The organism is Actinomadura nitritigenes, from assembly GCF_017573545.1.
Classification (GTDB): Bacteria; Actinomycetota; Actinomycetes; order Streptosporangiales; family Streptosporangiaceae; genus Spirillospora; species Spirillospora nitritigenes.
In genome coordinates this window covers 113,336-220,651 of sequence record NZ_JAGEOK010000007.1, presented here as the reverse complement: position 1 = coordinate 220,651, position 107,316 = coordinate 113,336, and the positions used below count along the sequence as shown (strand labels likewise).

The following is a 107,316-nucleotide window of genomic DNA, read 5'->3' as shown; positions in this document are numbered from 1 at the left end:
CGCCAGCCTCGCGTTCCCGCCGGAACCCGTGGTCCGCGCCACCCTCGACGTCCTCGACGCCGCCGACCGCCCCCTGTCGACCGGCGCGCTGGAACCGCGGGTCGACCTGAGCCGCAACCGCCTGGAGATGATGCTGAAGGTCCTCGACGTCGACGGCGCGGTCCGCCGCGTCAAGGGCGGCTGGACGTCCACCGGTCTCCCGTGGGCCTACGACCGTGAGCGCTATGAGCGCGTCACGGCGGAACGCCGCCGCGAGCAGCAGGCGATGCTCGACTACATCACGACGGGCGCCTGCCGCGAGGAGTTCCTCCGCCGGCAGCTGGACGACCCCGCCGCGGCGCCGTGCGGGCGCTGCGACAACTGCACCGGCGAGCACTGGCCCGCCGATGTCACCGACGAGGGGACCACCCGTGCCCGCGACCGCCTGCACCGGCCCGGCGTCGACATCGCCCCGCGCCGCATGTGGCCCACCGGCGTCAAGGACGACCTCGGCGTCTCCGGCCGCATCAGACCGGATCTGCAGGCGGAGACGGGACGCGCCCTCGGCCGCCTCACCGACATCGGCTGGGGCAACCGGCTCCGCGAGCTGTTCGCCGCCGGCGACACCGACGTCCCCGCCGACATGGTGGACGCCGTCGTCAAGGTCCTCGCCGCGTGGGACTGGGCCGCCCGCCCCGCCGGCGTCGTCACGATCGGCTCGCGCTCCCGGCCCCGCCTCGTCGGCACCTTCGGCCGGCGCATCGCGGAGATCGGCCGCCTGCCCTACCTGGGCGACCTGGTCCCCGTGGGCGAGCCCGTCCCGCGCCGGCACAACAGCGCCCAGCGCCTCCGCTCGGTCTGGAACTCGCTGGCGCTGCCCGAGCCCGTCGCCGTCGCCGCGAAGGAGGCGGCCGGCCCCCTGCTCCTGATCGACGACCGGATCGAGACCGGATGGACCATGACCGTCGCCACCCGCCTGCTGAGAGAAGCGGGCGCCCAGGCGATCCTCCCGCTCACCCTGGCCACCCCCAACTGACCCGCCCTCCGGGCAGAGAGCCATGGCGGGCGCCGCCCGCCATGGCACCGGCGGGCGGCGCCTCAGGGGATCAGCACGATCTTCCCCGCTCCGCCCTTCTCCACCCGCTCGTGCGCCTGCGCGGCCTGGTCGAGCGCCATGCCGTGAGGCGCGGGCGGGGTGATCCGCCCCTGCACCGCCGCCTCCAGCAGCGTGCGCAGCACCTCCGCCGTCTGGTCCTCCGGGCCGCCGGACAGGAACGGCACGCCCAGGTCGAAGGCGGCGGGGTCGGCGATCGTCACCACGCGGTCCACGCCGCCGCGCAGGGCGATCGCGTCCGGGAGCGCCCCGTGCCCGGCCGCGTCCAGCACCGCGTCCACCCCCTGCGGTGCCAACTCGCGAACGCGGTCGGCCAGGCCGGGGCCGTAGGTGGTGGCGGTCGCCCCCAACGCCCGCACCCGGTCCAGGTTCGCCGCGCCCGCCGTGCCGATGACGGTGAGGCCGTCGGCAACGGCGATCTGCGTCGCGAGGGCGCCCACGGCGCCGGACGCACCGTTGATCAGCAGGGTCTCCCCGCGGTCGATCTTGAGCGCGCGCAGCGAGCGCACCGCCGCCTCGCCCGCCACGGGCAGCACCGCCGCCTGCTCCCAGGTCAGGGCGTCCGGCTTCGCCGCGTAGACGGACATCAGCGCGTACTCGGCGTAGCCGCCGCCGACCGGCCACCCCGCGACGGCGTCGCCCACCGCCGCGTCCGCGACCCCGTCCCCCACGGCGTCCACGACGCCGGAGACCTCGAAGCCGAGGGCACGGGGCGCCGCGAGCGACTCGCCGCCCGACATGATCCCCGAACGCAGCTTGACGTCGATCGGGTTCACCCCGGCGGCGCGGACGGCCACCCGCACCTGTCCGGGCCCGGGCTCGGGCCGTTCGGTCTCCACCACCTCCAAGACGGATGGGGCACCGTACTCGGCGAATATGACAGCACGCATGACGGCTCTCTCCTTCGGTCGTGTGCGGGCGCCCGGTCCGGGCGCTCACCGCCGGCGTAGGTGGCAAGCCGGACGACGCGCGCTCTGTTCCCCCGCAACCCCGAACGTCCCACCCGACCCGCCAACGAAACCAACCCCCTATCCACGCCCCCACCCTCGACCCCGCCACGGACGCCCACCTTCGACGCCGACCCTCGACGCCCGCCACGGACCCTCACCTTCGACGTTGACCTTCGGCGGACGCTTCGGCGCCGACCCTTGGCGCTCGCCACGGACGTTCACTTTCGACGGGCGCCCCTGAGGTCGCCCCTCGCCCCCGCCTCGGCTGGCGCCTTTTGACGCCGACCTTCGCCCCCCGGCCCTCGTCCCCGCCCCGGAGCCCACTTCCGGCGGGCGCTTCGGCGGCGCCCCTTGGCGTCGGCTCTTGACGCCCGCCCTTGGTGTCGACCCTTGACGCCCGCCACGGACATTCAGCTTCGACGGGCGCACTAGTCGTCGCCCCTCGGCTGGCGCCTTCGGCGGGTGCCTGTGGTGCCGACCTGCGCCGTCGACCCGCGGCGCCGTCGACCCGCGAAGCCGACCCTCTACGCCCATTTTCGGCGGGCGCTTCGGCGCCGCCCCTTGACGTCGGCTCTCGACGCCCGCCCTTGGGGCCGCGCCTCTCCCCTCGCCACGGATGCCCGCCTTCGGGCGCTCTTGACGCCGGCTCTCTACGCCCGCCCTCGCTCCACGTCCTCCGCCACGGACGCGTGCCCTCGATGCCCACCTTGGCTGGTGTCCTGGGTAGGCGCCGTCGATGGGCGCCGCTCCAGGGGGAGGCTGGGGGAGTGCTTCTCAGCCGGGCGCGCCTGCCGGGATCTGGCCTACGGCGAACCCTTGCGCCAGGAGGGGCAGGGCGCTGTTCAAGGAGTACCTGTTCGGGGCGGTGAGGCGGGTGGTCGTTCTCTTGGTCGGCCGGGCCCGCGGGTGAGGCGGGGAGCGGCCCGGCCATGACCGCGAGGACGCCGCCCGCGCGCCCCTGTAGGCGCGGGCGGAGATGGTGGACCGGCCCGTGCGCGCGGCCCCGCGCACGGACCGGCGACCGGTCCGGGCGCCGCGGCGGAGAAGAGCCGCGGCGAACCGGGGTCGATGCGGCCTCTAGGGGTGGACCCCGAGGCCTCGGCGGCCGCCGCCCGATGGGCGGGGCCGGTGGCTGCGCCGCCCGGCGGGCTCGTCCCGCACTCCCGAGTACACGAGCCGGTCGCCCGGATGCTGCGGGGCGGCCGAGGGCAGCACCGGGACGGCGATCTTCTCCGGCGGCTCGCCGTCGGTCGACGGGACGGAGGGCGCGGGGGCGGTCGGCGTCACGGATCTGCTTCCTCGGGTACGGGTGGCAACGGGAGAAAGTGTTCTAGAGGTTAGAAAACCCTGTCCAGCTGTTTGAGAGAACATCTTGAGATAAGTTCAGCGGGAAATGTCATCATTTCCCGCTCAGATGAACGGACGGCCATTTCGGCGGGACGAAGGAGGCAGGTAGTAGTGTCCCTCCCCGTGTCATCGACCCTCGACGCGCTCCTCGACTGCCCGCCCGGTCTGCTGGATGCCACGTTCGACCAGCTCCGCACGCTGCTGGTGGTGCACGAGACGGGGTCCGCGCTGCGCGCCGCCCGGGCGCTCGGGCGGGAGCAGTCCAGCGTCCAGAAGCAGCTCGACACGTTGAACCGCAACAGCCAGGCGCTGTGCGGGGAGGTGCTGACCGTCCGGCAGGGGCGCGGGAAGGACTTCCTGTTCACGCCGACCGGCGAGACGACGGTGGAGCTGGCGCGGACGACGATCGAGAACTGGCTGGAGTCGATCCACTGGAGCCGCCGCCGCCTGGGCCGGATGCTGACGGTCGGCACCACCGAGTTCACGCTGCCGATCGTGTCGCGGGCCTGGGCGCGGGTGTCCGAGGAGTTCCGCCAGCGCGAGGTCGAGTTCAAGGTGGCGCACGTCCGCACGAAGGACCTGTGGTCCCGGCTGGAGACGAAGCAGGTCGACCTGGTGTGCGGCAGCATCGTCAGCACGCCGGAGGGCGACGAGCGGCTGAAGGAGTACGAGGTCATCGAGTACGCGCGCGGGCAGGCGCTGCTGCTCACCAACCTGCCGGAGAGCGAACTGCCCGACGGACCGGTCCGCACGAGCCGGCTGGGCCGCGTGCCGCTGGTGCTGCCGCCCGCCGGCCTGGTCGCCGATCTGCTGGCCACCTGGTACGGGCCCGCGTTCCGGGACCGGCTGAACGTCGTTGCTGACATCGACGACGTGCACTACGGACTGTCCCTGCTGCGCTCCGGCTTCGTCCGCGGCTGCATGATCGTCACCGGTTCGATCGGGCGCGGGATGGCGGGCCGCGACGACCCGGACGCCGTCCCGCTGCGCGCCATCGGACTGCACGACGACCTGGAACCGAAGGCCGAGCTGATGACCGGCGCCTTCGTCCGCCGGGCCGACCTGGAGCGCTACGACGCCGGCCATCCGCTGAACCGCCTCTGGGCCGCCGTCCACGAGGACGTCCGCACCTACACCCCCCTGGCCTGACCCGCCAAGCCGATCGAGCGAGGGTGCGGAGGGCCGGGCGGGCGAGGGTGCGGGGAGGTGGTTGGACAAGGGCGCGGAGGAGTAGAGCCCAGCCATCGCCACGGGCGGGCACGCGGAGCGAGTGCAGCGAGCGGAGCAGGCATGCCCGACGGCGGACAGGCTGTTATGCCGCGGAGCGCTAGCGGAGCGGAAACAGCCTGCCAGCCGCGACGGGGGTTCCACGAGGTCGCCCCTGGATCAACAGGGCGCCCCCTTGGCCAACACCCTTACTTGATCTGGTTGTCGACCACGTCGAGGGACGGGCGGGCGCCGAGGTGCTGGGTGGCCTGGGCGGCGAGACGGCAGCCGGCGGTGAGGGCGTCGGCGGGCTGCTTGCCGTCCAGCCAGGGCGGCAGGAACCCGGCGATGAACGCGTCGCCGGCGCCGGTGCCGTCGACGACCTTCTCGACCGGTTCGGCGGCGACGGTGACGGGTTCGGGGCGGCCGTTGGTGTACCAGAGGGCCCCGTCGGCGCCGACCTTGATGACGACCTGCGGGTACCAGGCGGTGAGCACCTTGGCGGCGGCGGCCGGGTTCTCGCGGCCGGTGAGGATCTCGGCCTCCTTGCCGGTGACCACCAGGAGACGGGCGCCCTGCGTCCACTCCAGGAACGGCTCGGCGCCCATCCGCTTGAGCGGGGAGGACGAGCCGCCGTCGACCGACACCGACATCTGCGCCTGGCGGGCGAGTTCGAGGGTGTGGATGGCGGCCTTGCGCGAGCCCTCGTTGATCAGCGAGTACCCGGACATGTGCAGGTGGGTGCCCTGCGAGAACAGGTCCTTGCAGCGCTCGATGTCCTCGGGGAGGAGGGCCGCGTTGGCGCCCGGGTCGGACAGCATGGTGCGGTCGCCCTTGTGGGTGACCATGACCACGCAGGTGCCCGTGGGGCGCTCCTGGTCCATGACGAGGCGGGCGTCGACGCCGTACCCCATCAGCTCCATGTCCCGGTTGCGGCCCGCGATGTCGGAGCCTCGGCGGCCGACGAAGGCGACCTCGATCCCCTCCAGGGCGAGCCAGGACGCGACGTTGGCGCCCGATCCTCCCCCATGGGTCGTCACGGCGGCGGGCGTGTCACTGCCCTTCGCCAAAGGGTACGCGGCACGAGCCACGGTGTCTGTCATGAGATCGCCGACCACGACCACGCGCGTCATGGAGTCATCACCTCGATCAACACGGCCCGCGCGAGCGGCTTCAGGGCGTGGAACGACGGTAACAGCTCTTGGCCCCCGATTAGGTCTCGAACGCGCAGCGAAACCCGGGAACCCTGGTTTTTCCCTCAGCGTGCCGCCGGCGCCGCGTGCCTTACGCTCGGTACGTGACCGAGGGTTATCCGGACCAGTGGGAGGCCGACGTCGTCCTGAGCGACGGCGGGACGGCGCATCTGCGGCCCATCCGGAGCGAGGACGCCGATCTCCTGCGGGTCTTCTACGCGCGGCTGTCGCCGGAGACGATCTACTACCGCTTCTTCTCGCCGCGCCCCTACCTCACGGACCGTGAGGTCGAGCACTTCACGGGAGTGGACTACGACCGGCGTGTCGCGCTGATCGCCACGATCGGCGAGGAGATGGTGGCGGTCGTCCGGTACGACCTGCTGAACGACCGGCCGGAGACGGCGGAGGTCGCGTTCCTGGTGGAGGACGCCCATCAGGGGCGGGGGCTGGGCGCGGTGCTGCTGGAGCACATCGCGGCGGCGGCGCGGGAGCGGGGCGTGCGCCGGTTCGTGGCGAGCGTGCTGCCGGACAACCGGCGGATGACGCGGGTGTTCCGCGAGGCGGGCTACCGGGCGGAGCAGCGGTTCGAGGAGGGCGTGATCGAGCTCGTCCTGGACCTGGAGCCGACGGAGACGTCGGTGGAGGTGATGGCGGCGCGCGAGCACCGGGCGGAGTCGCGGTCGATCCAGCGGCTGCTGTTCCCCTCGTCGGTCGCGGTGGTCGGTGCGAGCCGCGCGGAGCACAGCGTGGGGCAGACCGTCCTGCGGAACCTGCTGAGCGGGGACTTCACCGGGCCGGTGTACCCGGTGCATCCGACGGCGACGGCGGTGGCTGGTGTGCGGGCCTACGCGTCCGTGCTGGACATTCCCGACGACGTGGACCTCGCGGTCGTCGCGGTGCGGGCGGACGCGGTCCGCGAGGTCGTGGAGCAGTGCGCGGGGAAGGGCGTGCGCGGCCTGGTCGTCGTGTCGTCGGGGTTCGGCGAGACGGGTCCGGAGGGGCGTGCGGACCAGGAGGAGCTGGTGCGGCTGGCCCGCGCCTACGGGATGCGGGTGGTCGGCCCGAACTGCCTGGGCATCGCCAACACGGACCCGGAGGTGCGGCTGAACGCGACGCTGGCGCCGACGATGCCGGGCCGGGGCCCGGTGGGCTTCTTCTCCCAGTCGGGCGCCCTCGGCATCGCGATCCTGCAGCGGACGGCGGAGCGCGGCCTCGGCCTGTCGACCTTCGTGTCGGCGGGGAACCGGGCGGACGTGTCCGGCAACGACCTGATGCAGTACTGGGAGGAGGACCCGGCGACCAAGGCCGTGCTGCTCTATCTGGAGTCGCTGGGGAACCCGCGCAAGTTCGCGCGGCTGGCGCGCAGGCTGGGCCGCCGCAAGCCGATCGTGGCGGTGAAGAGCGGCCGCAGCACGCAGGGCGTCCCGATCGGGCACGCGGCGCGCGCGCTGACGCTTCCCGACCACGCGGTGAGCGCGCTGTTCCAGCAGGCCGGCCTGATCCGGGTGGAGGACCTGGCGGAGCTGTTCGACGTGGCGCAGCTGCTGGCCTACCAGCCGCTCCCGTCGGGCGACCGGATCGCGATCATCGACAACTCCGACTCGCTGGGGCTGCTGGCGCAGGACGCGGCGGCCGCGCTGGGCCTGGAGGTCCGCCCGCGGGTCGACCTGGGGCCCCGCGCGGACGCCGACGACTACGAGGCGGCGCTGGCGGAGGCGCTGGCCGACGATTCCGTGGACGCGATCGTGGCGCTGTTCACCCCGCCCACGATCGGCGGGTACGACGTGCGCGTCCCGGAGAAGATCCTGCGGCTGGCGGCGGGCGGCAGCAAGCCGATCGTGGCGACCTACCTGGGGTCGGAGGGCATGCCGGCCGATCTGCGGATCACCGGCCCGGACGGGACGGCGGCGGAGGGCTCGGTGCCGTCCTATGCCGCGCCGGAGGACGCCGTCCGCGCGCTGGCCTACGTGGTCCGGTACGCGCAGTGGCGGCGGACGCCGGCGGGCCGCGTGCCGGAGTTGGAGGGGATCGACCGCAAGCGCGCGCGGGCGCTGGTCGAGGACTGGCTCGGGACGGGCGATCCGGTGAAGGCCACGCCGGAGCAGGCCGCCGAGCTGCTCGGCTGCTACGGCATCGAGGTCTCGGGGGACGCGGCCGGCGGGGGAGTGCCGACGCGGGTCGTGACCATGGAGGACCCGTCGTTCGGCGCCGTCGTCTCCTTCGGCCTGGCCGACGAGACCGCGGCCCTCCTCGACGACCGCGCCTACCGTCTGGGGCCCCTCACCGACGTGGAGGCCGCGGAGCTGATCCGGGCGATCCGGACGGCGCCGCTGCTGCTCGGCCATCGCGGCGCGCAGCCGGTGGACGTCGCGGCCCTGGAGGAGCTGCTGCTGCGGGTGTCCCGACTCGGGTACGACCTGCCGGAGGTGGCGCGGCTCGAACTGGACCCGGTCATGGCGGACGTGTCCGGCGTCGCGGTGCGCGGCGTCGCTCTCCGCCTGGAACGTCCGCTGGGTCCGCGCACGGAGCTGGGCCCTCGGCGCCTCCGGCAGTTCTAGGGCCGGCCGGGAGGCGGCGGCGGGCTGGGCGCCGGGGTCGGCGGGATCGGGTCGGGCTCGGGGCCGGGCGGGACCGGGTCGGGGTCCGGCGCCGGCGGCGTGGGCTGCGGCGCGGGACCCGGCGGGGTCGGCTCCGGTGGCGGGCCGGGCGGGACCGGGTCGGGCGCGGGCCCCGGCGGGATGGGCCCCGGCGGCCGGGGCGGGGGGCCCGGCATCGGGCCGGGCGGCGGCTCGGTCGGCGGGACCAGCGGTTCCGGCGCGGGGGTGGGGTCCGGTGTCGGCGGGGGCACCGGCTGCGGGGTCGGCAGCGGCTCTTTCTCGTCCATATGCTCCCCGTACCCGCGTGCCCGGCGGGTACCCGTGCGGCCCGCGCCGCGGGGCCGTGCCGGTGATCTCCCGCCGCGCCGGGCATGTGCGCGTCCCGCCCCGGACAGGGCAGGATAGGGGCATGAGGGAAACCCGAGCGACCGCGCATGGTTTGCGCACGGCGATCGAGCGCAGCGGCTACTACCCGGCCCTGGTCGCGGACGCGGTCGAGTCGGCCATAGGGGACGACCGCGTCGTCGCGTACGTCGTGCACCACGAGGCGACGTTCGATCCCGCGATGGAGGTCCGGCGGCACGTGACCGTGCTGGTGCTGTCCGCGAGCCGGCTGCTGGTGTGCCACACCGACGAGCACCCGCCCGGCGAGGGCATGGAGCGCCCGCACGCGTCCACCACCACGGAGGCGGTGAAGCTGGAGCGCGTCCAGTCGGTCGCGGTGACGCGGGTCGTCCCGGACCCGGCCTCCTACGTGCCCGGGGTGCCGCCGACGGAGGTCGTGCTGACGATCGGGTGGGGCGCCATCGCGCACATCGACCTGGAGCCCGCGACCTGCGGCGACGAGAACTGCGAGGCCGACCACGGCTACACCGGCAGCGTCACCGCCGACGACCTGTCCCTGCGGGTGAGCGAGGCCGCCGACGGCGCCGACGCCGTCGCGCAGGTGCTGGCCTTCGCCGAGGAGCTGTCCGCGGCGACCGCGCGGTGAGCGGCCGGTGAGCGGGGCGCCGGCGCCGCCCGTGCCGCGGTACGGGACGGGCGCGCTCGCCGACGTCCCGGTCTCGGTGCTGGCCGCGCTGGGCGTCCCGGACGCGGCGAACGCGCTCGGCCTGCCCGCGCTGCCGCGCGCCTGCGTGCTGCTGATCGACGGGCTCGGCTGGGAGCAGCTCCGCGCCCACCCGGACGAGGCGCCGTACCTGACGGCGATGGGCGGCGGGCCGATCACCGCGGGGTTCCCCGCCACGACCGTCACCAGCCTCGGGTCGCTCGGCACCGGCCTGCCGCCCGGCGGGCACGGCCTGCTGGGCGTGCAGGTCGCGATCCCGGGCACGGGACGGCTGCTGAACTGCCTGCGCTGGCGGGACGACTCGGTCGACCCGGAGCGCTTCCAGCCCGCGCCGACGATCTACCAGCGGGCGGCGGCGGCGGGCGTCGCGGCCGCCTACGTGTCCCTCGGCCTGTACCGGAACTCGCCGCTCAGCCGGGCCACGACCCGCGGCGCCGACTACGTCGCGGCGGACAGCCTGGGCCAGCTCGTCGGGCGGGCCGAGCGGGCGCTGCGGCGCGGCGACCGGTCCTTCGTGACCGTCTACCATCCGGATCTCGACTCGACCGGCCACAGGTTCGGGGTGGGGTCCGCCGAGTGGCGGCACCAGCTGCGGTTCGTCGATGTCCTCGTGCAGGAGCTCGCCGGCGTCCTGCCGCCGGGCTCGGCGCTGTACGTGACCGCCGACCACGGCATGGTGGACCCGGTGGAACGGATCGACGCCGACACCGTTCCCGAACTGGGCGAGGGCGTGGCACTGCTCGGCGGCGACGCGCGCAGCCGGTACGTGTACAGCGAACCGGGCGCCCATGACGACGTCCTCGCCGCGTGGACGGCGCTGGTCGGCGACCGGGCGTGGGTCGTGCCGCGCGAGAAGGCGGTGGCGGACGGCTGGTTCGGCCCGCTCGCCCCGGGGATGGCCGAGCGGATCGGCGACGTGATCGCGGTGCCGCACGGGGGCCTGGCGATCGTGGCGTCCGAGCGCGAGCCCTGGCTGAACCGGATGGTCGGCATGCACGGCTCGCTCGTCGCGGCCGAGCAGATCGTCCCGCTGCTGACGGCGACCCGTCCCTGACCGCGCCGCCGTCCCGCCGCCCGCCCCCCGGCCCCTGTTCCGGTCCTGACCTGCGCTGTCGCGGAATGCGCGCGCACGGCGTGTCCCGGGGCCGGTGGTGCGTAGGCTGCCGGTCGTGACGAACCGCGCCGAGCCCCTCCTCAATCCGGGCGACGAAGGTCAAACTGGCGATGTGCACCCTCTCATCGAAGTGCCCGCGCTGGACCGGCTGCTCCGGCGGCAGACCCCCCTGGTCCTGCTGGACGTGCGTTGGCATCTGGCAGGGCCGCCGGGAATCGACTCCTACCGCAAGGGCCACCTCCCCGGAGCCGTGTTCGTCGACCTGGACCGCGACGTGGCCGGGCCGCCCGGTCCGGCCGGGCGCCATCCGCTGCCCCCGTCCGGTGACTTCGAGGCCGCGATGCGCCGCACCGGCGTGTCCGGGGACCGGCTCGTCGTCGTCTACGACGACGCCGACTCCACGGCCGCCGCGCGCGTCTGGTGGTCGCTGCGCTACTTCGGCCACGACAGGGTCCGCGTGCTGAACGGCGGCTACCGGGCCTGGACGGAGGCGGGCCACCCGGTCACCACCGAGGAGCCGGACGTCAAGCCGGGCGACTTCTTCGCGCGTCCGGGCCGGCTGCCCGTGCTGGACGCGGAGGGGGCCGGGGCGCTGGCGACCGCCGGGGTGCTGCTGGACGCCCGCGCCGCCGAGCGGTACCGCGGCGAGGCCGAGCCCGTCGACCCGGTCGCCGGGCACATCCCGGGCGCGCGGAACGCTCCGACGTCCGGGAACGTCGGCGTGGACGGCCGGTTCCTGCCGCCGGAGCTGCTGCGCGAGCGGTTCGCGAAGCTCGGCGCGACCGACGCACTGGACGTCGGCGCCTACTGCGGCTCCGGGGTGACCGCGGCGCACGAGATCCTGGCGCTCCACCTCGCGGGGATACCCGCGGCCCTCTATGTCGGGTCCTGGTCGAACTGGGTCGCCGATCCCGCCAACCCCGTCGCGACGGGCGATTCCTGACGTGACGGCCCGTGGCCGCCGGTAGGTTCCGGCGGCCACGGGCCGGTCTCATCCCGAACCGAAGCAGAGGAAGCCCGCCGCGCCGGGCAGGCGCGGCACGCCGGCGAGCGCGCGGGCTGGCGGCAGTCCCGACGCCAGCCCGGCGTGGAGCGCCGCCATGAACTCCGGTGTCGTGGCGTCCCGGACGGGCGCGACGCTGGCGATCACCGTGGCGGCGCCGAGGGCGAGCAGCACGCCCGCCATCCCGACGGCGGCGTCGCCCTCGTCGGAGCGGCCGATGTCGCAGGCCGACAGCACGACCAGGCGCGGCGGCGCCGCGAGCGCGTCCAGGTCGTGGACGGTCAGCGGGCCGTCGGCGAGCCGCAGCCGCGAGAACAGCGCGTTGCCCTCGCGGAACTCGCCGTGGGCGGCGATGTGGGCGAGCGCGGCGCCGTCCAGCGCGTCGCGGACGGGTTCGGCGCGCGCGTCCGGGCCGTCCAGGACGAGCGCGCCGGGGTGGACGCGGCGCAGCGCGGCGATCTCGCGTCCGGCGTGGGCGAGGCCGGGGCCCGCGACCAGGACGGTGCGGCCGCCGGGCGGACGGTCCGCGCGGGCGCGCAGCCAGGCCGCGGCCGACGGGACGACCGTGAACGGGCGTCCCGCGAGCGACGGCAGCACCGCCCAGGGCAGGCCGTGCAGCGGACCGGCCGGGGCGATCACCAGGTCGCGGTCGCCCGCGTCGGCCCGGACCGGTGCCAGCAGGAGCCGGTCGAGCCGTTCGGCGGACTCGGCGGCGGCGGTGAGCGCGGCGGGGTCGTCCGCGCCCGCGAGCCGGCCCAGCGCGTAGCGGATCAGGCCCGCCTCGCGGGCGGCGGCGTCGTGGTCGCCGAGCCGGTGCCTGCGGGTCCGGCCGCCGGCGACGGTCACCGCGTGCAGCTCGCCGCCGACGGCGACCAGCTCGATGAGGGCGCGGTCGCCGAGCGCGGCGGCGATCTCGGCGGGCTCGGGGGCCTCCGGTCCGGGCGGCCCGCCGGGGCGGCGGCGGGTGTGCGCGCTGACCTTCGCCTCCAGGGCCGCCAGGTCGGCGGCGAGCACGGACGGGACGCCGCCGCTCGCCGCGTCGCAGGTGTGCGCGGCGCTGAGCGCCCGCAGCGCCGCCAGCGCCCCCGCCCGCTCGGGGTCGGCGGGCGGCCGCAGCCGCCCCGGGCGGGCGATGGCGCGCCGCCGCTCCTCCAGGTCCAGCAGCTCCGCGGCGGACCCGGCGAGGCCGAGCCCGAGCGCGGCCAGCTCCCCGGCGAGGCCCGCCGCGCGGGCCCGCAGGTCCAGCGCGCCGAACGCCTCCGCGTGCCGGGCGGCCGCCTCCAGCCCGGCGCGGACGGCGCCGACCGCGCCCGGGACGTCGCCGCGCGCCGAGCATGCCAGCGCGGTCGCGTGCCGGGCGGCGATCCGGACCGCCGCGGGACCGTCCGTGCCGTCGACGTCCGCCAGCAGGTGCGCGGACGGCCTGCCGAGGGCCATCGCGACCCGCGCGGCGATGACGCGGGTCTCGGCGGCGGGCCCGGCCCAGCCGCCGTCGCCGAGCAGGCCCGCCGCCGCGGCGGCGTCCGCCAGCAGCGCGCCGGACCGCTCGCCGGACTCCCAGCGCGCCTTGACCAGCACGTGCTCGGCGAGCGGGATCCAGCCGGGGCGCTCCTGCCCGGCGAACGCGTCCCGCGCCCGCGCGGCGCTCTCGGCGGCGCGTCCGGGATCGCCGTCCGCGAGTTCCGCGTGTGCGCGGAGCAGGAGGGCGTCCGCGACGTCGCACCTGTAGCCGTGTGCCTCCGCCGCCGCCAGGGCCGCGTCGAGGAGGGGCCGCGCCTCCCGCGGCAGGCCCGCCACGATGAGGGTCTCCGCTTGGTCCAGGCGGCACTGCGCCAGCCGCTCCCCGGCCAGGAGGGGCTCGGCCTCCGCGTACAGCCGCAGGGCGCGCGGGACGTCCCCGCGCCGCGACACCGCGAACGCCAGGTTCCCCTTGGCCATCGCCGTCTGGTGCCGCAGCCCGGCGGCCTCGCCGACCGCGACGGCCTCCGCCAGGGCCTCCTCGGCGCCGCCGAAGTCGCCGCGCATCGCCCGCGCGAGCCCGATGTTGGTCAGCAGCCCGTTGAGCGCCGCCCGGTCGTGCCCCCGCCGCAGTCCCGCGAGCGCGCGCTCAGCGACGTCGTGCGCCTCCGCGACGCGTCCCGCGCGGGCAAGGGCGCAGGCCTTGTTGGCGGCCAGCCGGTCCGCATCCTCACCGCGCAGGACGGTTTCCGCCTCCTCCGCGTGGGCCAGCGCCCCGGTGAGATCCCCGCGGGCCGTCAGAAGACCGACGAGGTTCATCCGGACCTTCGCGGCGGTGTACGGGTCGGGGCGCGCGTCACCGGTCCACGCGTCGTCCGCGAACACCGGCCACGCGTCGTCCGCGAACACCGGCCAGCCGTCGTCCTCGGGCGCCGCGCCGGCCGTCTCGCGCCCGGTCGCCAGGTCGAGCGCCCGGTACAGGAGGTCCAGCCCTTCCTCCAGGCGCCCCAGCTCCTTGCACGCCAGGCCCGCGATCCGCAACGCGAGGATGTCGTCGCCCCGCTCCAGCAGCGCCGTCGCGCGGGCGTGCGCGGTCGCCGGGTCGATCGCCGCCAGCCACAGCAGGGCCCGCTCGTCCTCGCCGCTCACACGCGGACCCAGCTGGTGACGACCGACGAGCCGTCCGGCAGCCGGAACAGCAGGCTGACCAGCCCCTCCGGCACGTGCGGAAGGCAGAACATCCCGCCCGGCCCGGTGCGCCCGGCCGGCCGCCCCGCCGGATCGCCGCCCTGCCGGACGACGATCTCGGCGCTCGCCGGCGGGACGAGCCGTCCGGTGATCTCGCGGTGCCGCCCGTCCTCGGTGACCTCGATCTCCACCGCCGACCGGGGGCATCCGAACGCCAGCGACCGCCCCGAACCGCCGCGCACGCCCGCCGCCGGACGCACGGCGCCGTCCCGGCGCAGCTCCGCCAGCTCCGCCGCCGGCGTCCGCCACGCGAGCGCCGAACGCGCCGCCGCGAGCACGCCCTCCGGCACCGGGTCGAGGACGTCGAACGCGGCCCGCGCCCCCGCCATCAGCTCCTCGTCGTTCACGGGACGAGCCTCCGCAGCGCGGCCAGGCAGCGGGCCCGCGTCGGGCCGACGCTGCCGACCGGGACGCCCAGCGCCGCCGCGAGCTCGGCGTAGCTGGCCGCCTGCGCGAACAGCCGCAGCAGCGTCCGGCAGCGGCGGGGGAGCGCCTCCAGCGCGGCGCCGACGCGGCCCAGCCGCTCGCGGGCGGCCGCCACCTCGTCCGGGCCGGACGCGTGCCGGGCGCCGAGCGCGAGCGGCGGCAGGTCGCGGGCCCGCCGCCGCACGAGGGCCCTGCACTCGTTGCGCGCCGTCGTCGCCAGCCAGCAGCCGGTCGCGGACGGGTCGTCGAGCGCGTCGATCCGCTCCACCAGCCTCAGCCAGGACGTCTGCACCACATCGCTCGCGTCCGCGTCGCCGAGCCCGTGCGCGCGGGCGATCGACCACAGCAGCCCGCTGTACCGCTCGACGAGCCGCGCCCACGCGGCATCGTCGCCCTCCCGAGCCCGCACCACCAGTGCGCTCGTGTCGTCGTCCTGCAAAGTCGCCAAGGGGGCTCCCGCCACGTCGTCCGCCGGCATCGGGAGATCACCTTAAGTGCGATCACGGCGACGCTCCGTGCGCGGTTACCGCTTCGCCATCGGACCGTGCTCAAGAACTGATGAGTACGCCGAGATCCGGGAGGGTGACGTGGCGCGCCGGATCGAGGACCCGGTCGGCGGCCGACGGCGCGTCCAGCCCCTCCTGCGCGGCGAGCCCCGCGATCCGCCCGGCCACGGCGGGCGCCGCGAACGACGTCCCGCTCCACGTCGCGTACCCCTCGAACCGGTCCGCGTCGACGCCTCCCGAGGGGGCGCGCGGGCCGTCGAACCACACGTGCGTGCTCGCGACGTCCACTCCCGGCGCGCACGCGTCGACCCACCAGCCGTAGTTGGAGAACCAGGCCCGGTCGTCCCCGTCGAGCGCCGCAACCCCGATGACGGGCTTCATCGCGGCCGGCCAGAACGGGCGCTCGCTCGCGGTGTTCCCCGCGCACGCCACCACGACCGTCCGGCGGCCGAGCGCGCTGATCGCCCTCGCCAGCACCGGCGACGGACGGTCGTCGTAGGTGTGGCAGCCGAGCGAGATGTTCACCACGTCCGCGCGTCCCCAGGCCGCGAGCCGGGCGAGCGCGCGGATGACGTCCAGTTCGTCGCCGACGCCGTCCCCGCCGATGACGCGCAGCGCGCGCAGCGCCGCCGTCGGCGCGTGCCGCAGCACCACGCCCGCGATGAACGTGCCGTGCCCCGCCTGCGCGTCCAGTTCGAGGTCGAGGTCGGCGTCGAGCACCTCCGCCGCCTCGTCGCGCTGCTCGCGGAACCACGCGGTGTCCTCGTACCAGGGGTGCGGCGACAGCCCCGTGTCGAGGATCGCGACCGTCACGTCCCGGCGCGCGCCCGCCGCGACCGGCGCGGGCAGCGGCGCCGCCGGACGCGGCCGGTCGGCCGGGCCGCTCCACCACATCGGCTGGCCGTGGACGAGATGGTTCGGCGACACGCTCAGCGTCCGATGGCGGCCACCGCCGGACAGCTGCGCGGACAGCTCGCACACGTCCACCTTCGCCGACGGCCGCAGCCGCAGCCGGGTCGCGCCCGGCCCGTCCTCCCGCGCGTCGCACCAGCGCCGCACCAGGTCCTGCGCGGGACCCGCGTCCCGCCCGGAGACGAGGACCTGGTCGCGGCGCACCAGCGCCCGCCGCCCCGGCACCGGCTCCACCATCACCGCGTCACGGTGCCGCGCCAGCAACCGGACCAGCCGCGCCTCCTGGTCGAGCATCGCATCCCCTCCCGTGCCCACGGATCCGGCACTCATCGTGCCGGAACGGGGACCGTAAGTGACCGCCGAACGCGCCGAAACGGCGGCGCGGCCGCCCGGCGAGGGCCTACGCTTGGCGGCCGGGACCGGTGAACGGTGCGCATCCCGTGGTCAAGCGTTCGGCAAACGGTGAAGTCACGGTGGTGCGACCCGGGCCGATGATGCACAATGAGGGACGCGGACGCCGTCTTGGGACGTACGAGGCCGTAGGGGAAGACGAGCCTCGGTACAGATCCAGGAGGTCCGGTGACCGCACGTGGCGTTTTCTACGTCCACTCCGCGCCACCTGCGCTGAGCCCGCACATCGAGTGGGCCGCCGCAGGTGTTCTCGGCGTGCCCGTTTCCCTTGAGTGGGCTGATCAGGCGGCCGCGCCGGGGACGCTGCGCGCCGAGCTTCATTGGGAGGGCAGGCCGGGCACCGCGGCAGGGATCACCTCGGCCCTGCGCAACTGGAAGCTGGTGCGGTTCGAGGCCACCGAGGACCCGACGCCCGGCAGCGACGGCGTCCGCTACAGCTTCACCCCGACCCTCGGGGTGTTCAGCGGCGTCATCGGGGCCAACGGCGACATCATGGTGCCCGAGGACCGGCTCCGCGCGGTCATGGCCAACGCCGCCGTCGGCAAGACGAACCTGGAGCACGAGCTGGAGCGGCTCCTCGGCACCCCGTGGGACAACGAGCTGGAGCCCTTCCGCCGCGCCGGCGACGGAGCTCCCGTGCGCTGGCTCCACGCGGCTGTTTGAGGCAACCCCGGCCAAAGGGCCTCGCCTGGCGGCTCGGCCCTTGACCGGTCTTGGGCGAGCGCGAACTCGCTTCGCGAGCTTCCCGGTGGGGGCTCGCCTCCGGCATCGCCCCCACCGGTCAGATAACGCGCTCGCGTGATGGCCGAGGTCGTTGCCGGACTCGTAAAACAGCATGCGAAACGGCCCGGCGGGTCCGAGAGTCGGACTCGCCGGGCCGTTGCCGTGCGCGGTCAGAGAGCGCGTTCGAAGGCGACCGAGACGTTGTGGCCGCCGAAGCCGAACGAGTTGTTGAGCGCCGCGGCGGGCCCGTCCGCGAGCTTGCGCGGCTCGTCCCGCACGATGTCCAGGTCGACCTCGTCGTCGAGGTCCTCCAGGTTGGCGACCGCCGGGACGAGGCCGTCCCGCAGCGCCAGGATCGTGAACACCGACTCCAGCGCGCCCGCGCCGCCCAGCAGGTGCCCGGTCATCGACTTGGTCGCGGTGATGGCCACCTTGGCGGCGGCCTCCTCACCGAGGCCCGCCTTGATGGAGTTCAGCTCGGCGACGTCGCCGGACGGGGTCGAGGTGGCGTGCGCGTTGATGTGCACGATGTCCTCGGGCCGCAGCCCGGCGTCGGCGAGCGCCCGCTGCATCGCCTTGGCCTGACCGCCGCCGCTCGGGTCCGGCAGCACGATGTCGTAGGCGTCGTTGGAGTAGCCGCAGCCCGCGGCGACGCCCTGCACGCGGGCGCCGCGGGCGCGGGCGTGCTCCTCCGACTCCAGGATGATCATGGCGGCGCCCTCGCCGAGCACGAAGCCGTCGCGGTTCTTGTCGTACGGCCGGGACGCGCGCGCCGGCTCGTCGTTGCGGGTCGACATCGCGCGCATGCGGCCGAACGAGGCCATCTGCAGCGGGTGGATGCACGACTCGGTGCCGCCGCAGATGACGACGTCCGCGCGGCCCGCGCGGATCATGTCGATGGCGTAGCCGACGGCCTCGCCGCTGGACGCGCACGCGCTGACCAGGGCGTGCGAGCCGGCGGTCGCGCCGAACTCGATGCCGACGTGCCCGGACGCGCCGTTCGGCATCAGCATCGGCACGGTGAACGGCGACACCCGCGACCAGCCCTGCTCGCGGAACACGTCGTAGCTGTTCAGCGCGGTGTGCAGGCCGCCGATGCCGCTGGAGACGACGACGCCCAGCCGGTCGCCGTCGACGACGAAGCCGCCGGGCACGCCGGCGGGCTCCTCGTTGCGCATGGTCTTGTTGCTGACGGCCGGGGCGAAGCCGGCGTCGGTCCACGCCTCGCGCGCCGCGATCAGCGCGATCGCCTGGCTGCGGTCCAGCCGGCGCAGCGACTGCTTCGGCATGACCTCGGCCGGGTCCACCTTCAGCGTGGCGGCGAAACGGACCGGCAGATCCTCGACGCCCTCCCAGTCCAGGCTGCGGATCCCGGACTCTCCGGCGAGCAGGGCGGACCAGGTCGACGGCAGGTCTCCGCCGAGAGGAGTCGTTGCACCGAGACCGGTCACCACGACTCTGGTCTGGCTCTTGCTCATAGATGCTCCTTGCGGACTGGAGGGGGGAGTGGAGGCAGGGCGCGCCCGGCCCGGGGCGCCGTCGGGGCCCGTGCGGACCCGTCCGGGCGGCCCGGCGGCGCGCCCTCCCTGCGGCCGGTCCGCGCGCAGCGCGGCCCGGCCACCGGCCGGAACTAGCTCTGGAGCTTCTGGACGAAGTTGATGACGTCCTGGACGCTCTTCAGGTTGCGCAGCTCGTCGTCGGGGATCTCGACGCCGAAGCGGTCCTGCGCGGCCACCGCGATCTCCACCATCGACAGCGAGTCGATGTCGAGGTCGTCGATGAAGTTCTTCTCCGGGGTGACCTCGGACTTGTCGATGCCGACGATCTCGTCGATGATCTCGGCGAGGCCGTCCAGGATCTGCTGCTCGGTGGCGACTGCCATGGTTCTGCTATCTCCTTCGATGGGTTGGTCCAGAGCCTGCGGGCAGGCGTGACGGCCTACGGGATCTGGATGACTTGGGCAGCGTAGGACAGTCCGGCGCCGAACCCCACCAGGAGGGCGGGGGCGCCGGACGGCACGTCGCCGCGTTCGATCATGCGGGACAGGGCCAGCGGGATGGAGGCCCCCGAGGTGTTGCCGGAGTGCACGATGTCGTCGGCCACCACGGCGTTGGTGGCCTTCATCTTCCGGGCGATGGCCTGGATGATCCGCAGGTTGGCCTGGTGCGGGACGACGGCGGCGAGGTCGCCGGGGGCGATACCGGCGCGCTCGCACGCCTCCAGCGCGACCGGCGCGATGGCGGTGGTGGCCCAGCGGAACACCGCCTGCCCCTCCTGCCGGATGAACGAGTGCCGGTCGTCAATGATGATCTTGTCGTAGTTGTCGCCGGCGCTGCCCCACACGACCGGGCCGATGCCCGGCGACTCGCTGCCGGTGACGACCGCGGCGCCCGCCCCGTCGGCGAAGATGATGCTGGTGGAGCGGTCGGTCCAGTCGATCCACTGGGACATCTTCTCGGACCCGATCACCAGCACGTTGCGGGCGCTGCCGGCGCGGACGGCGGCGCTGGCGGTGCCGAGCGCGTAGCAGAACCCGGCGCAGGCGGCGTTCAGGTCGAAGGCGCCGGGGGCGTCGATGCCGAGCCGGTGCGCGACCTGCGGCGCGTGGCCGGGCATCGGCGACTCCGCCGAGCAGGTCGCGAGGATCACCAGGTCGATGTCGGACGGGTCGAGGCCGCTGTTCGCGAGGGCCTTGCCGCCCGCGTGCACGCCGAGCTCGACGATGCCCTCGTCGTCGCCGGCGATCCGCCGCTCCTGGATGCCGACGCGGGTGCGGATCCACTCGTCGTTGGTGTCGACGGTCTTCGACAGCTCGTCGTTGGTGACGATCCGGGCCGGGCGGTAGTCGCCGAACGCGAGGATGCGGGCGCCCGCGGCCGCCTCGGGGATGCGCAGCCCGGTCATGCCGCGTCCGCCTTGATCAGCTCGCGGGCCTTGTCCAGGTCCGCGGGGGTCTTGAGGGCCACCAGCTCGATGCCCTTCAGCTCGCGCCGGGCGAGCCCGACCAGCGTCCCGGCCGGGGGCAGCTCGATGATCCCGGTGACGCCGATCTCCCGCATGGTGGCCATGCACGCGTCCCAGCGGACGGGGGCGCTGACCTGCTCGACGAGGCGCCCGACGAAGTCGCGGCCGGACGCGACGACGGCGCCGTCGCGGTTCTGCAGCAGCTTCGTGCGGGGGTCGGCGACGGGGGCGCCGGGGGCCAGGCGGCGGAGGGTGTCGACGGCGGGGGCCATGTGGGCGGTGTGGAAGGCGCCGGCGACCGACAGCGCCCGCAGCCGCGCGCCGGCGGGCGGCTCGTCGGCGAACGCCGTGAGCTGCTCCGTCGTCCCGGCGGCGACGACCTGGCCGGCGCCGTTGACGTTGGCGGGGGTGAGGCCGTGCTTGTCGATGGCGGCGAGCACCTCCTCGGCGTCGCCGCCGAGCACGGCCGTCATGCCGGTCTCGGTGACGGCGGCGGCCTCGGCCATCGCGCGGCCCCGCTCCCGGACGAGCACCAGCGCGGCCTCGGGGGTCAGCACCCCGGCGATCGCCGCGGCGGCGAGCTCGCCGACGCTGTGCCCCGCGACGGCGCCGGGAGCGGCGTCCTCGTAGAGCACCTCGTGGGCGGCGAGCGCGGCGGCGACCAGCAGCGGCTGCGCCACGGCGGTGTCGCGGATCTCCTCGGCGTCGGCGGTCGTCCCGTACCTGACCAGGTCCAGCCCGGTGACGGCCGACCACCAGGCGAGACGGTCGGCGACTCCGGGTATCTCTAGCCATGGCTGCAAGAAGCCGGGGGTCTGGGCGCCCTGGCCGGGCGATGCGAGGAGTATCACGGCGTCCAGCCTTTCGCGAACGCCCCTTCCCTCACGATGCCGATCGCGACGAAGTTTGGTCCAGGCCCTTTGTACGACCTCTACAAGCGCCCTAGGCGCGGGGCGGGCGCGCGGCGAACCGGCCCAGGACCAGGGCGATGCGGAGCGTGAACGCGTTGCGCCCGTCGGTCGGCGCGAGGCCCGTGAGCTCGGTGACGCGACGCAGCCGGTAACGTACCGTGTTCGGGTGCACGAACAGCAGCCGGGCGGTCGCCTCCAGTGACGAACCCTGCTCCAGGTAGGTGGTGAGCGTGTCCAGCAGCGGCGCGCCCGCGGCGAGCATCGGGTTGTAGACACCCTCCACCAGGTACCGGCGGGCCTCGGCGTCGCCGTCGAGCGCCCGCTCGGGCAGCAGCTCGGTCGCCGGGACGGGGCGCGGCGCGTCCGGCCAGCCCGCGGCGGCGCGCAGCCCGGCGACCGCGGCCTGCGCGGACTTGGTCGAGTCGTACAGGTCGCCGACCTTCGGGCCGACCACGACGGGCCCCGGCCCGCACTTGGCGGCGATCGGGCGGGCCGCCTCCATCGGGTCGGCGTCGCCGCCCACCACCACGATGACGCGGTGGCCGTGCACGCCGGCCAGCACGTCGGCGCGGGCGCGCCGGGCGGCCAGCTGCATCTGGTCGATGGTGACCTCGGGCTCCTCGTCCTCCGGGGTGTACCCGGCGATCACCGTGACGGGCTTGGACGTCCAGCCGAGCGCCGCCGCCCAGGAGTGCATGCCGTCGTCGACCTCGCCGCGCAGCACCGCGTTGACGACGAGGGCCTCCAGGCGGGCGTCCCAGGCGGCGCGGGTCTCGGCGGCGCGCGCGTACACCTGCGCCGCGCCGAACGCCACGTCCCGGGTGTAGCGCAGGATGGCCTCGCGGAGCTGGGCCTCGCCGCCGGGCGCGGCCAGCTCGTCCAGCCGGGTCTCCACCACCTCGATGATCACGCGGATCATGTCGATGGTGTGGTGCAGCTTGATGGACCGCAGCAGTTCGCGGGGCGCGGTGCCGAACACCTCGCCGGCGATGGCGGGCCGGGTCCGCTCGTTGCTCTTGAACCACTCCACGAACGCGGCGATGCCCGCCTGCGCGACCAGCCCGATCCAGGAGCGCTGGTCCGGCGGCATCCGCCGGAACCAGGGAAGCTGCTCCTCCATGCTGGTCAGCGCCGCGGTGCCGAACGTCCCCATCGCCTTCTCCAGGCGCTGGGTGGTCTGCTCGCGGATCTCGGCCTCGCTTGCGGTGTCCACCTCCTTAGGGTGCCACCGAACGGGCGATGTTCCGTCCCTGAGCGCGGAACGGGCTTCAGCCGCGGACGACGGCGGGGGCGTCGCCGAGGGCGATCTCGGTGAGGTTGCGCAGCGGGATCGAGTCCGGCGAGAGGTAGTCGCTGTGGCCGCCGGAGCCCGCGGCGAACACCCGGGCGCCGAAGCCGCGGGAGACCGGGTCGGGCCCGAGCCCGAGGCCGAGGATGCGGACGTGCGGGACGTCCTCCATCCAGTCTGTCGCGCCGCGTCCGGCCCAGACGCGGGCGGTGCGGGTCAGGCCGGCGGCGGACCACGCGGTCGTGCCGGGGCTGCCGTACAGCGCGATGTCGGTGACCTGCCGCCACGCGTCGGCCCTGCCGTGGCCGTGGTGGTTGAGGGCCGCGCGGCCGCACACGACCGAGCCGTAGCTGTGGCAGAGCAGCGCGACGCGGGCGGAGGGGTTCGCCCGGCGCATCCCGGCGAGGAAGTCCAGCAGCTCGCCCGCGCCCTCGTCGGCGCGCTGGTCCGTCAGGACGTCTCCGCTGAAGGTCCTGGGGGCGGCGTAGCCGAGCCACGCCACGACGGCCAGGCCCGGATCGGCGGTGAGCGAGCGCGCCCGGGAGTAGACGGCCCGCGCCCCGCCGCCGGGCGTGGACCACGGCTTGCCGCCCCGCCGGTCGAAGGCGGTCAGCGTCGTGTCGGCGCCCGGGACGAGAACCGCGATCCGCCGCGCGTGCGCGAGGTCGCCGACGACCTCGATGGCCTGCCCGCGCCCGCGCGGGTCGAAGTAGAGGAACCGGCGGTCCGGTGCCAGGAACGCGGCGAGCGCGCGCGCCCGCGTCCCGTCACCGACGTTGCGCGCCGTCCGCAGCGCCTGCTCGATCGACCGGCGCTCGGTCGCGTACCGGACGTCCAGGGTCGACGGCGCCATCGACGGGACGGGGGCGGGGGGCGCGTACGGGTCGGCGTGGCCGGTCCCGGCGGTGGTGAGCATGAGGGCCGAGATGGAAACGACGCAGGCCAGCGCCCGTCGCAGCCGTCGGGCGCGCCTCGGGGTCGTCTTGCGTGGCGGCGGCATCTTCGGCCTTTCTACCATCCGGGGCCGGTGGGGGATTCCGGCCGGGCACCCCCCATGGGGAGGCGCGTGGTGAGACGCGCGGGCCCGCCGCCGGGTTCGCGCGGCCGCCGTCCGGGCGTGGCGAGGGCCGCTCGAAGCGGTGCGCGAGCGCGTGGAGAACCGCCAGCGCGAGCGCGAACACCGGCAGCCAGAGCAGCCGCTCCGCCGGCCAGGACGGCCGGTCGGGCGCGGTGTGCAGTCCGGCCAGGCTACCCACGGCGAGGAGCGCCCCGACCGTGGTGATCATCAGGGCGGTCTGGTGCCAGAGGAAGACGGTCATCGCCGAGCGGTTGGCCGCCGCGACGCACGCGCCCGCCCGGGGACGGCGCGTCCAGGCGGTGAGCGGGCCGTGCAGCAGCAGCGCGAGGCCGGTCTGGGCGAGGCCGAAGGCGACCGCGGCGAGCGTCGGCGGGCTCAGGTTGGACACCGGTTCGCCCGGCACGCCGACCATGCTCGCCGGATAGCCCGCGAAGACCACCAGCAGCGCCGTCGCGGCGGCGCCGCCCGCCAGCAGGACGATCCCGGTGCGGCGGGAGCGCAGTGCGCCGTGCGCCCATCCGGCGCCGAGGTAGAACGGCAGGAGCCAGCCCGTCAGCACGGTCGCCCAGCCGGTCCATCCGGGCGCGCCGAGGCCGAACCGGCCGAGGTCGATCGCCGCGGTCGCGGCGACGAGCAGGACCGCGCCCCACGGCCCGAGCCGCCGCCAGGCCGCGACGACCAGCGGGGCCAGCGCGGTCAGCACCGCGTAGACGCCGAGGAACCACAGCGGGCTGAGGACCAGCCCGATCAGGGTGGCCAGCGAGCCGCCCGGGAATCCGGCCGCCCGCAGCCCGGCGGCGACGGGGACCCAGGCCGCCGCGAGCACGGGCAGTGGGCGCGCAAGCCGCGCCAGGCGCCGCCGCAGCCGGACGTCCCACGGCTCGCCGGGCCGCAGCCCTTTCGCCGCCGCGGAGCCGCCGACCAGGAAGAACACCGCGAGCGTCTGCAACGCCCAGGTCAGCGGCGCCAGCCCCGGCATCGCCTCCAGCGGGCTGGCGACGTGCAGGTCGCGGCCGTCGCCGGACGCGACGAGGGCCGTCACCAGCCAGTGGCCGAGCACGACGCCGAGGATCGCGAAGGCGCGCAGCGCGTCCACCCCGCCGTCGCGCCCGTCGCCGTGCGCGGCCGGGCGGGCCGTCACCGGGTCACCTCCGCGTCCCGGCCGAGCGCGATGAGCGCGAGGTTGCGGAGCGCGACGGTCCCGGGCTTGAGGTACGCGCTGTGCGGGCCCGTCCCGGCGTCGAAGCGCCGCGCGCCGAACCCGGGCGAGACGGGGTCCGCGCCGAAGCCGACGCCGACGAAGCTGACCTTCGGCACGTACCGCATCCAGTCGCCGGTGGCGCGGCCCGCCCAGACCCGCGCGGACGTGCCGAGGTCGGACGCCCGGTGCGCGGCGACGCCGGGGCTGCCGAACAGGGCGATGTCGTCCACCGGCGCGGCGCCCAGGTGGCGGGCGGCCTTCCCGCACACCACGGACCCGTAGCTGTGGCACAGCAGCGCGATCCGGGCGCGCCCGTTGACGCGGTGGACGCCGGTGAGGAACCGGCCGAGCGCGCGGGCGCCCGCCGCGGCGCGGCCGCCGGTCAGCACCTCGGGGCTGAGCGTGCGCGGCGGCCGGTAGCCGAGCCAGGCGACCACGGCGATCCGCTCGGCGGGCGCGCCGGCGCGCACCTGCCGGTACAGGGCGCGGCTGCCGCCGCCGACGAACTTCGGCGAGTCGAAGTTGGCGAGCGTCGTGTCGGCGCCCGGCACCACGACGGCGATCCGGTCGGCGGCGGCGAGGTCGCCGATGACCTCGACGGCCTGGCCGCGGCCGCGCGCGTCGAACGACAGGAACCGGCGGCCCGGCGCGAGGAACGCCGACAGGGCCCGCGCCCGGTCGTGGTCGCGGACGCGCCGCGCCGTCGCCCATGCGCGGGCGATCTCCGCGCCCGCCGCCTGGTAGCGGACGTCCAGCGTCGCGGGTGCCAGGGCCGGGAGCCGCGCCGGACCCGCGTACGCCTCGGTGCGTCCGGCGGCAGCGGTGGTCGAGGCCGTCACCGTCAGCACGGCGGCCGCCGCGACCGCCCTGGTGCGCCGGCCGGGGGCCGGGTGCCCGCTGCTCATCCGACGTCCTCCCTGGTCAGTGGTGAAGCACTGACCAGGACGTTAGGAACCGGACGCCGCCGCGCGGATCACCCGGTGGTGCCGTCCTTCGGCTGCGACCCCGGTATGAGGGGCGATACCTCGGCGGGCGGCCCGCCGGGCGCGCCGCCGTACCGCCGCGGGACGTCAGTCGCCGGGCCGGACCAGCCCGACCTCGTAGGCGTACACGATCGCCTGCGGCCGGTCGCGGAGCCCGAGCTTCATCAGGATGCGCCCGAAGTGCGTCTTGACGGTCTGCTCGGCGACGACCAGCTTCCCGGCGATCTCGCCGTTGGACAGGCCGCGCGCCACCAGCGCGAGCACCTCGGTCTCCCGCTCGGTCAGCTCCGCCAGCCGCTTGCGGGACGGTGCGCGCGGCCCGCCCAGCCGGGAGAACTCGGCGATCAGCCGCCGGGTGATCGACGGGGACAGGAGCGCGTCGCCCGCCGCGACGATCCGGACGGCGTCGGCGAGCTCGGCGGCCGACGCGTCCTTCAGCAGGAATCCGCTGGCTCCGGCGCGCAGCGCCTCGTAGACGTAGTCGTCCAGGTCGAAGGTGGTCAGCATCAGCACCTTCGGCGCCTCGCCGCCCCCGCCGTCCCCGCCGCGGCCGTCGAGGAGCCGCCGGGTCGCCTCCAGGCCGTCCATGACGGGCATCCGCACGTCCATCAGGACGACGTCGGGCCGCAGCTCGGCGACGCGACGCAGCCCCTCCTCGCCGTTCACCGCCTCCCCGACGACCTCGATGTCGGGCTGGGCGTTCAGCAGCACCCCGAACCCGGTGCGGACCATGCCCTGGTCGTCGACGATCACCACGCGGACGGTCACGTCCCGGCCCGCGCCTTCACCGGAAGGGTGGCGTTCACGGCGAATCCTCCGTCCGCGGTGGGCTGGGCAGACACCTCGCCGCCCAGCATGGCCGCCCGTTCGCGCATCCCCATCAGCCCGTGGCCGGTGCCCTCCGTGGCCGGGAGGTGGGCCGGGGCCGGCCGGCCGGGGCCGGAACCCGTGGGGACGTGGCCGTCGCCGGGCGGGCCGTTGGCGACGCCGAGCCGCAGTATGCCGTCCTCCCGGAGCGCCGCGACCGCCACCCTCGATCCGGGCGAGTGCCGCATCGCGTTGCTCAGCGCCTCCTGCAGGATCCGGTACGCGGTGAGCCCGACGCCCGGCGGCAGCCCGGCCAGGTCGCCGGCGAGCCGCGTCGAGACGGTCAGCCCGGCGCCGCGGGCGTGCGCGACCAGCTCGTCCAGCCGTTCCAGGCTCGGCTGCGGCGCGGTCTCGGCGCCGTCCTCGGAGCGCAGCACGCCGAGGATGCGGCGCATCTCGGTGAGCGCGTCGAGCGCGGTCGCGCGGATCTCCGACAGGTCGCGGCGGGTCTCGTCGGGGACGGCGTCGACCTTGTACGGCGCGGCCTCCGCCTGGATCGCGATCATCGACATGTGGTGCGCCACCACGTCGTGCAGCTCCCGCGCGATCCGCTGCCGCTCGGTCAGCACCGCCTCCGCGGCCTGGTGGCGCTTCTCCTGCTCGATCAGCTCGCGGCGCTGCTCGGCCAGCTGCATCCGCGAGGTGGCGCGCAGCCGGACGGCGTACCCGACGACCAGGGCGAGCAGCAGCACGACGGTCGCGCCGCCCGCGGTCGAGGCGTCCTTGACCCACACTCCGGCCAGCGACAGCAGGCCCACGCCGATGGTGATGTCCCGCGAGCACCGCACCGCGACCGTGTACAGGCACGCGATCGCGGCGAACGTCCCCGCCGGGAGGTACGGGACGGTCAGCCACTGGCCGGCCGGTATGACGGCCATCGCCGCGAAGACGAGCCGCCACGCCCCGAGCGGATGCCGGTCGCGCAGCGCCAGCGGCAGCGTCACCGCGATCGACGCGACCAGCCGCACGAGCGCGTCGACGTGCACGCCGGGCCGATCCGGCTGCGGCGTCGCGAGCAGCGAGTTCGTCCCGGCGGCCAGCGCGATGGCCAGGCCGACGCCGACGACGTTGACGACGAGCCCGTACGGCAGCCGCCCGATCCCGACGAGCCGCGTCCAGCGCAGCGGGGCGGGCCACGGCCGGTCCGGCGGGACAGGGTCGGCCTGGCCGGTGAAGGCCGCGGCGAGGACGCCGCTCAGCAGGGTGTTCGGCGCCGAGGGCACGCCGTCGTCGTTCTGCGCGGCCATGAGCCAAGGCTAGAGACACCGCACCCGGATCCGTATGCCACCACGGTGCCACGTGCGCGTCATACCTGGGTACCGTGCAGGGCGTGGAGCCCGTCGAAGCGCTGCGGCGCATCGCGTTCCTGCTGGAGCGCGCGCATGAGCCGACCTACCGCGTCCGGGCCTTCCGCAAGGCCGCCGATCTGGTCGGGGCGACGGCCCCGGACGCGCTGCGGGACCGGGCGCGCGACGGCACGCTGACCGATCTGCCCGGCATCGGGAAGGTCACCGCCCTGGTGATCGAGGAGGCGCTGCGCGGCGAGACCCCCGTCTACCTGCGCCGGCTGGAGGCCACGGAGGGCGAGCCGCTCGACGAGGCGACCGCCGCGCTGCGCTCGGCCCTGCGCGGCGACCTGCACACCCACAGCGACTGGTCGGACGGCGGTTCGCCGATCCGGGAGATGGCCGAGACGGCCCGTTCGCTGGGCCACGAGTACCTCGCCCTGACCGACCACTCGCCGCGCCTGACCGTCGCGAACGGCCTGTCCGCCGACCGCCTCCGCCGGCAGCTGGACGTCGTCGCCGAGCTGAACGAGGAGCTCGCGCCGTTCCGGATCCTCACCGGCATCGAGGTCGACATCCTCGACGACGGCGCCCTCGACCAGGATCCGGACCTCCTCGACCGGCTGGACGTCGTCGTCGCGAGCGTCCACTCCAAGCTCCGCATGGACCGGGTCGCCATGACGAAGCGGATGGTCGCGGCGGTCGCGGACCCGCGCGTGAACGTGCTCGGGCACTGCACCGGACGGATCGTGAAGGCGGGCGGGAAGCGCGGCGGGCTGCGCCCCGAGTCGGAGTTCGACGCGGCGCTGGTCTTCGACGCCTGCGCCGCCTACGACGTCGCCGTGGAGATCAACTCGCGTCCGGAGCGGCTCGATCCGCCGAAGCGGCTGCTCCGCCTCGCCGTCGAGGCCGGGTGCCGCTTCTCGATCGACTCCGACGCGCACGCGCCGGGCCAGCTCGACTGGCAGCACTTCGGCTGCGAGCGCGCCGCCCGCTGCGCCGTCCCCGCCGACCGGGTCGTCAACACCCTGCCCGCCGGCGCCCTCCTCGCCTGGTCCCGCGGCGCCTGATCCGAGGGCGGGCGCGCCGGTCCCGGGCGCGAGCGAACCTGGCCTCGCCGGTCGGACGGGTGCACGGGAGGCACTATAACTTTGATCATGAAGTTTCCGTACTCCTGCGCACTGGTGCTGGCCGCGTGCGCTCTGGCGGCCGGGTGTGGCGGCGGGTCGTCGTCCTCGGCGAAGGAGAAGCCGGCGGCCGAGGAGGCGCCGAGCGGCCACCCGGTCTCGGCGCCCGACCCCGCGACCACGGCGTCCCCGGTCATCAGGCCCTCGCCGCGCGACGGCGCCCCGCTGATCGAGGAGCTGAAGTACGACCTGCGCGAGCGGACCGTGAAGATGGCGGGGGCGCCGGGCCGCACGAGCGCCGCGTGCGACCGGCCGTCGGTCGCGGCGGCCAAGGGCTCGAAGGTCACCTGCACGGTCACCTACGAGGGCGTCAAGGTGACCTGGCCCGTGACGATCCAGGGACCGTCCATGGGCGGCCTGACGCTCTCCTACCAGGCCGAGCCCAGCGTCGGCATCGTGACGGCGAAGGGCGCCGCCGCCGACTTCTGGGCCAACAACCACGACTCGGGCACCGACCTCCGCTGCGACGACATGCCCGCGGTCAAGCAGGTGCCGCTCGGGCAGAAGACCGGCTACCGGTGCAGCTACCTGACCAAGTCCTCGATCGACGGCAAGCCGCTGCGGGTCCCGATGGACCTGATCGTGCGCTCCACCGGCCCGTACTTCCGCGCCTGACGGAGCCCGGCCCTACGAGCCCGGCCTACGAGGCGGACTCCAGGGAGCACGTGTTGACGAGGTCCCCGGTCGCCGGGCGAGGCAGGGTCGCGCTCTTGGGCGGGGACTGGTGCTTCGCCGTCCAGGCCTCCAGGGCCGTGAACGCGCTGCGCATGCACGGCAGCAGCGGCCGGAGCCTGTCGGGGTAGGTGTCGTAGAGGCCGTCGACGTGGTTGGCGGCCTCTACGCGGTAGTACCGATAGAGCGCCGAGCCGCGCGCGCGGACCATCCTGGCGTAGACGTCCGAGTCGGTGCCGATCGGCAGGAGCGAGTCGTAGGTGCCCTGCAGGGTGATGAGGGGCTTGCGGACGCGCCCGGTGAGGGCGACGCGGGCCACCGCCTTGTGGACGGAGCGGGGCCGCGCGGCGTAGTTGTAGTCGGCCTCCTCGCCCGTGTAGCCCGGGTCGAACTCCTTGCGGTAGATGGTCTGGGTGAGGCCCCAGTACACCTGGTCGTGGAACGGCCACAGGAACTCCGAGCCCGGCGCCAGACCGGCGTCGAGGAGCGCCTTGTGGGCGGACGGGTCGCCGGTGGCCGCGTACGACGGGTACGCGCGCAGGATCGACGGCAGGTACGTGAACAGGTTCGGGCCGTCCGCGCGCCACAGGGTGCCTTCGGCGTCGATGCCGCCGTCGTACAGCTCGGGGTGGTTCTCCAGCTGCCAGCGGACGAGGTAGCCGCCGTTGGAGATGCCCGCGGCGTACGTGCGGCGCGGTGAACTCCCGTAGTGGCGGGCCACGACCTTCTTGGCGGCGCGGGTGAGCTGGGTCAGCCGGTCGTTCCATTCGACCACCGCGTCGCCGGGGCGCTTCCCGTCCTGGTAGAACCCGGTGCCGCTGTTGCCCTTGTCGGTGGCGGCGTAGGCGTAGCCCTTCGCGAGTGCCCAGTCGGAGATGGTGAAGTCGTTGGCGTACTGGCGGCGGTTGCCGGGCGAGCCGGCGACGACGAGGCCGCCCGTCCAGTGCTCCGGGAGCCGGATGACGAACTGGGAGTCGTGGTTCCAGCCGTTGTTCGTGTTGAACGTCGAGGTGTCCGGGAAGTAGCCGTCGATCTGGACGCCCGGAACGTGCGCGGGGTTCTTCGTCGCGGTGGACTGCAGGCCCGCCCAGTCGGCGGGGACGGTGTGCCCCGACGCGACCGTCCCCGCGGTGGTGAGGTCGTCGAGGCAGGCCGCGACCTGCTTCTCCGCGCCCGGGACCGGCACGCCCGGCGCGCACGCAGGGTCCTGGGCGGGGCCCTGGGCCTGCGCCGGGACGGCGGCGGTGAGGGCGGCGGCGGTGAGGGCGGTGCCGGTGAGAGCGGTGGCGGTCAGGAGGCTGCGGACTTTCGGCATCCCGGCTCCTTCGACGGGTCCCCGGTGCGGGGACGGGTGCCGTCATGGTGGTGAGCGCCCGCGAGCGCGGCCACGTGCGCGGCCCACATATCCGGGCGCGGCGGCATGTGCCGGCGGCGGTGACCTGCACGTGATGTGGCTCACGCCCGTATCGGACGGCCGGAATGTGGGTGCACCTCACATGGTCCGGTCTCCGGGCGGGATTTAGCGTTCCCGGTCACGGCGACCCGGTGTGGTCCGGGTCACCCTGAGGAACGAGGAGGGCGCATGGCCGGTCCCGATCCGGGGGCCCCGGTTCTGGCGGCGCGCGGCCTGGTCAGGGAGTTCCGCGGCTTCCGGGCCGTGGACGGCGTCGACCTGGACGTCGCCGAGGGCTCGGTGCACGCGCTGGTCGGGCCGAACGGCGCGGGCAAGACGACGCTGTTCAACCTGCTCACCGGCTTCCTGAAGCCGACGGCGGGCAGCGTGCGGCTCGGCCCGCACGAGCTGGCCGGCCGCCGCCCCGAGCACGTCGCGCGGCTCGGCCTGGCCCGGTCGTTCCAGATCACCAGCCTGTTCGCCGAGCTCACCCCGCTCCAGCACGTCGAGCTGGCGCTGGCCGGCCGGACCGGGCTCGGCTGGCGGTTCTGGCGGTCCGACAAGGCGCTCGGGCGCTTCTCCCGCCGCGCCGCGGAGCTGCTCGAGCAGGTCGGCCTGGACGGGCACGGCGCGACGCCCGCGGGCGCCCTCGCCTACGGCCGCAAACGCGCGCTGGAGTTGGCGCTCGCGCTCGCGCTGGAGCCGAAGGTGCTGCTGCTCGACGAGCCGACCGCCGGGATGGGCGTGGAGGACGTCGACCGCACCGTACGGCTCATCCAGCGGGTGCGCGAGGCCGGCGACGGGACGCTGACCGTCGTGATGGTGGAGCACAACATGAGCGTCGTCTCCAGCCTCGCCGACCGCGTCACCGTGCTCCAGCAGGGCCGGGTGCTCGTCGAGGGCCCGTACGCCGAGATCCGCCACGACCCTCGCGTGGTCACCGCCTACCTCGGAGACTCCGATGCTGCGCATTGACGGACTGTCGGCCTGGTACGGCGAGGCGCAGGCGCTGCGCGACGTGTCGCTGCACGTCGACGAGGGCGAGATCGTCACGCTGGTCGGCCGCAACGGCGCGGGCAAGACGACCCTCCTGCGCTGCCTCATGGGCCTCCACAAGGACGCCAAGGGGACGATCGAGTTCCTCGGCGAGGACATCACCGCCCTCGGCCCGCACAAGAGGGCCCGCCGCGGGCTCGGCTACGTCCCGGACGACCGCGGTGTCTTCGCGACGCTCTCCGTGGAGGAGAACCTCACCCTCCCGCCCGTCGCGCGATCGGACGAGGCCCACGAGCCGTGGCCGCTGGAGCGGGTGTACGAGACGTTCCCGCGGCTGCGGGAGCGGCGCCGGTTCCCCGGGACGAAGCTGTCGGGCGGCGAGCAGCAGATGCTCGCGCTGGCCCGGGTGCTGCGGACCGGCGCCCGGCTGCTGCTGTGCGACGAGCCCACCGAGGGCCTGTCGCCGCTGATCGTCCAGCAGATCGGCGCCATCCTGCGCGAGGTCAAGGCCGCCGGCGTCACCGTCCTGCTCATCGAGCAGAACGTGCACTTCGCCGCGACCGTGGCCGACCGCCACCACCTGCTCGCGGAGGGCCGCGTCGTGGAGTCGCTGGACAACGACGAGGTCCTCGCCCGCGAGGGCGAACTTCTCGAATACCTCGGAATCTAGCCGGTGCGCCGGAGCCCCGGCGCCACCTCGAAATCTCAGAACCACCTCGGAACACAGCAGGGAGAACCCCGATGACACTTGTGCGACGTTCGGCGGCGCTCGCCACCGCCGGAGCGCTGCTGGCCGGCTGCGCGGGCGGACCCGGCGGGGGCGGGGGGAAGATCAGCGACGGCAAGGTCGTCCTCGCCGTCCTCACCGACGAGTCCGGCGTCTACGCCGACCTGTCGGGCAAGAACGCCGTCGAGGCGGTGAAGATGGCGGTCGCCGACTACAAGGCGAAGTACGGCGACAAGGCCGTCGCGAAGAAGATCGAGGTGGTGGACGCCGACCACCAGAACAAGCCCGACATCGCGAACTCCAAGGCCCAGGAGCTGTACGACCGGCAGAAGGCCGACCTGATCGTGGACGTGCCGACCTCGTCGGCCGCGCTCGCCGTCGCGACCGTCGCCAAGAACAAGAAGAAGCTGTTCATCGACGTCGGCGCCGCGTCCACCGCGCTGGAAGGCCAGCAGTGCAACAAGTACACCTTCCACTACGGCTACAACAGCTACATGCTGGCCCACGGGACCGGTAGCGAGGTCACCAAGGACGGCTCGAAGAACTGGTACATCGTCTACCCGGACTACGCGTTCGGGCAGGACATGCAGAAGACGTTCACCGCGGCGGTGAAGGAGTCCGGCGGCACCGTCGTCAAGTCCGACCCGACGCCGTTCCCGAACGACAACTTCTCGACGTTCCTGCTGAAGGCGCCCGGGATGAAGCCGAAGCCGCAGGTGCTCGGCGCCATGCAGGCGGGCGGCGACCTCGTCAACCTCGTGAAGCAGTACAACGAGTACAAGCTGCGGGACAAGGGCGTCGGGCTCGCGACGGGCCTGATGTTCATCACCGACATCCACTCGCTCGGCCCGGACGCGCTGGCCGGGACGCGCTTCACCGACTTCTGGTACTGGAACGCCAACCAGGGCAACCGCGCCTGGGCGGACAAGTTCCAGGCCAAGACGGGCAAGCGCCCGACGGCCGTGCACGCCGCCGACTACTCCGCGGCGCTGCAGTACCTGGAGGCCGTGCAGCGCGGCGGCACCGACAAGTCCGACGGCGTGGTGAAGCAGCTGGAGGGCCACCAGGTCAACGACGTGTTCACCGCCACCGGGACCATCCGGGCGCAGGACCACCTGCTCGTCCACGACGCCTACATCGCGCAGGTGAAGCCGGGTTCCGAGGTCAAGGAGCCGTGGGACTACGAGAAGATCCTCAAGACGATCCCGGCGGCGCAGGCGTTCCAGCAGCCCGACGCCGCCTGCAAGCTGTAGGGCGGGCCCGGCGTGCTGCAACAGGCGTTCAACGGGCTGGTGGGCGGGGCGTTCTACGCCCTGCTCGCCCTCGGCCTGGCCGTCATCTTCGGGATGCTCGGCGTGGTCAACTTCGCGCACGGCGCGTTCTACATGCTGGGCGCGTTCGGCTCCTACGTCCTGCTCGACTCGTGGGGCGTGAACTTCTGGGTCGCGCTGCCGCTCGTCCCGGTCGTGCTGGGCGCGGCCGGGACGGTGCTGGAGCGGCTGTTCATCCGCCGCCTGGCGCCGCTCGACCCGCTCTACAACTTCCTGTTCACCTTCGGTCTCGCGCTGATCCTGCAGGACCTCGTCAAGCGGGAGTACGGGGTGCAGTCGCAGCCGTACCCGCGCCCCTCCGCGCTGGGCGGGTCCGTGAACCTCGGCCTGTTCACCTACCCGGCCTACCAGGTGTTCGTGCTGGCGGTGTCGGTCGTGGTGTGCGGGGCGGTGTGGGTCGTGCTGACCCGGACCCGCGTCGGCATGATCGTCCGGGCGGCGACCGAGCGGCCCGAGCTGACCCGCGCGCTCGGCATCGACGTGGCCCGCTGGGTGACGCCGGTGTTCGGGTTCGGCGTCGCGCTCGCCGGGTTCGCCGGCGTGCTCGCCGCGCCGATGCGCGCGGTGAACCCGCTGATGGGCTCCGACCTGATCATCACGGTGTTCGCCGTGGTGGTGATCGGCGGGCTCGGCTCGGTGTTCGGGTCGGTCGCCGCCGGGTTCGCGGTCGGGATCGTCTCGGCGCTCGGCAACTACTACGTGCCGTCCCTGTCGCAGACGCTGGTGTTCATCCTGATGGCGGCCGTGCTGCTGTGGCGCCCGGCGGGACTGTTCGGCCGCGAGGAGGCGCTCTAGATGGTTCTGTCGAGGCTCGCCGGACGGCCCGTCCTGCTGATCATCGGGCTGGCCGCGGCGCTCGTGCTGCCGTGGTTCGTGTACCCGCCGGTCGCGATGGACATCGCCTGCTGGGCGCTGTTCGCCGCCGCCGTGGACCTGCTGCTCGGGTTCACCGGGCTGCTGTCGTTCGGGCACGCCGCGTTCTGGGGGTCCGCCGCCTACGTGACGGGCCTGATCGCGGTGCACTCCGGGCTGCCGTTCCCCGTCGCCGTCCTCGGCGGCGCGGCGTTCTCCGCGGTGCTCGCCGTCCCGATCGGGTTCCTGTCCATCCGGCTGCGCGGCATCTACTTCGCGATGGTCACCCTCGCCTTCGCGCAGATGGTGTACTTCGTCGCGAACCAGTGGCGGGACGTGACGGGCGGGGAGAACGGCCTGCAGGGCATCCCGAGGGACTTCTTCGGCGTCGACCTGTCCGACCCGTTCTTCTTCTACTACGCGGGACTGCCGTTCGTCCTGGTCGGCATGTTCGTCGCGTGGCGGATCGTCCGGTCGCCGTTCGGCCGCGTGCTGGTGTCCATCCGCGACAACCCGGCGCGTGCGCGCGCGCTGGGCTACAGCATCGACCGCTACAAGCTGCTGGTGTTCGTCCTGTCGGCGGCACTGTCCGGGCTGGGCGGCGGCCTGTTCGCCATCGGCCACGGCTTCGCGTCCCTGGACGGCGTCTACTGGACGACGTCCGGGCAGGCCGTGATGATGGTCGTCCTCGGCGGCATCGGCACCCTGTGGGGAGGCGCGATCGGCGCCGCGCTGATCGTGGAGCTGAACGACTACCTCGCCACGGCCGGCTTCCAGGAGACCGGGATCATCACCGGCGCGATCTTCATCGTGGTGGTCCTGGTGTTCCGGCGCGGTGTCTGGGGCACCGCCCAGACCCTCCTCGCCAGGCGCACCGCCCGCCGCCGACCGGCCGACCAGGCCCAGTCCAAGGTGTCCGCCCCCGTCTGAGCCCGCCTCAACGACGGCGCGCGGCGTGTACCCCGAGGGAGGCGCGCCGCGCGGCCGGGCGGGGGCGCCGGGGACGGCGTCCGGCCCGCCCGGACAGCACGGCCGGTATCACCGCAGCCAGCACCACGGCCGCGGCGACGGCGGGTGCGGCGCGCAGCCGCCCGGCGTTCACCAGGGCGCCTCCGAGGGCGGAGCCCGCGGTGATGCCGATGTTGAACGCCGCGATGTTGAGGGTGGCGGCGAGGGTGCTCGCCGGACCCGCGATGGCCACCACCCGGCTCTGGAGCGTGGGCACCAGCGCGAATCCGGCGACGCCCCAGCAGACCAGCAGGACGACCATGAGGGGCCTGCTGCCGCCGCCGGCCCCGACGAGGGCGAGGACGGCGGCCAGCGCCACCAGCGCGACCGGGAGGGCGCCGGTCGGGTGGCGGTCGCCGGCCCTCCCGCCCAGCAGGCCGCCGGCGGCCGAGGCCACTCCGAAGAGCAGCAGCAGGGCGGTGACCGTGCCCGCGCCGAACCCGCTCACCCGCTGTAGATAGGGGGAGATGAAGGTGTACGGCACGAAGATCGCCCCCCAGCCGAGCACCGTGGTGGCCAGGGCGAGCGCGAGCGCACCCGGCGCCGAACGCGGCGCCCCGGCGCCCGTGCCGGCCGCCGGGGCCGGACGCTCCCGGGGCAGCAGGCGGTACAGCGCGAGCCCGGCGGCGGCCGAGAGGACCGCGACCGCCGCGAACGGCGCCCGCCAGGACAGCTGCTGTCCGAGCAGGGTCCCGCCGGGGACGCCGATCACGGTGGCCACGCTGAGCCCGGTGAACATCAGTGCGATCGCCCGCCCGCGCCTGGCCGCGGGGACCGCGGCCCCCGCGACGACCGTGCCGGTGCCGAAGAACGCGCCGTGCGCGGACGCCGTGACCAGCCGGGCGACCAGCAGCACGGTGAAGTCGGGCGCCGCGGCCATCACCAGGTGCCCGGCGCAGAACAGCGTCATCAGGCCGATCAGCGTGGTGCGCGGCGGCAGCCGCCGGGCCGCCAGGGCGAGCAGCGGCCCGCCGATCGCGACCCCGGCGGCGTAGCCGGTCACCAGGTAGCCCGCGGTGGGCACGGAGACGGAGAGTTCGCCGGCCAGCGTCGGCAGCATTCCGACGACGACGAACTCGGTGGTGGCGATGGCGAACGCCGCCAGGGCGAGGGCGTACAGGACGAGTGGCATCAGCGGTCGACGCCCATCTGCGCGAGCAGGGTCTGGTTGTCCTCGATGTGCCAGTCCCGGACGATCCTGTCGGCGCCCACCTGCTGGATGTCGATGGCGTTGAAGTCGACCTTCTGGCCCTCGCCCCGCACGCCGTCGAAGGTGCCGGTGAAGTGGCCGCGGAAGACCAGCCGGGCGGTGATCTTGTCGCCGGTGACCAGGACGTCGGCGAGCTCGCAGGTCAGGTCGGGGACGGCGGCGCGGAACCCCTTCGAGGCGAACACCGGCCCCGCGGGGCCCTGCGGGCGCCCGGCGGGCAGGGTCTCGTCCCTGAACTCCGGGTCGACCGCGGCGTCGAGGTACTCCTGCCGGCCGGTGTTCCAGAAGGTGTACAGCCGCTGGGCCAGGTGGACCTCGAGCCGGGCGCGCTCTTCGCCGATCGAGCGGTCGACGGTGAGCGCCCCGGGCTTCACCAGGTCCGGCGACGGGTCGACGAGCCGCCACGGCCAGCCGTGCGGCTCTGCGGGCCGGTGCTGCTCACCGTGGCCATGGCCGCGGGGCTCGCCCCGTTCGGAGGCGGCGGCGATCCCGCCGGCGAGGGAGGCCCCCACGGCGAACGCGGCGACGAGCGCGGCGGCAGAGGCGGCATTGCGGAAACGCATGGTGGTTCTCCTTGGATCGTCGGGTGTCAGGCGAGACGGCCGCCGCCGTCGACGTGCAGCACGGTCCCGGTGACGTAGGGGTTGTCGATGGCGTAGAGGACCGCCTTGATCAGGTCGTCCGGGCTGCCCACCCGGCGGGCCGGGTTGCGCTCGGCGACGCCCCGCAGGAACGCGTCCTTGCCCGGGCCGAGGCCGTCCCAGGAGCCGGTGTCGACGATGCCGGGCGAGACCGCGTTGACCCGCACGGGGGCGATCTCCACCGCGAGCGCCTGGACCAGGAAGGCCAGCGCGCCGTTGGTCGTCGCCATCACGGTCCGCGCCGGGGCGGGACGCCAGGCGGCCACGCCGGAGAAGAAGGTGAACGAGCCGCCCTCGGCGACCTGACCGGCCAGGTGCTTGGCGAGCAGCAGCGGTCCGATCACCTTCGCCGCGAACGCCCGCTGCACGTCGGCGAGGTCGAGTTCCGCGAGCGGCCCGTTGGCGGGCATCGCGGCGGTGGAGACCAGGTGGTCGAAGCGGCCCGCGCCGGCCGCGAGCGCGGCGACCGACCGTTCGTCGGCGAGGTCGACCGGGATCACCTCGGCCGGGCCGGGCAGCTCCCTGGCGGCCCTGTCCAGCTTGCGGACGTCGGGTCCGGCCAGGACCAGTTCGGCGGCGGAGGCGGCGCCCGCGAGCAGGCGGCCGGTATGCGAGCCGGCGCCCACGACGACGAGCCGCCGGCCGCCGAGAGCCGGGCTGTGAAGGATGGACATGGGGAGAGCTCCTCTGTGGTCGGGGTCGGCCGGGAGGCACCGTCCTGCGCCTCTCCGCCCGCTCCCCAACTCTCGCCTGACCAGCACCGATTAGTCCAAGGCTTGTTTTCTACCGCAGCGATAGAATCTGTTCATGGCAACGCTGCGGCAGCTCGAATACCTCGTCACCGTGGTCGACACCGGCTCGTTCACCCGGGCCGCGGAACAGCTGCACGTCACGCAGCCCGCGCTGTCCCACCAGGTCAGGGCCCTGGAGACCGCCCTGGGCGGCCCGCTGCTCGAACGTCTCCCGCGTGCCGTCCGGCTCACCCCCCTGGGCCGCGCGGTGCTGCCGCACGCCCGCGCCGCGCTCGCCGAGGCCGCCCGGCTGGACGCCGTGGCCCGCCGCTCCGCGGGGCTGGACGAGGGCGAGCTGGAGGTCGCCGTGGTCTACTCCGTCAGCCTCGGCGTCCTCCCGCCGGTCCTGCGCACCTGGCGCCGGGGGCACCCTCGGGTCCGGATCCGGCTCCGCGAGTACCCGCACACCGACGACCTGCAGGCCGCGATGGCCGCAGGCCGGGCGGACCTCGCCGTCGGCCCCGCACCGACCGGCTGGGAGGGGCCCGTCCGCGAACTGGGCGTCGAGGAGTTCGCCATCGTGCTGCCCGCCGATGACCCCCTCGCCGCGAGCCCGGACGGCACCCTCGCCCTTGGCGAGCTCGCCGACCGCGCGTGGGTGCACTACTCCCCGGGGAACGGCCTGGCCGACCTGGTCGACCGCGCCTGGGCGGAGGCGGGTCTCCGGCCGCGGATCGCGGTCCGCGCCGAGCAGACCTCCGCCGCGCTCCTGCTGGCCGCCGGCCTCGGCCCCGCCCTGGTGCCCGCGAACATCATCCCGCCCGACTTCGACGGTGCCGCGCTCCGCCCGGACCCTCCGATCCAGCGCACGCTGACCGCCTATACCCGCACCCGGCCCGACCGTCTGACCACGGCCTTCACCGATCTCCTGGCCCGCCAGGCCCAGGTGGTCCCGCCGCACTTCCCGGCGGGCCGTCCTCCTGCGGGCCCTACGGCGGCGCCCTGACCGGGTCCGGGCGGGGCGTCAGCGGGAGAGGCGGTGGAGGCGGAGGGCCAGCTGGAGTTCCAGGGCGCGTTCGGGGGACTGCCAGTCGTCGCCGAGGAGGCGGGAGATGCGCTCCAGGCGCTGGCTGACGGTGTTGACGTGGATGTGCAGGCGCTCCGCCGTCCGGGACAGGCTGCCGCCGGTGCCGAAGTAGGCGTCGAGCGTCTGCACGAGCGCCGTGCCGCGCCGCTCGTCGTAGCCGAGGACGGGCCCGAGCGTGCCGCCGAGGAAGCCGGGGACGTCCCGTCCGTCGCCGATGAGCAGGCCGACGAAGCCCAGCTCGGACGCGCCGGCGCCGTCGCCGTGGCGGCCGAGGGCGAGCAGCGCGTCCGCGCAGCGCCGCGCCTCCAGGTGCGCCTCCGCGATCTCGGACGGCCCGCGCACCGGGCCCGCCGCGCCGACGGTCGCGGGGCGGCCGAGGGAGGCGCCGAGCTCCTTGGCGACGCGGCGGGCCAGGTCGCCCGCGCGCTCGCCGGGCAGCAGCAGGACGATCTCGTCGCCGCGCGCGGCGGCCAGGCCGTGCTCGACCGCCGCGAACGACGACGCCCAGAACGCGGCGCGCTGCCGGTGGTCGTGCGACTCGCACCGGGCGCACAGCAGCACGTGCGGCGCGTTCAGGTCGACGTTCACCCGCCGGGCCCGGACGACCAGGGTCTCCGCGTCCGTGTGCCGGTCCGACAGGAGGTCGTCGAGCAGCTCGCCCCGGACGCGGCCCTCCGCCTCGGTGACGCTCCGCTGGAACAGCACCAGCAGCGCGGTCACGAGCGCGGCCCGCTCCAGGATGCGCTGGTCGGCGCCGGACACCTCGTCGGCGGTGCGCAGCACCAGCGTGCCGAGCATCTCGTCGCCGGTCGTCACCGAGGCGATCCACAGGTCCCCGCGCCGCACGGTGCGCCCCTGCGCGCGCGCCGAGTGCGCCGACGCCATCACGCCGGACAGCTCCTCGTCGCTCAGGGCCGCCGACTCGCTCCCGGTCGTGGCCAGGTGCCGGCCGTCCGCGTCCAGGACGTGCAGGGTCCCGCCCAGCAGCTCGGTGACGACGGCCCCGACGTCCTCGACGCCGCCGCCGCGGACGACCACCGCCGTCATCCGGTCGTGCGCGCGCGCCGCCTGCTCGACGGCCTCGCTGCGCGCCTTGATGACGTCGTTGGCGGCGCTCAGCTCCTCCAGCGCCGTCTGCGTCTCCTCCAGGAGGCGGGCGTTGTCGATCGCGACGGCCGCGTGCGCCGCCAGCGACCCCAGCAGCGCGACCTCCTCCTGGTCGAACGGGCGCTCGCTGCGGTTCGCCGCCGTCAGCACCCCGATCACGCGGCTGCCCAGCCGCATCGGCACGCCGAGGATCGCGACGATGCCCTCCTCGGCCACCGCCGAGTCGATGAACCCGCGGTGCCGGAACTGCTCGTCGCCGAGGTAGTGCGCGCTCGTGTACGGCATCGCCGTCTGCGCGACGAGGCCCACCAGCCCGGTCCCCATCGGCAGCCGCAGCCGCCGGAACGCCGCCGACACCGACCCGTCGGTGACCCGCATGTAGGTCTCGCCGTGCTCGTCGTCGTTCAGCGTCAGGTAGGCGATGTCGGCGTTCAGCAGCCGCCGGGCGCGCCGCGTGATCGCCTCCAGCACCGCGTCGAGGTCGCGGAGCCCGGCGAGGTCGCCGGCGGTGTCGAACAGCGCCGCCAGCTCCGCCTCCCGCCGGGCGTGCCGCCGCATGATCGACCGGACCCGCAGCGCGGCGAGCTTCGCCGCCTCCAGCTCCGCCAGCACGGTCGCCGAGGCGCCCTGCGCCCGCGCCTGCACGAGCGGCCCCTCGAACTCGACGGGGGACGCCTCGCGCGCGAGGAGTTCGAGGAAGACACCGCAGGTCATACGGGCCATTGTCAATGAGCCGTCCAGCCGCCGTCGAGGGCGAGGGACGCGCCGGTCACCATCGACGCGGCCGGGGAGCACAGGTAGCCGACCAGCGAGGCCACCTCGTCCGGCTCGATCAGCCGCTTCACCGCCGAGTGCTCCAGCATGACGCGCTCGACGACCTCGTCCGGTGCCATGCCGTGCGCGCGCGCCTGGTCGGCTATCTGGTTCTCCACCAGCGGCGTGCGCACGTACGACGGGTTGACGCAGTTGGACGTCACCCCGTGCGGGGCGCCCTCCAGCGCGATCACCTTGGACAGCCCTTCGAGCCCGTGCTTGGCCGTCACGTACGCCGCCTTGAACGGCGAGGCCCGCAGCCCGTGCACGGACGAGATGTTGACGATCCGCCCCCAGCCCCGCTCGTACATCCCGGGAAGCGCCTCCCGGACGAGCCGGAACGGGGCCTCCACCATCAGCCGCTGGATCCGCGCGAACATCTCCGGGGGGAACTCGTGGACCGGCGCCACATGCTGGACGCCCGCGTTGTTGACCAGGACGTCGACGTCCGCGGCGATGCCGTCCAGCGCGTCCATGTCGGAGAGGTCGGCGAGCAGGGGGATCCCGCCGATCTCGTCCGCCGCCGCGTGCGCCGCGTCGCCGTCCACGTCCGCCACCACCACGCGGGCGCCCGCCCCGGCCAGCAGGCGGGCGCAGGCGCGGCCGATGCCGCTCGCGCCGCCGGTGACCAGGGCCCGTTTCCCCGACAGGTCCAGCGCTTCGGAGGCCCAAGCGGTGGGCCGGGGTGTCACGCTCGTCATGCGCAGAACCTATGAAGAGCCGCCACGGGCTCCCATGTGGTCCCGTCACACAATCCCGTGACGAACGGTATGGACGGGCCTTACAGCAGTCCGTTCCACATCTGCTCGACGACGAGCGACCACCAGCGGTCCTCACCGTGGAAGGCGGCCGGGTCGACGGCGGCCAGCTGCTCCTGGATCCGCTCCACCATCGCGCCGGCTGCGTACGGGTCGAGCCCTCGCATCCGCTGCCGCCCCCGTGCGAGCAGGGCCAGCGAGCGTGCGAGCTGCGAGGGGCCGGTGTTGACGAACCGGGTCGCCCCGGTGATCGGGTCGACGGCCCACACCCGGCCGATGATGTGCGGCGGGCCCTCCGTCATCACGCACAGGAAGCAGTGTCCGTCGCCGCCGAGGCTGACGAGGACGTCCACGGTGGCCAGCGAGTTGTCCGGCAAGGGGCTGCGCCGGGTCCGCAGCTGCTCGGCGAGGGGCTTGGCGGTCCACGCGTGGAAGATGTGCGGCACCTTCGCCGGCAGGCCCGCCGCCGCGAGCGTCGCCGCCGGCCCCGCCGGGACGCCGAGGCGCTCCAGCTCGTCCGGCCGGTGGCGGTGGACGCCGTCCGGGCCGAACGCGGACGCCAGGACCCGGCCGAGCTGCGCGTCGTCCAGCGGGGGAGCCGCCGCCCCGTCCGGCACCGGGACGGGCGACGCCGCGGGCGGGGCGGGCTGCCCGACCAGCTGCGCCATCATCGCAGCCTGCTGGGCGTTCGCCGCGATGGCCGCGGCCCGCTCCCGCTTGGTCTTCCCGTAGGGCCGCCCGAACGAGACGTCGGCGTGCGGGAAGGCGAAGTCGCGCAGCAGCACGTCGCAGTAGCAGCCGGGCAGGCGGCACGGCTCGATCTCCGAGTACACCGCGGACACGCTCTCGGCGGGCACGCCGAGCCGCTGCAGTTCCTCCCACGCCTGCCAGAACGGGGTCGGGAGCCCCGGTCCGGACACCTTCGCGAGGTAGGTCTCCTCGCCGCTCGCGTCCCGGTAGGTGATCGTGAGGGTGTTCCCCGCCCCCACAGCGGGCCGTCCCCGGCCCTCCTCGGCGGCGCCGGCCTGTGCGGCCTGCCCGTGGCTCCCGTCGTACATCCCCGTGCCGCCCCTTCGCCGCGTCCGTGCTCGTCATCGATCTTGCAGAGAGGCTAGCGTTGGGCGCGGCATCCGCTGACCGGCGAGAGGGTTCCGATGGCCGAGATCACGCACCGCTTCGTCGACTCCCGGAGCGGCCTGCGGATGCACGTCGCCGAGGCGGGCGAGGGTCCGCTCGTCCTGCTCCTGCACGGCTTCCCCGAGTGCTGGTACTCCTGGCGTCACCAGCTCACCGCCCTCGCGGACGCCGGGTTCCACGCCGTCGCCCCCGACCAGCGCGGCTACGCCAGGACGGGCGGCCCCGCGGACCCCGCCGCCTACTCGATCCTGCACCTGGTGGGCGACGCCGTCGGCCTGATCGAGGCCCTCGGCGGCGACCGTGCCGTCGTCGTCGGGCACGACTGGGGCGCCCCCGTCGCGTGGCACACCGCGCAGATGCGCCCCGACAAGGTCCGCGGCGTCGTCGGCATGTCGGTGCCGTACCGCCCGCGCAGCTCCAGGCCGCCGGTCGCCTCGATGCGGCGGATGTTCGGCGACGGCTTCTACATGGTCCGCTTCCAGGAGCCGGACGCCCCGGAGGCCGAGTTCGACCGCGACCGCGCCGCCGCGTTCCGCCGGATGCTGTACGCCGCGTCCGGCGACGGTCCCGGCACGGCGCTGATCGCGCCCGAGGGCGGCGGGGTCCTGGACGCCTGCCCCGAGCCGGAGAAGCTCCCCGGCTGGCTCACCGCCGAGGACATCGCCGCCTACGTGGCCGAGTACGCCGACAGCGGCTTCACCGGGCCGATCAACTGGTACCGCAACCTCGACCGCAACTGGGACCTCACCGCCGCCTGGCACCGCGCCCCGATCAGCCCGCCCGCCCTCTACATCGCCGGCGACCGGGACCTCGTCGCGACCGGCGCCATGCACGCGGTCGAGCACCTGTCCGACTTCGTGCCGAACCTCCGCGAGACCGTCTGGCTGCCCGGATGCGGCCACTGGACGCAGCAGGAGCGCCCCGCCGAGGTCAACGACGCCCTGATCGCCTTCCTCCGCGACCTCTGACGGCGCGCCCTTGGAAGGCGTGCCCTCGGAAGGCGTGCCCCCGGACGGTGGCGCGCAGCGGCCGCCGATTGCCGGACCCGGGGCGTACGGCCGGCGCGCACGGCTGCACGTCCCCGGCAAGGCGGCCGGCGGCGAGTACCTGGCCTTCGGGCGTCAGGGCTGGGTGAACGAGATCGGAGGCGTCCCCCCTGACGAGACGGCGGCGGGCCCGCACGACGGAAGGCGTGCGGGCCCGTGGTCGCGGTCAGCCGGTGTAGTTCGGCATCTTGGGGATGGCCTTGCCGGGGGGCAGGGTGGGGGCCGTGGACGGGGACGGGGCCGGAGCGCCGGGTGGAGTGCTCGGGGCCGGAGCGCGGGGCGGAGCGGTCGGGGTGGGGGAGGCCGCTGGGGTGCTCGGCCTGGGGGTGGTGGTGGCCTCGGCGGCGGCCATACCGGTGCCGGCCAGGCCGACGCCCAGCGCGACGGCCGCGATGAGTGACTTCAGTCGCATCGATGGTCCTTTCGGTGGTGTTCTCATGCCTTGACGACGACAGGCGTGCCGATCGCCAGGTTCTTGGCCATCCAGGTGATGTCGTCATTGCTGACCCGCACGCAGCCGTGGCTGGCCTTGCCGCCCAGCGCCGACGCCTTGTTCGTGCCGTGGACGGCGAGCTGCCCCGGGCCGCCGGCGAACGTCTTCAGCGTCGGCGAGAACCCGCTCAGGCCGAAGGCGTAGGCGCCGTAGCCGCCGTTGGGGTTCGGCGGTTCGACCAGCTCGGTGAAATAGAAGCGGCCCGCCGGGGTCGGGGTGCCGCCCTCGCCGGTGGCGACCTTGCCGGTGCGCAGCACCTTGTCGCCGTCGAAGACGGTGAACGTGAACGCCTTCGGGTCGATCTCCACGCGGCGGGACGTGGACGACAGCCCGACGTCGGACGCCTTGACCCAGCCGGTGCTGCCGTTGGGCCGGACCGGCAGCAGCACCTTGAGCCAGTCGCCGTCCTTGGCCTCGACCAGGAAGACCCGGGTGGCGCCCATCGCGTTGGGGCTGGACAGCGTCTTCCAGACCGCGCCGTCGCCCTTCTGCTTGTGCACGGCGATCCGGCCGCCGCGCACGGTCGCTATCTCGGCACGCTGCCGCCCTGACTGCTGCGGCTCGGCGGCGGCCGCCGGCCGGCCCGCGCCGGACGGGCCGGCACCCGATCCGCCGTCGTCCGACGAGCCGCAGCCGGCCAGCCCGGCGATCAGGCCGGCGGCCAGCAGGGTGCCGGTGTGGATCTTGACTTGGCGCATGCCGCGAGATGCTGGCCGAGGAGTGTGAAGAACCTGTGAGGCCGGTGTGATGATCCCGTGGTGCCGGTCGAGGTTTGACTACGCTCACGAGCCATGTGCGCGAATGTCCTGGTCGCGGAGGACGACACCAAGCAGGCGGAGCTGCTGCGCCGCTATCTCCGGCGCGAGGGGCACTCGGTGGTCGTCGTCCACGACGGGCGCGCCGCGCTCGACGAGGCTCGTGCGCGCCGCCCCGACCTCGTGCTCCTCGACGTGATGATGCCGGAGGTCGACGGCCTCGACGTGTGCCGCGGTCTGCGCGCCGAGTCCGACGTCCCGGTGCTCATGCTGACCGCCCGCTCGACCGAGGACGACCTGCTGCGCGGCCTCGACCTCGGCGCCGACGACTACGTCACCAAGCCGTACAGCCCGCGCGAGCTGATGGCCCGGGTGCGCACGCTGCTGCGGCGCACCGGGCGGGGAAGCGGCGAGCCGGTGTACCGGGTCGGCGGCATCACGGTGGACCCCGAACGGCACACGGTCCTCGCGGACGGGCGCGAGGTCGAGTGCACGCCCGCCCAGTTCCGCATCCTGGAGGCGCTGGCCGCGCGGCCCGGCCGGGTCCTCACCCGGGCGCAGCTCCTCGAGCACCTGCACGGCTTCGACCGCTTCATCACCGAGCGCACGGTCGATGTGCACGTGAAGAACCTGCGCAAGAAGATCGAGCCGGAGCCGCGGCGGCCGGTCCGGCTGTGCACCGTGTACGGCGTCGGGTACAAGCTGGTCGGCGACCGTGCGCCATAGCCTGCTCGTCCGGCTGGTCGCCAGCTCGGTGCTGATCGCGGTGTGCTCGATCGTGGCGACCGCGTGGCTGGCGGCGCGCAGCACGTCCGGCGAGATCCGGCAGCGGCAGGGGCGGACGCTGGCCCGCGACGCCCGGATCAACGACGCGCTGCTCGGTTACGCGGCGAGCCACCCGCGCTGGGACGGCGTCGAGGAGACCGTGCGCGGGCTGGCCCGGGAGAGCGGCCAGCGGGTCGCGCTGGCGACCGAGGGCGGCGCGCGGATCGCGGACTCGGCGGCCGGGCGTCCGCCGCTGCCGGCGCGCCCCTCCGCTGTCGTCGACCCGCTCGCCGTCGACGTCTCGCTGGGCCCGGGTGCGGCCACCGACCGGATCGACGCGCGTGCGGCCGGGCCGTTCCGGTTGCCGGACGCCGAGCGGGTACGGCTGCGCAGGGAGGTCGGCGCGCAGGCCGCGTGCCTGCGCCGCGAGGGCCAGCGCGCCGAGGTCGTCGCCGGGCCCGGCGGCCGCCCGTACCTCCGCCGCGAGGGCGGCCCGGCACCGGCCCCGACCCGCCCGGGCGCACCCGTCGGCGCGCCTTCCGGATACGCCCCCTCCCCACCGCGAGCGGCGCTCGATCGACCGTCCGGTGGCGGAGCGGTCAGGCTCGTCGGCGTGGTCCTGACGCCGGGCGCGCTCTCACCGACGCTGAAACCTTCCCCGCCACCGACCTGGCCGGTGGAGGAGTCGCAGCGGCCGACGGCCACGCCCAGCACCCCGGCCACCGCGCCCGCCTCGCCGACCGGCGCACCCGGCGGGAGGCCGGCGGACCGGCCCAGCCCGGTGCCGGAGCCCTCGGCGCCGCCCGAGTCGTGCTCGCCGGACGCACCCGGTCCGACCGCCACCGAGAAGCGCGCGCTCGACCAGCTCGCCGCTCTCGTCCGGCGGTGCCGCGGAGGCCGGGTCGACGTGTGGCTGGACGAGTCCGGCACTCCGGCCGCTCCGGCGTCGGCCGCCGAGTGCCTGGCCACCGCGCGCCGCACCCAGCTGAAGCCGTACGTCGCGCCTGCCGCGCTGCTCTACATCGGCTCGTCGGACGACCGCGCGCCGGTCATCGACCCGTACGGCATCGCCGGGGTCACCGCTGTGATCCTCGTGCTGGCGGTCGGGGTCAGCGTCCTCGTCGCCACCCGGCTGGCGCGGCCGGTGCGGGCGGTCACCGCGGCGGCCCGGCGGATGCGGGCCGGCGACGGCTCGGCGCGGGTCACGGTGCGCGCCAAGGGCGAGGTCGGCGAGCTGGGCACCGCGTTCAACGAGATGTCCGAGCACCTGGACCGGCTGGAGCGGCAACGCAGGGCGATGGTCAGCGACGTGTCGCACGAGCTGCGCACGCCGCTGAGCAACATCCGTGGCTGGCTGGAGGCCGCTCAGGACGGCGTGGCCGACCTGGGCCCGGCGCTGACCGCCTCGCTGGTCGAGGAGGCCACGCTGCTGCAGCACATCGTCGACGACCTCCAGCAGCTCGCGCTCGCCGACGTGGGCAAGCTGCGGCTGCACCCCGAGCCGGTCGACGTGGCCGACCTGGTCGAGCAGATCGCGACCGTCTACCGGGCCGCGGCCGAGGCCGCCGACCTGGTGCTGACCGCCGAGGTGACGGGCCGGCCGCAGCTGGACGCCGACCCGGTACGGCTGCGGCAGGCGGTCGGCAACCTGCTCGCGAACGCGGTCCGCTACACGCCGGCCGGCGGGCGGGTGAGCCTGCGCGCGCACGCCGACGGCGACGACGTGCTGATCGAGGTCGCCGACACCGGGCCGGGCATCGCGCCGGAGCACCTGCCGCACGTCTTCGACCGGTTCTGGCGGGCCGAGAAGTCGCGCAACCGGCAGACCGGCGGCAGCGGACTGGGCCTGGCCATCGTGCGGCAGCTGGCCGAGGCGCACGGCGGATCCGCGGCGGTGTGCAGCGAGCCGGGCCAAGGCGCGACGTTCGTCCTGCGCCTACCGGGCTCACCGGACCCCGCTTAGCCCGGCGCCCGCCAAGGGGCGTCGGCCACCGGGCAAGCCCGGCCACGGCGTTCATGCTCCGTGCGACGGGGCCCGGCCGGTGCCGGGCGGCTTCGGCCGCCGGGCGTCCGCCTGGCACCGCGCCCCGATCAGCCCGCCCGCCCTCTACATCGCCGGCGACCGGGACCTCGTCGCGACCGGCGCCATGCACGCGGTCGAGCACCTGTCCGACTTCGTGCCGAACCTCCGCGAGACCGTCTGGCTGCCCGGATGCGGCCACTGGACGCAGCAGGAGCGCCCCGCCGAGGTCAACGACGCCCTGATCGCCTTCCTCCGCGACCTCTAGCGGGTCAGCCGGGACGCTTCGGGAGCCGCTCCATCCGGGTCCAGCCGTTCCAGCCGCGCTCGCGCATCAGCTCCAGCATCCGCTCCGCCCGCGGATCGGCCTCGAGCGCGAGCGACTCCAGCAGGTCGAACGGCAGGTGGTCGCGGACCGCCCCGCCGAACTCGGCCTGGCCGTCGGCGTACGCCTGCTCGAACAGGCCGGCCATGATGTCGGCGGCCTCCACCAGGAGCCGGTCGTCGTCCGGGTCGCCTTCGATGATCTCCGACAGCACCCGGTAGAGCCGGACGACGCGCGGATCCTCCAGCTGCGCGAACTTCCCGGGCATGAACTCGCGGACGCGGTCGGGCCAGCGGGCCGAGACGAGGATCCACCCGTCCCGCTCGCCCTCCACGATCCGCTCCGACACCCCGAGTTCCCGCAGCCGGTCGAGATAGGACACGATCTCCGGCGGCAGCACCAGGCCGTCCCCGGCGCCGAGCCGCGCGATCTGCTCGCGGCTGCTCTCCAGCCGGGCGATCTCGTCGCGCAGGCGGCCGTCGATCCGCCGGACGCCCTCGGCGAACGACGCGGCGTCGGCCTCGAGCATGTGGCCGATCCGCGACAGCGGCACGCCCGCGTCCGCCAGGGTGCGGATCTTGATGAGGGACACGACCGCCGTCGCGCCGTACCGCCGGTACCCCGAGGCGTCCCGCTCCGGCTCGGGCAGCAGCCCGATCTGGTGGTAGTGCCGCACCGCGCGCACCGTCACACCGGCGTACGAGGCCAGTTGCCCGATCGTCAGCATGCTCCGATCCTCCCGCCCGTCAGGAGATCTTGCGGCGGTAGGCGATGCCGGCGAACACGTAGGCGACGACGAGGATGCCGGCGCACCAGGCGAGCGCCGTCCACAGGCCGCCGCCGACCGGACGCTGCGCGAGCAGGGCGCGGAGCGTGTCGACGATGGACGTCACCGGCTGATGCTGCGCGAACGCGCGCACCGGGCCGGGCATCGTGCCGGTCGGCACGAACGCCGAGCTGATGAACGGCAGGAAGACCAGCGGGTAGGAGAACGCGCCCGCGCCGTCCACGCTCTTGGCGGTGAGGCCGGGGATGACGGCGATCCAGGTCAGCGCGAGGGTGAACAGGACGAGGATGCCGGTCACCGCGAGCCAGGCCCCCACGCCGGCGCCCGACCGGAAGCCCATGAGCAGAGCGACGCCGATGACGGCCGCCACCGAGACCGCGTTGGCCGCCAGCGAGGTCAGCACGTGCGACCACAGTACGCCCGACCGCGCGATCGGCATCGACTGGAAGCGCTCGAAGATCCCGCTCTGCATGTCCGTGAACAGCCGGAACGCCGTGTAGGAGATGCCGGACGCGATCGTGATGAGCAGGACGCCGGGGAGCATGTAGTCCACGTACGACGCCGTGCCGGTCCGGATGGCGCCGCCGAACACGTAGACGAACAGCAGCATGATCGCGATCGGCGTGACCGCCGTCGTGATGACGGTGTCCAGGCTGCGGGTGACGTGCCGCAGGGTCCGTCCGGTGAGGACGGCGGTGTCGCCCAGGAAGTGCGCGGTCATCTCTGCTCCTCGTTCTCGGGGGTCCGGCCGTCCTCGCCGACGACCGCGAAGAAGATCTCCTCGAGGGAGGGCTGCTTCTCGACGTACTCGACCTCGGCGGGAGGCAGTAGCCGCCTGAGCCCGTCCAGGGTGTCCTCGACGACGATCCGGCCCTGATGCAGGATCGCGATCCGGTCGGCGAGGTGCTCGGCCTCGTCCAGGTGCTGGGTGGTGAGCAGCACGGTCGTGCCGCCCTCGGCGAGCTCCTTGACGGCCTGCCACACCTCGATGCGCGCCTTCGGGTCCAGCCCGGTCGTCGGCTCGTCGAGGAAGACGACGGGCGGGTCCCCGATGAGGCTCATCGCGATGTCCAGCCGGCGCCGCATGCCGCCGGAGTACGTCGCCGCCTTCCTGCCGCCCGCCTCCGTCAGCGAGAACCGCCTCAGCAGGCCGTCGGCGATCCCGCCCGGGTCCTTGAGATGCCTCAGCCTGGCGACCAGGACGAGGTTCTCCCTGCCGCTGAGGATCCCGTCGACCGCCGCGAACTGGCCTGTGAGGCTGATGGACGCGCGCACCTCGGCGGCCTGCGTCGCGACGTCGAACCCGTTGACCCGGGCCGTCCCCGCGTCGGCGCGAAGCAGCGTGGACAGGATCCTCACCAGCGTGGTCTTGCCCGCCCCGTTCGAGCCGAGCAGGGCGAGGACACCGCCGCGCCGGACTTCGAGGTCCACGCCGCGCAGCACGCGCAGCTCCTTGTAGGACTTCTCCAGGCCCTGCACGTGGATCGCCGGTCCCTGGACCTGATCGGTCGTCATGGCGGCCAGCATGGAGGGTTGACGCTGCGTCAGGGTCAACCCCCGGAAGGCGGACCCCGCCCGGGGAGAAATGTCGGAGGTGTCGCGTACGGTCGCGGCGTGAACCGCACCGACCGTCTCTACGCCCTGGTTGAGGAGCTGCGGGCCTGCGCCCCGCGCCGGGTGAGCGCCCGCGAGCTGGCCGCGCGGTACGAGGTGAGCGTCCGCACGATCGAGCGCGACATCGGTGCGCTCCAGCAGGCCGGCGTACCGGTCTACGCCGACGTCGGCCGGGGCGGCGGCTACACCCTCGACAAGAGCCGCACCCTGCCGCCGCTGAACTTCACCCCCGCCGAGGCCGTCGCCGTCGCGATCACCCTCGCCCGCGCGGGCGGCTCGCCGTACTCCCGGTCCGCCCGCACCGCCCTGCACAAGATCGTCGCCGCGATGTCGGCGGAGCACAGCGCCTCCGCCCGGGAACTCGCCGCCCGCGTCCGCTTCCTGATCCCCGCCGGGGACGACGACCCGGCGTCCGTGCCCGCCGTCCTGGAGGAGGCCGTCCTCAACCGCCGGGTCGTCCGCCTCACCTACATCGACCGGGCGGGCACCGAGACCGTCCGCGACGTCGAGCCCGTGTCGTTCACCGCGTCGAGCAAGGGCTGGTACCTGACCGCCTGGTGCCGCAAGCGGGGCGGCCGCCGCGTCTTCCGCACCGACCGCGTCCGCCGCGCCGCCCTCCTGGACGAGACGGCACCCGAGCGCGTCGTCGAGGCCATGCACGAGGACGTCCCGTCCGACTACGTGGTCCGCCCCCTCGAATTCGTCTGACCCCGCCCCGGTCACGCTGCAGCTCGACGAAACGGCGCGTCTATGATCCGCTGTCGTGGCGCAATCGAAGACGACGGGGGCGGGGGTCGTCCTGACCGGCCGCCGCACCCGGGTGTGGGTCGAGCAGGGCGCCCTGCACTGGAAGCGGGGGCGGACGACCGTCGTCGTGCCCGGGACACGGATCCGCAAGGTCGAGGCCGCCGAGCGGTCGCTGGCCGTGCTCCTCTTCGCGGACGCGCAGGCCGATGCGGCCCTTACGGTCCGGCACCGCAACGGGGACGCGGTCGCCGCGCTGGGGGCGGAGATCGAAGCGATCATCAGTGACCCCGGCCCGTCAGGGGACGGGCAGCCGATACGGCGGCACTCGGCACGGCCGTGGCCCCTGCGGACGGCGGCGGGTCTCCGTGATCGCGTCCTGCACGGCGGCCCCTGGTGGCGACGTGCGCTGTGGTACGTACTCCTGGGGTTTCCCTTGGCCGTCTGGCTGCCGGTGGAACCCGGATTCCTCGGGCTGGTCGCCTGGTCGCTGCTTCCGGCCGGCGTCGCCTTCCTGCGCCTGTGGATCGTCATGGCCGAGCTGGACACGCGGTGGGTGATCCGGCGGCGGGGCATCACCGTCCGCGCGCGGTACGAGCGGGACCCGCACGGCGAGGCCGACCACGATCACATCGTCCGATTCCGCACCCTTGAGGGCCGGGAGGTCACGGCGCACCCGGCGACGCGTGGCTGCCGCGAGGAAATCGGATACGACCCCGAGGACCCCTCACGCGTGCTCGCGCCGACCCGCGTGGCCTGGCTGGGCATTGCCCTGGCCGCCTTCATGCTGACCGGTATCTGGGGCGTGGCCCTCAGCATCCCGGCGGCTATCTGGCTGATCAGGTTGCTGGCACTGCCGTTCTGACAAGGCTCGCCTCCGTCCGGCCCCACGGATTCGACTGACCGGCGTAACGTCTCGGCGATGAGCGCGCCAGCGGAGCGGGTGCTCCACCTGCCGGAGAAGGACAAGCACGGCATCGTCCAGACGCGGTGCGGCCAGTACGTCTCCCCGGACGAGGTCCGTGACGACCCGCGCGAGGCCACGTGCAAACGGTGCGTGGCCATCCACAGGGACGAGGAAGACCGCCGGTTCGCTGCAGAGGAAGACCACTACGGCGAATCACTCTGATCAGTCTCGCGCCCCCAGGTCGGCGAGAAGAGCGGCGAAGTCCCGGCGGGTGAGGGTGAGGTGCCCGGCGGCGGGGTTCTCGCTGTCGCGGACGCCAACGTGGCCGTTCAGGTCGGCGACCTCGACGCAATTGCCTTCGTTGCCGCCGCTGTGGCTGCTCTTGCGCCAGTGGGCCGGGGTGGTCATGGCCGCAGGTGGGCGAGGAGGTCCGCGAAGTCCTGGCGGGTGAGGGTGAGGTGTCCGGCGGCGGGGTTCTTGCTGTCCCGCACGCCGACGCGTCCGCCGAGGTCCCCGATCTCGACGCAGTTGCCTTCGTCGCCGCCACTGTGACTGCTCTTGCGCCAATGGGTACGGCGTGGCTCGCGAGTGTTCATGATTGCGACGCTACCCGGTCGATGAGTTGCTGCGAAGCGGTTCTGCTCAGGGCCGCCGAGAGCAACAGTTCGAAGGTCTCCTCATGGGCCGCAACCTTCTCCTCGTCTTCCACGAAAAGGCTCTGAGCGAACTGATCGACCACCGACACGGTGAGCCGTCCAGGGGGACGCAGGGATAGAAGGAGGAATGGGCTGGCTAGCCAGATGTATTGGCTGGCAGCGCTGGGGAGCACCCGCAGGTCCACGTGATCGGACCGGGCGGCTTCTGCAAGGCGCCGAATCTGCGCGCGCCGGATGGCAGGGTCCCCGCCAGCCTGGTTGTAAAGGACCGCTTCCGCGATGATTGGCGTGTAGTGCGGTGGATCGGGACGTCTCAGGACCCGCTGGCGCGACAACCGGAAGTCGACCAGGGCTTTGGCATTGTGTTTGGCCGGACCCACGGCGATGAGTTCGCGGGTGTACTCGGGAATCTGGAGGAGCCCTGGCACGATGCTGGGCTCGAAGTTGCGGATCTCGGCGGCGTCTTCTTCCAGGCTCGCGAGGTCCAGGGCAGCGGCCGAGATGCGGCCTTCTCGTTCTCGTACCCACGTGCCAGGTTGGTGGGTGGCGAGGTGGAGGAGGGACTCGCGGAGGGGGCCGTCCTCGATGCCGTAGAGGTCGAGGAGGTCGCTGAGCTCGTCGGGGGCGATGGCCTGGAGGCCGTTCTCGACCATGCTCATCCAGCCCTGGGAGCGGCCGAAGCGCCGGGCGACGGTGGCGACGGTCAGGCTGTGGCGGTCGCGGGCTTTGCGGAGCGCCGAGCCGATCCGGCGCTGCCGGACCGTGGGGGCGTGACCGGAAGGCATCCTTCAAGAATGTCACCGAGCGTGTCGGAACGGTGACCGGTTGAACGTTCAGTCGGGAAACGTTCAGAGCCGGTACCGGGAGGCCGGCGGGCGGCGAATGTGGCGGGCGTTTCCGAATCGAGGGGAGGCGCATGATGGGAGCGCCCGAGAACGGTAGGACGGCCCCCGGCGGGCTGGTCGTGGTGGGGGCGCTCACGCTTCCGGGCGTCCGGCGGTCCGTCGGGCACGCGCGGCGGTTCCTGCGGGACATGCTGCCTCCGGATCACCCCGGTCTTGACGATGTCGTGACGGTCGTGAGCGAGCTGGTCTGCAACGCCGTCACCCACACGGCCTCGGGCGACGGGGGCCGGGTGACGGTCACCCTGCTGGCCGGGGACGATGTCCATCGGCTGGAGGTCGCCGACGACGGTGCGGGCGGCGGGCGCCCGCGGCTCAGGGCGGAGACGGGCGCCGAAAGCGGGCGCGGGCTGCGGATCGTGGACGCTCTGGCACGCGGCTGGGGATTCCGCCCGGACGGGCCGGGCACGGTCGTGTGGGCGGAGTTCCGGTCGGCCAGTCCCATTTTCTTCGGAAACTCCGACAGGGGGCTGTCGCAGGACTCCTCGACTCTGATGTCCACGGCATCCGAAGGAGGAGAACGATGAGCGTTCCCGCATACAACACCGTCGCCTGGTTCCAGATCGGCACCGACGCGCCGGAGGAGGCCCGCCGCTTCTACGGCGACATGTTCGGGTGGAGGTTCACGTCCGACCCGCAGAGCGACGGCTACGACCTGATCAGCTACGAGGGCGCCGAGCACCCCAGCGGCGGCGTCGCGCGCGTGCCCGACGCGTCCCAGAACCACGCGGTCTTCTTCGTCCTCGTCGAGGACGTGGACGCCGCGTGCGCCGAGGCCGAGAAGTGCGGCGGCAAGGTCGCGGTCCCCGGCACGACGACGCCCGACGGCCTGCGGTTCGCGCACCTGCAGGACCCGTCCGGCAACCGCTTCGCCGTCTTCACGCCGCCCGCGTCCTGACCGCCGAGCACGGAAAAGGGCCCCGGGAACACCCGGGGCCCTTTCGCCCTGCCCGATGGCGGCCGTCCGGCGGCCTCTGGGGCGATCGCGGCCTACACCTCCGCGATCACCCGCGAGGTCCGGACCTCAGCCACCGCCGGGTCCCAGGGGGTCGCCCCCCTGGGAGATCACGACTCTCCGCCGGTGTTGCTCTCGGCGCTGCCGACGCCGCCGGAGAAGACGTCGCTGACCGCGGCGTCCAGCCGGTAGCGCTGGATCGCCTCGGGCAGCGCCTCCGGCTTGATCTCGCCGTGCCGGGCCAGCCGGGTGAGCACCGCGAGGACGATCGACGCGGCGTCCACGTGGAAGAACCGGCGGGCGGCGGCGCGGGTGTCGGAGAACCCGAACCCGTCGGTGCCGAGCGAGGTGAAGTCCCCGGTCACCCACGGCGCGATCTGGTCGGGCACGGCGCGCATGAAGTCCGACACCGCGACGATCGGCCCGGCGACGTTGTCCAGCGTCCGGGTGACGTAGGGGACGCGCTGCTCGGCGTCGGGGTTGAGGAGGTTCTGCTCGTCGCACTCGCGGGCCTCGCGGGCCAGCTCGTTCCACGACGTGGCCGACCAGACGTCCGCGGCGACGCCCCAGTCCTCGGCGAGCATCCGCTGCGCCTCCAGCGCCCAGCGGCCGCCGACGCCGGACGCGAGGATCTGCGCCCGCGGCGGCTCCCCGTTGCCCGTGGACACCTCCGGCGCCGCCCGGAACCGGTACAGGCCCTTGAGCAGGCCGTCGACGTCGAGGCCCTCGGGCTCGGCGGGCTGCTGGTAGGGCTCGTTGTAGACCGTCAGGTAGTAGAAGACGTTCTCGCCCTGCGGGTGCTCCTCGGACGAGCCGTACATGCGGCGCAGCGCGTCCTTGGTGATGTGCGCCAGCTCGAACGCCCACGTCGGGTCGTAGTGGACGCAGGCCGGGTTCGCGGCGGCGAGCAGCGGGGAGTGGCCGTCGGCGTGCTGGAGGCCCTCGCCGGTGAGGGTGGTGCGGCCCGCGGTGGCGCCGAGCAGGAACCCGCGGCCCATCTGGTCGCCGAGCGCCCACATCTGGTCGCCGGTCCGCTGGAACCCGAACATCGAGTAGAAGATGTAGACGGGGATCATGTGCTCGCCGTGCGTGGCGTACGCGGTGCCCGCGGCGATCGCGGAGGCCATCGACCCGGCCTCGCTGATGCCCTCGTGCAGCATCTGGCCGCTTTCGGCCTCCTTGTAGGACAGCAGCAGCTTGCGGTCCACCGCGTCGTAGGTCTGCCCGTGCGGCGAGTAGATCTTGGACGTGGGGAACAGCGAGTCCATGCCGAACGTCCGGTACTCGTCCGGGGCGATCGGGACGAACCGGGCGCCGAGGTTCTCGTCCTTGATCAGGTCCTTGAGCAGCCGGACGAACGCCATCGTCGTCGCGACGTTCTGCTTGCCGGAGCCCTTGCGCAGCTCGCTGTAGACCGGGTCGCCGGGCAGCTTCAGCGGCTTGGCGCGCACGACGCGCTTCGGCAGGAACCCGCCGAGGGCGGCGCGGCGCTCGCGCATGTACTGGATCTCGTCGGAGTCCTCGCCCGGGTGGTAGTAGGGCGGCAGCGGCGCCTCCAGGGCCGAGTCCGGGATGTCGAGGTACAGGCGGTCCCGGAACTCCTTCAGCTCGGCCTTGGTGAGCTTCTTCATCTGGTGGGTGGCGTTGCGGGCCTCGAAGTCGGACCCGAGCGTCCAGCCCTTGATGGTGTGCGCGAGGATCACGGTCGGCTGGCCGACGTGCTCGCGGGCCGCCTTGAACGCCGCGTACACCTTGCGGTAGTCGTGCCCGCCGCGCGACAGCTTGCGCAGGTCGTCGTCCGACAGGTGCTGGACGATCTTGCGGAGCCGCGGGTCGGCGCCGAAGAACTTCTCCCGGATGTAGTCGCCGGACTCCACCGAGAAGGTCTGGAACTGCCCGTCGGGGGTGGTGTTCATCTGGTTGACCAGCACGCCGTCGACGTCCTGGGCGAGCAGCGGGTCCCAGTCGCGGCCCCAGATGACCTTGATGACGTTCCAGCCGGCGCCCCGGAAGAACGACTCGAGCTCCTGGATGATCTTGCCGTTGCCGCGCACCGGGCCGTCGAGCTGCTGGAGGTTGCAGTTGACGACGAAGGTGAGGTTGTCCAGCTCCTCGCGGGCGGCCAGGCCGATCGCGCCGAGCGACTCCGGCTCGCCCATCTCGCCGTCGCCGAGGAACGCCCACACGTGCGAGCGGGAGGTGTCCTTGATCTTGCGGTTGTAGAGGTAGCGGTTGAACCGCGCCTGGTACACCGAGTCGATCGCGGTGAGGCCCATGGAGACGGTGGGGAACTCCCAGAAGTCCGGCATCAGCCGCGGGTGCGGGTAGGACGACAGGCCGCCGCCGGGATGCGACTGCTCCTGCCGGAACCCGTCGAGCTTCTCCTCGGGCAGCCGCCCTTCCAGGAACGCGCGCGCGTAGATGCCGGGCGCCGCGTGGCCCTGGATGAACACCTGGTCGCCGGACTCGCCGTGGTCCTTGCCGCGGAAGAAGTGGTTGAAGCCGACCTCGTAGAGGGACGCGGCCGAGGCGTAGGTGGCGATGTGGCCGCCGACGCCGAGCTCGGGGCGGTTCGCCCGCGACACCATGATCGCCGCGTTCCACCGGATGTAGGCGCGGATGCGGCGCTCGACGTGCTCGTCGCCGGGGAACCAGGGCTCCGACTCGGGCGGGATGGTGTTGATGAAGTCGGTGCTCCGCAGACCGGGGACCCCGACTTGCAGTTCCCGTGCCCTTTCCAGGAGGCGGAGCATCACGTACCGGGCCCTGCCGCGGCCCTCGGTCTTGATGACCGTGTCCAGCGATTCCAGCCACTCCCGGGTCTCGTCCGGGTTGATGTCCGGCAGCTGGCTCGGCAGGCCGTCGCTGATGATCGAAAAGCGTTGACGTCCGGAAGCCACGGGATCCCCTCTGTGCTTGCCGTCTTTGCTGGTGGGGACCCGGCCGCCGTTCGGCGGTCCCGCGGTCCCCGGCGGAGGTGTCTCACCGCCTGGTTTCGTGATCCATCGTCGTCGTTCGTGACGGCTAACGCATCTCTACCAACCGGTAACCATTCTCCCCGGTCAACCGGGGTACGCACCTTTTCGAGGAGCCGATTTTCGACCGGAACGGAGGGGAGCCATGAAGGCGCGAATCGGAGACCGCCTGCACGTCCACGGCACCGTCGTGGGCCAGCACGACCGCGTCGGCGAGATCGTCGAGATCCGCGGCGACGGCGGGGGCCCGCCGTACGTCGTGCGGTTCGAGGACGGCCACCAGACGCTGGTCTACCCGGGGCCGGACGCCGTCGTCGAGTCCCGCCAGGCCGCCGGGCACCCCGCCCGGTAGCGGATGGGGGCGCCCGCCCGGATCCGCGCGCGCCGGGATGCGTCCGGCGCCGCGGATGGGGTAGACCTGCGATCATGGAGAGCACCGTGGTCCGGGTGACCACCGGTACACAGGAGGTCGTGCACGACATCACGGCCGAGTGCGAGCGGTTCGCCGGCGCGGCCGGCGGGGACGGCCTGCTGCACGTCTTCGTGCCGCACGCCACCGCGGGCATCGCGATCATCGAGCTCGGCTCGGGCAGCGACGACGACCTGCTCGCCGCGCTCGGCGACCTGCTCCCGGCCGACGACCGGTGGCGGCACCGGCACGGGGCGCGCGGCCACGGCCGCTCGCACGTCATGCCGGCGCTCGTCCCGCCGTACGCGACGCTGCCGGTGGTGGACGGCCGGCTCGCCCTCGGGACCTGGCAGTCGGTGGCGCTGGTCGACCTGAACGTGGACAACCCGGATCGGCAGGTCCGGCTGTCCTTTCTCCGGGGATGACCGTGTCTTGTCACCCTCTGTGGAGATCCTGTGACGACGGTCGCCGTGATCGGGCCAATGAGCCCACCAAAAGCCGGGAAGACACTTGCGCTAGGGGCCCTCACTTGTGTGGACTGTCCCGCAAACACCGCACGGGTGCGGACAGGCCGCCCGAGATGGCGCCTGGATACGAGAAATGCGCGGGACACCGTGCGGACTGACGACAATGGGAGGACTTTCGTGAGCGCGACCGCGGGTCAGGCGCAGTCTGAGCGCAGCCTGGCCGAACGGCTCGGCCTCAAGCCGGGCCAGGTGGTGCAGGAGATCGGCTACGACGACGACGTCGACGAGGAGCTTCGCCGCTCCGTCGAGGCCGTCACGGGGACCGAGCTGGTCGACGAGGACTACGAGGACGTGGTCGACATCGTGCTGCTGTGGTGGCGCGAGGAGGACGGCGACCTGTTCGAGGGCCTGACCGACGCGATGATCCCGCTCACCGGCGGCGGCAACATCTGGCTGCTGACGCCGAAGGCGGGCCGGGACGGGCACGTGGAGCCCAGCGACATCGGCGAGGCCGCGCAGACGGCCGGGCTGTCGCAGACGAGCAGCGTCAGCGCCGCGAAGGAGTGGTCGGGAACGCGGCTGGTCGCGCCCAAGGTCCGCAAGTAGCCGCGCGGCCCGGGGCGTCCGCCGAGGCGGCGGGCGACCGGGCCGTCCGGCTCCGGCGGCGGGTGGCAGACTGGGCCCGTCCCCACGCCCGTGGGGCGCCCACACCCCCGCCCGGGCGGGGACGATCCGCGGGAGAGGCTTTGTCGGTTGAGGTAGGCGACAGCGCACCGGACTTCGAGCTGAAGGACCAGCACGGCACGCCGGTGAAGCTGTCGGACTTCCGGGGCGAGAAGACCGTCGTCCTGGTGTTCTATCCGCTGGCGTTCAGCGGCGTGTGCACGGGCGAGCTCTGCCAGATCAGGGACGAGCTGCCCACCCTCGGCGGCGACGACGTGCAGGTGCTGGCCGTGTCGGTCGACTCGGTGTTCGCGCTGCGCGCCTGGGCCGAGCAGGAGAAGTACCAGTTCCCGCTGCTGTCGGACTTCTGGCCGCACGGCGGGACGGCGCAGCGTTACGGCGTGTTCGACGAGGAGAAGGGGCTCGCGCTGCGCGGCACCTTCATCATCGACGCGCAGGGCGTGGTCCGCTGGAAGGTCGTGAACGCCATCCCGGACGCACGCGACCTGGACGAGTACCGCAAGGCGCTCGCCGGGCTCTGAGCGAAACGGGCCGGTCCCGGCCGTGCGGCGGCGTCCCGCGGCCGGTTCCGGTCCCCGCACCCCTGGAGGTGTGATGCCCTGCTTCCGCTGCGGGGCGCGGCAGACCGACCCCGTGCGCGGGGCGAGCCCGTGGAGGCGCGGTGTCCGGGCGGACCACCAGGTGCTGGTCTGCCCCTGCTGCCAGACCGCCCACGACTGGGCGGACGATCTCGACAGCTGCGCGGCCTGTGGCTCCGTCGCACTGGTCTGCCGGCTCGGCGAGGTCGAGTGCCGCGACTGCGGCCACACCCGGGAGGCGGTCCGCGACGATCCCCGCCCGGCCGACCTGGTGCCGTCGAGCGCGGGACCCCGGGACGACCGCGGGCTGTCGGAGGAGGTCGCGGCGGCGCTGAGCCGCGTCCTGCGGCGCGGCCCGGCCGGCTGACCTGCGGCCGGCGACGGCCGTCCCGCGGGTGAGTGGCGGCCGTCCGGCGGGCGGCGGGGCCGGTGGCCGCCTCCGGCCATTCCGCGGCCCGGTCACGTACTGTGGTCACAGTCCAGGGCATTCCGGGCTTGACGCGGTATTTCGCCTGGTGGCACGCTGCGCGAATGCCGATCATCCTGCTGCGGCTGGCGCACCGCGTCGCGGCGCGGTCCTGGCGCGCGCCCGCCCTGGTGCTGCTGGCGGCGTTCGGGGTCGGCTGGCTGCTGATCGCGGTCTTCGAGAAGCCCGACGCGGAGATCAAGCGGCCGTGGAACTACATCTGGTACTTCTTCGTCAGCGGCACCTCCACCGGTTACGGCGACCTGTACCCGTCCTCGACGGGCGGCCGGATCGGTGGCGTGATCGTGATCGTGGCCGGGCTCACCGCGGGGCTCGTCCTGTTCGCCGAGCTGACGCTCTGGATGGCGAAGGGGAGGACGATGCGGGCCAACGGCCAGGCGCAGTTGCATGTGAAGCGGCACATCGTGGTCGTCGGGTACGAGCGGGACGGGCTGCGCGCCATCATCACCCAGCTGCGCGCCGACCCCGAGTTCGCCCGCACCCCGGTCGTCACGGTCTTCTGGCCGGGCGAGCTGGCCGGCGAGAACCCCGACCCGGACCTGTACGACGTGGTCGCCTTCGACGACACCGCCTACCAGCGGGCCTGCCTGGAGGCGGCGCGGACCGTCGTGGTGGTCGGCCGCACCGACGACGAGACCGTCCGGGTGATGCTGGGCGTCTCGGCCTTCCTGCGGCGGAACGGCGAGCCGTCCGTCCACCTGCTGGCGGGCGTGCACGACGGCGGCCGCCGCGCCGAGATCACCGAGGCGCTCGCCCTCGTCGGCCCGGACATCGAGCCGGTCGACATCGACGACCCGGCCGTGGTCGCCGTCGCGATCCGCAATCCCGGCGTCGCCGCGATCTACCACAACCTCGCCAGCACCCTCGACGCCGACGGCACCCTGTACCGCGTGGACGTCCCGGAGGGCGCCGGCGAGTGGCCGCGCCTGGACGTGGCGATCTTCCTGCTGCGCCGCGGCAGCACCCTGCTCGCCGTCGGCGAGTCGCACCGTCCGAACGCGCGGTTCCGCCTGACGGCCGACCCGGGCGAGCTGGTCCGCGGCGGCCAGTCCCTCGCGGTCGTCGCCCCCGACCGCCCGAAAATCCCCTGGCACGAGCTGTAGCCCCCAGCCTTTAGCCAGGCACCCGCCCGCACTGGACCGTCCGTAACCACGCTGCCGCGGACCGGAACCTGGCGATCGCGTGCGAAGCCAAGTTCGAGCTTGCGAGAACCTGATCGCGCAGCGAGCCCCTGGGCGAGCCGGAGCGATGCTGCGATCGCACGCATTGCCCGCCGAAGGAAGGCGCCCCAGCGCCTGACGCCAAGGGCAATGCAAAAGGACCGAGAGAGCGCCCCTCGCGCCCGCAGGGGGCGCTCTCCCGGCCGCCGCGGTGCGCGCGGCCCGAGGCACAGGTCAAGCCCCGGGGCCTCCCCGCGCGCCCGCGGGGTCTCACGCCGCCTGGCGGTGGTCGGCGTCGAGCAGGTGGTAGAGGAGGAGGAGCTGGGTGATGGCCAGGGGGTCGCTGGTGTCGGCGTCGCCCAGGCGGCCCAGCGCGTCGGGGTCGGGCAGGCCGGCCCCCGCGCGGGCGCCGAGGCGCTCCCAGATGGCCTTCTTCACGACCTGCGACTCCTCGGGCGAGACGTAGCCGTGCACGTGCAGGGCGTCGACGGGGCGGCCGTCGTCGTCGCGGTGCAGGCGCAGGTGCAGCAGCTTGTCGGCGTCGCCGGACGCGCCGTCCAGGACGTCGGCGAGCTCGGGGTGGTCGATCGTGGGGCGCAGCAGGAGTTCGGCGGACAGCGGGGTGCCGGGCGGGTCGAGCCGGCCCGCGACGGGCGCGAACCGCACGACGATGTCGGCGTACTTGCGCTGCGGCCGGATGTAGGCGGCGCTCTCCGGCTCGCGGCGGGCGAGCTCGGCCATGACCTGCTCGGGGCTGTAGCCGCGCTTGTCGCAGTCGCGGCGGATCTTCCAGGAGTGCCGGAGCGGCTCGGGCGGGTCCAGGTAGACGGTGATGTCGAAGCAGGCGCGGGCGAGCCGGGTGTGCAGGGGGAGCAGGCCCTCGACGATCACGAAGTCGCGGGGCTCGACCAGTTCCGGCCGGACGAGCTCGCCGGTGGCGTGGTCGTAGACGGGCTTGAGGATCGGCTCGCCCATCGAGAGCAGCTGCAGGTGCTGCTCCATGATGTCGACGTGGTTGCAGTCGGGGTGCAGCGCCGTGAACGGCTTGCCGGCGCGCTCGGCCCGGTCGTAGCGGTGGTAGTCGTCGACGCAGACGGCCGTCATCCGCTCGGCCCCCAGACACTGCACAAGCCCCCTGGTCAGTGTGGTCTTGCCCGCCGCGCTGTCCCCGGCGATGGCGAGCATGACGGGGCGGCGGCCCGACCCGCGCGCCCGGAGCATATGCACGATCCGATGGGGCACCTTGCTCCTCCGTCCTGCGGAATCCCGTTTTCGACAGGGAGAGTACGGCGGTGGCGGCGCGGGTGCGTCCCCCGGTCGGGTGAGAGCGGGGGTGAGATGGCGGGAGGCCGGGCCGCAGCGGGGGCTACTGGTCGGTAGCTTCGGGTTGTTATCGTGCCGGAATGGGCGCCCCCGTACGCGTCGTCCTGGTGGACGACCACGAGATGATCCTCGCCGGACTCCAGGCGATGCTGGCCGGATTCGCCGGGCGGGTGCGCGTCGTGGGACAGGCGGGGACAGGGGAGGAGGCCACCCGCCTGGTCACCACGCTGCGGCCCGACGTCGTCCTGCTGGACGTGCGGCTCGGCCCCGAGAGCGGCCTCGACCTGTGCCGGCTGCTCACCGGCCGCGTCCCCGAGGCGCGGGTGGTGTTCCTGTCGGTGTACGACGACGAGCAGTACGTCTTCGAGGCGCTGCGCGCCGGGGCGGGCGGCTACCTGCTGAAACGGGTGGACGGCCCGGAGCTGGTGCGGCGCCTGGAGGAGGTCGCGCAGGGCGAGACCGTCGTCGACCCGACGCTCGCCGGGCGGATGGCGGTGACGGCGGCCCGGCTGACCCGCGGCGAGTTCTGGCCCGGCGCGAACCGGGGGCTGACGCAGCGCGAGAGCGAGGTGCTGTCGCTGCTCGTCGGCGGGCTGTCCAACAAGGCGATCGCGGCCCGGCTGGTGCTCAGCGAGGAGACGGTGAAGAGCCACCTGCGGGCGCTGTACCGCAAGCTGGAGGTCACCGACCGGTCCGCCGCGATCGCGGTCGCGCTGCGCGAGGGGCTGTTCCGGTGACGGCGTCGTCGCCGGCCTCGCCGGCGTCGCCGGCGGAGCTGCTCGCCGGGCACGGCAACGACCTGCTCGTCCGGATCGTGGCGGTGGCCTGCTCGGACCGGGAGCTGCCGCGGATGGCCGAGGAACTGGCCGGGCTGGTCGTCCGCTCGGCGCGCGCGCTGACGTTCTGCGACGTCTACGTCCTGGACGACGAGGAGCGGGCACTGGAATGGACGGGCCCGGCCGTCCCGCTGGGGGAGGGCGACGTCGGCTGGGCGGCCGCGCACGGCCGTGCCCGCGCGCACACGGACGGACGAGGCGTCGCGATCCCCGTCCGCAGCGGGAACGCCACGATCGCGGTGGTGGACGTCCGGTCCGCGGGCCCGTGCCCGGACGACGACGTCGCGCTCGTCACCGCGCTGGCGGAGCTGTTCGCCCCGGTGCTGTGCTCATGCCGGCGGCTGCGGGCGGCCCGCGAGCGCGAGCACGCCGCCGAGCGGTTCGCCGAGCGGGCCGTCGAGGCGCAGGAGGCCGAGCGGTCCCGGCTGAGCCGGGAGATCCACGACGGCATCGCGCAGCGGCTGGCCAGCCTCGGCTTCCACCTGTCGGCGGCCGAGCGGGCGCTGCCCGAGCACCATCCGGAGGGGCTCGCGCAGATCATGATCGCGCGGAAGCTGTGCGAGCTGGCGGCGGCGGAGACGCGCGCCGCGATCGGCGGGCTGCGGCCGCCCGTGCTGGACGACCTCGGCCTGTCGGCGGCGCTGGCGACCCTCGCCCGCGAGGCGGGGGACGGCCCGGGGCCGTCCGGCGTCATCGACGTCAGCGTGACCGTGGAGGGCGAGCTCGAGGAGGAGCTGCCCGACCATGTGCAGACCGCGCTGTACCGGATCGCGCAGGAGGCGGTCGGCAACAGCCTGCGGCACGCATCGGCGACATGCGTGGACCTGCTGCTGGAGCACGCGAGCGACCGGGTCCGGCTGAAGGTCACCGACGACGGCACGGGGTTCTCGGTACGCGAGGTGTTCGCGCAAGGCGCGCGCGCGGAGCGGACCAGGCGCACCGACTCCTACGGGCTGCGCGGCATGCGCGAGCGCGCCGAGCTGCTCGGCGGCCGCGTCACCGTCACCAGCCGCCCCGGGGTCGGCACGACCGTTGAGGCGGTCATTCCCGTCCCGGGCCGCCGGCGCACCGGACGGGTCAGCTGCGAGTGAGCACCCGGAAGGTGATGCCGGCGGCGGTGAGCCGCGCGATCAGCGCGTCGCCCATCGCGGTGGCGGTGGTCACCTGCCCGGCGGTCTTCGGCAGGTCGTCGTGGGCGAGGCAGAGCGCGGACTGCGCGAGCATCTTCGCGGTCTCGCCGTAGCCGGGGTCGCCGCCCGCGACCTCGGTGACGACCCGCCTCCCGCCGCCCTCGCCGACGAACTTCACGCTGAACCAGTTGCGGGCGCGGCGCTCCGGGGACGGCCCCTCGCCCGGCGCGCGGAGCCGCAGCAGCAGCGACCGGGTGGGCGGGAGCTGCGCGAGCGCGAGCAGCGCGCCGGAGCCCACCGCCATCCCGGCGGCGACGGGCAGCCGCTTGACCGCCAGGTAGTGGCCGTAGGAGAAGTCCGGGCCGTACCGGTCGAGCGCGGCGGCGGACCGGGCCACGATCTGCGGGTCGATGGTCGGCAGCGGGAGCGTCCAGCCGCCGCCGACGCGGGCCCGCGGCGCGGGCCGCCGGGAGATCCGGACCCGCCGGCCCTCCGGCCGCCCCTCGGCGCGGCGCCGCTCGCGCTCGGCGCGCATCATGCCGGTCACGTCGGCGAAGATGCCGACCGCGGAGGCGATCGTGCCGCCCGACGCGTCGCCGTGCACGCGCAGGAACCCCTCGACGTGCAGCGGGACGCCCTCGGGCAGCTGCTTCACGGTGAAGTAGGCGCCGAGGTCGTGCGGGATCGAGTCGAACCCGCAGGCGTGGACGATGCGGGCGCCTGAGCGGACCGCCTCGTCGTGGTACTTGAGGTACATCTGGTCGACGAAGGTGGGCTCGCCGGTGAGGTCGACGTAGTCGGTACCGGCGCGCGCGCACGCCGCGACCAGGGGCTCGCCGTACTGGACGTACGGGCCGACCGTCGTGATGACGACCTTGGCCGACCTCGCGATCTCCTCGATGGAGGACGGGTCGGTGGTGTCGGCGTGCAGCAGCGGGAGGTCCGCGCAGCCGGGGTCGATCGCGGCGGCCCGGTCGCGGACGGCGGCGAGCTTGGCCTGGTTGCGTCCGGCCAGCGCCCAGCGCGTGCCCGGGTCGGCGTGCCCGGCCAGGTACTCGGCGGTGAGGGCGCCGGTGAAGCCGGTGGCGCCGAACAGCACGATGTCGTACGGACGGTCGGTGGTCATGGCCGCACCTCTCCCGGTACCGAGCGTGAATCTGTACCGAACTTGATTCTGTCGTGTCGCCGCCCCGCCGGGGGCGTCCCGCGCGGCCGATGTGAGCGACTGCACTCGGATTCTTCGCGTGCGCGTCCCATGCCGCGTATGCCCTAGTGTTGGCCCCTACGAAAAGAGGGGGATGGTGGCGTGATCGGGCTGGCCGTGGCGATGGATGCCGGCGCCGTGCTCTGCCTGTGCTGGTCCCTCCTCGGCGTCCTGCGCCCGGCGGCGGTGCCCGGCGGCGGGGACGGCGGGCGGTCCGTGGCCGTCGCGCTGATCGGCGTGAGCCTCATCCTGCTGTCGGTGCCCCTGTGGAGCCTGCCCTAGCCGGGGCCGTCCATCCGGGCGCGTCCAGCAGGTGCCGGACGAACAGCAGCGTCGTCGGGGTCGGCGCCGCGCCCGCCACGGCGTGCCACGGGCGGTCGAGGGGCATCCCCGGCGCGCCGATCACCACGAGCCGTCCCGCGGCCAGCTCCGCGCCGACCGCGTCCCGCGACACCAGCGCCACCCCCAGCCCGGCCGCCGCGCCCGCGATCACCGCGCCGTTCGAGCCGAGGACCAGCCGGGGCGGCGCGACCTCCCGCTCGGCCAGGTAGGCGTCCGCGGACGCGCGCGTCCCCGACCCCGGCTCGCGCATCACCCACGGCGTCCGGGCGAGGGAGAAACCGTCCGCGACGGCCGGCGCGCCGACCACGACCAGCTCGTTCGGGCGCGTCGCCAGCACGGTCGCGGCGGCGTCGGCCGGCGGGCGGCCCGCCAGGACGAGGTCGGCCTCGTGCGCGGCCAGGCTGCTCCACACCTGACGGCGCGGCCCCACCTCCAGCGCCAGCTCGACATCGGGCCAGCGCGTCCGGAAGGACGCGAGCAGCTCGGGCAGGACCTGGTCGGCGGCGGTCGTCACCGCCGCCAGCCGCAGCGGCCCGCGTCCCGGGTCGGCCGCGCCGCGCGCCGCCGCCCGTCCCTCCTCCAGCAGGCCGAGCACCTGCCGCGCGTACCCGGCGTACACGGTCCCGGCCGGGGTCAGCCGGACGCCGCGCCCCACCCGCCGGACGAGCGGGACGCCGAGGTCGCGGGTGAGCGCCGCCACCGCCGCCGACACCGCCGACTCCGTCACGTACAGCCGGAGGGCCGCCGCCCGCACGGACCCGGTGTCGGCGAGCGCGACGAACGTCCGCAGCCGGGCTTCCGTCACGTCCGGCCTCCTCGTTCAAGTGAATGCTTGATGGTCACCGTAGAACACTTGATGGACAGCGCAAGTGTCGGGAGGTGAAGCTCGACGCGTCACGGTTCCACGTGGCCGGGACGCGGCGCTCCGCCCCCATTCCCCTGGGCATGCCGTCCTTTCGCGGGACGGAGCCGCCGCGTCCCGCCCAGCACGCGAAGGAGATCGGCGATGGGTTCGGGCAGATGGTCGGCGGGCGTGATCCCCTATGCGGAGATGGGCTACTGGAAGCCCGACTACGAGCCGAAGGACAGCGACGTGCTCGCCGCCTTCCGGATCACGCCGCAGCCGGGCGTCCCACCGGAGGAGGCCGGCGCCGCCGTCGCGGGCGAGTCGTCAACCGCCACCTGGACGGTCGTGTGGACCGACCGGCTCACCTCCTACGAGAACTACCAGGCCAAGTGCTACAAGGTGGAGCCCGTCCCGGGGCAGGAGAACCAGTTCATCGCCTACATCGCCTACGACCTCGACCTGTTCGAGGAGGGGTCGATCGCGAACCTGACGTCGTCCATCATCGGGAACGTCTTCGGGTTCAAGGCGCTGAAGGCGCTGCGCCTGGAGGACATGCGGATCCCGACCCACTACGTGAAGACCTTCCAGGGGCCCGCGCACGGCATCGTCATGGAGCGCGAGTACCTGGGCAAGTTCGGGCGCCCGCTGCTCGGCGCGACCGTCAAGCCGAAGCTCGGCCTGTCGGCCCGCAACTACGGGCGCGTCGTCTACGAGGCGCTGCGCGGCGGCCTCGACTTCACCAAGGACGACGAGAACATCAACTCCCAGCCGTTCATGCGCTGGCGCGACCGGTTCCTCTACTGCATGGAGGGCGTCAACCGCGCGCAGGCCGCGACGGGCGAGGTCAAGGGCCACTACCTCAACGTCACCGCCGCGACCATGGAGGACATGTACGAGCGCGCCGAGTTCGCCAAGGACCTCGGCAGCGTCATCGTGATGATCGACCTGACCATCGGGTACACGGCGATCCAGTCGATGGCCAAGTGGGCGCGCAGGAACGGCGTCGTCCTCCACCTGCACCGCGCCGGGCACTCGACCTACACGCGGCAGAAGAACCACGGCGTGAACTTCCGCGTCATCGCCAAGTGGATGCGCCTCGCCGGCGTCGACCACATCCACGCCGGGACCGTCGTCGGGAAGCTGGAGGGCGACCCCAACAGCGTCCGCGGCTACTACGACACCCTCCGCCTCGACCACGTGCCCGCCGACCCGGTGAAGGGCCTGTACTTCGACCAGGACTGGGCGTCGCTCCCGGGCTGCATGCCGGTCGCGTCCGGCGGCATCCACGCCGGGCAGATGCACCAGCTCCTGCACTACCTCGGCGAGGACTCGATCCTGCAGTTCGGCGGCGGGACGATCGGCCACCCGATGGGCATCGCCGCCGGCGCCACCGCCAACCGCGTCGCGCTCGAAGCGATGATCAAGGCGCGGAACGAGGGCCGCGACTACCTCGCCGAGGGCCCCGACATCCTGCGCGCCGCCGCCAAGCACAGCCGCGAGCTGGACATCGCCCTGTCCACCTGGGGCGACATCACCTTCACCTACGCCTCCACCGACACCCCCGACGCCGTCGAGACCCCCGTGAGCGTGTGACATGCGGATCACCCAAGGCACCTTCTCCTACCTGCCCGACCTGACCGACGAGGAGATCACCAAGCAGGTCGCCTACGCCCTCGACCGGGGCTGGCCCTGCTCGGTCGAGTTCACCGACGACCCGCACCCGCGCAACTCCTACTGGGAGATGTGGGGACTGCCCATGTTCGACCTCGCCGACCCCGCCGGCGTCCTGTACGAGGTGAAGGAATGCCGCAAGGCGTACCCGAACCACTACGTCCGGCTGAACGCCTACGACGCGGACTACGGGCGCCAGACCACCGCGCTGTCGTTCATCGTGCAGCGCCCGCCCGTGGAGCCCGGCTTCCGCCTGGACCGCGAGGAGACCTCCGACCGGCGCATCCGGTACACGCTGCACTCCTACGCGACGGACCGTCCCGAAGGCGAGCGCTACGGGGACCCGCGTTGAGCGACCGTCCCGGGTTCGGCATGCGACCCTCCGAAAACGGCTCCCCGGCGGCCCCACCCCACGCTCCCGCCGCCGGGGAGCCGGCCCCGCCGGCCCCGCTGCCCCCCGGCGCCCGCGTCGACCTCGCCAAGGAGCGCGCCGACTCCCACGCCGACGAGGTCCTGGACGCCCTCGACGCCGAACTCGTCGGCCTGGCCCCGGTGAAGACCCGCATCCGGGAGATCGCCGCGCTGCTGCTGGTGGACCGCGTCCGCGCGCGCTTCGGCATCGACTCCGGACGTCCCAACCTGCACATGTGCTTCACCGGCAGCCCCGGAACCGGGAAGACGACCGTCGCGGTCCGGCTCGCGGAGCTGCTCCACCGGCTCGGCTACATCCGCAAGGGACACCTCGTCTCCGTCACCCGCGACGACCTCGTCGGCCAGTACGTCGGCCACACCGCCCCGAAGACCAAGGAGGTCCTCAAGCGGGCCATGGGCGGCGTCCTGTTCATCGACGAGGCGTACTACCTGTACCGGGCCGAGAACGAGCGCGACTACGGGCAGGAGGCCATCGAGATCCTCCTGCAGGTCATGGAGAACCAGCGGGACGACCTCGTCGTCGTCCTGGCCGGCTACAAGGACCGCATGGACTCCTTCTTCGCGTCCAATCCCGGCATGAGCTCCCGCATCGCCCACCACATCGACTTCCCCGACTACAAGCCGGACGAGCTGGAGGCGATCGGGCACCTCATGATGGAGCGCGAGGGGTACGTCCTGGCGCCGGAGACCGAGCCCGTCTTCCGCGACTACCTCGACCGGCGCCGCGTCCAGCCGCGCTTCGCGAACGCCAGGTCCGTCCGCAACGCCATCGAGCGCGCGCGCCTCCGCCACGCCAACCGCCTCCTGGCCGCCGCAGGCGAGGTGGACCGCGCCGCCCTCACCACCCTGGAACCGGACGACTTCCTCACCAGCCGGGTGTTCCAGTGACCCCCGCCGGGAGGTGAGACGCCGATCACAGTAGATCAAGGGATTCGCCTCCGCATGTCCTAGTGTTGAGACCATCGACATGGAGATGTGGGGGAGAAGTTGCTGAACCCTGAGGATCTGTACGAGCTGGACACCGACCTGCCGGAGATGACCGGCCCGGTGCTGCTGCACAGCCTCGACGGCTTCGTGGACGCCGGATCCACCGGGCAGCTCGTGCGCGAGCACCTGCTGGAGGCCTTGGAGCACCGCGTCATCGCCCGCTTCGACGTCGACTCGTTGATCGACTACCGGGCCCGCCGCCCGACGATGACCTTCGACCGCGACCACTGGGCGTCCTACGACGCGCCCGAGCTGGTGGTGCGGCTGCTCCACGACGACGTCGGAAGCCCGTTCCTGATGCTGTCCGGGCCGGAGCCCGACCGGCTCTGGGAGGGCTTCACCCGGTCGGTGCTGCACCTGGTGAAGCGGCTGGACGTGGGCCTCGTCGTCGGCTTCCACGGCATCCCGATGGGCGTGCCGCACACCCGCCCGGTCGGCGTCACCACGCACGCCACCCGCCCCGAACTGATCACCCGCAACACCTGGTTCGACAAGGTGCAGGTGCCCGGCAGCGCCGCCGGGCTGCTGGAGCTGCGGCTCGGCGAGGCGGGGCACGACGCGCTCGGCCTCGCCGTGCACGTCCCCCACTACCTCGCCCAGTCCGCCTACCCGGCCGCCGCGGTCGCCGCCCTGGAGCAGGTCGTCGCCGCGACCGGGCTGGTGCTGCCGGTCGAGCGGCTCCGCGAGGCCGCCGCGGCCACCGACGCCGACATCGCCGAGCAGGTCGACGGCAACGCCGAGGTCGAGAAGGTCGTGCGGGCGCTGGAGCAGCAGTACGACGCGTTCGCCGGCGCCGCCGAGCGCGACAGCCTGCTCGCCGAGTCGCAGGACATGCCGACCGCGGAGGAGCTCGGCGCGCAGTTCGAGCGGTTCCTGGCCGAGCAGGAGGGCCCCGACCCCTCGTCCTGAGTCCCCCGCGGAGGCGCTGACATATCCGCGCGGGCGCTGGGTAGGCGAGCCCCGGAGGGGGGAGGTTCGCCCATGGCCCAGAGAGTGAACGAAGTGATGACACCGGTGCCGGTCGCGGTGTCCCCGGACACCACGCTGGTCACCGTGAGCGACCTGATGCGCCGCCACGGCATCGGCGACGTGCTGGTGGTCCACGAGGGGCGCCTGCGAGGACTCGTCACCGACCGCGACATCGTGGTCCGCGCCGTCGCCGTCCAGAAGGACGTGGGCGCCACCGCGGTCGGCGACATCTGCAGCACCAACATGATCACGGTGGCGCCGGAGGAGGACGCCGACGAGGCCGTCCGGCTGATGCGGCGGCACGCCGTCCGGCGGCTCCCCGTCGTGGACGGCGACCGCCCGATCGGGATGGTGTCCATCGGCGACCTCGCCGTCCAGCGCGACGAGCGCTCGGCGCTGGCCGACATCAGCGCGGAACCCCCCAACACATGATCACGCTGAGGCTCCCGGACGCCGAGCTGGACGGCGACCTGGTGATCCCGGACGACCCGGCGGGCATGGTGCTGTTCGCGCACGGCAGCGGCAGCTCCCGGCACAGCCCCCGCAACCGCGCGGTCGCCGAGGGGCTGAACGCCGCCGGGATCGGCACATTGCTGCTGGACCTGCTCACCGAGCGGGAGGAGCAGATCGACCGGGTCACCGCCGAGCTCCGCTTCGACATCGAGCTGCTGACGATGCGGCTGATCGGCGCCGTCGACGCGCTGGCCGACGGCCTGGAGTCCGCGCCGCACACCGCGGGGCTGCGGATCGGGCTGTTCGGCGCCAGCACGGGCGCGGCGGCGGCGCTCGCCGCGGCGGCGGCCCGCCCGGACGTCGGCGCCGTCGTGTCGCGGGGCGGCCGGCCCGACCTCGCCGGCCCGTCGCTGCCGCGGGTGCGGGCACCCGTCCTGCTGATCGTCGGCGGCGCGGACCCCGAGGTGCTGCGGCTCAACGAGCAGGCCCGGGAGCGGCTGGAGGACGCCGAACTGCACGTGGTGCCCGGCGCGACCCACCTCTTCGAGGAACCGGGCGCGCTGGAGGAGGTCACCGCGCAGGCCGCCGACTGGTTCAACCGCCACCTCGACCACGGCGCCTGATTCGGAACCGGCGGCCGGGGCACGATGTCGGCATGCCCGACGTCATCGTGGTCGGAGCCGGACCGGCCGGCTCGGCCGCCGCCTGCCACCTCGCCCGCTCCGGACGCGACGTCCTCGTGCTGGAGAAGTCCTCGTTCCCCCGCGAGAAGGTCTGCGGCGACGGCCTGACGCCGCGCGCCGTCCGGGAACTGCTCGACCTGGGCGTCGACATCGACGCGCCCGGCTGGTTCCGCAACAGGGGCCTGCGGCTGATCGCCGGCGACCGCCTGCTCGAACTGCCGTGGCCCGACGACGGCGCCCACCCGGCGTTCGGCCTCACCCGCACCCGCCACGACTTCGACGAGATCCTGGCCCGCCGCGCGGTCGCCGCCGGGGCGACCCTGTCGCAGAACACCAAGGTCACCGCCCCGCTCCGGGACCGGACCGGCCGCGTCACCGGCGTCCGCACCGACGCCGGCGACCACCGCGCGCCGGTCGTCATCGCCGCCGACGGCGCCTCGTCGCGGCTGTCGGTCGCGCTCGGGGTGCACCCGCGCCGCGACCGCCCGATCGGCACGGCCGCCCGCCGCTACTACCGCAGCCCCCGCCACGACGACCCCTACCTGGAGGCGTGGCTCGACCTGGTGCCCGCCGGATACGGCTGGGTCTTCGGCATGGGGGACGGCACCTGCAACGTCGGCGTCGCCCTGCTCCGCACCGCGCACGCCGACTACCGCCGCCTCCTCGGCGACTGGCTCGCCCGCACACCGCCGGACTGGGGCTTCGCCGAGGAGAACGCCACCGGCCCGATCCGCGGCGCCGCGCTCCCGATGGGGTACGCGCGCCGCCCCCACTACCTGCCGGGCCTCCTGCTCACCGGCGACTCCGGAGGCATGATCAACCCGTCCAACGGCGAGGGCATCGCCTACGCCCTCGAAGCGGCCCGCATCGCCGCCGAGACCGTCACGACCGCCCTCGCCGCACCCACCCCCGGCCAGCGCGAACGCGTCCTGTACACCTACCCGTCCGCGATCCGCCAGGCCAACGGGCGCCCGTTCACCCTCGGCCGCGCCTTCGCCCGCGCCATCGAGTCGCCCCGCGTCATGCGCGCCGCGACCCGCGCCGGCCTCGGCAACCCGGCGCTGATGAGGTTCGCGCTCCGGCTCCTCGGCAACCTCACCGACCCGTCCGCCGACCGCCTCGCCGCCGCCCTCACCCGCCTCGCCCCCGCCTCCTGAACCGCGCCGCCCCGGCCCCGCCGCCTCCCCCGAGGTCACGGGCGTCCGCATCCACCGCACCGTTTCGCGATCGTCCCGCCGAACCGGGTACGCTTTCCCGGTCACGAGCACGCGGGCGCGTAGCTCAGGGGTAGAGCACTCGCCTTACAAGCGAGGAGTCGGCGGTTCGAAACCGTCCGCGCCCACCAGCCAAAAGACCCCGTCCCTGATCAAGGAACGGGGTCTTCGCGCCATTGGCGTGCCATTGGCCGACGCGCGCGAGTTCTCCTGCGGTCGCGTCGTCATCCGGGTTCTCGTTCTGGGGGAGGGTGGCTCGTCGTCGGTGCCGTCCAGTAGCTTCTGTCCGCTCGGCCCGACAGGCGGGCTGCCTGACCGGGGGGACTCGTCGCAGTGAGCATGCACCTGCACTTTCGGGCCGTCGCGGAGGCCGAGATCCGGGACGACCACACCTGGCTTGCGGCGTTCATGTCCGAGGCTTGGGACGACCATCCCGACGAGTACGCGGCGGGCATCGCCGGCTCGATCGACAAGGTCTGGAACTCCGTCAACGACCTCTACGCCGCAGCCGATCTCCTCCATGCGGACGCCGGCGAGTCCTGGACGCTGCCGATCTACGGTGGCCGTCCCGTGCCGCACGGTGCCGGCGCCGATCCTTCCGACCCGCCTCTGATGATTCTGGAGCCGCCCGGGGTGTCCCAGGCCGCGGATTTCCTCGCGACCGTTTCCTTCGACGATCTGTGGGACGTCGCGGGTGCCGCGATCAGTGGCATCTGCCAGGACGAGGCGCAGGCCAGGGAAGAGTTCCTCGGCCATCACGGCCACCTGCGGGGGTTCTACGAGCGGGCGGCTTCGGCAGGCCACGCCGTGGTCAAGGCGGTGTGGGCGTGACGCATGGTCGCGTGCCCGCTCCACGGGACGCGGCACGCCGACGCTGAGCTCGCTTCCTCTGCGGGACCGGGGGCCGCAACCGGATGGCCGAACGAGGCCAGGCGCCATTCCCTCTGCCGGCCATTACGGCAGGTGACGGGGATCCTGCACTGATAGACACCCTCCGTAATCCAGTTCCGATACTCTCCGTTATCAGTTGCGCACAGATCGCTCTGGATACTCCGTGTGCTTCTAGTGACACTCAACGTGTTCGAAATTCTCGGCTCCCCGCCGTCCCCCGGTGCGGTGCGGGAGATCACCATAGAAGGAGAGCACATGCCGTCCTTGAAGACCACCGCCGTGGCTCTGGCCGTGACCGCCACGGCGACCTGCCTGGCCTCCGCCGGCGTCGCCAGTGCCCAGAGCGCCGGTGCCCCCGCGCGGGAGAAGGCGTCGCGGGTCGCCGCCCTCCCGGCGGGCTACCAGATCGTGACTCTGCCGAACGCCAACGTCCCCAACTTCCAGCGACGGACCCTCTACTGCCCGGGGAGCAAGCACGTCCTCGGGGGCGGCGGCGAGGCGCAGGGCAACGGCGCCATCCTGGTCGGGTCGTTCCCGACGCAGGACGGCCGCGGCTGGATCGCGCTCGGCCGCCAGATCGGGTACAACGACGTCGGCATCAGCGTTTACGCGATCTGCGCCGACTGACCGTCACCGGTCCCGGCCGCCTGCGCGGCCGGGACCGGCCCTTCCCGGTGCCTCACTCGGCCTCGCCGTAGAGGGCGGCGATGTCCTTGGAGCCGGGCCACCGGCTGTAGGTGGGGGACTGCGGCCAGCCCTCGGGCACGTCCTGCCACTCCTCCTGGCGCCCGTACGGCAGCAGGTCGATCAGCGGGAAGGTGTGGCTGAGCTGCTCGGTGCCGCGGCCGTCGGTGTGCCAGGTCCGGTAGACGGTGTCGCCGTCGCGCAGGAAGACGTTGACCGCGAAGCCGCCGCCGGGCGGGGCGCCGACGTCCGTGCCGAACGGGCTGTTCGCCGTGGAGTACCAGGTCATCCTGTTGCCGACCCGCCGCTTGTACGCGAGGGCCTCGTCGAGCGGGCCCTGGGTGACGATGACGAACCGGGCGTCGTAGGCGTCCAGGAACTCCAGCCGCGTGAACTGCGACGTGAACCCCGTGCAGCCCGGGCACTGCCAGGTCTTGCCCGGGAACCACATGTGGTTGTAGACGATCAGCTGGGGCCGGCCGTCGAAGACGTCGGCCAGCCGGACCGGGCCCTCCTCGCCCTCGAGGGTGTACCCGGGCATCTCGACCATCGGCATCCGGCGGCGCTGCGCGGCGATCGCGTCCAGTTCCCGGGTCGCGGCCTTCTCTCGCGCGCGCAGTTCGCCGAGGCGGCGTCGCCAGGTCTCCGCGTCGACGACGGGCGGCAGTGCCTTGCTGGTCATGATCCCCTCCGAGGTTCGATCCGGCGTCCGTACATGCAGACCGCGTCCGTCCGCCGAAATCATCGGTCTCGCGAGCCGGCGGACACCCCCCGCGCGAAGTCGGCGTAACGCTGTTCGAGGGCCTTGACCGGGCCGCCGCGCCAGCCCGCGGCGATCGCCTCGGCCATCGGGTCGGGGAAGATGTCCTCCTCGTCCTTCTCCAGACCGTCGAAGACGGCGCGCGCGACCGACTCCGGCGACGCCTTGGGCATCTCCACCCCGCGCGTCATGTCGGTGTCCACGATTCCCGTCAGGACGGCGTGCACCGTCACCCCCTGCGGGGCGAGGAGGGTCCGCAGCGACTGCGTCATGGAGAACGCGGCGGCCTTGGAGATGGAGTAGGCCGGGATCAGCGGGAACGCGGCGAGGCCGTTCACCGACAGGTTGTTGGCGATGGCTCCCTTGGCGTCGGCCAGCAAGGGGAGGAACGCCTCGATGACGCGGTGGGCGCCGTAGAGGTTGACCGCGAAATGCTGCTCCAGAACGGCCAGGTCGGTCAGGTCGTCGTACATCGCGATCCCCGCGTTGTTGATGAGGAGGTCGAGCGAGTCGACGGCCTCGGCCGCCCTCCGGACCTGCTCCGGGTCCGTCACGTCCAGCGTCAGCGGCGTGACCCGCTCGTCGGTGTGCCGCTGGGGGACGCGCGCGCCGGCGTACACGCGCCGCGCTCCCCTGCGCAGCGCCTCGTCGAGCAGCGCCCGCCCGATTCCGCGGTTGGACCCTGTGATCAGTACTGCCTTGTCGGCGATGGTCGGCATGCTGCCGCTCTCCTTAGGTGTTCTCGGGTGCTCCCGGCCGCGGACGCGGCCGGTCAGCCGGTGAGGGTGGGGGTGAGCCCGAACGCCGGGACGAGGCCCGGGTCGTTGAAGGACGTGATCCGGGCGACGCGGGCCCCGATCAGGGTGAGGACCTGCACGCCGTACGCCTCGTAGCGGCCGGCGCCGGAGCGGCGGTAGACGACGCAGGCGGGCTGGCCGTTGGCGCGGCTCGGCACCATGTGCCACAGGCCCCGCCGCATGACGCGCCCGGACAGGAACCCCAGCACCGCGTCCCGCCCGGTGAACCAGGTCGGGGTCGGCGGCATCTCCAGCTCGACGTCGGCCCGCAGCAGCTCGATCAGCGCGGCCGGGTCGGCTCGCGCGAACGCCTCGACATAGTCGTCGAGCAGGGCGCGGCGGGCGTCCTCGTCGGGCTCGGCGAGGTCCTCCTCGACCGGTCCGGCCTCGGCGAGGCGGGTGCGGGCGCGGCGGAGGGCGCCGTCGACGGCGGCGGCCGTGGTGCCGAGCATCTCGGCGACCTCGGCGGTGCGGAACGCCAGTACGTCCCGCAGTGTCAGCACGGCGCGCTGCCGGGCGGGCAGGAACTGGAGCGCGGCGATGAGGGCGAGCCGCACTCCGGCCCGCCCGGCGACGACGGCCGCCGGGTCGTCGCCGCCCAGCAGCGCGTCCGGGGCGGGCTGGAGCCACGGCACCGCCGGCTCGCCGGGCGCCAGGGCCGTGCGGTGGTCGTCGGACGGGGCGCCCAGCCCGGACGGCACCGGCCACCGCGGCCGCGTCTCCAGCGCCGTCAGGCAGGTCCGGGTGGCGATCGCGTACAGCCAGCGGCGCAGCGAGGAGCGGCCTTCGAACCGGTCGAAGGCGCGCCATGCGCGCAGGTAGGTCTCCTGGACGAGGTCCTCGGCCTCGTGGATCGAGCCGAGCATCCGGTAGCAGTGGGCGAGCAGCTCCGGCCGGAACGGCTCGGCCAGGGCGGCGAATTCCGTGTCAGGTCGCATCGCAGGTTCCTCCGGGCGGGACGGTCGATGTCAAGACCGTGCGCGGGAGGAGAATCCGGCGGGGCGACGCTGTGACCTACGTCACTGAGGTGTCGGCCCGGGGCGTCTAGTGGGGTCGGTCGGCGGGTCGGGGCGCCGAACCGGCCAGGGGAGTGGTGTCGAGGTACCTGATCTCGTAGACGCGCTCGGCGAACTTCCAGCCGTCCGGAGTGCGCCGGTACCGGTCGTGGTAGATGGCGAAGTTCTGGCCTTCGAGGCCGTCGAGGGTGCGGAAGAGCTCCTGAATGTAGGTGCGGCCGGTCGCGGTGTCGCCGTCGAGCTCGATCACGCCCGCGTGCGTGGTCTGCACGAAGAAGTCCCACCGGGCCTGGAGCGCCTCGCCCCCGGCACGGATCTCCTCGCGGCCGAGCAGCTCGACGGGGATGTCGGGCATGCGCAGCGCGCCGTCCTCGGTGAACAGCGACGCGAAGCGGGCGCGGTCGCGCATCATCGCCGCGTCGGTGAACTCGCCGCGCAGCGCCTCGATCTCGACGCGGTCGGCAATGGCCTGCAGATCGGTCATGGTCCTCTCCTCACATCGTTCGTCCCCTCTACGACAAGACGGCCGGGCGGATTGTGAGGGTCCGCCCGGAGGCCGGAAGCGGCGAGGCGGTGGACACGGTGTCCGGAGGCTGCGATAAACGGCTTGTACGTGACACGGCGAGCCCAGGCGGGATCATGCGGACCCTGTACGAGCATGCGGGCGGTCACGAAGGACTGCACCGGTTCATGGACGTCTTCTACGCGTCGCTGCTGGCGGATCCGCTCCTGCAGCCGCTGTTCGGAGAGGGGCGTCCCACGCACGTCGACCATCTGACGGCCTTCACCGCCGAGACGTTCGGCGGCCCCGACACCTTCTCGCGGGAGATGGGCGGCTTCGCCCACCTCATCGACGTGCACCGGCACCTGAAGATCACCGAGGAGCAGCGGCGCAGGTTCGTCGAGCTGTACATGGCGGCGGCCGACACCGTGGGGATGCCCGGCGACGCGCCGTTCCGGCAGGCGCTGCTGGAGCACGTCGAGTTCGGCACCCGGGTGGCCATGCAGAACTCGCACGCCGGCACGGACGACGAACTGCATCCCCTCCGCGAGGTCCCCCGCTGGGACTGGCCCGCCGGGACCTCGTGACGCCGACCCCCGCGGTCCGGGGCGCAAAGCCGGTGATCTTGGCACATAAGGTGTGAAAGGTCTCGGACGTCCAGGTGGAGCGGGGTTCGCATGCGTTACGTCATCATCGGCGCGGGGGCGATCGGCGGAGCGGTCGGCGGCCGTCTGTGGCAGGCGGGGCAGGACGCGGTCCTGGTCGCGCGCGGGGCCCAGTACGCGGCGCTGCGCGACCGCGGGCTGCGGCTCACCGGCCCGGACGGCGTCTTCGACCTGCCGGTCCCGGTGGTCGACGGCCCGGAGTCGCTCGAACTGACCCCGGACGACGTGCTGGTGCTGGCGGTGAAGACCCAGGACGCGATCGCGGCTCTGGACGCGTGGGCGCCCCGCCCGGTCGCCGGCGGCGGGACGGCGGCGGAGCGCCTGCCGCTGGTCTGCGCGCAGAACGGCGTGGAGGCGGAACGGCTGGCGTTGCGCCGCTTCCGCCGCGTCTACGGGATGTGCGTGTTCCTTCCGGCGAGCTACCTGGAGCCGGGGGCCGTCACCGTCCGCTGCGCGCCGTACACCGGTGCGCTCAACCTCGGACGCTACCCGTCGGGCGCCGACGAGGCGGCGCACCGGATCGCCGAGGGACTGGAGAAGGCGAACTTCCTCGCGCCCGTCACGTCAGAGGTGATGCGCTGGAAGTACGCGAAGTTGCTCGGGAACCTCGCCAACGCGGTCGAGGCGGTGTGCGGTTCGCCGGCCGGCGACGAGGCGGCGGCGCTGATCGCGCGGGCGCGCGCGGAGGCCGTCGAGGTCCTGGACGCGGCGGGGATCGACCGGGCCGGCGACGAGGAGCAGCGCGAGCTGCGGTCCGGGCGGGTCGAGGTGCGGCCGGTCGAGGGCGGCGACCCCGCCGGCGGCTCGACCTGGCAGAGCCTGCGGCGCGGCAGCGCGTCGGTCGAGGCGGACTACCTCAACGGCGAGATCGTGCTGCTCGGACGGCTCCACGGCGTCGCGACCCCGGTGAACGAGACGCTGCTGCGCGTGGCGAACGACTTCGCGCGGTCGGGCCGGGAGCCCGGCTCGATGACGGCGGGCGAGCTCGCGGCTCGGGTGCCCCGGTGAACGGCACGGAAGCCGCCTAGGCGTTCGAGTGCCGGCGTGGCCGTTGCGGGATGTGGTGCGGGTCTCGCCGATGGGTCGGGTGTGTTACACGGCGTTCACATTTGGGCAACAGGTGCGAAATGGCTGGTTGGCAGCGTAATGGCTGCCGCGGAACCCACAAGGCCCGGCAGTGAGCGAAGGGACCGACGTTGAGCTACAAGGCCGAGTACATCTGGATCGACGGCACCGAGCCCACCGCTCGGTTGCGGTCCAAGACCAGGATCCTCCCCGACGGCGCCGACCTGCCGGACTGGGGCTTCGACGGCTCCAGCACGAACCAGGCCCCGGGGGACCGCTCGGACTGCGTGCTCAAGCCGGTGTTCTCCTGCCCCGACCCGCTCCGCGGCGGCGACCACAAGCTCGTCCTGTGCGAGGTGTTCCTCGTCGACGGGACGCCGCACAAGACGAACACGCGCGCCGAGCTGCGGCCCGTCGCCGAGCAGTACGCCGAGCAGGACTCCTGGTACGGCATCGAGCAGGAGTACACGTTCTTCAAGGACGGCCGCCCGCTCGGCTTCCCCGAGCGCGGGTTCCCGGCGCCGCAGGGCTTCTACTACTGCGGTGTCGGCGCAGACGAGGTGTTCGGCCGTGAGATCGTCGAGCGGCACATGGACGCCTGCCTCGACGCCGGCCTGAAGATCTCCGGCATCAACGCCGAGGTCATGCCCGGCCAGTGGGAGTTCCAGATCGGCCCGGCCGGTCCGCTGGAGGTCGGCGACCACATGTGGATCGCGCGGTGGCTGCTCTACCGCATCGCCGAGGAGTTCGAGGTGTCCGCGACGCTCGACCCGAAGCCGGTCGAGGGCGACTGGAACGGCGCCGGCGCGCACACCAACTTCTCGACGAAGGCGATGCGCGAGAACTACGACGCCATCATCACCGCCTGCGAGGCGCTCGCCGAGCGCGCGCAGGAGCACGTGCAGGGCTACGGCGCCGACATCGAGCGCCGCCTGACCGGCATGCACGAGACGGCGCCGTGGAGCGAGTTCAGCTACGGCGTGTCGAACCGCGGCGCGTCCGTCCGCATCCCGTGGCAGGTCGAGGTGGACAAGAAGGGCTACATCGAGGACCGCCGCCCGAACGCCAACGTCGACCCGTACGTGGTGGCCCGGCTGATCACCGGCACCTGCTGCGCGGCGCTGGAGAAGGCCGGCCAGGTCTGACGGGCGCACGGCCCGCCGCACGACGCGAAGGGGCCCCGGGAAGCGCGCTTCCCGGGGCCCCTTCGCGTTCCGCGACGAACGCCGCTATGACCGGTGACGGGGCCAAACATCTGCAAATTGTTGTGCTTGGGAGAGTTCCCCCCATCGGTGCCGGGTAGCACCTACATCGTTCGCACCGGGGGGAGGGAACATGCCCGACACGCCATTCGGGCGGTACCCCGGCGGCCTGCCGGGCAGGCACGCCGGCCGTCCTGCGCCACGGCCGTACGAGCGGTCGTTCCGATGCCCCTCCACGGCGCGGCGGCGCCGGGCGGAGGCTCCGGCGAGGAGGTACCAGGAGTTCGTCGCCCTGCACGAGGAGATCTCGGCGGGGTCGCGGCTCCCGCTCCGCCCGCTGTGGTGGGCGGGGACGGCGGCGGCGCTCGCCGCCGGCGGCACCGCGTTCGCGGCGGTGATGGGGCTGCGCGGCGTGTTCGGGCTGGAGGTGCCGGTGTTCGCGGGCGGGCGCACCGCGGCGGGACCGGCGGCGACGAGCTACGCGCTGATCGCGATGGCCGGGACGATCCAGGCGACCGCCCTGATGCACCTGCTGCTCGCGACGGCGGCGCGCCCCGTCCGGGCGTTCGCGTGGATCGGCGGGTTCGCGGTGGTGCTGCTGACGATCCTGCCGCTGCTGCTGAACGGGCCGTTCGACGCGGCGGTGGCGACCGCGTGCGTCAACCTGGTCGGCGGGACGTCGGTCGTCGTGCTGCTCGCGGGAGTGGTGGCGGCGGGCTCCCGGCCGTTCTGGCCGGACCGCCCGTTCAGGCGCGGCCGACCGTGATGGCCAGCGGGTCCGGCGCGGACGACGACGACACGCGCACGTGCCGGAACCGCCGCCACACCTGGACGTCCACCGCGTCCTCGGGCGCGAGGACGCCGAGTTCGCGGTGCATGCCGGAGAAGCCGAGGCAGAGCGAGACGTCCCAGGTGCCGCGCGGCAGCGGGTGGTCGACGAACGCCCGGGTGACGGGCAGCGCGGCGCGGTAGCCGAGCCGGTCGTCGGTCTCGTCCAGCGTGGCGATGACGTCGAACGTCCGGCGGGTGCTCCGCTCGGTGAGGGTCAGCGTCCCGGAGATCGGCATGCTGAGCCACCGCCGGTCGATGTGCCCGGTGATGACGACCTCCGCGCGGCGCTCGTCCCATACGACCCCGTCGGCGCACGTCGTGCCGGTGACGTGCGAGCGGCCGCCGACGTCGATGGACAGCGTGCCGCGCCCCCCGAAGTACGCGGCGACGGTGACCGCGCCCGGCAGGAACTGCCGCCGCGGCGCGGTGTCGAGGCCGGGCGCGCGCTCGGGCCCGAGCGCCACGACGCGGCCCTCGGGCGGCGCGCCGATCGCCAGGTCGACGTCCCAGAGCCCGCCGGGGAGCGGTTCGCCGCGCTCGACGGCCGCGACGTCCACCAGCGCCTCGAAGGTGACGAGGCCCTGCTCCGCGCCGACGGACGCGGGGAGCCGCAGCAGCCCGTCGCCGTCGCGCTCGCGCAGCAGCAGCTCCATCTCCGGCGCCGCCGGCGGGTCGTCGCCGCACCTGATCGCGCCGGCGACGCGGAGCGCGGACCCCGCCCAGCCGACCTCCGTCAGGTAAGGCTCCGACATCGCCGCCCCCGCCTCGTCCTCCGCACGGTTCACCGGACCACTTCCCCGGGCGCCGCCGTCCAACCTGGCCGCCGCGCCGCCGACCGCGGGCGGGTCACGGGACGACGGTCACCGGCCAGCGGCCCGTGCGGACCAGCTTGACGGCGACGGACCCGATCAGCCGGTGCCCGGCCTGCGCGGACGCGCCGACGATCACCGCGTCCGCGCGGGCCTCGTCGGCGACCCGGGAGATGACGGTGAACGGGTCGCCCTGCTCGGTGACGAACTCGTACCGGACGTCGGCGCGCTCGGCGGCGCGCTCCAGCTCGCGGCGCAGGTCCTCGGCGACGGCCTCGCCGGCCTCCCGCATCACCGCGGCGCCGCCGGCGGTGAGGGTGGACAGCGCGGCGATGCTCTCCACGTGCACGATGATGAGCCGCGCCCCGCCGCGGCGCGCCAGGCCCCACGCGTACGCGCCGGCGTGCAGCGAGGTCTCCGACCCGTCCACGCCGACCACGATCACCTTCGGCCCGTCCACGCCGTATTCGAACGGCCCTTCGCCGGTCATACGATCATCACGCGGCCCAGGGTAGCCCGGGATGTCAGAGCCGGGTGAAGCGGGCCACCAGGTCGTCGAGGCCGAGCGCGCCGGCCGCCAGCGCCCCGTACATCTGGTCGATCTCGCCGTAGCCGAGGTCGCGGGCGACGGCCAGCGAGTCGCCGCGCGCCTCCGCGGCGAGCAGGTCGAGCCGCCGCTGCGCCAGCGCCCGGACGAGGGTGCGGCGCCCTGCGTCCGCGGCCTCCTCCGCGCGGCGCAGCGCGAGGCTCCGCCGGATGTGCATGCGCGCCGGGACCGTCACGGCGAAGTCCAGCCAGTCCTCGGACGGGGAGCCGGCCGGGTCGGTGAGCACCTCCACCACGTTGCCGCTGCGGACCTGCACCGACATCGGCGCGAGCCGGCCGTTGACGACGGCGCCGATGCAGCGGTCGCCGGTGCCGGGGTCCAGCGCGTAGGCGAAGTCGAGCGCGGTCGCGCCCTCCGGCAGCGGCACGGCGCGGCCGTCCGGGGCGAACGCGGCGAGGTGCCCGGCGGCGAGGTCGGCGCGCAGGCCGTCCAGGAAGTCGGCGGACGGCGCGTTGGACTGCCAGGCCAGCAGCCGGCTCAGCCACGCCAGGTCGCGGCGGCCCGCCACGGCGTCGGCGGTGGCGGCGTCGTCGCGGGCCTGCCGGATGTGCGCGACGATGCCGTACTCGGCGACCGGGTGCATGGCCTCGCTGCGCACGATGACGTCGAACGGGTCGCCGTCCGGGCTGATGACGCGCGTGTGCAGGGACTGGTACATGTTGTCCTTCGGCATCGCGATGTGGTCGCGGACCTGCCCGGGGACCGGGTGCAGCGCGGCGTGCACCGCGCCGAGCGCGATGTAGCAGTCGCGCTCCTCGCCGTCGACCAGCAGCAGGAGCCGCGCCGCCTCGCAGGGCCGCAGCCCGGCGAGGTCGCCGCCGAACGACTCGTGCACCGCGTACAGGTGCGACGGCCGGATCCGCACGCGCCCGCGGACGCCGTGCTCGGCGAGCGCGTCGCGGATCCGCGCGACCGCGGGCGCGAACGCCGCGTCGGCCCGCCGCAGCGCGGCCCGGACGGCGCGATCGGTCGCGGCGTGCGCCTCGGGGGCGCGCGCGGCGAACGCCAGGTCGTCCATCTCCCGCTTCAGCACGTGGATGCCGAGCCGCTCGGCGAACGGGACGAGCAGCTCCTGCGACGCCTTGGCGTACGGGGCCCGCTTGTGCGCGGGGCGGTAGCGCAGGGTCCGCAGGTTGTGCAGCCGGTCCGACAGCTTGATGACCAGGACGCGCAGGTCGGCCGCCGCGGCGAGCACGATCTTGCGGAACGTCTCGGCCTCGGCGCGCTCGCCCCACCGGCTGCCGTCCAGCTTCGTCACGCCGTCGACGAGGACGGCGACCTCCTCGCCGAAGTCGGCGCGGAGCTCGCCGAGCGTGTAGGCCGTGTCCTCGACGGTGTCGTGCAGCAGCGCGGCGACGAGGGTGGTGGTGTCCATCCCCATCCCGGCGAGGATCATCGCGACGGCCAGCGGATGGGTGATGTAGGGCGCGCCCGACTTGCGGAGCTGCCCGCGGTGCAGGCGCTCGGCGACCTCGTAGCCGCGCAGCAGCTCCGCCTCGTCGCCGCCCGGGCAGGCGGACCGGTGGACGGCGAGGAGCGGCGCGACGGCGGGGCGGACGGGGTCGCCCGAGGCGGCCGCGGGCCGGGCGCGGCGCAGCGGCAGCCGGAGCGGGCCGCGCGGCGCCCCCGGCGCGGCGGGTTCCCCCCGGACCGGCGGGAACCCGGACCGTCCTCCCGCCGGGACGGGCGCGCCGGGAGGCGCGGCCCCGGCCTCCGGTGCGTCCGCGACCGAGGCCGTGCCTGTGGAGTTCGCCGGATCGAGGGTCGTCATCACGCACCCACCTGCCGCCCGCCCCGGTAGCGCCCCTGCTACTGGGTGTAACCGACATTATGCGCGACGTCGCGGCGGTGGCGGGAGACCGGGGCGCCCGCGTCGGCCCGGCGCCGCCGGGGGGCCGCTGGAGCGTGCCACCGCCGGGCCGGCGCGCACGCCCATTACGGACCGGCCGCGCCGCGCTGTCAAGACGATTTAACAGACAGTGAATCCACACCATCCGTAGACGGAGAGTGATCGGATTCCAGGGGCGCGATGAGGGTCGTCACGGGCACGCCGAGCAGCCGCGCGAGGGCGACTAGATCGTTCACGTCGAACGGCGTTCGGCCGTCGAGCCGGCGCCACATGTAGTCCGTCTTCCACCCGAGACCACGCGCGGCCGCGCGGCCGCTGATGCGGCGGCGCGCGAGGAGCGCCCGGGCCTCTTCGGCGACGGCCTCATGAGGGGAACGCGTCGGTGTGCTCATGGAGCTTGAGCGTACGTCGTTGGGCTGAGCCAGACAACAAACCGACGAGCAACTTCGCCGTACCCCTTGCGGTGTCGCGCTGAGAGCGACATAGTTCACGCCATGACGACACAGACGGGCATCTTCGATGATCGTTTCGTCGCGTTCCGAGTCCGGTACGAGCTGGAGCGGCAGAAGCGAAAGCAGACATGGCTCGCGGCTGAACTCGGCCAGCCGCGCGACTGGTTGAACCGGCGCCTGAGCGGGCCGCAGCCGGTCCCGTTCACCGTCACGGAGATCGCGCGCATCGCCGAGATCCTCGGCGTCGATGTCACGGTGTTCTTCCCGCCGGCGCCGCGCGAGCGCGCGTCGTGAGCGGGCACGACGTGCCGCCGGGGTGGGAGCACGGGCGGCCGGTGATCCCGCCGGGCGAGGAGTGGCTCCCGGAGGAGTTCCACGCGCGGCGCGAGGGCGCGCGGGTCGGGAACGTTCTCGAGACCGACGGCGCCGCGGCCGCGGCCGACGCCGAGCGGAGGACGCGGTGAGCTGGCTCGACTGGATGCCGCCGGTGTGCACGTGGGTCGCGCTGCTGATCTTCGCGCGGGTCTGGCGGCTGCACACGCGCCGGATGGACCACTTCGCCGACTGGCTGGAGGCGCACGGACAGATGATGTCCGGCCAGGGCGCCGCGCTCACGATCCTGTCGCAGCGGCTCGACGGGCAGTCCGGTCGGTTGGCTGCGCTGGCCGCGCGGCTGGAAGCGCTGGAAAAGGAGGACGCCCCGGGGGGTAGCCGGGGCGTCCGCAACATCGAGCCCGAAGGGGCGGACCCATCATGACAGACGACAAGCGCGCGTCCTTCGCGCCGACCATGCGTCAGCGCGCGATGGCGGACGAGTTGCGGGACGCGCAGGTCGCCGCGGTGCTGGCGATGCGCGACCTCGCCGCACGCATCGACCTTCCGATGGCGTCCTGGTCGGTCGCCAGCTTCAAGGAGCACGACCAGGCCACGCCGGACCTGTGCGGCTTCGTGACCCGCCTGCACGACGACGACGCGACCCGCGAGGCCATGGAGATGTGGGCGGACGCCTTCGACACGGAGGTGATCGTCCACAGGAACGAGGCGGGCCGGGTCGTGTTCACCGTGAAGTTCCGGTACGGCCTGACGCCGGTGATCCTCACGGGCGCCGTCAACGCGCGCGAGGAGTCGGCGCGGTGAGCGGGGACATGCTCGCGGCGGCCGCGCTCGGCGCGGGGATCGCGCTGCTGTTGGCCGCGGCCGCGGTGGTGATCGCGGTGGCGTACGTCTACCAGGGCGCGCACGTCGCGCACGACGACCGGCGGCCGGACCCGGCGCGGTGCCGCCGGTACCACCGGCTGAGTCCGGAGGAGCGCCGTATCTGGCGCTCGGGTGAGCACGCGGCCGCGGCGCCGGCGGCCGCCGCCGGAGCGGTGCCGTTCCGGGGCGGCGAGGGGGCGTCCCGGGACGGCACCACCGGAAGCTGGCGGCCGGTCCATGCGTGACCTCGCGATCATCATCGCGGCGGCGGCGATCACGGCCGTGATGTTCTCGCTCTTCACCGTGCTGGTGCTGATCGCCGCCGAGAAGCTGGAGCGGCGCCGGGAGCTGCGCGCTGGCGGTGAGCTGATCCGCGGCTGGTGGGACGTCGAGGACGCCCGCCCGGACGGCGAGTGATGACGGGCTGCCGACGCGTTCGATCGCGGCGCGCGCCGGCGGCCGCGGCCCGGGCCGCTGGAGGGCAGGCCCGGGCCGCATCTAGACAGGTCGCTGTTCCTGGTCCAGGGCTGGGAGAGGGAACGGCGGCCGCGGCCCCGGGGGTCCGTTGGCTTCCCCCGGGGCCGCAACCAGACACCCGCCCGTGCCCCTACCGCACCCAATCTCCCGTCGGGGCACGGGCGGGCTCATCTCCTCGAGGAGCGGCATGAAGTGGATCAGGCGGCACCGGGGCGACGTCGCGCTCGGCCTCCTGCTGGCGACGGTGTGGGGCGCGGCCATCGCCGTGTCCCTGGCGAAGTGAGGGACGAGATGGAGCCGTACGACCTGATGAAGACGTCCGAGGTCGCTGCAGCCTTCCGCGTCGCCCCGGGGACCGTGGGCCGCTGGGCGGACGAAGGCAAGCTCGACAGCGTCCGCACGCCGGGCGGCCAGCGCCGGTTCTACCGCAGCCAGGTCGAGCAGCTAATGCGGCAGGAGGCCGACGTGCCCCTGTGATCGACCGGGCGGCCGCGATTCCCCGGCGGCCGCCCTACGCCTGCGTAGCTCAACGGACAGAGCACCGCCCCACTGGGCCCACGAGGGCCTACGGCCTGCGGAGGCTCCCGGGTTCGAGTCCCGGGCCAGGCACGCACACATCACCACGTCGTGCCCGGTGCTGGTTCCTCCTCCACCGGGCCCGGGCGCCGTATGCGGCGGCGCCCGGGCGGACAGATAGGGGGCCCTCGTAAGCGTGCCCGCACGAGGGGCGGGCCGTCCGCGGCTGATCACCGCCGGATGATCATTAGCGGCAGCCGTTCGGCCATCGAGCCGGACGGCCGGTAGCCGTGGGCGGGTTAGAAAGCGCTTGTGGGAGAAACCCGACCGAGCGAAGCGAGGGAGGGGGATCCTCCTGTCCAGTACCAGGGTCCCGCGCTCCAAGATCGTTCGCACCCGGAATGAGGCATATGTGGCGTGCGGGACAGATCATCCGCACGCGCTACTGCACGCGCAGCAGCACGGGCCAGGTGTCCGGGCCGACGATGCCGTCCGCGGCGACGTCGCCCCACCGCTGGACGGCCTTGACGGCGGCCGCCGTCGCGGGCCCGAAGTCGCCGTCGATGGCGACGGCGTGCGAGCGGGCGTTCAGCAGGCCTTGGACGGTCTCGACGGCCTCGCCGTGGTCGCCTTGGCGGACGGTGGGCAGCGCGTGCATGAGGGTCTCCATCCAGGTTGCGCCGGTCGAGCCCAGGCGCCATTGGCCGTAGTCCGCGACCATCGCGCGGTCCAGGTCGAGGTCGACGCCGGCGATGCGCTCGCCGTTGTCGTACTGCTGCAGCTGCGCGCGCGGGTCCCAACGCGAGCCGGACCAGGCGTAGGTCTGCCACGCCCAGCGCGCCTTCCCGGCGTCCAGGGCACGCTTGACGGGCCAGTAGCCGCCGTAGATCCCTACGCGGCCCCGGCCGATCACCGACGCGGCACCGTCCAGATAGGCGTTGATCGCGGCCTGTTGGGAGGGGGAGGCGTCGAAGTCCACGGCGAAGTAGATCGGCCGATCGGACGGCATCCCGCACGCACGCGCCTGCGCGTCGGCGTCGCGGGCGTCCTCGCGTCCGGCGTCGTGGCCGGCGAGCGCGCGCGCCGCGGCGTGCTCCCACACGACGACGAGCGCGATGCCGCCCGCGGACAGCTCGATCGCCTCGCCGCGGTTGAGGTTCTTGCCGGTGGTGTCGTGCGAGAGGTACCGGCACGCGAACCGCTTCCCGGCGGCGCGCAGCGCGGCCGCGCCCGGGCGGCCCCACGCGTAGTCGACGCCTTCGATGGCCATCAGGACCCTCCCGGGTGGTTGAGGATGTGATCGCGGAACCGTTCCGCCATGGCGTTCTGGCGTGCCTCGATGCGGTTCACGGCGTCCCTGAGGCTGCTGCCGTGGTTGGGGGACATCTCGGCATGCACGTCGTCTACGGGGGCCTTGATCTGCTCCCGTAGCCATGTCTTCAGCGGCTTGACGACCCAGCGCAGGACGACCCAGCGCATGACGACGCCGATCGCGGCGAGCGCGCCGGCGAGGTAGCCGAGATAGATCAGCGCCGAGCCGACGTCCCGAAGATCGATCTGCCCCATGTCCCCGTGTCCCTCGTGCCACTCGTGCCTAGAAGCCGACCATGGGCCAGCGCGCCGCCTGCAGGCTGACCCAGGTGACCCCGGCGTCCGGGTTCTGCAGGACGCAGTTCCCGGCCGGTGTGATGAGCAGCTGCGTCTTCAGGCCCGTGTTGCAGGTGCCGAAGAAGGTCTGCTGCGACGCGGGCGCGAGCGCGGCCGGGAAGGATAGGATCGTCGTCCCGCCGGTCGCCGGCGTCCCGGACGCGACGCCCACGAGCCCGGCCGTCCGGTCCGGGTACTCGATGTACCGCGGCGCCTGGAAGCCGCCCCCGAACGCTCCCCACCCGGTCCCGAACGTCGGCGTGCCGAGCCCGCCGCGCTTGATGTACTCGCCGACCGGAAGCACGATCCCGCCGTTCGCGTTCAGCAGCTGCGCATTGATGCCGCCCGGTCCGCCGTCCAGGTTGATACCGTCCACCCCGGTCGCTGTGAGGTTGATCCTCGCCGCGGTCAGGTCGTAGAGCTGAGAGAAGAACGCGGACAGGATCTCGGCGTTGTGGCTCAGGCTGTACGGACTGGACAGGTCGGCGTTGTTATCGGTCTCCAGCGGACCGGATGTGAGGGTCAGCGCGGGCGGCGACCCGAAACCGAGATCCGGCGCCTGGACGGTAAGCGTCGCCTGACCGGCTACCGGCTGATCGACCATGACGAATCCGGGCGACACTTCATCCGGCGAGCCGGAAAAGAACTGAATCTTGTTCCCATCCGGCCCCGACTCAATCAGGATGTATTGCGTATCGCCGGTCTTGATCGTGCCCCGGATGACGGCGTTCGCGAATTCGGCCGTACCGTCCTTATTGATCGACCATCCCTCCACGCCCGGTGAGTAGTTCGGCGACTGAATCGCTTTGCGAATCAGGTTCGCCGCACCGCCGAGAATGGCATTAGCGAATCCGCTCATCACACATCCTTCGTGCCCGTTACGGTCAGGGTCGCGGTGGCGCCCGGGTCGCCGCCCGTCCAGACGGCCCACACGTACCATCCGACGCGTACCGTGGTGGCGCCCACGCGGTCGGACGAATCTCCCGAGCTCCCGGAATAGGTGCCGTCCATGAAATTCGCCTGCGTGGGGGAGTCTCCGACGTAGATCAGGCATTGCGCCTCGTTCTCGATCGTGGAGACCTTCACGGCGGCCGCGGACGGGTGCCAGACCTCCCGGGCCGTCAGCGGCCCGACCTTCGCCGTGCCGCCGCCGGCGCCGTTCAGGACGACCGGCACCGTCTCGTTCAGGGGGACGGTGGTCATGGGCCCTCGATGATCGCGATGACGTCGACCGTCACCGGCATGTCGGTGCTCGCCGCCGTCGCCCAGACCTCATCGGTCGTCGGGAGGTACTGCGCCTGGAACGAGCTGGCGGACACCTTGTAGATGGCGTTCCCGCCGGTGGCGGCGTCGGCCATGCTCCCGGCGAGCCAAACCGGCTTCTGTTCCGGCCGGATCCACGCGTGGATCCGGTTGATGTTGTTGGGAAGGATCTGCTGAACGGGGTCGGTCGCGGTGAGTATGAAACTGCGCATGCTCACGCCGCGGCGCCGCGGGTTGATGTCCGGCGCGGTCATCGGAATGTCGGACCCGGTCAGATGAACCTTCAGCGGTTCGATTTCCTCGCTCATGCGGCTGCCACCATTCCGGCTGTCTTGGCGATTTTCGTTGCTATGGGGATGGCGTTGGTGATCCGGGCGAGGCCGACCGCGATCAGGATGATGCCGAGCGCGACTTCGCCGACGCGGATCCAGATGTTGGCCTGGAACAGCGGCTTGAGGACGTCGTAGGTGACATTCAGCCCGGCCGCGGTCGCCGCCAGCGTCCCTTCGGGGAGGTTCCCGACGCGCGAGGCGGCCGGGCCGAGCGCGCCGCCGATCGCGCCGGTCACCGGCGATAGGAGGCCCTGCGCGGCGAGGGCCTGGACGTCGCGGTCCCCGAGCGCGGCCGCGATCGTCGCGGCGTCGCCCGGGCTGATCGCGCGGATACGTGCCAGATCGGAGTTCACCGCGGCGTTGACGGTGAACGCGGCATAGACCCAGTCCTGCGCGGTCTTCTGCGCGAGGGCCTGGTCTTTCTGCGCGACGCGCTGCAGCGCAGCGGTGGCCGCATCGTATTTCTTCTGCGCGGCGGACTTGTTCGGCGGCGCCATTGTTTCCCCCTAATACCAGTGATGAGCCTGCCAGAAAGACCAGGCTTTCACCGGGTCGCCGTACCGATGCTTGATGTAGTTGCACATCCAAAGGGCCTGCGCGCCGGCGTCGCCGGAGTTCGCGGCTTTCGCCTGCTCATCGGTGAGGCCCTCGCCGCCGTATTCGTTGCCGAGCGTCCCGGCCGTCGCGGCGCCGTTGCCGTGCCCGAGCGCCTGGGCGAGGCCCAGCGCGCCGCTGGACGGGTTCTTGGCCTTCGGGTTGAACCCGGCCTCGTGCATCTCGATCTGCTGCAGGGCCTGCCACTGGTCGCCGGTCCACCCGAACGTCGCCGCGGTCGCCTGCAGGGTGGCCTGCGCGCTGCCGCCCTGGACGATCTGCCCGTCGCCGCCCGTCGACGTGCCGGCGTCGCCGGCCGCGCTGGTCGGCGTGCCGATCGCCGCGGTCTGCGGGAGGTCGGCCGGGCTCTTGCCCTGGACGATCGACTGGACGGCCTGCGGGATGGACAGGCCCTTGATGCCCGCGTAGGTGAACACGCTGCCGACCGCGATCGCGGCGAGGCCCGGGCCGTCCATCACACACCGACCCGCCGGTAGACCGGCTCGGTCCCATGGAAGTATCGGGTGGTGCCGTCGATGCTGGACAGGCCCGTGCCGGTCGTCGAGCTGCGCGCGTTGATCATCGTCGAGTTGTTGATCGCGATGCCGATGTGGTCCGGCCAGACGATCAGGTCGCCGGCGGCGACCTCGCCGCGCGAGATCGCCCGGCCGAACCCCCGGTAGGACGTGGTGGTCGGGCCGTGGGTGTGCGGCGGCATGCCCGGGTCGCCCCAGGACCCGCCCGGGAGCGGCTGGCCCAGGTCGTGACCGAGCACGTACGAGACGAACGAGCTGCAGTCCCAGTTGCCGGGCTTGTCGGCCGGGCCGCCCCAGTGGTATCCGGTCCCGTTGTACTTCAGCGCGTCATTGGCGATCGCCTGCCCGGTCGCCGAGCCGCCGGCGACGGCCTGCGACCCGGTCGCCGGCGGTGTGCTCACCGGCGGGTCGATGGCGTACTCCTGCGGGAGCGTCGCCGGGCTGCGGCCCTGCACGATGCCCTGCACGGCGTCCGGGATGGACAGGCCCTTGATGCCCGCGTAGGTGAACACGCTGCCGGCCGCGATCGCGCCCAGCGCGACCAGGTTGACCGGCATCGCGCGTCAGCCCGTCGCGGCCTGGACGTCCAGCGGGACGACGTTCTCGGCCGGCTGGTAGGAGCTCGCCGGCGGCGGCTGGATCTGCCCTGTCTCGGGGTGCTGCATGATCGCGTGCCGGTAGTGCGCCTCCATCGCGATGATCGACGCGCCGCCCAGGATGACGATGTTGGGGTCCCGGGCCAGCAGCGCCAGCGCCCCCACCAGGATCAGCGAGGTGTAGCCGGCCTTCTTGCGGCTGGTCTCCAGCACGGGGTGGTTGGCGTCGGTGGCCGCGACCGAGGACACCGGCCCGACGTCCAGCTGGTAGGTGGCGTACACCATGCCGGCGACGGTCGCGCCGAGAACCAGCGACCCTTCGGGCGACAGAACGCTCTTGAACGTCATCGGTGCCTCACTTCTTGGTCCTGATGCTGATGCCGGTCTTCGGCCCGGTGACCTCCTGGCCGTTGACGATCCGGAACGGCTGCACTTCGAGCCGGTGCACGGTGTTGGGCTTCAGGTTCCACACGTGCTCGTTGGTGTAGACGTTGTTGGTCTTGCGGATCCCGTCGGCGTAGATGATGTAGCCGGCGACCTGCGGGACGGCGTTCCACGTCAGGTCGACGTGCTCGCGGTACGCCGTCCCCTTCAGCCCGGTCACCGCGGCCGGCGGGCCGGTCGGCGTCGTCGCCGGCGGCGGCTCGTTCGACGTCTTGTAGGAGGGCGGGTAGCCGGTCGGGCCGTTCTGCGGCGGGTAGCCGGTGAACGCGATCGCCTGGTTGACGATGCCGACCTGGTCGGGCGTGAGGGCCTGCCCGGTGATGTACTTCCCCAGCGCGTTCCCGACCGTGTTCGCGTCCGCACCGACCGTGTTGACCAGGTAGTCTTCGGCGGCCTGCGACCACTGGGCGTTGGTGGTGTAGCCGTTGGTGGTCGAGATCGTCGAGACGTTCGAGCCGTTCCCGCCGTAGTAGCCGGCGCCCAGGTAGGAGCCCTGCGACCCCAGCGCCGCGGTGTCCTCCGCCGAGCCGTAGACGTACCCGGTGGCCGGGTCGATCGCGTCGCCGCTCCCGCCGGCGCCCGTCGACGAGCTGCTCGTCGACGAGCTCGCCGGCGCGTTCCGGGACCGATACCACGCGACGATGACAACCAGGACGGCGGCGCCGCCCAGGATGTAGGCCGTCGACTTCTTCGTCGGGCCCAGGCCCGGGATGTTGACCGTGTCAGCCATCGCCGATCACCACCAGCTCACCGGCGCCGGGTCGCCGCCCGGGCCGTAGTCGGGCGCGAGGTAGGGCTCCGGCGGCGCCTGGTACTCGGTCGCGTCGTCCTGCAGGACGGCGCCCTGCACGCCGTAGCTCTGCGCGAGGTCCTGGCCGGTGAACGGCGAGACCTCGCCGACCGGCGGCCGCGCCGGGCCCGGCTGGCTCTTCACCATCGGCCTGCCCCCGGGCTTCATCCACAGGTAGTTGCCCGGGATGGAACCGGTGGAGTACCGGCGGTGCGCGTGCGCGGCGTCGAACCCGTAGGCGTTCTGCCGCGCGAAGCTGGTGACGCGGTCGGTGGTGCCGTAGCCGCCGGCCGCGCTCTTCTGCTGGTCGCCTCCGGCCTCCTGGATCGAGGTGCCTGGGGTCACCGTCCAGATCTCGGCCCATCGGTCCTGCAGGGCGGCGATGGTGGTCCGGATCTTCCCGGACGCGCCGGTGTCGGACGCGTGGATGTCGCGGCTCTGGATGAGCTGCCGCGCGGTCGCGTCTGGGTCGGTCGACTGCTCCACGCCCTTCGGCCAGGGCGCCGCGTGCGTCCGCGGCGTCCGGTCGAACGTCGGGTCCTGGTTGCCGGTGCCGTGCGGGTCCGGCCAGCCCTGCGCCTGCCCGATCAGCTGTGCTTCGGCCCCGAACGGGCCCTTCGGCGCGACGACGCCGGCGAGAACCTCCCACGGGTAGCCGGTCGCGGCGAGCGGCGCAACGAGCTCCTGGCCGTGCCGGACGTCGGCCGGGTCGCCGAGCCGCTGCTCCGGAGTGGCTTCGGGCTGCAGCGTGATCGACCCCAGGACCGGCGACAGCCCGGTGAGTCCCTGAGGCCCGGCCATCAGCGCTTCCCGCCGCTGATGATGTCGGCTTCGGTGCCGCCGACGATGTTCCGGATCGCCTGCCCGGCCTTGTAGACGCCGTTCGGGTTGGACACCACCAGGTACAGGGCGCCCAGGCCGATGAGCCCGGACAGCCACTTCTGCAGGACACTCATCAGTACCCCATCACTTTCAGGACGTTGTCGAGCGGCGGCTTGGCGTTGCCGTACGGGACGATGATCACGGCGGCGACCGTCAGCCCGGCCAGCCCGACCGCGAAGGACGGCGCGAGCTTCTCCAGCCCGGCCAGGGCCAGCGCGAGGATCGCGGTCGCCGGGAAGAGCCGCCAGTTCAGCGTCTTCCAGGGCGGCTCTCCACCGGCGAGCGGCGCGAACAGCGCGTCGTTCGCGACGGCGATTCCGCCGGCCGCGATGACGAGCCCGGCCGCGCGCGACTCCATCGCGGTCAGACGGTCGGGAGCTTGGACAGCACCGGGAGCGACCGCACGCGGTCGGCCAGGACGACGCCGGCGAGGAACAGCACGGCGTACATGACGTTCTTGCTCATCGGGTCCTCACCCTTCGTGGATCGCGACGATGCGCGAGATCTTGTCCGGGCCGCCGTTCTCTCCCGGCTCGGTGTGGTGGGTGCCGCCGGAGTAGCCGGCGACGACCCGGCCGTTGGCCAGGTGCGCGTAGTGCGTCGGGCCGGACACCCGGACCGCCTTCCCGCGCTCGTACACCATCAGGCTGGACGCGGTGGACCCGGCCGGGGCGTCGTCGCGCTCCCACACCGGCACGTCCCGGGCGGTCTCCAGCGGCTCGGACGCCTCGCGCTTGGCCGACTGCAGCGCGGCCATGTCGACCTCGCCGGGCGCGCGCTCCGGCCTCGCCGGCGCCTCGTCCCGCTCGTCCCGCTCGTCCTGGACGTTCTGGGCGGTGTCCTCGGACATGATCAGCTACCTCCGCCTGCGATGAGCGCGTACCGGTTCTTGGACGGCGTGGCGAGCCAGTTCACCTGCGCGTACACCGTCACCGCGGCCCCGAAGCTGCCCTGGAGCCGAAGCAGGGTGTTCACCTGCGTGTCCAGGTACTTGAACCGGACCTCGGCGCCGGGCGCGTTGGTGAAGTCGCGGGTGAAGTACATCGGGAAGACGCCGTTCTCCCGTCCGAGCGCGGTGTCCGCCGTCGCCGAGGTGAGGCCGAAGTCCCGGCCGAGCTTGGACAGGTAGGCGTTCTTGCCGAGGTTCTTCAGCTGGACGTTACCGATGAGCAGCTGGAACGGGTCGGGCCAGTTGGCGTCCCCGGCGGACCGCGACGTCGTCATGATCTTGTAGATGATGTTGCGGATCGGGAACCCGATGCCGTTCGTGAGGTCGTAGTAGGCGTTGCCGGCGGGCTCGGTGTCGGACTCGCTCTTCCAGTACTGGAGCGTGCCGGGGAGCGGCGGCGTCTGCGCGAACGCGCGGCCGGACGGCGCCGCGGCCGCGGGCTCGGTGTACGAGCTCGGGTAGCCGCGCAGCCGAAGCGTCCCCTGCACGGACGGCACCTGGTTGTAGGTGTTGGCCTGCGAGTCGATGTAGATCTCGACCTTCCAGCCGGGCTTGGACTCGTTCTGCACGGTGCCGAGCGCGTCCCGCGCGACCACTTCGAGGGGCATGAACAGCACGAAGTGGAACGACCCGGCGGTGGCGCCGGTGCCGGTCGTCGCCGAGTAGGTGATGTCCGCGCGGGGGTCGCCGACGTTGAAGTAGCCCCCGAACTTGTTCATCACCATCCAGTCGTAGCCCGTGTACTGCTGGACGACCTCGCCGCCCAGGTCGTACAGGGTGCACTTCTGGATGACGCTGAACGGGTTGTCGCCCGAGTACGACACGCTGTTGGTGGCCTGCCCGGTCACCGTCATCGTGAAGTCGAACCAGACGCCCCGCAGCCAGCCCGTCGGGCTGATGTTCCACAGCGGCATCTGCTGCGCCGACGTGGTCTGCACCACGGACTGGTCGTAGTCCTGCACGTCGGACTCGTACACGCCGACGGGAAAGGGCCATGCGGCCGGGGGCGGCGCCTGCCCTCCGCCGCTCTGGCCGGGAGCCGGCTTGGTCGCCGTGCTCGCCGCTGTGGGAGTGGTCACGCGTGTCTCCTCACGCTCGCGGAAGGATCAGGTTCGTCGGGCGGCAGCGCCCCAGCAGCGCACCGACCTGCGCGCGCTGGTCCTCCACCGTCACGCGCGGGATCAGCTCGCGGCCGCCGGCGCGGTGGTCCGGGTCGGCCAGCCTCATCCCCGCGTCGTAGGCCGTCCGGTTCGTGGCCAGGAACGATTCGGCCTCGCACGGGCTCATCGAGCACGGCGCGATGCACACGAACGCGTAGAACGCCTCGTTGTGGTGCTGGTGCCGGACGGCGTCGCGGCGGGTCGCGTAGAGCTCCCCGTCGCTGTCCCCGTCCTGCAGCCGGACCGCGAACCATTGCCCGATCGCGTCGTCGCCGATCGCCGCGCGGTGAAGGTTGTAGGTGTCAGCCACCCTCTTCGCCGCATCCGAATGCGGCGCGCCCGTGTTCGGGCAGTTCAGGTCATGCACATTCCCATTACACCTCTACGGGCCGAGAATGGCCATTTCCCCGGCGGCATTGATGTAAAGGAACTCGTAGCGCTCTAAGGTCAGTACGTGCCGTTCTATTTCCTGCGGGTCAATTCCTCCCGCGAGTTGCCCGTAGCGTTCCCGGTTCTTTTTGTCGTTGTCGGGCGCCAGAAAGAAATGCGTCGGACAGTTGAAAACGAAACCGGGCAATGGTGCCTTCTGAGTCCCTGATGGCTTCTGTGTCGCCATCCACGCCCCGCACTTCACACCGCCACCACGCGTCAGCACGGCCAGCAGCTCATCGGTGAGGCCGAGCTCGCCCACGATGCCGTAGATCTCGTCCAGCATCAGGATCGAATTGCCGCGCTTGTAGCCGTCCAGGATGCCCGCGCGGAACTCCGCCCGCAGTCGCGGGTTGTCCACGTCCGGATCCATCGTGTGCCGCGGCCACAGCGTGTACCCGGCCGGGCGGCTCCACGGCGTCGGCGCCGGTGGCCAGTGCGCGACCTCCCGGAACCCGAGGTGTTCCGACCAGCGCGAGACCGTAGCGTCGCCGGGCTTCATGCAGAACGCGACGGCGCGCGGGTCGCGCTTGTGGTCGCCGGTCAGGGTCGAGGCGAGCAGCTGGAACAGCAGCCACGACTTGCCCGCGCGCTGCGTCGGACCGAACGCGACGACGTGCTCGCCGGGCCGGTAGTGCCAGTACTGGCGGAGGAACCGGCCGCGGTCAAGCCGTAGGACCCTGGCCACCGGCGGCCGCCTCCACCAGCTGCGCGCGCACGCTCTCGCTGAACGCGTCCGCGGCCGCGGTCGCGTTCTCATCGATGGGCGCGCGCCACACCGCGGCGGACGCCATCGCGAACGGCACCACGGCCATCACCGCGGGCAGCACCCACCCGGCCGATCCCATCGTCAGCGACTCCACACCGCGGCGGATCACCGCGTTGTTGCACGCGGCGAGGTCGAGCGCCCGGGCCAGCCCGGCGGTGTGGTCGCCGATGACCGAGCCCTGCAGGCGCAGCCGGACGCCGAGCTCGCCGGGCACGGGCATGATGGCGGCCGCCATGGTGAGGCCCTGCAGGCTCTCGGCGACCGGCTGGACGTAGGTCCCGACCGCGGGCGCGGCCGCCGCCGGCGAGGCCTTCGCCGACCGCTTCGGCGCACCGCGGCCGCCGCCGCGCGGCGCCTTCGCCGTGCGCGTCCGGGTGTGCCGCGCGTCGTCCGGCGACGGCGCGGGCGCGGCGGGCTCCTGGCCGTCGCCGGCGTCCTTCGGCTGCGGCGCCGGCGCGACCGGCTCGTCGGGCTCGGGCGCGGCCATCGCCTTGTTGAACCTGCGCTCGATGTCGTCGACCGTGAGTTCCTCGCCGTCCGGCGTCTTCAGCTTCGGCACAACGCAACTCCGATCGCGACCAGGCCCAGCACCACGGCGCAAATCGCGACCGCGGCGACCGCTATCAGACCCGACGAAACTCGTTCGCCCACGCGTTCGATCGTGTCGCGGGTGTTCTTCAGCGGGTTCACGTATCTACCATAACTTCAGGACGCGAAAAAGCGAGGTGGGCAATGCCGCGAGGACCGTCCCCGCACTGGAAGAACGTGGCGGCGCATACGCAACAGGCGTTGGCATTCGTTCGCGCCGCGATCCAAATCGGCTACGACAAGGAACTAGAGCTAACAGAAGTCGCAGAAGCCGAAGTCATAGACATGCGGCGCGGGTTGTTCAACGCGGCGAAACTGCACGGCGTGTCGCTGCACTGCAACGCCGAGCGGCAGAAGGACGGCACCTTCACGCTTCGCTACGCCGTGCATTCCAAGCAGGATGGCCGGGCGCACGTCCTGAACAAGCACGGCGACGACCGTTCGCGCTGGCCGTACAACCCGCGCAGGAAGGGGAACTGATGGACCGGCACACGCACGGCCCGAACGGCGAGTACATCCCGATCTCTGACGACGTCGCCGAGACGGCGGAGGTCGCCGAGGCCGCGACCGAGGTCGCCGAAACGACCGCGGCCGCCGACGTCGAGGTGGCCCAGATCGAAGCCGAACGCGACGTCGAGCTCGCGCGCATCAACGTCCAGGCCGAAGAGATCTGGCAGGAAGGGCGCGTGGCCAGGCTCGAAGGCGAGATCGCCGGCATGCGCGAGGTTCTGGAGCGCATCGCGCCGCCCGAGCCGGAGCCGGCGCCCGAGCCGGAGCCGGTCGTCGTCGAGCCGGCGCCCGAGCCCGAGCCGGTCGCGCCGGCGCCCGAGCCCGCACCGCAGCCGAAGGGGAAGAAGAAGGCCGGGTTCTGGGACGGCTACCAGTAACAGCGCGCGCCCAGGCGCGTATATGGGGCCTTTTTCCGCCGGCCGGGCTAAATTAGCCCGGCAAATTGCCCCGGCCCAGCATTCACGCATATGCGCACGCGTCACGCCCGAAAGGGGCAGAACATGGAACAATCCAAGCCCGCGGACTACTACACGGCGAAAGAGGTCGCCGACCGCATGGGCGTGTCCAAGATGACCATCTACCGCATGGTCAACACCGGTCAGCTGCCCGGCGCCGTGCGCTTCGGGCGCAGCCTGGTCCGGGTCCACAAGATCACGTTCGACCTGTGGCTCGCCGAGCTGCAGGACCAGGGCGCCGGCGACGGCGGGCGTACAGCGGCCGACATGGACGACTTCATCACGGAGGCGTAAGGCATGAACGAGCCTGAGCTCGAACGGGAAGTGCGGCGGCTCCTGGTCGAGCACGGGCTCATGCTGCGCGCGTTCCACGTGCCCGACGCGCGCGGCATGACCCGCGGCCTACCGGACTGGATCATCATCGGCCGGACGGTGCTCTGGCGCGAGCTCAAGAGCGCGCACGGCGGCGTCCGGCCGGAGCAGTGGGCGATCGGGGACGCGCTCCTCGCCGCGGGCGAGGACTGGGCGATCTGGCGCCCGGCCGACCTCGCGTCCGGCCGGATCCTCGCCGAGCTGCAGCACGCGGCCCGGCCGGACAAAGCAGGACCCCCGGACGAGTGATCGGATGGCCGTCCGGGGGTCCCGGGGTGCGGGGACCGCGCGCGCCGGTGTCAGCGCGGTCGCCCGGATCTATGGGACCGGAGGCGTCCCGGGCGCGCAGGACGTCCGGCCGGTGCCGTTGCAGGCCTTGCAGGTGCGCGGCGCCATGCCGGTCACGATCCTGCCCGTGCCGCTGGTCATGGTCCCGCCGACGAGCATCATCGTCGGCTGATCGAGGTAGCCGGCATCGCACCACGGGCACGGGTACGTCTGCGCGCTCTCGCTCATCGGAATCACCCCTGACCCTCGGCAGGCCTTGCAGTTCTCGCTCACGTAGACGGTCTTGCCGTTCTTGTCCGTCCGGGGGACGGACACCGTTCCCGAGCCTCTGCAGGACTGGCACTCGATGTACGGCATTTCTACCCCTTCGCTTGATCCATTACCAGCGGTTCAGTTCATGTTCCGTACCACCTGCAGCGTGACCGGCTTCGGCTGAATGGCGTTGACCAGCGCGGCAGCGCGGCGTCGGGAGTGAGCGGCGTATCCGGCGGTGGTGTCGAGCCGGGCGTGTCCCATGAGTTCCTGCAGTTCGCGCAGCTCGTGGGTTTCCTGGTAGCCGACCGTCCCGAATCGGTGCCTGAGCTGGTGCATCGTCTCGTCAATGCCGCAGTCGTGAAGGTGGAGGTTCCCGTACCGGGTGACGCTTCCGGCGGGCGTGTGCCCGATCTTTCCATCGAGTCGCGGGAAGACCCACCCTTTTCGGGGTAGGCCGTACAGCTTCAATTCGGTCCAGACATAAGGCGACATATTGACGGCCCGTTCTTTGTTGCCCTTGCCCAGAACGATCATGTAAGGGTCGGCTGCGTGCTCGTAGATCGCATCGCGTCGAAGAGTCGCGATCTCGCAGCAGCGCAGCCCGGCGTACCCGGCCAGGACCAGCCAGGCACGCACGCGGCCGACCGCGTGCAAGATGGCCATCTGCAGGTCGTCGTCGCCGATCGGGCGGGGGAGTCGGCGGCCAAGCCGCGGCGTCGGGATGGTGAGCGCGGGGTTATGGGCGATGCGCCCGGCCGCGGTGAGCCAGGCGTAGAAGACGCGGACGCCGGCGACGTAGGCGACGATGCTGATGTCCGCGACGGTCAGGGAAGCGCGCCAGGCCTCGAGGTCGGCGGGCGTCGCTTCCAGCAGCGAGCGCGGCGCGATGCGCGCGGCGATGTCGAGTAGCCGGCCGCGGTAGAGCCGCTTCGTGTGCGCGCTTCGGCCCTGCAGCGACAGGTACCGGACGAACTCCTCGATGACGGGCTCATGGTCCAACTCGTCCCCCTCAGGCCCCTGTTGTCCCTACCGTCCGTCATGGTGCGAGTTTCGGCCGGATCCTTGCAACGGTCCAGGTCAGGCCGCAAGTGGCCACAGATAAGACGATTTAACACGCGCTTCACGAGCCGGAGATCCCCCGGCGCCGCTGACCAGTGTAGTAATGCGGTGAAGGGCGACGGGCCGCCTTTGGTCAATGGCCTCGCGCCGTGCTCCGTCAGGACGGTTGGATAATGGCGAAATGATCCTCTCCCCGCGAGGCGCGCGCGACGCCGTTGCCAATGCCCTCCAACTCGTGCGGCACGGTCATCTCGCCGATCTGCGGCCGATGCCGGCCGACCCGGTGGAGGGCGCAGAGGCCCGCGGGGTGCTGCGCTACCGCCCGCCGGAGGGGGTGGTCCCGGCCGGACCGCCGGTGCTGTTCGTCCCGCCGCCGGCCGCGCCGGCCCGCTGCTACGACCTGCGCCGCGGATGCAGCCTCGCCGAGCACGTCGTCCGCGCGGGACGGCGCAGCTACCTGCTCGACCCCGCCCGCGCCGACGCCGACGGCCGCGCCGGACGGGACGCCGGCCTGCGCGAATGGGTCCGAGACCTGCTGCCGGACGCGATCCGCGCGGTGAGCCTCGACGCGGGCGGGCAGCCGGTCCAGCTCGTCGGCTGGTGCCTGGGCGGGGTGGTGTCGCTGCTCGCCGCCGCCGACGACCCGGGCCTGCCGATCGCGTCCATCGCCGCGATCGCCGCGCCGGTCGACGTCCGCGCGGCGCGGCTGCCCGTGCGCCTGCCCGCGCCGCGCCTGCCCGCGCCGCCGCCGTGGCCGGGGCTCGCCCGCGCCGCCGCGGCGGAGGTGTTCGGCACGCCGTTCGGCGGCGTCCCCGGCGCGCTGGTGAAACGGGTCCGCCGGGCGACCGGAATCGACACAGGGCTGCTCCGCCCCTATCGGACGCTGATCCACCTCGACAATGCCGATCTCCTCGCCCAGATAGAAGCCGTCGATCAATTCACCGATACCGTTCCCGGATTCTCCGGACGCGCCGCGCGACGTATTCACCGCGCCATTTTCCGAGAGAACGCGCTGGCCGGAGGCGTCCTGGACATCGACGGCCGGCGGGTCGACCTGCGCCGTGTCGGCGTGCCGGTTCTGGCCATCGCGGGGCGCGGCGACGGCGTCGCGCCGGTCCGGTCCGTCCTGCCGCTGATCCGGCTGCTGCCGGGCGCGCCGAAGGTGCGGTTCGAGGTCGCCTCCGGCGGCCACCTCGACGTGCTGACCGGGCGGTCCGCGCGGGCGACCACGTGGGCGCACCTGGACCGCTGGCTGGACGAGGGGACCGTCCGGCACGGGATCCGCCGGCAGCGCCGCGCGCCCGCCGTCACCGGCTAGTCCCCGGGGCCGGAGCCTCCCGGCCTGACCGCCCTGGCTGACCGCCCGGTCGGGGCGGCGGCGGGTCTTCCGCAGACCAAGGAAGCGTCCAAAGTCCTTTGCGGTGCCGCCATCAGTGCGTCCCCGGGTGTGTCGCCTCCGCGCTCGGCTGCTCACTGACCGTAGTGTTGCCGACCGTCATCGAGAGCGAGGGTCACCAGCCGCGCGGTCGCCGGGCCGGGCCGCGCGGGACGCGTCGGGGGGCAGTGCATGGCCGCGGACAGGGGCACGGCGGCGGACAGGGACGAGGCGAGGACCGTCCAGGACGGCCCGGACCGCCGGGCGCCCGGCACCGGGCCGGGGACGGAGATCGTCGGCGTCACGCCGTTCGGCCGCCCCGCGCCGCACGTCGCGGTGGCCGTCGCGCGGGCCGGCGGGCACGGCGTCCTCGACCTCGGCACCGACCGGGAGCCGGCGCTGGCCGCGCTCGCCGACGTCCGCCGCTGGTGGGCGGGCCGGTTCGGGGTGCGGGTCCCGGCGGGCTGCCGGGTCCGCCCGCAGGAGCTGCCGGACGCCGTCGACACCGTGCTGTTCGACGCCCCGGCGCTGCTCGCCGACGACTCGCTGGACATCGCCGGGTTCGCGCGCGGGCGCCGGCTGCTGGTCGAGGTCGTGGACGCCGCCGAGGCCGCCGCGGTGCTGCCGGTCGCCGGCGGCTTCCCCGGCACCCGCGGGACCGCGCTCATCGCCCGGGGCCGCGAGGCGGGCGGCCGCGTCGGCGACCTCACCACGTTCGTGCTCCTGCAGCGGCTGCTCGCCGACGACGCCGTGGACGTCCCGGTGCTCGCCGCCGGCGGCATCGGCCCGCACACCGCCGCCGCGGCCGTCGCCGGGGGAGCGGCGGGCGTCGTGCTGGACGTGCAGCTCGCGCTCGTCCGGGAGATGGACCTGCCCGCCGACGTCGCCGCCGCGCTCACCGCGATGGACGGCTCGGAGACCCGCGTCGTGCACGGCCACCGCGTCTACACGCGCCCCGACCTCCCGGACATCGGGCTCGCCGACCTCACCCCGGCGGAGGTCAACGCGCGGCTCGGCGCGACGGGGCTGCGGTCGCGGCTGCTGCCGGCCGGGCAGGACGCGCCGCTCGCCGCCGCGCTCGCCGCCCGGCACCGCACCGCCGGCGGCGTCGTCCAGGCCGTCCGCGAGGGGATCGCCGAGCACCTGCGGGCCGCCGTGCAGGCCGCGCCGCTGGCGTCCCGGCAGACGCCGGACGGTCCCGAGTACCCGGTCGTCCAGGGGCCGATGACGCAGGTCAGCGACCGTTCGGCGTTCGCCGCGGCCGTCGCGCAGGAGGGCGGCCTGCCGTTCCTGGCGCTCGCGCTGATGGACGGGGACCGGGTGCGGACGCTGCTGCGCGAGACCGCCGACCGGCTCGCCGGAAGGCCCTGGGGCGTGGGCGTCATCGGGTTCGCGCCGCCGGAGGTCCGCGACGCGCAGCTCGCCGCGGTCCGCGAGGCCGCGCCCCCGTACGCGATCGTCTCCGGCGGGCGGCCCGCGCAGGCCGCGTCGCTGGAGGACGCGGGCGTCAGCGCGTACCTGCACGTCCCGTCGCCCGGCCTGCTGGAGCGGTTCCTCGCCGAGGGCGCCCGCAAGTTCGTCTTCGAGGGGCGGGAGTGCGGCGGGCACGTCGGGCCGCGCGCGAGCTTCCCGCTGTGGGAGGCGCAGGTCGAGCGGCTCATGGCGTTCGGCGGCGACCCCGCCGAGCTGTCGGTGATGTTCGCCGGCGGGATCCACGACGCGCGGTCCGCCGCGATGGTCGCCGCGCTCGCCGGGCCGCTCGCCGAGCGCGGCGCCGACGTCCGCGTCCTGATGGGCACCGCCTACCTGTTCACCGCCGAGGCCGTCGCGGCGGGCGCGATCCTGCCCGGCTTCCAGAAGGCCGCCGTCGAATGCGCGGGAACGGCGCTGCTCGAGACCTCGCCCGGGCACGCGACCCGCTGCGCCCGCACCCCCTACGTCGAGCGGTTCGCCGAGGCGCGCCGCGAGCTGGAGGCCGCCGGGACGCCCCGCCAGGACATGTGGCGGCAGCTCGAACGCCTCAACCTCGGCCGGCTCCGCATCGCCGGCAAGGGCCTGCGCCGCTCCACCCCCGTCGGGCCCGACGAGCAGCGCGCCGAGGGCCTCTACATGATCGGGGACGTCGCGGTCCTGCGCACCTCCACGACCACCGCCGCCGCCCTGCACGAAGAGGTCACGAACGGCGCCACCGCGCTGCTCGCCGCGCGCGCCGCCGAGCTCGGCATCGCCGGGGACCGGGCCTCCGCGCCCACCGCCGCCCGCCCCGCCGACATCGCGATCGTCGGTATCGGCTGCGTCTTCCCCGGCGCCCGTGACGCCGACGCCTACTGGGCGAACATCGTCGGCGGCGTCGACTCGGTCACCGAGGTGCCCGCCGAACGCTGGGACCCGGCGATCCACTACGGCCCGTCCGAGCCCGGCAAGACCCCGTCGAAGTGGGGCGGGTTCCTGCCGGACGTCCCGTTCGACGCGCTCGCCTACGGCATCCCGCCCAGCGCGCTCGGCAGCATCGAGCCGGCCCAGCTCCTCGCCTTGGAGGTCGCGGCGCGCGCGCTGAAGGACGCCGGATACGCCGACCGCCCGTTCGACCGGTCGCGAACCTCGGTGTTCTTCGGTGCCGAAGGCGGCAGCGAGCTCGCCACCGCCTACGGGCTCCGCGCCGCCCTGCCGTCCTACTACGGCGAGGTCCCGCCCGCGCTGGACGAGCAGCTCCCCGAGCCCACCGAGGACTCCTTCCCCGGCGTCCTCACCAACGTCATCGCCGGGCGCATCGCGAACCGGCTCGACCTCGGCGGCGCCAACTACACCGTCGACGCCGCGTGCGCCGCGTCCCTCGCAGCCCTCGACGCCGCCTGCAAGGAACTCGTCACCGGCGGCAGCGACATGGTGCTGTGCGGCGGCGCCGACGTGCACAACGGCATCCGGGACTATCTGATGTTCTCCGCCGGCCGCGCGCTGTCGCCGTCCGGCCGCTGCGCCCCGTTCGACGCCGCCGCCGACGGCATCGCGCTCGGCGAGGGCGTCGCCTGCGTCGTGCTGAAGCGGCTCGCCGACGCCGAACGCGACGGCGACCGCGTCTACGCCGTCGTCAAGTCCGTCGCCGGGGCCGGCGACGGCCGCGCCCCCGGCCTCACCGCGCCCCGCGCCGAAGGACTGCGGCTCGCCCTCGACCGCGCCTACGAGCGCGCCGGCGTCCGCCCGTCCGACGTCGGGCTCGTCGAGGCGCACGGCACCGGCACCGAGGCCGGCGACCGCACCGAGCTCGCGGCCCTCACCGCCGCGTTCTCCGCCGCCGCGCCCGGCTCCGTCGCGCTCGGCTCCGTCACGTCGCAGATCGGCCACCCCAGGTGCGCCGCCGGGCTCGCCGGGCTCGTCAAGACCGCGTACGCCCTGCACACC

Annotated in this window: 125 protein-coding genes and 2 tRNA genes (2 of these 127 only partly in view); 62 read left to right on the top strand and 65 right to left on the bottom strand. The window is 73.5% G+C overall.

Annotation, left to right across the window (positions count from 1 at the left end; translation table 11 throughout):
• A protein-coding gene (locus tag J4557_RS12720; protein ID WP_208266696.1) for a RecQ family ATP-dependent DNA helicase crosses the window boundary here: on the top strand, window positions 1–1,015 show its 3' portion. It extends 1,079 nt beyond the left edge of the window; 1,015 of the gene's 2,094 nt are visible here — the last part of the coding sequence; the start codon falls outside the window, past its left edge; it ends in the stop codon at window positions 1,013–1,015.
• Window positions 1,016–1,077: 62 nt separating this feature from the next.
• On the opposite strand, the gene J4557_RS12715 is transcribed toward J4557_RS12720, so the two are convergent.
• Complete coding sequence (locus J4557_RS12715) at window positions 1,078–1,983, bottom strand: NADP-dependent oxidoreductase (RefSeq protein WP_208266695.1); 906 nt, start codon at window positions 1,981–1,983, stop codon at window positions 1,078–1,080.
• Window positions 1,984–3,120: 1,137 nt separating this feature from the next.
• Window positions 3,121–3,330: a hypothetical protein gene (locus J4557_RS12710; protein WP_208266694.1), complete on the bottom strand. Its 210-nt coding sequence runs from the start codon at window positions 3,328–3,330 to the stop codon at window positions 3,121–3,123.
• A 183-nt stretch (window positions 3,331–3,513) separates the two neighbouring features.
• On the opposite strand from J4557_RS12710, the gene J4557_RS12705 reads away from it, so the two are divergent.
• On the top strand, window positions 3,514–4,539 hold the full coding sequence (locus tag J4557_RS12705; protein WP_208266693.1) for a LysR family transcriptional regulator: 1,026 nt from the start codon (window positions 3,514–3,516) through the stop codon (window positions 4,537–4,539).
• 266 nt (window positions 4,540–4,805) lie between these two features.
• Here the strand turns inward: J4557_RS12705 and J4557_RS12700 are convergent, their stop codons facing one another.
• Window positions 4,806–5,729: a carbohydrate kinase family protein gene (locus J4557_RS12700; RefSeq protein WP_208266692.1), complete on the bottom strand. Its 924-nt coding sequence runs from the start codon at window positions 5,727–5,729 to the stop codon at window positions 4,806–4,808.
• Window positions 5,730–5,893: 164 nt separating this feature from the next.
• Here J4557_RS12700 and J4557_RS12695 point away from each other — a divergent pair, with 164 nt between their 5' ends.
• Window positions 5,894–8,347, top strand: coding sequence for a bifunctional acetate--CoA ligase family protein/GNAT family N-acetyltransferase (locus J4557_RS12695; protein ID WP_208266691.1), 2,454 nt, complete (start codon window positions 5,894–5,896; stop codon window positions 8,345–8,347).
• On the opposite strand, the gene J4557_RS12690 is transcribed toward J4557_RS12695, so the two are convergent.
• Complete coding sequence (locus J4557_RS12690) at window positions 8,344–8,673, bottom strand: hypothetical protein (protein WP_208266690.1); 330 nt, start codon at window positions 8,671–8,673, stop codon at window positions 8,344–8,346. The genes J4557_RS12695 and J4557_RS12690 overlap by 4 nt on opposite strands.
• A gap of 122 nt (window positions 8,674–8,795) precedes the next feature.
• On the opposite strand from J4557_RS12690, the gene J4557_RS12685 reads away from it, so the two are divergent.
• The 3 genes from J4557_RS12685 (at window position 8,796) to J4557_RS12675 (ending at window position 11,512) form a co-directional block, all read left to right on the top strand.
• Window positions 8,796–9,377: a DUF5998 family protein gene (locus tag J4557_RS12685; protein WP_208266689.1), complete on the top strand. Its 582-nt coding sequence runs from the start codon at window positions 8,796–8,798 to the stop codon at window positions 9,375–9,377.
• A gap of 7 nt (window positions 9,378–9,384) precedes the next feature.
• Entirely contained in the window at window positions 9,385–10,509 is a 1,125-nt protein-coding gene (locus J4557_RS12680; RefSeq protein WP_208266688.1) for an alkaline phosphatase family protein, read from the top strand.
• 172 nt (window positions 10,510–10,681) lie between these two features.
• Window positions 10,682–11,512: a sulfurtransferase gene (locus J4557_RS12675; protein WP_208266687.1), complete on the top strand. Its 831-nt coding sequence runs from the start codon at window positions 10,682–10,684 to the stop codon at window positions 11,510–11,512.
• Window positions 11,513–11,560: 48 nt separating this feature from the next.
• Here the strand turns inward: J4557_RS12675 and J4557_RS50880 are convergent, their stop codons facing one another.
• The 4 genes from J4557_RS50880 to J4557_RS12655 form a co-directional block, all read right to left on the bottom strand.
• Entirely contained in the window at window positions 11,561–14,179 is a 2,619-nt protein-coding gene (locus tag J4557_RS50880) for a CHAT domain-containing protein (RefSeq protein WP_307799715.1), read from the bottom strand.
• Window positions 14,176–14,625: a hypothetical protein gene (locus tag J4557_RS12665; RefSeq protein ID WP_208266686.1), complete on the bottom strand. Its 450-nt coding sequence runs from the start codon at window positions 14,623–14,625 to the stop codon at window positions 14,176–14,178. The genes J4557_RS50880 and J4557_RS12665 overlap by 4 nt, the downstream gene beginning before the upstream one ends.
• Window positions 14,622–15,152: an RNA polymerase sigma factor gene (locus J4557_RS12660; RefSeq protein ID WP_243775646.1), complete on the bottom strand. Its 531-nt coding sequence runs from the start codon at window positions 15,150–15,152 to the stop codon at window positions 14,622–14,624. Before J4557_RS12660 ends, J4557_RS12665 begins: the two co-directional genes overlap by 4 nt.
• 100 nt (window positions 15,153–15,252) lie before the next feature.
• Window positions 15,253–16,416 (bottom strand): S8 family peptidase, encoded by a 1,164-nt coding sequence (locus tag J4557_RS12655; RefSeq protein ID WP_208266684.1) that lies wholly within the window; start codon window positions 16,414–16,416, stop codon window positions 15,253–15,255.
• A 285-nt stretch (window positions 16,417–16,701) separates the two neighbouring features.
• Between J4557_RS12655 and J4557_RS12650 the strand changes: the two genes are divergently transcribed.
• Window positions 16,702–17,196, top strand: coding sequence for a DUF3145 domain-containing protein (locus J4557_RS12650; protein ID WP_208266683.1), 495 nt, complete (start codon window positions 16,702–16,704; stop codon window positions 17,194–17,196).
• Window positions 17,197–17,426: 230 nt separating this feature from the next.
• Here J4557_RS12650 and J4557_RS12645 read toward each other — a convergent pair whose 3' ends face one another.
• The 10 genes from J4557_RS12645 to J4557_RS12600 all read right to left on the bottom strand — a co-directional run bounded on the left by J4557_RS12645 (window position 17,427) and on the right by J4557_RS12600 (window position 27,795).
• On the bottom strand, window positions 17,427–18,734 hold the full coding sequence (locus J4557_RS12645) for a beta-ketoacyl-[acyl-carrier-protein] synthase family protein (protein ID WP_208266682.1): 1,308 nt from the start codon (window positions 18,732–18,734) through the stop codon (window positions 17,427–17,429).
• A 152-nt stretch (window positions 18,735–18,886) separates the two neighbouring features.
• A complete protein-coding gene (locus tag J4557_RS12640; RefSeq protein ID WP_151544105.1) occupies window positions 18,887–19,138 on the bottom strand; it encodes an acyl carrier protein in 252 nt (83 codons plus the stop codon).
• A 56-nt stretch (window positions 19,139–19,194) separates the two neighbouring features.
• Window positions 19,195–20,160: a beta-ketoacyl-ACP synthase III gene (locus tag J4557_RS12635; protein WP_208266681.1), complete on the bottom strand. Its 966-nt coding sequence runs from the start codon at window positions 20,158–20,160 to the stop codon at window positions 19,195–19,197.
• Complete coding sequence (locus J4557_RS12630; RefSeq protein ID WP_208266680.1) at window positions 20,157–21,071, bottom strand: ACP S-malonyltransferase; 915 nt, start codon at window positions 21,069–21,071, stop codon at window positions 20,157–20,159. The genes J4557_RS12635 and J4557_RS12630 overlap by 4 nt, the downstream gene beginning before the upstream one ends.
• A 91-nt stretch (window positions 21,072–21,162) precedes the next feature.
• The gene (locus tag J4557_RS12625; RefSeq protein WP_151544107.1) at window positions 21,163–22,344 is read right to left on the bottom strand and encodes a PucR family transcriptional regulator; all 1,182 of its coding nucleotides are present in this window, start codon (window positions 22,342–22,344) and stop codon (window positions 21,163–21,165) included.
• Between the two features lie 55 nt (window positions 22,345–22,399).
• On the bottom strand, window positions 22,400–23,272 hold the full coding sequence (locus J4557_RS12620; RefSeq protein ID WP_208266679.1) for an alpha/beta hydrolase: 873 nt from the start codon (window positions 23,270–23,272) through the stop codon (window positions 22,400–22,402).
• Complete coding sequence (locus tag J4557_RS12615) at window positions 23,187–24,638, bottom strand: acyltransferase family protein (RefSeq protein WP_307799713.1); 1,452 nt, start codon at window positions 24,636–24,638, stop codon at window positions 23,187–23,189. Before J4557_RS12615 ends, J4557_RS12620 begins: the two co-directional genes overlap by 86 nt.
• Entirely contained in the window at window positions 24,635–25,603 is a 969-nt protein-coding gene (locus tag J4557_RS12610) for an alpha/beta hydrolase (RefSeq protein ID WP_208266678.1), read from the bottom strand. The genes J4557_RS12615 and J4557_RS12610 overlap by 4 nt, the downstream gene beginning before the upstream one ends.
• Window positions 25,604–25,768: 165 nt before the next feature.
• Window positions 25,769–26,449 carry a response regulator gene (locus tag J4557_RS12605; protein WP_208266677.1) on the bottom strand — a complete coding sequence of 227 codons (681 nt, stop codon included), beginning with the start codon at window positions 26,447–26,449 and terminating at the stop codon, window positions 25,769–25,771.
• A complete protein-coding gene (locus J4557_RS12600) occupies window positions 26,446–27,795 on the bottom strand; it encodes a sensor histidine kinase (protein WP_208266676.1) in 1,350 nt (449 codons plus the stop codon). The genes J4557_RS12605 and J4557_RS12600 overlap by 4 nt, the downstream gene beginning before the upstream one ends.
• Window positions 27,796–27,878: 83 nt before the next feature.
• On the opposite strand from J4557_RS12600, the gene J4557_RS12595 reads away from it, so the two are divergent.
• Both J4557_RS12595 and J4557_RS12590 read left to right on the top strand, forming a co-directional pair.
• Window positions 27,879–28,904 carry a PHP domain-containing protein gene (locus J4557_RS12595; RefSeq protein WP_208266675.1) on the top strand — a complete coding sequence of 342 codons (1,026 nt, stop codon included), beginning with the start codon at window positions 27,879–27,881 and terminating at the stop codon, window positions 28,902–28,904.
• 87 nt (window positions 28,905–28,991) lie between these two features.
• A complete protein-coding gene (locus J4557_RS12590) occupies window positions 28,992–29,636 on the top strand; it encodes a hypothetical protein (protein WP_208266674.1) in 645 nt (214 codons plus the stop codon).
• 25 nt (window positions 29,637–29,661) lie between these two features.
• On the opposite strand, the gene J4557_RS12585 is transcribed toward J4557_RS12590, so the two are convergent.
• Window positions 29,662–31,008, bottom strand: coding sequence for a tannase/feruloyl esterase family alpha/beta hydrolase (locus J4557_RS12585; RefSeq protein ID WP_208266673.1), 1,347 nt, complete (start codon window positions 31,006–31,008; stop codon window positions 29,662–29,664).
• A gap of 267 nt (window positions 31,009–31,275) precedes the next feature.
• Here J4557_RS12585 and J4557_RS12580 point away from each other — a divergent pair, with 267 nt between their 5' ends.
• The 5 genes from J4557_RS12580 (at window position 31,276) to J4557_RS12560 (ending at window position 35,922) form a co-directional block, all read left to right on the top strand.
• Window positions 31,276–32,061 carry an ABC transporter ATP-binding protein gene (locus J4557_RS12580; protein ID WP_208266672.1) on the top strand — a complete coding sequence of 262 codons (786 nt, stop codon included), beginning with the start codon at window positions 31,276–31,278 and terminating at the stop codon, window positions 32,059–32,061.
• A complete protein-coding gene (locus J4557_RS12575) occupies window positions 32,048–32,752 on the top strand; it encodes an ABC transporter ATP-binding protein (RefSeq protein WP_208266671.1) in 705 nt (234 codons plus the stop codon). Before J4557_RS12580 ends, J4557_RS12575 begins: the two co-directional genes overlap by 14 nt.
• A gap of 71 nt (window positions 32,753–32,823) precedes the next feature.
• Window positions 32,824–34,062, top strand: coding sequence for an ABC transporter substrate-binding protein (locus tag J4557_RS12570; protein WP_208266670.1), 1,239 nt, complete (start codon window positions 32,824–32,826; stop codon window positions 34,060–34,062).
• Window positions 34,063–34,074: 12 nt separating this feature from the next.
• Window positions 34,075–34,935: a branched-chain amino acid ABC transporter permease gene (locus J4557_RS12565; protein ID WP_208266669.1), complete on the top strand. Its 861-nt coding sequence runs from the start codon at window positions 34,075–34,077 to the stop codon at window positions 34,933–34,935.
• On the top strand, window positions 34,936–35,922 hold the full coding sequence (locus J4557_RS12560; protein WP_208266668.1) for a branched-chain amino acid ABC transporter permease: 987 nt from the start codon (window positions 34,936–34,938) through the stop codon (window positions 35,920–35,922).
• A gap of 7 nt (window positions 35,923–35,929) precedes the next feature.
• Here the strand turns inward: J4557_RS12560 and J4557_RS12555 are convergent, their stop codons facing one another.
• The 3 genes from J4557_RS12555 to J4557_RS12545 are packed head-to-tail and all read right to left on the bottom strand — an operon-like array spanning window position 35,930 to window position 38,525.
• Window positions 35,930–37,132: an MFS transporter gene (locus J4557_RS12555; RefSeq protein ID WP_208266667.1), complete on the bottom strand. Its 1,203-nt coding sequence runs from the start codon at window positions 37,130–37,132 to the stop codon at window positions 35,930–35,932.
• Window positions 37,132–37,773, bottom strand: coding sequence for an ester cyclase (locus tag J4557_RS12550; RefSeq protein ID WP_208266666.1), 642 nt, complete (start codon window positions 37,771–37,773; stop codon window positions 37,132–37,134). The genes J4557_RS12555 and J4557_RS12550 overlap by 1 nt, the downstream gene beginning before the upstream one ends.
• Before the next feature lie 26 nt (window positions 37,774–37,799).
• On the bottom strand, window positions 37,800–38,525 hold the full coding sequence (locus J4557_RS12545) for an SDR family oxidoreductase (RefSeq protein ID WP_208266665.1): 726 nt from the start codon (window positions 38,523–38,525) through the stop codon (window positions 37,800–37,802).
• 133 nt (window positions 38,526–38,658) lie between these two features.
• On the opposite strand from J4557_RS12545, the gene J4557_RS12540 reads away from it, so the two are divergent.
• On the top strand, window positions 38,659–39,588 hold the full coding sequence (locus tag J4557_RS12540; protein WP_208266664.1) for a LysR family transcriptional regulator: 930 nt from the start codon (window positions 38,659–38,661) through the stop codon (window positions 39,586–39,588).
• 18 nt (window positions 39,589–39,606) lie between these two features.
• Here J4557_RS12540 and J4557_RS12535 read toward each other — a convergent pair whose 3' ends face one another.
• From J4557_RS12535 to J4557_RS12525, 3 genes are all read right to left on the bottom strand, one after another.
• Window positions 39,607–41,490 (bottom strand): helix-turn-helix domain-containing protein, encoded by a 1,884-nt coding sequence (locus tag J4557_RS12535; RefSeq protein WP_243775645.1) that lies wholly within the window; start codon window positions 41,488–41,490, stop codon window positions 39,607–39,609.
• Window positions 41,491–41,501: 11 nt separating this feature from the next.
• Window positions 41,502–42,290 (bottom strand): 3-hydroxybutyrate dehydrogenase, encoded by a 789-nt coding sequence (locus J4557_RS12530; protein ID WP_279576052.1) that lies wholly within the window; start codon window positions 42,288–42,290, stop codon window positions 41,502–41,504.
• An 80-nt stretch (window positions 42,291–42,370) separates the two neighbouring features.
• Window positions 42,371–43,405 (bottom strand): SUKH-4 family immunity protein, encoded by a 1,035-nt coding sequence (locus J4557_RS12525; RefSeq protein ID WP_208266662.1) that lies wholly within the window; start codon window positions 43,403–43,405, stop codon window positions 42,371–42,373.
• Window positions 43,406–43,501: 96 nt separating this feature from the next.
• On the opposite strand from J4557_RS12525, the gene J4557_RS12520 reads away from it, so the two are divergent.
• On the top strand, window positions 43,502–44,452 hold the full coding sequence (locus tag J4557_RS12520; protein WP_208266661.1) for an alpha/beta fold hydrolase: 951 nt from the start codon (window positions 43,502–43,504) through the stop codon (window positions 44,450–44,452).
• 244 nt (window positions 44,453–44,696) lie between these two features.
• Here the strand turns inward: J4557_RS12520 and J4557_RS12515 are convergent, their stop codons facing one another.
• Together J4557_RS12515 and J4557_RS12510 are read right to left on the bottom strand one after the other, a co-directional pair.
• Window positions 44,697–44,942 carry a hypothetical protein gene (locus tag J4557_RS12515; RefSeq protein ID WP_208266660.1) on the bottom strand — a complete coding sequence of 82 codons (246 nt, stop codon included), beginning with the start codon at window positions 44,940–44,942 and terminating at the stop codon, window positions 44,697–44,699.
• 23 nt (window positions 44,943–44,965) lie between these two features.
• The gene (locus J4557_RS12510; RefSeq protein ID WP_208266659.1) at window positions 44,966–45,721 is read right to left on the bottom strand and encodes a L,D-transpeptidase; all 756 of its coding nucleotides are present in this window, start codon (window positions 45,719–45,721) and stop codon (window positions 44,966–44,968) included.
• A gap of 93 nt (window positions 45,722–45,814) precedes the next feature.
• Between J4557_RS12510 and J4557_RS12505 the strand changes: the two genes are divergently transcribed.
• The 3 genes from J4557_RS12505 (at window position 45,815) to J4557_RS49530 (ending at window position 48,831) form a co-directional block, all read left to right on the top strand.
• Window positions 45,815–46,504, top strand: coding sequence for a response regulator transcription factor (locus J4557_RS12505; protein WP_208266658.1), 690 nt, complete (start codon window positions 45,815–45,817; stop codon window positions 46,502–46,504).
• Complete coding sequence (locus J4557_RS12500) at window positions 46,494–48,506, top strand: ATP-binding protein (RefSeq protein WP_307799710.1); 2,013 nt, start codon at window positions 46,494–46,496, stop codon at window positions 48,504–48,506. The genes J4557_RS12505 and J4557_RS12500 overlap by 11 nt, the downstream gene beginning before the upstream one ends.
• A 79-nt stretch (window positions 48,507–48,585) precedes the next feature.
• On the top strand, window positions 48,586–48,831 hold the full coding sequence (locus tag J4557_RS49530; RefSeq protein ID WP_243775644.1) for an alpha/beta fold hydrolase: 246 nt from the start codon (window positions 48,586–48,588) through the stop codon (window positions 48,829–48,831).
• Window positions 48,832–48,835: 4 nt separating this feature from the next.
• Here the strand turns inward: J4557_RS49530 and J4557_RS12490 are convergent, their stop codons facing one another.
• From J4557_RS12490 to J4557_RS12480, 3 genes are read right to left on the bottom strand one after another with little or no spacing between them, the layout of a single operon-like run.
• Window positions 48,836–49,615 carry a MerR family transcriptional regulator gene (locus tag J4557_RS12490; RefSeq protein ID WP_208266657.1) on the bottom strand — a complete coding sequence of 260 codons (780 nt, stop codon included), beginning with the start codon at window positions 49,613–49,615 and terminating at the stop codon, window positions 48,836–48,838.
• 19 nt (window positions 49,616–49,634) lie between these two features.
• On the bottom strand, window positions 49,635–50,396 hold the full coding sequence (locus J4557_RS12485; RefSeq protein WP_208266656.1) for an ABC transporter permease: 762 nt from the start codon (window positions 50,394–50,396) through the stop codon (window positions 49,635–49,637).
• Entirely contained in the window at window positions 50,393–51,190 is a 798-nt protein-coding gene (locus J4557_RS12480) for an ABC transporter ATP-binding protein (protein WP_208266655.1), read from the bottom strand. Before J4557_RS12480 ends, J4557_RS12485 begins: the two co-directional genes overlap by 4 nt.
• 99 nt (window positions 51,191–51,289) lie before the next feature.
• Here J4557_RS12480 and J4557_RS12475 point away from each other — a divergent pair, with 99 nt between their 5' ends.
• Genes J4557_RS12475 through J4557_RS12465 form a run of 3 tightly spaced genes read left to right on the top strand, consistent with a single transcriptional unit; the run spans window position 51,290 to window position 53,162 of the window.
• Window positions 51,290–51,997: a helix-turn-helix transcriptional regulator gene (locus J4557_RS12475; protein ID WP_208266654.1), complete on the top strand. Its 708-nt coding sequence runs from the start codon at window positions 51,290–51,292 to the stop codon at window positions 51,995–51,997.
• A 55-nt stretch (window positions 51,998–52,052) separates the two neighbouring features.
• Complete coding sequence (locus J4557_RS12470) at window positions 52,053–52,898, top strand: hypothetical protein (protein ID WP_208266653.1); 846 nt, start codon at window positions 52,053–52,055, stop codon at window positions 52,896–52,898.
• A gap of 57 nt (window positions 52,899–52,955) precedes the next feature.
• Window positions 52,956–53,162, top strand: a complete 207-nt coding sequence (locus tag J4557_RS12465) for a hypothetical protein (protein WP_208266652.1) — start codon at window positions 52,956–52,958, stop codon at window positions 53,160–53,162.
• Here J4557_RS12465 and J4557_RS12460 read toward each other — a convergent pair whose 3' ends face one another.
• Genes J4557_RS12460 through J4557_RS12450 form a run of 3 tightly spaced genes read right to left on the bottom strand, consistent with a single transcriptional unit; the run spans window position 53,163 to window position 54,381 of the window.
• Complete coding sequence (locus J4557_RS12460; RefSeq protein ID WP_208266651.1) at window positions 53,163–53,348, bottom strand: DUF397 domain-containing protein; 186 nt, start codon at window positions 53,346–53,348, stop codon at window positions 53,163–53,165.
• Window positions 53,345–53,536, bottom strand: coding sequence for a DUF397 domain-containing protein (locus tag J4557_RS12455; RefSeq protein ID WP_208266650.1), 192 nt, complete (start codon window positions 53,534–53,536; stop codon window positions 53,345–53,347). Before J4557_RS12455 ends, J4557_RS12460 begins: the two co-directional genes overlap by 4 nt.
• Window positions 53,533–54,381 (bottom strand): helix-turn-helix domain-containing protein, encoded by an 849-nt coding sequence (locus J4557_RS12450; RefSeq protein ID WP_208266649.1) that lies wholly within the window; start codon window positions 54,379–54,381, stop codon window positions 53,533–53,535. Before J4557_RS12450 ends, J4557_RS12455 begins: the two co-directional genes overlap by 4 nt.
• Window positions 54,382–54,512: 131 nt before the next feature.
• Here J4557_RS12450 and J4557_RS12445 point away from each other — a divergent pair, with 131 nt between their 5' ends.
• Together J4557_RS12445 and J4557_RS12440 are read left to right on the top strand one after the other, a co-directional pair.
• Window positions 54,513–55,025, top strand: a complete 513-nt coding sequence (locus tag J4557_RS12445) for an ATP-binding protein (RefSeq protein ID WP_208266648.1) — start codon at window positions 54,513–54,515, stop codon at window positions 55,023–55,025.
• Window positions 55,022–55,396: a VOC family protein gene (locus tag J4557_RS12440; protein WP_208266647.1), complete on the top strand. Its 375-nt coding sequence runs from the start codon at window positions 55,022–55,024 to the stop codon at window positions 55,394–55,396. Before J4557_RS12445 ends, J4557_RS12440 begins: the two co-directional genes overlap by 4 nt.
• 167 nt (window positions 55,397–55,563) lie before the next feature.
• Here J4557_RS12440 and aceE read toward each other — a convergent pair whose 3' ends face one another.
• Window positions 55,564–58,353, bottom strand: coding sequence for a pyruvate dehydrogenase (acetyl-transferring), homodimeric type (aceE, locus tag J4557_RS12435; RefSeq protein ID WP_344408599.1), 2,790 nt, complete (start codon window positions 58,351–58,353; stop codon window positions 55,564–55,566).
• 220 nt (window positions 58,354–58,573) lie between these two features.
• Between aceE and J4557_RS12430 the strand changes: the two genes are divergently transcribed.
• The 6 genes from J4557_RS12430 to J4557_RS12405 all read left to right on the top strand — a co-directional run bounded on the left by J4557_RS12430 (window position 58,574) and on the right by J4557_RS12405 (window position 62,156).
• Window positions 58,574–58,780, top strand: a complete 207-nt coding sequence (locus J4557_RS12430) for a DUF1918 domain-containing protein (RefSeq protein WP_208266646.1) — start codon at window positions 58,574–58,576, stop codon at window positions 58,778–58,780.
• Window positions 58,781–58,854: 74 nt separating this feature from the next.
• Complete coding sequence (locus J4557_RS12425; protein ID WP_208266645.1) at window positions 58,855–59,262, top strand: secondary thiamine-phosphate synthase enzyme YjbQ; 408 nt, start codon at window positions 58,855–58,857, stop codon at window positions 59,260–59,262.
• 219 nt (window positions 59,263–59,481) lie between these two features.
• On the top strand, window positions 59,482–59,910 hold the full coding sequence (locus J4557_RS12420) for a DUF3052 domain-containing protein (protein WP_151542502.1): 429 nt from the start codon (window positions 59,482–59,484) through the stop codon (window positions 59,908–59,910).
• Between the two features lie 140 nt (window positions 59,911–60,050).
• The gene (locus J4557_RS12415; RefSeq protein ID WP_190862869.1) at window positions 60,051–60,509 is read left to right on the top strand and encodes a peroxiredoxin; all 459 of its coding nucleotides are present in this window, start codon (window positions 60,051–60,053) and stop codon (window positions 60,507–60,509) included.
• A 73-nt stretch (window positions 60,510–60,582) separates the two neighbouring features.
• Window positions 60,583–60,933, top strand: a complete 351-nt coding sequence (locus J4557_RS12410) for a hypothetical protein (RefSeq protein ID WP_208266644.1) — start codon at window positions 60,583–60,585, stop codon at window positions 60,931–60,933.
• 164 nt (window positions 60,934–61,097) lie between these two features.
• On the top strand, window positions 61,098–62,156 hold the full coding sequence (locus J4557_RS12405) for a potassium channel family protein (protein WP_208266643.1): 1,059 nt from the start codon (window positions 61,098–61,100) through the stop codon (window positions 62,154–62,156).
• A gap of 327 nt (window positions 62,157–62,483) precedes the next feature.
• Here the strand turns inward: J4557_RS12405 and J4557_RS12400 are convergent, their stop codons facing one another.
• Window positions 62,484–63,434: a phosphoribulokinase gene (locus J4557_RS12400; RefSeq protein ID WP_208266835.1), complete on the bottom strand. Its 951-nt coding sequence runs from the start codon at window positions 63,432–63,434 to the stop codon at window positions 62,484–62,486.
• Window positions 63,435–63,616: 182 nt separating this feature from the next.
• On the opposite strand from J4557_RS12400, the gene J4557_RS12395 reads away from it, so the two are divergent.
• On the top strand, window positions 63,617–64,273 hold the full coding sequence (locus J4557_RS12395) for a response regulator (RefSeq protein WP_151542498.1): 657 nt from the start codon (window positions 63,617–63,619) through the stop codon (window positions 64,271–64,273).
• Complete coding sequence (locus tag J4557_RS12390; RefSeq protein ID WP_307799705.1) at window positions 64,270–65,463, top strand: sensor histidine kinase; 1,194 nt, start codon at window positions 64,270–64,272, stop codon at window positions 65,461–65,463. Before J4557_RS12395 ends, J4557_RS12390 begins: the two co-directional genes overlap by 4 nt.
• On the opposite strand, the gene J4557_RS12385 is transcribed toward J4557_RS12390, so the two are convergent.
• Window positions 65,450–66,628 (bottom strand): saccharopine dehydrogenase family protein, encoded by a 1,179-nt coding sequence (locus J4557_RS12385; RefSeq protein ID WP_208266642.1) that lies wholly within the window; start codon window positions 66,626–66,628, stop codon window positions 65,450–65,452. The two genes, J4557_RS12390 and J4557_RS12385, sit on opposite strands and share 14 nt — an antisense overlap.
• Window positions 66,629–66,808: 180 nt before the next feature.
• On the opposite strand from J4557_RS12385, the gene J4557_RS12380 reads away from it, so the two are divergent.
• Complete coding sequence (locus J4557_RS12380) at window positions 66,809–66,988, top strand: hypothetical protein (protein WP_190862877.1); 180 nt, start codon at window positions 66,809–66,811, stop codon at window positions 66,986–66,988.
• On the opposite strand, the gene J4557_RS12375 is transcribed toward J4557_RS12380, so the two are convergent.
• Complete coding sequence (locus J4557_RS12375) at window positions 66,951–67,853, bottom strand: LysR substrate-binding domain-containing protein (protein WP_208266641.1); 903 nt, start codon at window positions 67,851–67,853, stop codon at window positions 66,951–66,953. The two genes, J4557_RS12380 and J4557_RS12375, sit on opposite strands and share 38 nt — an antisense overlap.
• A 201-nt stretch (window positions 67,854–68,054) precedes the next feature.
• Here J4557_RS12375 and J4557_RS12370 point away from each other — a divergent pair, with 201 nt between their 5' ends.
• From J4557_RS12370 to J4557_RS12325, 10 genes are all read left to right on the top strand, one after another.
• Window positions 68,055–69,488 (top strand): form I ribulose bisphosphate carboxylase large subunit, encoded by a 1,434-nt coding sequence (locus tag J4557_RS12370; RefSeq protein WP_208266640.1) that lies wholly within the window; start codon window positions 68,055–68,057, stop codon window positions 69,486–69,488.
• Between the two features lies 1 nt (window position 69,489).
• Complete coding sequence (locus J4557_RS12365; protein WP_208266639.1) at window positions 69,490–69,918, top strand: ribulose bisphosphate carboxylase small subunit; 429 nt, start codon at window positions 69,490–69,492, stop codon at window positions 69,916–69,918.
• Window positions 69,919–69,938: 20 nt separating this feature from the next.
• Window positions 69,939–70,886, top strand: coding sequence for a CbbX protein (cbbX, locus tag J4557_RS12360; protein WP_243775643.1), 948 nt, complete (start codon window positions 69,939–69,941; stop codon window positions 70,884–70,886).
• Window positions 70,887–70,985: 99 nt separating this feature from the next.
• The gene (locus J4557_RS12355) at window positions 70,986–71,894 is read left to right on the top strand and encodes a proteasome assembly chaperone family protein (protein WP_208266833.1); all 909 of its coding nucleotides are present in this window, start codon (window positions 70,986–70,988) and stop codon (window positions 71,892–71,894) included.
• 72 nt (window positions 71,895–71,966) lie between these two features.
• Window positions 71,967–72,386 (top strand): CBS domain-containing protein, encoded by a 420-nt coding sequence (locus J4557_RS12350; RefSeq protein WP_208266637.1) that lies wholly within the window; start codon window positions 71,967–71,969, stop codon window positions 72,384–72,386.
• Entirely contained in the window at window positions 72,383–73,030 is a 648-nt protein-coding gene (locus tag J4557_RS12345) for a dienelactone hydrolase family protein (RefSeq protein WP_208266636.1), read from the top strand. Before J4557_RS12350 ends, J4557_RS12345 begins: the two co-directional genes overlap by 4 nt.
• A 32-nt stretch (window positions 73,031–73,062) precedes the next feature.
• Window positions 73,063–74,247 (top strand): geranylgeranyl reductase family protein, encoded by a 1,185-nt coding sequence (locus J4557_RS12340; protein ID WP_208266635.1) that lies wholly within the window; start codon window positions 73,063–73,065, stop codon window positions 74,245–74,247.
• Window positions 74,248–74,360: 113 nt separating this feature from the next.
• Window positions 74,361–74,435, top strand: a tRNA-Val gene (locus J4557_RS12335).
• A gap of 208 nt (window positions 74,436–74,643) precedes the next feature.
• Window positions 74,644–75,135 carry a DUF1877 family protein gene (locus tag J4557_RS12330; protein WP_243775673.1) on the top strand — a complete coding sequence of 164 codons (492 nt, stop codon included), beginning with the start codon at window positions 74,644–74,646 and terminating at the stop codon, window positions 75,133–75,135.
• Window positions 75,136–75,450: 315 nt separating this feature from the next.
• Window positions 75,451–75,822 (top strand): hypothetical protein, encoded by a 372-nt coding sequence (locus tag J4557_RS12325; RefSeq protein ID WP_208266633.1) that lies wholly within the window; start codon window positions 75,451–75,453, stop codon window positions 75,820–75,822.
• A gap of 52 nt (window positions 75,823–75,874) precedes the next feature.
• Here J4557_RS12325 and J4557_RS12320 read toward each other — a convergent pair whose 3' ends face one another.
• The 4 genes from J4557_RS12320 to J4557_RS12305 all read right to left on the bottom strand — a co-directional run bounded on the left by J4557_RS12320 (window position 75,875) and on the right by J4557_RS12305 (window position 78,936).
• A complete protein-coding gene (locus tag J4557_RS12320) occupies window positions 75,875–76,561 on the bottom strand; it encodes a DUF899 domain-containing protein (protein WP_243775642.1) in 687 nt (228 codons plus the stop codon).
• A gap of 59 nt (window positions 76,562–76,620) precedes the next feature.
• Window positions 76,621–77,358: an SDR family NAD(P)-dependent oxidoreductase gene (locus tag J4557_RS12315; RefSeq protein WP_208266632.1), complete on the bottom strand. Its 738-nt coding sequence runs from the start codon at window positions 77,356–77,358 to the stop codon at window positions 76,621–76,623.
• Between the two features lie 53 nt (window positions 77,359–77,411).
• Window positions 77,412–78,374 (bottom strand): sigma-70 family RNA polymerase sigma factor, encoded by a 963-nt coding sequence (locus J4557_RS12310; RefSeq protein ID WP_208266631.1) that lies wholly within the window; start codon window positions 78,372–78,374, stop codon window positions 77,412–77,414.
• A 106-nt stretch (window positions 78,375–78,480) separates the two neighbouring features.
• Entirely contained in the window at window positions 78,481–78,936 is a 456-nt protein-coding gene (locus J4557_RS12305) for a nuclear transport factor 2 family protein (RefSeq protein ID WP_208266630.1), read from the bottom strand.
• 155 nt (window positions 78,937–79,091) lie between these two features.
• On the opposite strand from J4557_RS12305, the gene J4557_RS12300 reads away from it, so the two are divergent.
• The 4 genes from J4557_RS12300 to J4557_RS12285 all read left to right on the top strand — a co-directional run bounded on the left by J4557_RS12300 (window position 79,092) and on the right by J4557_RS12285 (window position 82,652).
• Window positions 79,092–79,541 (top strand): group II truncated hemoglobin, encoded by a 450-nt coding sequence (locus J4557_RS12300; RefSeq protein WP_208266629.1) that lies wholly within the window; start codon window positions 79,092–79,094, stop codon window positions 79,539–79,541.
• Between the two features lie 90 nt (window positions 79,542–79,631).
• Window positions 79,632–80,627, top strand: coding sequence for a ketopantoate reductase family protein (locus J4557_RS12295; protein WP_208266628.1), 996 nt, complete (start codon window positions 79,632–79,634; stop codon window positions 80,625–80,627).
• A gap of 188 nt (window positions 80,628–80,815) precedes the next feature.
• Window positions 80,816–81,829: a glutamine synthetase gene (gene glnII, locus J4557_RS12290; RefSeq protein WP_208266627.1), complete on the top strand. Its 1,014-nt coding sequence runs from the start codon at window positions 80,816–80,818 to the stop codon at window positions 81,827–81,829.
• Between the two features lie 190 nt (window positions 81,830–82,019).
• Complete coding sequence (locus J4557_RS12285) at window positions 82,020–82,652, top strand: hypothetical protein (RefSeq protein ID WP_208266626.1); 633 nt, start codon at window positions 82,020–82,022, stop codon at window positions 82,650–82,652.
• Here J4557_RS12285 and J4557_RS12280 read toward each other — a convergent pair.
• The 4 genes from J4557_RS12280 to J4557_RS12265 form a co-directional block, all read right to left on the bottom strand.
• Window positions 82,633–83,502, bottom strand: a complete 870-nt coding sequence (locus J4557_RS12280; RefSeq protein ID WP_307799701.1) for a hypothetical protein — start codon at window positions 83,500–83,502, stop codon at window positions 82,633–82,635. The genes J4557_RS12285 and J4557_RS12280 overlap by 20 nt on opposite strands.
• 61 nt (window positions 83,503–83,563) lie before the next feature.
• The gene (locus J4557_RS12275) at window positions 83,564–84,016 is read right to left on the bottom strand and encodes a universal stress protein (RefSeq protein WP_208266625.1); all 453 of its coding nucleotides are present in this window, start codon (window positions 84,014–84,016) and stop codon (window positions 83,564–83,566) included.
• A 34-nt stretch (window positions 84,017–84,050) separates the two neighbouring features.
• Complete coding sequence (locus J4557_RS12270; RefSeq protein ID WP_208266624.1) at window positions 84,051–85,904, bottom strand: RelA/SpoT family protein; 1,854 nt, start codon at window positions 85,902–85,904, stop codon at window positions 84,051–84,053.
• 188 nt (window positions 85,905–86,092) lie between these two features.
• Entirely contained in the window at window positions 86,093–86,374 is a 282-nt protein-coding gene (locus J4557_RS12265; RefSeq protein WP_208266623.1) for a helix-turn-helix domain-containing protein, read from the bottom strand.
• Window positions 86,375–86,476: 102 nt separating this feature from the next.
• On the opposite strand from J4557_RS12265, the gene J4557_RS12260 reads away from it, so the two are divergent.
• The 8 genes from J4557_RS12260 to J4557_RS12225 all read left to right on the top strand — a co-directional run bounded on the left by J4557_RS12260 (window position 86,477) and on the right by J4557_RS12225 (window position 88,717).
• Window positions 86,477–86,728, top strand: a complete 252-nt coding sequence (locus J4557_RS12260) for a hypothetical protein (protein WP_208266622.1) — start codon at window positions 86,477–86,479, stop codon at window positions 86,726–86,728.
• Entirely contained in the window at window positions 86,725–86,898 is a 174-nt protein-coding gene (locus J4557_RS12255) for a hypothetical protein (protein WP_208266621.1), read from the top strand. Before J4557_RS12260 ends, J4557_RS12255 begins: the two co-directional genes overlap by 4 nt.
• On the top strand, window positions 86,895–87,191 hold the full coding sequence (locus tag J4557_RS12250) for a hypothetical protein (protein WP_208266620.1): 297 nt from the start codon (window positions 86,895–86,897) through the stop codon (window positions 87,189–87,191). The genes J4557_RS12255 and J4557_RS12250 overlap by 4 nt, the downstream gene beginning before the upstream one ends.
• Window positions 87,188–87,571, top strand: a complete 384-nt coding sequence (locus J4557_RS12245) for a hypothetical protein (protein ID WP_208266619.1) — start codon at window positions 87,188–87,190, stop codon at window positions 87,569–87,571. Before J4557_RS12250 ends, J4557_RS12245 begins: the two co-directional genes overlap by 4 nt.
• A complete protein-coding gene (locus J4557_RS12240) occupies window positions 87,568–87,876 on the top strand; it encodes a hypothetical protein (protein ID WP_208266618.1) in 309 nt (102 codons plus the stop codon). Before J4557_RS12245 ends, J4557_RS12240 begins: the two co-directional genes overlap by 4 nt.
• Window positions 87,869–88,048, top strand: coding sequence for a hypothetical protein (locus J4557_RS12235; protein ID WP_208266617.1), 180 nt, complete (start codon window positions 87,869–87,871; stop codon window positions 88,046–88,048). The genes J4557_RS12240 and J4557_RS12235 overlap by 8 nt, the downstream gene beginning before the upstream one ends.
• A gap of 339 nt (window positions 88,049–88,387) precedes the next feature.
• Complete coding sequence (locus J4557_RS12230; RefSeq protein WP_307799698.1) at window positions 88,388–88,585, top strand: helix-turn-helix domain-containing protein; 198 nt, start codon at window positions 88,388–88,390, stop codon at window positions 88,583–88,585.
• Between the two features lie 38 nt (window positions 88,586–88,623).
• Window positions 88,624–88,717 (top strand) — tRNA-OTHER (locus J4557_RS12225).
• 349 nt (window positions 88,718–89,066) lie between these two features.
• On the opposite strand, the gene J4557_RS12220 is transcribed toward J4557_RS12225, so the two are convergent.
• The 19 genes from J4557_RS12220 to J4557_RS12130 form a co-directional block, all read right to left on the bottom strand.
• A complete protein-coding gene (locus J4557_RS12220; RefSeq protein ID WP_243775641.1) occupies window positions 89,067–89,894 on the bottom strand; it encodes a glycoside hydrolase domain-containing protein in 828 nt (275 codons plus the stop codon).
• Window positions 89,894–90,190 (bottom strand): hypothetical protein, encoded by a 297-nt coding sequence (locus tag J4557_RS12215; protein WP_208266616.1) that lies wholly within the window; start codon window positions 90,188–90,190, stop codon window positions 89,894–89,896. Before J4557_RS12215 ends, J4557_RS12220 begins: the two co-directional genes overlap by 1 nt.
• A gap of 28 nt (window positions 90,191–90,218) precedes the next feature.
• Complete coding sequence (locus J4557_RS12210; protein ID WP_208266615.1) at window positions 90,219–91,130, bottom strand: phage tail tip fiber protein; 912 nt, start codon at window positions 91,128–91,130, stop codon at window positions 90,219–90,221.
• Complete coding sequence (locus J4557_RS12205) at window positions 91,130–91,474, bottom strand: hypothetical protein (protein ID WP_208266614.1); 345 nt, start codon at window positions 91,472–91,474, stop codon at window positions 91,130–91,132. Before J4557_RS12205 ends, J4557_RS12210 begins: the two co-directional genes overlap by 1 nt.
• Window positions 91,471–91,842, bottom strand: a complete 372-nt coding sequence (locus J4557_RS12200) for a hypothetical protein (RefSeq protein ID WP_208266613.1) — start codon at window positions 91,840–91,842, stop codon at window positions 91,471–91,473. The genes J4557_RS12205 and J4557_RS12200 overlap by 4 nt, the downstream gene beginning before the upstream one ends.
• Window positions 91,839–92,363, bottom strand: a complete 525-nt coding sequence (locus tag J4557_RS12195; protein WP_208266612.1) for a hypothetical protein — start codon at window positions 92,361–92,363, stop codon at window positions 91,839–91,841. Before J4557_RS12195 ends, J4557_RS12200 begins: the two co-directional genes overlap by 4 nt.
• Window positions 92,364–92,372: 9 nt before the next feature.
• The gene (locus tag J4557_RS12190) at window positions 92,373–92,936 is read right to left on the bottom strand and encodes a hypothetical protein (protein ID WP_208266611.1); all 564 of its coding nucleotides are present in this window, start codon (window positions 92,934–92,936) and stop codon (window positions 92,373–92,375) included.
• Window positions 92,936–93,553, bottom strand: coding sequence for an NlpC/P60 family protein (locus J4557_RS12185; protein ID WP_208266610.1), 618 nt, complete (start codon window positions 93,551–93,553; stop codon window positions 92,936–92,938). Before J4557_RS12185 ends, J4557_RS12190 begins: the two co-directional genes overlap by 1 nt.
• A 6-nt stretch (window positions 93,554–93,559) precedes the next feature.
• On the bottom strand, window positions 93,560–93,940 hold the full coding sequence (locus J4557_RS12180) for a hypothetical protein (protein ID WP_208266609.1): 381 nt from the start codon (window positions 93,938–93,940) through the stop codon (window positions 93,560–93,562).
• 7 nt (window positions 93,941–93,947) lie between these two features.
• On the bottom strand, window positions 93,948–94,766 hold the full coding sequence (locus tag J4557_RS12175) for a hypothetical protein (RefSeq protein WP_208266608.1): 819 nt from the start codon (window positions 94,764–94,766) through the stop codon (window positions 93,948–93,950).
• Between the two features lie 6 nt (window positions 94,767–94,772).
• Window positions 94,773–95,627 (bottom strand): hypothetical protein, encoded by an 855-nt coding sequence (locus J4557_RS12170; RefSeq protein ID WP_208266607.1) that lies wholly within the window; start codon window positions 95,625–95,627, stop codon window positions 94,773–94,775.
• Window positions 95,627–95,782, bottom strand: coding sequence for a hypothetical protein (locus J4557_RS12165; RefSeq protein WP_208266606.1), 156 nt, complete (start codon window positions 95,780–95,782; stop codon window positions 95,627–95,629). The genes J4557_RS12170 and J4557_RS12165 overlap by 1 nt, the downstream gene beginning before the upstream one ends.
• Window positions 95,782–96,066, bottom strand: a complete 285-nt coding sequence (locus tag J4557_RS12160; protein ID WP_208266605.1) for a hypothetical protein — start codon at window positions 96,064–96,066, stop codon at window positions 95,782–95,784. The genes J4557_RS12165 and J4557_RS12160 overlap by 1 nt, the downstream gene beginning before the upstream one ends.
• A gap of 114 nt (window positions 96,067–96,180) precedes the next feature.
• Window positions 96,181–96,558 carry a hypothetical protein gene (locus J4557_RS12155; RefSeq protein WP_208266604.1) on the bottom strand — a complete coding sequence of 126 codons (378 nt, stop codon included), beginning with the start codon at window positions 96,556–96,558 and terminating at the stop codon, window positions 96,181–96,183.
• A gap of 2 nt (window positions 96,559–96,560) precedes the next feature.
• Window positions 96,561–97,736, bottom strand: a complete 1,176-nt coding sequence (locus J4557_RS12150; protein WP_208266603.1) for a hypothetical protein — start codon at window positions 97,734–97,736, stop codon at window positions 96,561–96,563.
• A 10-nt stretch (window positions 97,737–97,746) separates the two neighbouring features.
• Complete coding sequence (locus J4557_RS12145; protein WP_208266602.1) at window positions 97,747–98,127, bottom strand: hypothetical protein; 381 nt, start codon at window positions 98,125–98,127, stop codon at window positions 97,747–97,749.
• A 72-nt stretch (window positions 98,128–98,199) separates the two neighbouring features.
• The gene (locus J4557_RS12140) at window positions 98,200–98,934 is read right to left on the bottom strand and encodes a hypothetical protein (RefSeq protein WP_208266601.1); all 735 of its coding nucleotides are present in this window, start codon (window positions 98,932–98,934) and stop codon (window positions 98,200–98,202) included.
• Window positions 98,912–99,574: a hypothetical protein gene (locus J4557_RS12135; RefSeq protein WP_208266600.1), complete on the bottom strand. Its 663-nt coding sequence runs from the start codon at window positions 99,572–99,574 to the stop codon at window positions 98,912–98,914. The genes J4557_RS12140 and J4557_RS12135 overlap by 23 nt, the downstream gene beginning before the upstream one ends.
• Window positions 99,562–99,705 (bottom strand): hypothetical protein, encoded by a 144-nt coding sequence (locus tag J4557_RS12130; RefSeq protein ID WP_208241976.1) that lies wholly within the window; start codon window positions 99,703–99,705, stop codon window positions 99,562–99,564. Before J4557_RS12130 ends, J4557_RS12135 begins: the two co-directional genes overlap by 13 nt.
• Before the next feature lie 75 nt (window positions 99,706–99,780).
• Here J4557_RS12130 and J4557_RS12125 point away from each other — a divergent pair, with 75 nt between their 5' ends.
• The 5 genes from J4557_RS12125 to J4557_RS12105 all read left to right on the top strand — a co-directional run bounded on the left by J4557_RS12125 (window position 99,781) and on the right by J4557_RS12105 (window position 101,400).
• Window positions 99,781–100,083, top strand: a complete 303-nt coding sequence (locus J4557_RS12125; protein ID WP_208266599.1) for a hypothetical protein — start codon at window positions 99,781–99,783, stop codon at window positions 100,081–100,083.
• A complete protein-coding gene (locus J4557_RS12120; RefSeq protein WP_208266598.1) occupies window positions 100,083–100,490 on the top strand; it encodes a hypothetical protein in 408 nt (135 codons plus the stop codon). The genes J4557_RS12125 and J4557_RS12120 overlap by 1 nt, the downstream gene beginning before the upstream one ends.
• A 123-nt stretch (window positions 100,491–100,613) precedes the next feature.
• Window positions 100,614–100,862, top strand: a complete 249-nt coding sequence (locus J4557_RS12115; protein ID WP_208266597.1) for a helix-turn-helix transcriptional regulator — start codon at window positions 100,614–100,616, stop codon at window positions 100,860–100,862.
• Between the two features lie 3 nt (window positions 100,863–100,865).
• Window positions 100,866–101,189 carry a hypothetical protein gene (locus J4557_RS12110; protein WP_208266596.1) on the top strand — a complete coding sequence of 108 codons (324 nt, stop codon included), beginning with the start codon at window positions 100,866–100,868 and terminating at the stop codon, window positions 101,187–101,189.
• Window positions 101,190–101,193: 4 nt separating this feature from the next.
• Window positions 101,194–101,400 (top strand): hypothetical protein, encoded by a 207-nt coding sequence (locus J4557_RS12105; RefSeq protein WP_208266595.1) that lies wholly within the window; start codon window positions 101,194–101,196, stop codon window positions 101,398–101,400.
• A gap of 218 nt (window positions 101,401–101,618) precedes the next feature.
• On the opposite strand, the gene J4557_RS12100 is transcribed toward J4557_RS12105, so the two are convergent.
• Window positions 101,619–102,482: a tyrosine-type recombinase/integrase gene (locus tag J4557_RS12100; RefSeq protein WP_208266594.1), complete on the bottom strand. Its 864-nt coding sequence runs from the start codon at window positions 102,480–102,482 to the stop codon at window positions 101,619–101,621.
• Window positions 102,483–102,777: 295 nt separating this feature from the next.
• On the opposite strand from J4557_RS12100, the gene J4557_RS12095 reads away from it, so the two are divergent.
• The gene (locus J4557_RS12095) at window positions 102,778–103,860 is read left to right on the top strand and encodes an alpha/beta fold hydrolase (protein WP_307799693.1); all 1,083 of its coding nucleotides are present in this window, start codon (window positions 102,778–102,780) and stop codon (window positions 103,858–103,860) included.
• 249 nt (window positions 103,861–104,109) lie between these two features.
• Window positions 104,110–107,316 carry the beginning of a type I polyketide synthase gene (locus J4557_RS12090; protein ID WP_208266592.1) on the top strand. 4,344 nt of this gene lie beyond the right edge of the window, so only the first 3,207 of its 7,551 coding nucleotides appear in the window; its start codon is at window positions 104,110–104,112; its stop codon lies beyond the right edge, outside the window.

What these genes read in the sequence shown, in the direction of transcription:
- J4557_RS12715 (WP_208266695.1), bottom strand. Translation starts at nt 1,983, where the DNA reads ATGCGTGCTGTCATATTCGCCGAGTACGGTGCCCCATCCGTCTTGGAG.
- J4557_RS12700 (WP_208266692.1), bottom strand. Translation starts at nt 5,729, where the DNA reads ATGACGCGCGTGGTCGTGGTCGGCGATCTCATGACAGACACCGTGGCT.
- J4557_RS12690 (WP_208266690.1), bottom strand. Translation starts at nt 8,673, where the DNA reads ATGGACGAGAAAGAGCCGCTGCCGACCCCGCAGCCGGTGCCCCCGCCG.
- J4557_RS12685 (WP_208266689.1), top strand. Translation starts at nt 8,796, where the DNA reads ATGAGGGAAACCCGAGCGACCGCGCATGGTTTGCGCACGGCGATCGAG.
- J4557_RS12655 (WP_208266684.1), bottom strand. Translation starts at nt 16,416, where the DNA reads ATGCTCGACCAGGAGGCGCGGCTGGTCCGGTTGCTGGCGCGGCACCGT.
- J4557_RS12645 (WP_208266682.1), bottom strand. Translation starts at nt 18,734, where the DNA reads ATGAGCAAGAGCCAGACCAGAGTCGTGGTGACCGGTCTCGGTGCAACG.
- J4557_RS12640 (WP_151544105.1), bottom strand. Translation starts at nt 19,138, where the DNA reads ATGGCAGTCGCCACCGAGCAGCAGATCCTGGACGGCCTCGCCGAGATC.
- J4557_RS12635 (WP_208266681.1), bottom strand. Translation starts at nt 20,160, where the DNA reads ATGACCGGGCTGCGCATCCCCGAGGCGGCCGCGGGCGCCCGCATCCTC.
- J4557_RS12620 (WP_208266679.1), bottom strand. Translation starts at nt 23,272, where the DNA reads ATGGCGCCGTCGACCCTGGACGTCCGGTACGCGACCGAGCGCCGGTCG.
- J4557_RS12610 (WP_208266678.1), bottom strand. Translation starts at nt 25,603, where the DNA reads ATGAGCAGCGGGCACCCGGCCCCCGGCCGGCGCACCAGGGCGGTCGCG.
- J4557_RS12600 (WP_208266676.1), bottom strand. Translation starts at nt 27,795, where the DNA reads ATGGCCGCGCAGAACGACGACGGCGTGCCCTCGGCGCCGAACACCCTG.
- J4557_RS12590 (WP_208266674.1), top strand. Translation starts at nt 28,992, where the DNA reads ATGAAGTTTCCGTACTCCTGCGCACTGGTGCTGGCCGCGTGCGCTCTG.
- J4557_RS12585 (WP_208266673.1), bottom strand. Translation starts at nt 31,008, where the DNA reads ATGCCGAAAGTCCGCAGCCTCCTGACCGCCACCGCTCTCACCGGCACC.
- J4557_RS12580 (WP_208266672.1), top strand. Translation starts at nt 31,276, where the DNA reads ATGGCCGGTCCCGATCCGGGGGCCCCGGTTCTGGCGGCGCGCGGCCTG.
- J4557_RS12575 (WP_208266671.1), top strand. Translation starts at nt 32,048, where the DNA reads ATGCTGCGCATTGACGGACTGTCGGCCTGGTACGGCGAGGCGCAGGCG.
- J4557_RS12570 (WP_208266670.1), top strand. Translation starts at nt 32,824, where the DNA reads ATGACACTTGTGCGACGTTCGGCGGCGCTCGCCACCGCCGGAGCGCTG.
- J4557_RS12560 (WP_208266668.1), top strand. Translation starts at nt 34,936, where the DNA reads ATGGTTCTGTCGAGGCTCGCCGGACGGCCCGTCCTGCTGATCATCGGG.
- J4557_RS12555 (WP_208266667.1), bottom strand. Translation starts at nt 37,132, where the DNA reads ATGCCACTCGTCCTGTACGCCCTCGCCCTGGCGGCGTTCGCCATCGCC.
- J4557_RS12550 (WP_208266666.1), bottom strand. Translation starts at nt 37,773, where the DNA reads ATGCGTTTCCGCAATGCCGCCTCTGCCGCCGCGCTCGTCGCCGCGTTC.
- J4557_RS12545 (WP_208266665.1), bottom strand. Translation starts at nt 38,525, where the DNA reads ATGTCCATCCTTCACAGCCCGGCTCTCGGCGGCCGGCGGCTCGTCGTC.
- J4557_RS12540 (WP_208266664.1), top strand. Translation starts at nt 38,659, where the DNA reads ATGGCAACGCTGCGGCAGCTCGAATACCTCGTCACCGTGGTCGACACC.
- J4557_RS12535 (WP_243775645.1), bottom strand. Translation starts at nt 41,490, where the DNA reads ATGACCTGCGGTGTCTTCCTCGAACTCCTCGCGCGCGAGGCGTCCCCC.
- J4557_RS12530 (WP_279576052.1), bottom strand. Translation starts at nt 42,290, where the DNA reads ATGACGAGCGTGACACCCCGGCCCACCGCTTGGGCCTCCGAAGCGCTG.
- J4557_RS12525 (WP_208266662.1), bottom strand. Translation starts at nt 43,405, where the DNA reads ATGTACGACGGGAGCCACGGGCAGGCCGCACAGGCCGGCGCCGCCGAG.
- J4557_RS12520 (WP_208266661.1), top strand. Translation starts at nt 43,502, where the DNA reads ATGGCCGAGATCACGCACCGCTTCGTCGACTCCCGGAGCGGCCTGCGG.
- J4557_RS12515 (WP_208266660.1), bottom strand. Translation starts at nt 44,942, where the DNA reads ATGCGACTGAAGTCACTCATCGCGGCCGTCGCGCTGGGCGTCGGCCTG.
- J4557_RS12510 (WP_208266659.1), bottom strand. Translation starts at nt 45,721, where the DNA reads ATGCGCCAAGTCAAGATCCACACCGGCACCCTGCTGGCCGCCGGCCTG.
- J4557_RS12505 (WP_208266658.1), top strand. Translation starts at nt 45,815, where the DNA reads ATGTGCGCGAATGTCCTGGTCGCGGAGGACGACACCAAGCAGGCGGAG.
- J4557_RS12490 (WP_208266657.1), bottom strand. Translation starts at nt 49,615, where the DNA reads ATGCTGACGATCGGGCAACTGGCCTCGTACGCCGGTGTGACGGTGCGC.
- J4557_RS12485 (WP_208266656.1), bottom strand. Translation starts at nt 50,396, where the DNA reads ATGACCGCGCACTTCCTGGGCGACACCGCCGTCCTCACCGGACGGACC.
- J4557_RS12480 (WP_208266655.1), bottom strand. Translation starts at nt 51,190, where the DNA reads ATGACGACCGATCAGGTCCAGGGACCGGCGATCCACGTGCAGGGCCTG.
- J4557_RS12465 (WP_208266652.1), top strand. Translation starts at nt 52,956, where the DNA reads ATGAGCGCGCCAGCGGAGCGGGTGCTCCACCTGCCGGAGAAGGACAAG.
- J4557_RS12460 (WP_208266651.1), bottom strand. Translation starts at nt 53,348, where the DNA reads ATGACCACCCCGGCCCACTGGCGCAAGAGCAGCCACAGCGGCGGCAAC.
- J4557_RS12455 (WP_208266650.1), bottom strand. Translation starts at nt 53,536, where the DNA reads ATGAACACTCGCGAGCCACGCCGTACCCATTGGCGCAAGAGCAGTCAC.
- J4557_RS12450 (WP_208266649.1), bottom strand. Translation starts at nt 54,381, where the DNA reads ATGCCTTCCGGTCACGCCCCCACGGTCCGGCAGCGCCGGATCGGCTCG.
- J4557_RS12445 (WP_208266648.1), top strand. Translation starts at nt 54,513, where the DNA reads ATGATGGGAGCGCCCGAGAACGGTAGGACGGCCCCCGGCGGGCTGGTC.
- J4557_RS12440 (WP_208266647.1), top strand. Translation starts at nt 55,022, where the DNA reads ATGAGCGTTCCCGCATACAACACCGTCGCCTGGTTCCAGATCGGCACC.
- J4557_RS12430 (WP_208266646.1), top strand. Translation starts at nt 58,574, where the DNA reads ATGAAGGCGCGAATCGGAGACCGCCTGCACGTCCACGGCACCGTCGTG.
- J4557_RS12425 (WP_208266645.1), top strand. Translation starts at nt 58,855, where the DNA reads ATGGAGAGCACCGTGGTCCGGGTGACCACCGGTACACAGGAGGTCGTG.
- J4557_RS12410 (WP_208266644.1), top strand. Translation starts at nt 60,583, where the DNA reads ATGCCCTGCTTCCGCTGCGGGGCGCGGCAGACCGACCCCGTGCGCGGG.
- J4557_RS12405 (WP_208266643.1), top strand. Translation starts at nt 61,098, where the DNA reads ATGCCGATCATCCTGCTGCGGCTGGCGCACCGCGTCGCGGCGCGGTCC.
- J4557_RS12400 (WP_208266835.1), bottom strand. Translation starts at nt 63,434, where the DNA reads ATGCTCCGGGCGCGCGGGTCGGGCCGCCGCCCCGTCATGCTCGCCATC.
- J4557_RS12395 (WP_151542498.1), top strand. Translation starts at nt 63,617, where the DNA reads ATGGGCGCCCCCGTACGCGTCGTCCTGGTGGACGACCACGAGATGATC.
- J4557_RS12385 (WP_208266642.1), bottom strand. Translation starts at nt 66,628, where the DNA reads ATGACCACCGACCGTCCGTACGACATCGTGCTGTTCGGCGCCACCGGC.
- J4557_RS12370 (WP_208266640.1), top strand. Translation starts at nt 68,055, where the DNA reads ATGGGTTCGGGCAGATGGTCGGCGGGCGTGATCCCCTATGCGGAGATG.
- J4557_RS12365 (WP_208266639.1), top strand. Translation starts at nt 69,490, where the DNA reads ATGCGGATCACCCAAGGCACCTTCTCCTACCTGCCCGACCTGACCGAC.
- cbbX (WP_243775643.1), top strand. Translation starts at nt 69,939, where the DNA reads ATGCGACCCTCCGAAAACGGCTCCCCGGCGGCCCCACCCCACGCTCCC.
- J4557_RS12350 (WP_208266637.1), top strand. Translation starts at nt 71,967, where the DNA reads ATGGCCCAGAGAGTGAACGAAGTGATGACACCGGTGCCGGTCGCGGTG.
- J4557_RS12345 (WP_208266636.1), top strand. Translation starts at nt 72,383, where the DNA reads ATGATCACGCTGAGGCTCCCGGACGCCGAGCTGGACGGCGACCTGGTG.
- J4557_RS12340 (WP_208266635.1), top strand. Translation starts at nt 73,063, where the DNA reads ATGCCCGACGTCATCGTGGTCGGAGCCGGACCGGCCGGCTCGGCCGCC.
- J4557_RS12330 (WP_243775673.1), top strand. Translation starts at nt 74,644, where the DNA reads ATGCACCTGCACTTTCGGGCCGTCGCGGAGGCCGAGATCCGGGACGAC.
- J4557_RS12325 (WP_208266633.1), top strand. Translation starts at nt 75,451, where the DNA reads ATGCCGTCCTTGAAGACCACCGCCGTGGCTCTGGCCGTGACCGCCACG.
- J4557_RS12320 (WP_243775642.1), bottom strand. Translation starts at nt 76,561, where the DNA reads ATGACCAGCAAGGCACTGCCGCCCGTCGTCGACGCGGAGACCTGGCGA.
- J4557_RS12315 (WP_208266632.1), bottom strand. Translation starts at nt 77,358, where the DNA reads ATGCCGACCATCGCCGACAAGGCAGTACTGATCACAGGGTCCAACCGC.
- J4557_RS12310 (WP_208266631.1), bottom strand. Translation starts at nt 78,374, where the DNA reads ATGCGACCTGACACGGAATTCGCCGCCCTGGCCGAGCCGTTCCGGCCG.
- J4557_RS12305 (WP_208266630.1), bottom strand. Translation starts at nt 78,936, where the DNA reads ATGACCGATCTGCAGGCCATTGCCGACCGCGTCGAGATCGAGGCGCTG.
- J4557_RS12300 (WP_208266629.1), top strand. Translation starts at nt 79,092, where the DNA reads ATGCGGACCCTGTACGAGCATGCGGGCGGTCACGAAGGACTGCACCGG.
- J4557_RS12295 (WP_208266628.1), top strand. Translation starts at nt 79,632, where the DNA reads ATGCGTTACGTCATCATCGGCGCGGGGGCGATCGGCGGAGCGGTCGGC.
- J4557_RS12285 (WP_208266626.1), top strand. Translation starts at nt 82,020, where the DNA reads ATGCCCGACACGCCATTCGGGCGGTACCCCGGCGGCCTGCCGGGCAGG.
- J4557_RS12275 (WP_208266625.1), bottom strand. Translation starts at nt 84,016, where the DNA reads ATGACCGGCGAAGGGCCGTTCGAATACGGCGTGGACGGGCCGAAGGTG.
- J4557_RS12270 (WP_208266624.1), bottom strand. Translation starts at nt 85,904, where the DNA reads ATGACGACCCTCGATCCGGCGAACTCCACAGGCACGGCCTCGGTCGCG.
- J4557_RS12265 (WP_208266623.1), bottom strand. Translation starts at nt 86,374, where the DNA reads ATGAGCACACCGACGCGTTCCCCTCATGAGGCCGTCGCCGAAGAGGCC.
- J4557_RS12260 (WP_208266622.1), top strand. Translation starts at nt 86,477, where the DNA reads ATGACGACACAGACGGGCATCTTCGATGATCGTTTCGTCGCGTTCCGA.
- J4557_RS12245 (WP_208266619.1), top strand. Translation starts at nt 87,188, where the DNA reads ATGACAGACGACAAGCGCGCGTCCTTCGCGCCGACCATGCGTCAGCGC.
- J4557_RS12235 (WP_208266617.1), top strand. Translation starts at nt 87,869, where the DNA reads ATGCGTGACCTCGCGATCATCATCGCGGCGGCGGCGATCACGGCCGTG.
- J4557_RS12220 (WP_243775641.1), bottom strand. Translation starts at nt 89,894, where the DNA reads ATGGCCATCGAAGGCGTCGACTACGCGTGGGGCCGCCCGGGCGCGGCC.
- J4557_RS12215 (WP_208266616.1), bottom strand. Translation starts at nt 90,190, where the DNA reads ATGGGGCAGATCGATCTTCGGGACGTCGGCTCGGCGCTGATCTATCTC.
- J4557_RS12210 (WP_208266615.1), bottom strand. Translation starts at nt 91,130, where the DNA reads ATGAGCGGATTCGCTAATGCCATTCTCGGCGGTGCGGCGAACCTGATT.
- J4557_RS12205 (WP_208266614.1), bottom strand. Translation starts at nt 91,474, where the DNA reads ATGACCACCGTCCCCCTGAACGAGACGGTGCCGGTCGTCCTGAACGGC.
- J4557_RS12200 (WP_208266613.1), bottom strand. Translation starts at nt 91,842, where the DNA reads ATGAGCGAGGAAATCGAACCGCTGAAGGTTCATCTGACCGGGTCCGAC.
- J4557_RS12195 (WP_208266612.1), bottom strand. Translation starts at nt 92,363, where the DNA reads ATGGCGCCGCCGAACAAGTCCGCCGCGCAGAAGAAATACGATGCGGCC.
- J4557_RS12190 (WP_208266611.1), bottom strand. Translation starts at nt 92,936, where the DNA reads ATGGACGGCCCGGGCCTCGCCGCGATCGCGGTCGGCAGCGTGTTCACC.
- J4557_RS12185 (WP_208266610.1), bottom strand. Translation starts at nt 93,553, where the DNA reads ATGCCGGTCAACCTGGTCGCGCTGGGCGCGATCGCGGCCGGCAGCGTG.
- J4557_RS12180 (WP_208266609.1), bottom strand. Translation starts at nt 93,940, where the DNA reads ATGACGTTCAAGAGCGTTCTGTCGCCCGAAGGGTCGCTGGTTCTCGGC.
- J4557_RS12175 (WP_208266608.1), bottom strand. Translation starts at nt 94,766, where the DNA reads ATGGCTGACACGGTCAACATCCCGGGCCTGGGCCCGACGAAGAAGTCG.
- J4557_RS12170 (WP_208266607.1), bottom strand. Translation starts at nt 95,627, where the DNA reads ATGGCCGGGCCTCAGGGACTCACCGGGCTGTCGCCGGTCCTGGGGTCG.
- J4557_RS12165 (WP_208266606.1), bottom strand. Translation starts at nt 95,782, where the DNA reads ATGAGTGTCCTGCAGAAGTGGCTGTCCGGGCTCATCGGCCTGGGCGCC.
- J4557_RS12160 (WP_208266605.1), bottom strand. Translation starts at nt 96,066, where the DNA reads ATGGAGTCGCGCGCGGCCGGGCTCGTCATCGCGGCCGGCGGAATCGCC.
- J4557_RS12155 (WP_208266604.1), bottom strand. Translation starts at nt 96,558, where the DNA reads ATGTCCGAGGACACCGCCCAGAACGTCCAGGACGAGCGGGACGAGCGG.
- J4557_RS12120 (WP_208266598.1), top strand. Translation starts at nt 100,083, where the DNA reads ATGGACCGGCACACGCACGGCCCGAACGGCGAGTACATCCCGATCTCT.
- J4557_RS12115 (WP_208266597.1), top strand. Translation starts at nt 100,614, where the DNA reads ATGGAACAATCCAAGCCCGCGGACTACTACACGGCGAAAGAGGTCGCC.
- J4557_RS12110 (WP_208266596.1), top strand. Translation starts at nt 100,866, where the DNA reads ATGAACGAGCCTGAGCTCGAACGGGAAGTGCGGCGGCTCCTGGTCGAG.
- J4557_RS12105 (WP_208266595.1), top strand. Translation starts at nt 101,194, where the DNA reads ATGGCCGTCCGGGGGTCCCGGGGTGCGGGGACCGCGCGCGCCGGTGTC.